The following is a 112,632-nucleotide window of genomic DNA, read 5'->3' as shown; positions in this document are numbered from 1 at the left end:
AGGTCGCGACGGCAAGCCGCGCCTCGGGCGTCAACAGGGCGCGGCGATGGGACACGGACAGGTAGACTGCTAACACTTTTGACAACTTTTTCTGACTGGATCTTCCCATGCGCCTGCTCATCGCCCTCATCCTCCCCTGGCTGACCTTCTTCACCATCGGCCGCCCGATCGCCGGCATCATTTGCCTGATCCTGCAAATCACGCTGGTCGGCTGGCTGCCGGCCGCGATCTGGGCCGTCTACGCCCTGAGCCAGTACAAGACCGACCAGAAGATCGAGCGCGCACGCCAGCAACGCGAGTTTTGACCGGGGCGGGCCGTTGCCTGAATAGTACGCTCGTGCATTTTCTACGGTATAGTGGACGGCTCAGCCAGCACCACCTACAAGGAGAAGCAGAGACATGAGCGCCGACTACCAGGTCCACGGCAGCGTTGCCGTCATCACCCTGAACAACCCGCCGGTCAATGGCCTGGGGCTCGCGACCCGCAGCGCCGCCGTGCAGGGCGTGCAGGCCGCCGAGAGCGATCCGGCGGTGAAGGCGATCGTGCTCACCGGCGCCGGCAAGGCATTCTCGGGCGGCGCCGACATCCGCGAATTCAATTCGCCGAAGGCGCTCACCGAGCCGACCCTGCATTCGCTGATCCGGGCGGTCGAGGGCTCCTCCAAGCCGGTCGTGGCGGCGATCCACAGCGTGGCCATGGGCGGCGGCCTGGAGCTGGCGCTGGGTTGCCACTACCGCGTGGCGCTGCCGGGCGCGCAGATCGCGCTGCCTGAAGTGAAGCTGGGCCTGATCCCCGGCGCCGGCGGCACCCAGCGCCTGCCGCGCCTGCTCGGCCTGGAAAAGGCGCTGGACATGATTGTTGGCGGCGTTCCGGTGCTGTCCGAAAAGCTGGCCGGCACGCCGCTGTTCGATGAGGTGTTCGAGGCGGACGCCGAGCTGCTGCCGGCCGCCATCGCCTACGCCGAGCGCATCGCCGACCTGCGTCCGTTGCCGAAGGTGCGCGACCGCGCGGTCGAGCATCCCGACGCCGCCGGCTTCCTGGCCACCGCACGGGCCCAGGTCGACGCCGCCGCTGGCCCGTTCCCGGCCCCGCGCGCCTGCGTGGAAGCGGTGGCCGCATCGGTGACGGCCGACTCGTTCGAGGACGGCCTGCGCTTCGAGCGCGAGCGCTTCATTCAGCTCACGACGACGAGCGAATCGAAGGCGTTGCGCCATGCCTTCTTCGCCGAGCGCTCGGCCGGCAAGGTGCCGGACGTGCCGGCAGATACGCCATTGCGCCGGATCGCGACCGCCGCAGTGGTCGGCGCCGGCACTATGGGCCGAGGCATCGCCATGAACTTCGCCAACGCCGGCATTCCGGTGACCATCCTCGAGACGAATCAGGACGCCCTGGACGGGGGGCTGGCCGCGATGCGCAAGATGTACGAGAGCAGCGTCAGCAAGGGCAAGCTGACAGCCGGGCAGTTTGAAGCGCGCATGGCGCTGGTCAGCGGCACGCTGTCGTATGACGCCATCGGCCAGGCCGATATCGTGGTCGAGGCGGTGTTCGAGGACATCGGCGTCAAGGAAGGCGTGTTCCGCGAGCTGGACAAGGTGATGAAGACGGGCGCGATCCTGGCCACCAACACCTCGACGCTCGACGTGAACCGGATCGCCGCCTTCACCGGGCGGGCGCAGGACGTGATCGGCCTGCATTTCTTCAGCCCGGCGCACGTGATGAAGCTGCTCGAGATCGTGCGCGGCGCGCAGACCGGCAAGGACGTGCTGGCTACCGCGCTGGCGCTCTCCAAAAAGCTCGGGAAGACCGGCGTGGTCTCCGGTGTGTGCGATGGCTTCATCGGCAACCGCATGCTGGAGCAGTACCTGCGCCAGGCGGTTTTCCTGCTGGAAGAAGGCGCGCTGCCGCAGCAGGTCGACCGCGCGATCGAGGCGTTCGGCTTCGCGATGGGACCGTTCCGCATGAGCGACCTGGCCGGCAACGATATCGGCTGGCATATCCGCAAGCGCCGCGCGCTGGAGTCGCCGGGCTTTACCTATTCGAAGCTGCCGGACCTGCTGTGCGAACAGGGACGTTTCGGGCAGAAGACCGGGGCCGGCTGGTACGACTACCGCGCGGGCGAGCGCGCGGCATTACCGTCGGATGCGGTCAACGATATGGTGGTGCGCCACTCGGCCGCCATCGGCGTGACGCGGCGCGCGGTTTCCGACGAGGAGATCGTCGAGCGCCTGGTGTATGCGCTGGTGAACGAAGGCGCGAAGATCGTGGAAGAGGGCATTGCGCTGCGCGCTTCCGACGTCGACATGGTCTACCTGAGCGGGTATGGTTTCCCCTTGCACCGGGGCGGGCCGATGCTTTACGCGGATAGCGTCGGATTGCCGAAGGTGCTGGCGGCGGTCGAAGGATTTGCCCGCGGGCGTCAAGGCGAGGCTTGGCAGCCGGCGCCGTTGCTGGCGCGGCTGGCGCCGCTCGGACAAGGCTTCAACGGCTAAGGATCGGAGCTGTCTTTTCATCGTTCGAAAAAAATGCCGCAGGCTGGCCAGCGGCATTTTTCGTCGAGCACCAGCTGCCTCAGTCGTTCGCGTAGATATTATTGTCCTTGGTCTCCCGCACGAACAAGGCGCCGATCACGAAGGTGGTGAGCGCGATGATGATCGGATACCACAGGCCATAATAGATATCGCCCTTGAACGCCACCAGCGCGAAGGCGGTCGTCGGCAGCAGCCCGCCGAACCAGCCATTCCCGATGTGATAGGGCAGCGACATCGAGGTATAGCGGATCCGGGTCGGGAACATCTCGACCAGCATCGCCGCGATCGGGCCGTACACCATGGTCACGTACAGCACCAGGATGAACAGCAACACCACCAGCATCGGCTTGTTAATCTGCGTCGGATCGGCCTTTTCCGGATAGCCTGCGGCCTTCAGCGCACCGTTGACCTCCGACTTGAGCGCCGCTTCGCTGGCCAGCGAAGCCTTGTCGAAGTTGAGGTTATCCGGCGTCATGACCGCGTTGAACGAGCGGAACTCGGTTTCGCCGATCTTGATCGTGGCGACCGTGCCGGGCGGCGCGTCGACGCGGTTATAGCTGACCGATGCCGCGGTCAGCATGCGGGTGGCGATGTCGCACGAGCTCGGGAATTTCTTGGTGCCGGTGGCGTCGATCTGGAAGCTGCAGGTGTCCGGATCGGCCACGACCACGACCGGTGCGGTCTGCAGCGCGGTTTCGAGCGCCGGGTTGCCGTAGTGCGTGATGGCCTTGAAGATCGGGAAGTAGGTGGCCGCGGCGATCACGCAGCCGCCCAGGATGATCCACTTGCGGCCGATCTTGTCGGACAGCGCGCCGAAGATGATGAAGAACGGCGTCGCCAGCAGCAGGGCGATGGCGATCAGGATGTTCGCGGTCGGATCGTCGATCTTGAGCGTCTTGGTCAGGAAGAACAGGGCGTAGAACTGGCCCGTATACCACACCACGGCCTGGCCCATCGTCAGGCCGAGCAGGGCCAGCAAGGCGACCTTGGCGTTCTTCGGCTTGAGGAAGGCTTCGGACAATGGCGCTTTCGAGGTCTTGCCCTCGGCCTTCATCTTGGCGAAGGCGGGCGACTCGTTCATCGACAGGCGGATCCAGACCGAAATGCCGAGCAGGATCACCGAGATCAGGAAGGGAATGCGCCAGCCCCAGGCCTGGAATTCCTCTTCGCCGGTCAGCGTGCGGGTGCCCAGGATGACCAGCAGCGACAGGAACAGGCCGATGGTGGCCGTGGTCTGGATAAAGGCCGTGAACAGGCCGCGCTTGCCGTGCGGCGCGTGCTCGGCCACGTAGGTGGCGGCGCCGCCGTATTCCCCGCCCAGGGCCAGGCCCTGCAGGATGCGCAAAGTGACGAGGATGATCGGGGCCGCGATGCCGATCTGGGCGTAGCTCGGCAGGATGCCGACCAGGAAGGTCGAGGCGCCCATCAGCAGGATGGTCACCAGGAAGGTGTACTTGCGGCCGATCATGTCGCCCAGGCGGCCGAATACCAGCGCGCCGAACGGGCGCACGATGAAGCCGGCGGCGAAGGCGAGCAGGGCGAAGATGAAGGTGGTGCTGGGGTCGCCGATGAAGAACTGCTTGGCGATGATGGAAGCGAGCGAACCGTAGAGATAGAAGTCGTACCATTCGAAAACGGTGCCGAGGGAAGAGGCGGCAATGACCTTGCGTTCTTCCTTGGTGAGTCCGGCGGAGGTGGGTGCAGCTTGTCCTCCGACAGTATTGCCGGGTGTGATAGCCATGGGTGTCTCCGTAATTAATTTTGTGTAACCGGAAAGGCTGATTGTTGGTCAGCTAACTCGACTGTGCGCCCGAAACCTTACGCGAATCTTGCATCATTCTTACACGCAGCTTACGAGGCGCTTCGCTTGCTCCGCCTTTCCGTGTCGGACTACTCCCTGTGCATAGGAAAGAATCCTCCTGGTTAGTCCCTGATATGAATTCGACATGTCATCGCGAACGGTCGTGCTGACGCTATGCTATGCTCGACCGGCTTCCCTCTCCGGCGACGGCAGGCAGGGCGATCACCCACCATGAATACAACAGGAAACAGAATGATCAAGCACATCGTGATGTGGAAACTGAAGGAACAGGCCGAAGGCGCGGATCGCGCCGCCAATGCGCGCGAGATGAAGCGCCGGCTGGACGAGTGCGCAGCCATCGTGCCGGGCATCCTTGCTTTTGAAGTGACCCTGGCCCAGCCCGACCTCGAGGCGACCTGCGACGTGGTGCTGTATTCCGAGTTCGCCGACCGCGCCGCGCTCGAGGCTTACATCAGGCACCCGACCCACCAGGCCGTCGTACCCTTCATCGGCGCGATCCGCGAAGGGCGCCAATGCATGGACTACGAGGTCTGAGCCTTCCATCACGCGAACCAGGAGAGCGCATGCGCACCACGCAGGAGCTGTTTTCACTCAAGGGCAAGACCGCCATCGTGACCGGTGGCTCGCGCGGCCTCGGCCTGCAGATGGCGCAGGCGCTCGGCGAACAGGGGGCGCGCCTGATCATCGCGTCGCGCAAGCAGGATGAACTCGACGCCACCGTGGCCCAGCTGCACGCGCTCGGCATCGAGGCGAGCTGCTTCGCGGGCGACCTGTCCGACCCTGCCCAGGCGCAGGCGCTGGTTGAACAGGCGATCGCGCGCCTCGGGCACGTCGACATCCTGATCAACAACGCGGGCGCCACCTGGGGCGCGCCGGCCGAGGACTATCCGCTCGAGGCATGGGACAAGGTGATGAACCTGAACGTGCGCTCGATCTTCCTGGTGTCGCAGGCGGTCGGCAAGCTGTCGATGATCCCGCGCCGCTACGGACGCATCGTCAATATCTCGTCGATCGCCGGCCTGGCCGGCAACCCGCCCGATGCGATGCAGACGCTGGCGTACAACACGTCCAAGGGCGCAGTGGTAAATTTCACGCGTACGCTTGCCGGCGAGTGGGGACGCTACGGCATCACGGTCAACTCGATCGCGCCCGGCTTCTTCCCGTCGAAGATGACGAAGGGTGTGCTCGCCACCTATGGCGTCGATGGGCTGGCGGCCGCCGCGCCGCTCAAGCGGCTGGGCGACGACGAAGACCTGAAAGGCGCCGTGGTGCTGTTCGCTTCGGATGCGGGCAAGCACATCACCGGACAGGTGCTGGCGGTGGATGGCGGGGTGACGGCGGTCTAGCTTGGGGAGGGCAGCGATGGACGAGTTTCACGGAAAGGTTGCGGTCATCACGGGCGCCGCCAGCGGCATGGGGCGAGAATTCGCCAACCTGGCCGCCAGCCTGGGCATGAAGCTGGTGCTGGCCGACGTCCAGCCCAGGGCCCTCGAAAAGGCGGCGGATGACCTGGCGAAGCAGACCGAGGTGCTGGCCATGGTGTGTGACGTGCGCAAGGGCGAGCACGTGCAGGAACTGGCCGATTCGGCGATGGCGCGTTTCGGCGCGGTGCATCTGGTGTTCAACAATGCCGGCGTGGGGGCAGGCGGCCTGGTGTGGGAGAACTCCGAGGAAGACTGGGAGTGGGTGCTGGGTGTCAACCTGTGGGGCGTGATCCACGGCGTGCGCGTGTTCACGCGCGCGATGCTCGAGTGCGCGGCGCAGGACCCGGGCTATCGCGGCTGGATCGTCAACACCGCCTCGATGGCGGGGTTGCTCAATTCGCCGGCGCTGGGCATCTACAATGTGTCCAAGCATGCCGTGGTGTCGCTGACCGAAACCCTGTACCACGACCTCAAGCTGGTCGATGCGCCGATCGGCGCCTCGGTGCTGTGCCCGTACTTCATCCCGACCGCGATCGCGCAATCGCACCGCCACCGGCCGGACGAATTGCGCACCGACGAAATCATGACCGCGAGCCAGATGGCGGCGCAGGCGCTCACCGAAAAGGCGGTCGGGTCAGGCAAGGTGTCGGCGGCGGACGTGGCGCGACTGACCTTCGACGCGATCCGCCAGGAGCGTTTCTATGTGTTCTCGCACCCTCAGGCGCTGGGTGCGGTGGCCGAGCGCATGGATGCGCTGGTGCATGCACGGCAGCCCGCGGATCCGTATGCGGCGACGCCGCATTTGAAGGAGATTCTCAAGGCCGGCATGAAGGGGCGACGGTAAGTACCCGGGTTCCCGCCCTCGCCGGGCGCCTTGGCGGGAACCAGGCTCGCCCGCGTCATCGCAACGTCGAATCACGCCGCGGCGACGACCCCCGGCTGCACCACCCGCTCGTGCAGCTCCGGCGCCGCATCCCGGTACAGCTTGACCACGGTCGAGGTGCGCGTGCCATATTCCGGCGACTCGATGCACACCGGCGACAGCATGCGCTCCATTTCGATCGGCACGCCGGTCTCGGGCAGCCGCACGTCCGGCGCGCGCGTGGTATCGGCCAGCATCTCGAAATACGCGTCCTCGGGCGCCCCCTGGCACAGCAGGCTCGCGAACTGCGCCTTGGTACGCAGCACCTTGGGCCAGGGCGTGTCGAGCAGGCCGTTGGAGATGCCGTAGATGCGGCCGCGGGCCAAAGGCTGGCCATTGCGCGGATCTTCCTTGCCGCGGTTCGAGTACCAGTACAGGGTCTCGCGGTCGCCCAGCACCAGGTTGTAGCCGTTGTACAGGTCGGGGCGCGCCGCCAGTTGGGCCACATAGGCCGCCGCATCGAGCTCGCCGCGCAGGTAGTCGGCCACGAGCGCGCCGCGCGACGGCGCGTCCGTCCGGCGTTCTTGTGGTCCGCGGATATTCGTCAGCGCCGCGAAGCGCGGTCCGGTGGGGCCGGTGACCGAGACGCCCATCCAGCTGCCGCCGCCGCGCAGGTCGCGGCCCGCGATCACGTGCGGCGCATGTGGCCAGGGGCCGGCGGGCAGGGCGGGGCGGTCATAGAATTCGTCGCGGTTGGCTGCCGCGATGACTGGCGCGCCGGGAACGACGTGCCAGGCGAAGACGATCAGGCACATGGCGGCAAGTCCGTGAAAATTTCGATCCGGCGCGGACCGGCGAGCAGGGCGTCGATGCCGGCGTCAAGCACCGCCTGCGCCAGGACGGCGTCGAAAGCGTCGGTCACGCCCGGATAGACTTCCATCCAGGTCTGCAGTCCGTCCCTGTCTTCGGGACGGCGCTTGAGCGCTACCCGCACGCCCGCGTCCTGCGCCAGGCGGCGACCCATGGCGTGCACCAGTGGCGCCAGCTTGCCGGCGTCTGCGCTGCGCACCTTGTAGTAGACGTAGAGGTCGACCATCGCTAGTCGTCGATCGCGTCGAGGCTGTATGGCATGGGCAGGAAGCGCAGCGGCGCGCCGGCGGCCGAGCCCAGGTGCACTTCTTCGCCCAGCGCCGCCAGTTTGATCTCGACCAGCGCATCGGCGCCGCCGCGTCCGTTCGGCGCGGCGTTGACCACCATGCCGCAGGGTTGATCGGGGTCCGCGGCCGAGAAGACTTCGTCGCCGGCGCGGGCGGCAGCATGCTCGATGCCGGCCAGTGCGGTGCGGCGCTTGATCTTGCCCAGGTATTTGGTGCGCGCGACGATTTCCTGGCCCGGATAGCAGCCCTTCTTGAAATTGACGCCGCCCAGCAGCTCGAGGTTGACCATCTGCGGCACGAACTGTTCCTGCGTGGCCGCGTCCACCTGCGGCTCGCCGGCGTGGATCGTGGCCAGGCGCCAGGCCTGGTTGCCGCCCAGGGCCAGTTCTTCCTTCAACACCGGCAGGGCGGCGCTGGCGCTTTCGCTCGATGCGATCCACAGATAGCGTGGCGCGCCGAAGGCGTCGTGCAGGCGCAGCACGGTGCCGAACTCACCGCTAGTCTTGCCCATCGGTGCAGTCGGGAGCATATTGACGAAGCGCCCCAGCGCCGCCTGCGCCTTCGCGCCGCCAAGGCCGAGTACGGCCGTGAACGGGGCTTCGTCGGTGGCGTCGCGCAGCTTGGCTTTGCTGCGCAGCACAAACATCGACAGGCGTTTTTGCAGCGGCGCCTGGATCGCGCGCGGCAGCTGCAAATATACCGCGTCAAGGTCGCGCCACATCAAGAAGCTCGCCTGCAGGCGGCCTTTCGGCGTGCAGAATCCAGCGAAGCGGGCCTCGGTCTGCTGCAGGTGCTCGACGTCGTTGGTGAGCTGGGCGTGCAGGAATTTCGCGGCTTCTTCGCCGGCGACGGCGATCAGGCCCTGGTCGGTGACGGTGGCGACAAAACCGGCCGCGAGCGCGTCAGTATCCAGGGGCTGGCCGAAGTCCTCGACCTGGGTGGCTTCGTCGGGATGGAAGCGGGCGCCGTGCGTGGCGAGGTGATCAGTCCAGTTACTCATGAAATTCCGAAATATTTTGGCAATTAGGCTTTATCATTACGGCCTCATTATAGAGTTGTCGGGGAAATCGCGCCGGGAGCGCCGCAATCCGCATTTGCATCCGTGTCTGAACCCGCACACACCACATGGCAATCATAAAAAAATTACTCGTTATCGGCGTCGTGGTCACGGTGGCAGCCGCGGGCGGATTCTCCTGGTGGGCCAAGCACTCGCTCACGACCGGCGGTGAGCCGATCGAATTCACGATCAATCCCGGCAGCGGCGTGGCGTCGAGCGCGCAGCAGATGGTGGCGGCCGGCGTACCGATCAACCCGACCATGTTCGCACTGCTGGCGCGCCTGACGGGCGACGCCGCCCGCATCAAGGCCGGCAGCTATGAACTCAAACCCGGTACCAGTCCACGCCGCCTGCTGACGCAGCTGGTGCGCGGCGAGTTCGCGCAGGAAGCGATCGTCATCATCGAAGGCTGGACCTTCCGCCAGATGCGGCAGGCGATCGGGTCGCACGACCGCCTCAAGCACGACACGGTCAAATTGACCGACCAGGAATTGATGGGCAAGATATCGACCGAATTCAAGGACCCGGAAGGCCTGTTCTTCCCGGACACCTATCTGTTCGCCAAGGGCTCGTCGGAAATCGAGATCTACCGGCGCGCGCACCAGGCCATGCTGGATCACCTGAATGCGGCCTGGGAAAAGCGTAACAAGGCGCTGCCGTACAAGACGCCGTACGAGGCCCTGATCATGGCCTCGATCGTCGAAAAGGAAACGGGCCAGAAGAGCGAGCGCAACATGATCGCCGGCGTGTTCGTCAATCGCCTGCGCACCGGCATGCTGCTGCAGACCGACCCGACCGTCATCTACGGCATGGGCGAAGCCTATGCGGGCCAGATCCGCAAGAAGGACCTGCTGACCGATACCCCTTACAATACCTATACGCGCGGCGGGCTGCCGCCGACGCCGATCGCGCTGCCCGGTTTGCAGTCGCTGAACGCGGCGCTCGCGCCGGCCGAGACCCCGGCGCTGTATTTCGTGGCGCGCGGCGATGGCACCAGCCACTTCTCGGACAACCTGCTGGACCATAACCGGGCGGTCAACCGTTTCCAGCGTGGCATCACCAACGGCCCGCTCACCGAATCCCACTAACAGAAGCAAGGCAGCACATGCAGGGCAAGTTCATTACATTCGAAGGCATCGACGGGGCCGGCAAATCGACCCACATCGGCTTCGTCACCGATTACCTGGCATCGCGCGGCAAGCAGATTGTCTCGTCGCGCGAACCGGGCGGCACCCCGCTCGGCGAAAAGCTGCGCGACTTGCTGTTGCACGAAAAGATGCACCTGGAAACCGAGGCATTGCTGATGTTCGCCAGCCGGCGCGAGCACATCGCACAAGTGATCGCGCCCAATCTGGCTGCGGGCAAGTGGGTGCTGTCCGACCGTTTCACCGATGCCAGCTTCGCCTATCAGAGCGGCGGCCGCGGCCTGCCGCGCGCCAAGATGGAAGCGCTGGAGGCCTGGGTGCATCCCGAGCTGCAACCCGACCTGACCTTGCTGTTCGACGTGCCGCTCGAGGTGGCGCGCCAGCGCCTGGACGCGACGCGCACGCTCGATAAGTTCGAGCGCGAGCAGGCCGACTTCTTCGCGAAATGCCGCGCCGAATACCTGCGCCGCGCGGAGCAATTCCCCGGGCGTTTCGTCGTGGTCGACTCGACCGGGAGCATTGCCGATATCCAGGCCAGCCTGGCCCACGTTCTGGAGAAACTGCTGTGACGATGTACCCGTGGCAAGGGGCTGCCTGGTCCCAGCTGCAGCAGATGCGCGCGCGCATGCCGCACGCGATCCTGTTCCATGGCCCGGCCGGCACCGGCAAGGCCGGTTTCATCGAGACCTTCGCCCAGGCCCTGCTGTGCGAGAACCCGCAGCCCGACGGCCACGCCTGCGGCGCCTGCGCGTCCTGCGGCTGGTTCGTGCAGCACAACCATCCGGATTACCGCCGCGTGCGGCCCGAGGCGCTCGAAGACGACTTGCCGGCCGAGGGCGAGGAGGGCGAGGCGGGCGGCAAGTCGAAGTCGGCCAAGGCGCCATCGAAAGAGATCAAGATCGAGCAGATCCGCAACTTGTCGGACTTCATGAACATCTCGACCCACCGCCAGGGCTTGCGGGTAGTGGTGCTGTATCCGGCCGAGGCGTTGAACATGCCGGCCTCGAATGCGCTGCTCAAGACCCTGGAGGAACCGCCGCCGGGAACCGTGTTCCTGCTGTCGTCCAACAGCCTCGACCGTCTGTTGCCGACGATCCTGTCGCGCTGCCGCAAGTTCGCGCTGCCGACGCCGTCGCACGACGAGGCCCTGGCCTGGCTCAAGGAGCAGGGCGTGCCGGACGCCGACAGCTGGCTGCGCGAGCAGGGAGGCGCCCCGCTGGCGGCCCTGGCCGAGTCGACCAACGGCAGCCGCGACGATATGGAGGCGCTGCTGCAATTCCTGGCGCGGCCGGCGCCGGATTCTGAGCTGCGCGCCGCCGAGAAGCTGGCCAAGGCCGAGCTGCCGGCCCTGGTGTCGTGGACCCAGCGCTGGCTGTACGATGTGTTTTCGTACAAGTTGTCTGGCAATATCCGCTACTACCCGCGCTACCGGAAGGAGCTGGCGGCGCTGGCCGGCCGCGTCCAGACGCCGGGCCTTCTACGGGTCATCAAGGCGGTGAACGAGCGCCGTGCTGTGGCGGATCATCCTTTGTCGGCAAAATTGTTTGTCGAAGATATGCTGCTTGAGTACACTGCGTGCTGCACATGAAAGGACCACGATGAGCGTCACCCAGCCAGAGACGAACGCAGCCCAGGCCCCGCGGCCTTCGGTGCTGTCGCTGGCGATCAAGGAAAAGGCGGCGCTGTACGCGGCCTACATGCCGTTCCTGAAGAACGGCGGCATGTTCGTGCCCACCAACAAACCTTACAAGATCGGCGACGAGATCTACCTGATCCTGGCGCTGATGGACGATCCGAACAAATACCCGATCGCCGGCACCGTGGCCTGGATCACCCCGAGCGGCGCCAATAACAACAAGGCGCAAGGCATCGGCGTGCACTTCCCGGCCGACGAGGCCGGACAGCGCGCCAAGGCCCGGATCGAAGAGATCCTCGGCGCGGCGCTGCGGTCGTCGCGCGCCACCCATACCCTGTAACCACCACCTCCGTTTCATGCCATCCTACGTCCATCGCCTGGCCCGACGCGACGACCTGCCGGTCATCGTCGACATCTACAATTCCACCATCGCTTCGCGCGAAGTCACTGCCGACACCGAACCTATTACGGTCGAGTCGCGCGTGGGCTGGTTCAATGACCATACACCCGATCGGCGTCCGCTGTGGGTGATCCACGATGCCGAGGACAAGCGCGAGCATCCCGACGTGCTGGGCTGGCTGTCGTACTCGAACTTCTATGGCCGTCCGGCTTATTCGGGCACAGCCGAGGTGTCGATCTATATCGCCGAAAGCGCGCGTGGCAAGGGTCTGGGGCGCTACTGCCTGGAACTCGCGATGGCGTTCGCGCCCGAGGTCAAGGTGCATACCTTGCTGGGCTTTATCTTTGGCCACAACCAGCCTAGCCTGGCGCTGTTCCGCAAGTATGGCTTTGAGACCTGGGCTAATTTCCCGCGCGTGGCCAACCTCGACGGGATCGAGCGCGACCTGATCATTCTGGGCAAGCGCGTCGGAGACTGATGTAGAAAGAGCGGGATACATCCCGCTCTTTTTTCTTTGGGCCGTTACAACGCCGTGGCAGCGCGGCCTGGCGCTATTTCAGCAATCACTTCGGCTTGTAGGAAACGCGACCCGATAACGCAATCGTGCCGGCGCCGGTGGACAGGTCTTCGGTGCCGCTCAAATAGCCGCCGCCGGTTGCGCGAGCATAGGTGCCGGAGCCGCCGGTGATGGTGAAGGTGCCGCCGTTCATGACGTAGGCAGTGCCTGCGCCGGTAGGAAGGAACTGGCCGCCATAGTTGGCGAAGATCTGGTCGCCGTTCGGAAACAGCAGGATGAACTTGCCGTTACTGAAGGTGAATGTCGTGCCAGACTGGGCGAAGCAATCCCCACCGACGAACGCGACTGGCGTTCCTTCGGCCGTCTCACCGTGGCCAGCGAGCTTGCCGCCGAGGGTGGACGCACATTGCGGCGCGGGACCGACTTTTTCAGTGAATACGCCTTTGACTTCAAGCGCCCTGACCACGGTCGGGCCGGCCGAGGCCGAGTACGAAGCGGCCATCAGGACCAGGCTGGACAGGAGGCGGATTGAAACACTCGTCATTGCAAAATTTCCTTGGCTGTTAAAAAAATGATATGGCACATACTAAGTTAAGCGACGAATTTTGTTGCGCGCACGATTCAATCTTTTTACGTTGTTGTAATTTATTCACGGATACGCATCCGTCGTTCAGTGTCTGCCACCGGATTCCAGCGCGCGCGCGCCGCCGGTTTGCCACATTGCGAACGCTACCCCGGAGGGAGATTGACGTTTCTGTCCGGTAAGTGGCCCGCATGGCACTCCCCGCCGCCTGCCTTTACAATGGCGGGATGTATATCGATTCCCATTGCCACATCAATTTCCCGGAACTGGCAGCCCGCATGCCCGAAGTCCTGGCCAGGATGGCCGAGAACAAGGTGACGCACGCCCTGTGCGTGTCGGTCGACCTGCCGGACTTCCCGCAGGTGCTCGCCCTGGCCGAGCAGCATCCCCATATCTTCGCCTCGGTCGGCGTCCATCCCGACTATGAAGACACGCCGGAGCCGACCGTGCAGCAACTGGTCGAGCTGGCCAACCACCCGAAGATCGTCGCCATCGGCGAAACCGGCCTGGACTATTACCGTCTCGAAGGCGACCTGGAATGGCAGCGCGAGCGCTTCCGTGTCCACATCCGCGCCTCGCGCGAAACCCGCAAGCCCCTGATCATCCACACGCGCGCCGCCAGCGACGACACGATCCGCCTGATGAAGGAAGAGGGCGCCGGCACGGACGCCGGTGGCGTGGCCGGCGTCATGCACTGCTTCACCGAATCGCTGGCCGTGGCCCAAGCCGCCATGGCCCAGGGCTTCTATATCTCGTTCTCGGGCATCGTCACGTTCAAGAGCGCCAAGGAACTGCAGGCGGTGGCGCAAGCCGTGCCGCTCGAGCGCATGCTGATCGAGACCGATTCGCCGTATCTCGCGCCGGTGCCGTTCCGCGGCAGGATGAACGAGCCGGGCTATGTAGCCCACGTGGCGGAGTACATCGCCACGCTCAAGGGCGTCTCGCTGCGCGAGGTTGCCGACCGCACCAGCGAGAATTTCTTCAACTTGTTCCAGACCGCCAGGAGCTGACACGTGCCGATCCGCCGCTTGCTTGCCACCAGTTTGCTGTTCGCCGCAGTCGCCGGCGCCCACGCGGCCCTACCGCCAACACCCCAGCAGGTGACGTCCTTCTTCCGCGCCGTGCAGATGGATGACGCGGGTACGGTGCGCAAGATGGTCGGCGCGGTCGTCAATGCCAACGAGCTCAATCCCCTGGGCGGCGAGCCGGCCCTGGTGCTGGCGATCCGCGAAGGCGCGCGCGAGGTGATCCTCGAGCTGCTGCGCCACCCGGGCACCGACCTCGAGCGCAAGGCGGTCAACGGCAATACGGCGCTGATGATGGCCGCCTTCAAGCGCGATGAAGAGGTCGTCCGCGCGCTGCTGAAAAAAGGGGCCAAGGTCAACCAGCCGGGCTGGACCGCGCTGCACTATGCCGCCGCCAGCGGCGACGACAAGATCGCGCAATTGCTGATCGATCACGGCGCCCAGCTCGACGCCGTGTCGCCGCGACCCAGCGGCGCCTTCACGCCGTTGATGATGGCGGCGCGCGAAGGGAAGGACACGACGGCGCGGCTGCTGGTCGCCCGCGGCGCCAACACCGCGCTGAAGAATACGGAAGGCCACACCGCAGCCCGGATCGCCAAGCAGGCGGGACGCGACGAACTGGCCAGGGAACTCACTGCGGCTGCCCGCTGATCCTTCCCGCGTGACAATTCGAACCTGAATTGGACGGTAAAACGCGCTTAGCTCGACCAATTACGTGAAGGCAATGGTATCCATAATGTGTCTACGGTTTAACGACCACCGACCAACAAGGATACCCATGCTCAACGAACGCGAAATCGAAAGCTGCTACCTGGGGCAGTTCATTCCAGTCCACTACCATCACAATATGCTGATGGACCAGAACCGGATGCACAGCTTCAAGAATGCCATCCACTATTCCGTGTTCCCCGGCGCGAAAGTGCTGGAGCTGGGCGGCGGCACCGGCGTCCTGTCCTTCTTCGCGGCCCAGAGCGCCTCGAAAGTGTATTGCGTCGAGTTCAACCCGGACATGGTGCAGGAAGCGCGCCGCTTCCTGGCGATGAACCCCAATGGCCACAAGGTCGAGGTGGTGCACGCCGACGCCTTCGACTACCTGCCGCCGGAGCCGGTCGACGTCGTCATCTGCGAGATGATCCACGTGGGCATGCTGCGCGAAAAGCAGGTCGAGGTGATCGAATCGTTCAAGCGCCGTTACCTGGCCAAGTTCGGCGGCCCGCTGCCGCTGTTCATGCCGGAAGCGGTGATCATGGCGGCCCAGCCGATCCAGCAGGCGTATGACTTCGACGGCTTCTACGCCCCGATCGTCCAGTTCCAGGAAACCGGCGTGGTACAGCCAGGCACGGTCGAGCTGGCCCAGCCCGCCGTGTACGGCATCCTGGACTTCAGCCAGCCGGTCGACAGCCTGATCGCCTGGGAAGGCTCGATGGTGGTGGAGCAGGGCGGCACCCTGAACGCGATGCGTTTCGTGACCAAGAACGTGCTGGCCATCGTGCAGGAGCAGGCGACCACGATCGACTGGCTCAATCACTACATGACCCTGCCGCTGTACCGTCCGGTCGAGGTCAAGGCCGGCGACCTGCTGCGCATCTCCTTCGCCTATCGCGCCGGTGGCTCGATCCCGTCGCTGCAGGCGTCGATCCAGGTCGAGGTCGTGACCGAGCAGGCGGCCGCCGCGGCGCACGCGCCGGCGGTCGAGGAAGCCGCCAGCTTCGCCTGATGCGGCAACCATGGGCGGGCCTGGCGGCCCGCTCATCCTTTCCGGCGACCGTTCGGCCCGCCGTTTTCCCCGTTGATCGCACCCCGCTGGCCCCAGCACCTCTTTCGGCATACATTGACCGTGACGCTTGTTCATGGAGAAAGACGATGCTGAGTTTCCTGGTATGGTTGGTGCTGCTGTTCCTTTGCTGGCCAATCGCGCTGCTTGCCCTGGTGCTGTATCCTGTGGTGTGGCTGCTGTTGCTGCCGTTCCGTCTGCTTGGCATCGGTGTCGATGCCGTGTTCAGCCTGCTGCGCGCGATCGTCATGCTGCCCGCGCGCGTGCTCGGCTACAATCCGGCGCGCTGACGAGCTTGCCCAAGCCTTCGGCAGAATGTTCGGCAGATAACAGACTATGGCCACTCGATCTTCTACTGTGGAGCTGCGTGCTTTCATCCGGAAAGCGCGCATTGAATAGAGGAAAATGACTATGCGCCTGGATATTTACCGCAGAGCCGAACACGACGGCAAGTTCTCGTACCTGGCCGTGCCGGAAGCCAAGAACATCCCCGAAGAAGCCACCAATACCGATTGGGAGATCGAAGCCCGTGCCTTCGAGGTCGACGACAACGCCGACCAGATCGAGGATTTCGACATCGATAACCTCAACGGCCAGATCGCCGAAAAAGGGTATGCGATGACGTCGGTGCTGCACTGACATTTTCCCGGCGGTGTCGCCACCGCCAGTGCCGGCGGTAGGGTCATTCGGCCCATCTGCCGGCCCCATCCTCCCTCTTCAGCGAGTCGGCGGGGCCTCCACGGCCCGGTAGCCGATGTGGTATCCTGCGTCCTTGATCAAGAAGGCCAGCCACTCCTATGGCTGCGATGGAGGATGTGATGAAGTGGGTCGTGGTGGGTTTCTATATTCTGTCTATCCTGCACATCCATTTTCGCGGGCGGGTGCGCCTGCCGCTGCGTCGCCAGATCTTCGACCATTCGTCGTTCATGGCGCCGATCAATATTTTCATGCACAAGTTCTCGAAGGTGCCGAACACGCCCTTCATCCCGGTGAGCGAGTTCCCCGAACTGGCGCGCCTGCAGGAGAACTGGCCGATCATCCGCGCCGAAGCCGAGAACCTGCTCGCGCTCAAGAAGATCAAGGCCGCCGAACAGAACGACGATGCCGGCTTCAATTCCTTTTTCAAGAACGGCTGGAAGCGCTTCTACCTCAAGTGGTACGACGCCAGCCATCCGTCGGCCGAGCGCCTGTGCCCGCAAACCTATGCACTGCTGCAATCGATCCCCTCGGTCAAGGCCGCGATGTTCGCCGAGCTGCCGCCGGGCGGCAAGCTCAATCCCCACCGCGACCCGTTCGCCGGCTCGATGCGTTACCACCTGGGCCTGGCCACGCCGAACGACGACCGCTGCTTCATCGACGTCGACGGCGAGCGCCACAGCTGGCGCGACGGCCAGGGCGTCGTGTTCGACGAAACCTTTATCCATTGGGCGATCAACGGCAGCGAGAGCGATCGCGTGATCCTGTTCTGCGACGTCGAGCGCCCGATGCGCTACCGCTGGATGGGGGCCTTCAACCGCTGGTTCGGCCGCACCGTCATGACCGCCGCCGCCTCGCCGAATGAAACCGGCGACCAGGTCGGCCTGGTGAGCAAGCTGTTTCGCATTTCCTTCTATGCCGGCCAGTACCGCCGCCGCTTCAAGGCCTGGAACAAGACTGCCTACAACATCACCCGCGTGCTGCTGGTCATCGCGCTGGCCGCCTTCATCTACTGGATCTGATCCTGCTTAAGCCCTAGTGCGCGGGATCCGCCGCGCCTGCACAATCCCTGTGTTCCGGAAAACGGACATTCGGCCATTGTCGCTACAATGGCCGTCCTGAATCCCACACATGGAGGAAGTCGATGGCAAAAGTACTGGTTCTGTATTACTCGTCGTATGGCCACATCGAGACGATGGCGAACGCCGTCGCCGAGGGCGCGCGCAGCACGGGCGCGACGGTCGACGTCAAGCGCGTTCCCGAAACCGTCCCCGACGACGTCGCCAAGGGCGCCCATTTCAAGCTCGATCAGCCCGCGCCGGTCGCCACAGTGGCCGACCTGGAGCACTACGACGCCATCATCGTCGGCGCGCCGACCCGCTATGGCCGCATGCCGGGCCAGATGGCGGCCTTCCTCGACCAGACCGGCAGCCTGTGGGCGCGCGGCGCCCTGAACGGCAAGGTGGGTGGCGCCTTCACCTCCACCGCCACCCAGCACGGCGGCCAGGAAGCGACGCTGTTCTCGATCATCACCAACCTGCTGCACTTCGGCATGACCATCGTCGGGCTGCCCTACAGCTACCAGGAACAGATGACCCTGGACGAGATCGTCGGCGGCAGCCCTACGGCGCCACCACCATCGCCGGCGGCCAGGGCCAGCGGCAGCCGAGCGAGAAGGACCTGGGCGGCGCCCGCCACCAGGGCGAACTCATCGCCAAGACGGCCAGCAAGCTGTTCGGCTGATCCTCGCGAACCCGCCCGCTGCGCCGCTGGCGCGCAGCGGGCATGTTGAATGTTTGGTATCTTGGCGCTGTGCCGCCGCGGCGGCGATTGATGAGGCGCCAACGACATGACCACGCTGACCGATTTCCCCATCACCAAAAAATGGCCGGCCGCGCATCCCGAGCGGCTGCAGCTGTACTCGATGCCCACCCGAACGGCGTCAAGATCCCCATCATGCTGGAAGAGATCGGGCTGCCGTACGAGGCCCACAAGGTCGACTTCGCGAAAGACGAGCAGAATTCACCGGCCTTCCTGTCCCTCAACCCGAACAACAAGATTCCCGCCATCCTCGACCCGGATGGCCCGGACGGGCAGCCGCTGGCCTTGTTCGAATCGGGTGCGATCCTGCTCTACCTGGCCGAGAAGAGCGGGAAGCTGATCCCGGCCGATGCGGCGGGACGCTATCGTGTCATCCAGTGGGTGATGTTCCAGATCGGCGGGGTGGGGCCGATGTTCGGCCAGCTCGGCTTCTTCGTCAAATTCGCCGGCAAGGACTACGAGGACAAGCGCCCGCGCGACCGCTACGTGGCCGAATCGCGCAGGCTGCTTGGCGTGATCGACGCCCAGCTGGCGCAACATACGTGGATCGCGGGCAACGAATTCACCATCGCCGATATCGCGGTATTCCCCTGGATTAATGGCTTGCTGAACTTCTATGAAGCGGAGGACCTGATCGGCGCCGGGGACTTCGGCAATGTGAGGGACGCGCTGGAGCGATTCCTGGCGCGTCCCTCGGTCAGGAAGGGACTCAGGGTCCCCGCCTGATGACGTGGCGGATCAGTACGGGCTGGACGTCGGCCGCACGATGATCTCGCTGACGTCGACGTCGGCCGGCTGCTCGATGGCGAAGGCAATGGCGCGCGCAATCGCTTCCGGCTTGATCGCGCCCTTGCGGAACTCGCGCATCGTGTCGCGCGCCAGCGGGTCCGAGATCGAATCGGCCAGCTCCGACTCCACCACGCCGGGCGAGACCAGGGTCACGCGAATGTCGCCGCCCACTTCCTGGCGCAGGCCCTCGGTGATGGCCGCCACCGCGAACTTGGTGGCGCAGTAGACGGCCGCCGTCGGGCTGACCGTATAGGCGCCGATCGAAGCGATATTGATGAACTGGCCGCTGCGGCGCGCCTGCATGCCCGGCAGCACGGTGGCGATCCCGTGCAGCACGCCGCGGATGTTCACGTCGATCATGCGGTTCCATTCGTCGATCTTGAGCGCCTCGAGCTTCGACAGCGGCATCACGCCGGCATTGTTGATCAAGACGTCGAGCTGGCCGTGGCGCTCGACGGCGAAGTCGACGAAGTCGCGCATGCTTTCCAGGCTCGTCACGTCGAGCTGGGCGACGTCGGCCTTGCCGCCGGCTTCGCGGATATCGGCCGCCAGCGCCACCAGGCGTTCGGTGCGGCGCGCGCCGAGCACCACGCGGTGGCCGAGCGCGGCGAGATGGCGGGCGGTGGCTTCGCCGATGCCGCTGCTGGCGCCGGTGATCAGGACGACTTTGGACAGTTGGTCTTTCATGGTGGGCTCCGTTGTGTGGTTGGACAGTGGAGCCAGTATGGACGCGGACGCCCGCGCCGCCCATGCCGAAAAATCGCGGCGGATTGCACAATGGTCCGGATGTGAAAACGGCGCCCGCAGGCGCCGTTGACAGAGGCAGCGTGCAACGCCGCCCGGACAAATCCCGCTTACGCCTTCGATCCTGCCGGGTCGCGCGGGCGCTGGCGATGGAAGGTCAGCGGGGTATAGGCCACATTCGATGGCGGCGGCGACTTCAGGATGTTCGTCTTCATGGCGCCCACCACGTGCATCTCGCACGGCTTGCAATCGAAGCGCAGCGTGTACTTCTCGTCGCCGCTGACCAGCGTCATCGGCTCGGCCTTCACCTGGCCCTGCACGCCTTGCACGCCCTTGGCCTGCTTCGGGCACAGGTTGAACGAGAAGCGCAGGCAGTGCTTGGTGATCATCAAGGACACTTCGCCGGCTTCCTCGTGCGCTTCATACGCCGCGTCGATCAGCTGCACGCCGTGCTTGTGGTAGAAGGCGCGCGCCTTTTCGTTGTAGACGTTGGCCAGGTAGCTGAGCTGGGTGTCAGGGTAGACGGGCGGCGGTTCCACCGATGCCTTGCGCTGCGGGCGCTCCCAGGCCGCGAGGCGCGCCGCCTCGTGCGCCGCGATGGCGTCGCGGCGCAGGGCGTTGATGGCGGCGCTCGGCACGAACCACGGTTGACTGAGTTGCAGCGCGACGTGGCCGGCTTCGAACATCGTGTTGCCCAGCTTCGCCAGGCTGGCGCGCAGCCCCGCCTCGGCCTGGGCCGCCTGCTGGGCCGGCTGCAGCGCGAGCATGGCCTCGGCGCCCGACGCGATGCCATCCTCGTCGACGATGTCCAGGCGCAGGCCGCCCGCCACTTCGCTCAGGATGAGGTCGACCGCCACCTTGCGCTCGGACGACTTCTTGCTGAGCGTGGCTTCCCACTGGTGGTCGCGGTTGCGGTGGATGACGGTGCCCACCTTCAGGCCGGCCAGGCTCGGCATCGGCTCGTTCGGGAACACGCGCCAGCGCTGGCCGTCCGGCTCTTCGCCCAGCTTCTCCGCGCGGTTGGCCTGGATGCCGCAGGTGGCGCGCTTGTTCATGTAGTTCAGGCCGTCGCCATTGGCCATCGGCGCATTGGTGACGATGTCGAAGCTGTCGCCGTTCAGGCGCGCCACGATGCCCAGTTCCACCCCGACGTATTTCGGCGAATCGAAGGCGCCGATGTCCGGCAGGCGGCCCTGGGCGAAGTATTCGGTATGGCCGCGGTGGAAGTTCTTGTCGACGTCGGGGGTGAACATCACGCGGGTGCGGCCGCTGGCGGCGCGCGCGAATTTGGGACGGCGCTCGAGCAGCTCGTCCAGCAGCAGGCGGTAGTGGGCGGTGATGTTCTTCACGTACCCCATGTCCTTGTAGCGGCCCTCGATCTTGAACGAGCGGATGCCGGCATCGACCAGCGCTTCCAGGTTGCGGCTCTGGTCGTTGTCCTTCATCGACAGCAGGTGCTTGTCGTAGGCGACCACGCGGCCCTGGCCGTCGGAGAGGGTGTAGGGCAGGCGGCAGGCTTGCGAGCAGTCGCCGCGGTTGGCAGAGCGGCCGGTGTCGGCGTGCGAGATATAGCACTGGCCCGAGTAGGCCACGCACAGCGCGCCGTGCACGAAGTATTCGAGCGGCGTGTCGGTGGCGGCGTGGATCTTGCGGATCTGGTCGACCGTGAGCTCGCGCGCCAGCACCAGCTGGGAAAAGCCGACGTCGCCCAGGAATTTCGCCTTCTCCGCGCCGCGGATGTCGCACTGGGTGCTGGCGTGCAGCTGGATCGGCGGCAGGTCGAGTTCGAGCAGGCCCAGGTCCTGGATGATCAGCGCATCGACGCCGGCCTCGTACAGCTGCCAGATCTGCTTGCGCGCCAGATCGAGTTCGCTGTCGTGCATGATCGTGTTCATGGTCACGAAGATGCGCGCACGGTAGCCGTGGGCGAACTGGACCAGCGCGGCGATGTCCTCCAGCGGATTGCTGGCGTTGTGGCGCGCCCCGAAGGCCGGTCCGCCGATGTACACGGCGTCGGCGCCGTGGAGGATCGCTTCGCGGCCGATCTCGGCGGTCTTGGCGGGCGAAAGCAATTCGAGCTCGTGGGCAAGCAGGGACATGGGTTTTCCTTTGGGGCGAAGGACGAGATTATAGCGAGATGGCGCCCGCGCGTCATGCCCGGCGTGGCGTCTTGTCAGCATGGAACGATATCAGCTCGGCATTCGAGCGAACGCCGCCTGGCTGGGGCAAACCTGCATCGGCGCCGGATTTGAAAGGCTGGCCGATGGGCGGATCAGCCACAGTCCGGCGAGCCCGCCGGGCACGACCGCGCGTCATGTGTAACACGGGCGGGCAGCCGCCGCGAGGCGCTCGCGGCGCAGCGCGGCTGGGGATATCATGACGTCGCGGCGCGCATGTTAGCGCAAACGCCAGGACGCTTTCTCATGTTTCGCCCGAGAATCAAACCTTACCCGCAAAATCGGAAGCGATCCCGATGGCAAAACCGTAATCATGCTAACATCGGCGAACATTACTAACTTCTAAAGAAATTCACCGCCATGAACAAAACCAGCATCGAGGCCGTTCGCGAATCGATGGAGCAGGGCAAGCCCACCATGGTGGACGTGGCCAGGCTCGCCGGCGTCTCCGCGATGACCGTGTCGCGGGTCATGAACGGCAAGAGCCTGGTGCGTGAAAGCACGCGGCGCAAGGTGGCCGAGGCGGTCGCGGCGCTCAACTACACGCCGAACCAGGAAGCGCGCAACCTGGCCGGCTCCAAACCGATACGCGTCGGTTTCCTGTACAGCAATCCGAGCGCCGCCTACCTGAGCGAATTCCTCGTCGGCCTGCTCAACCAGTCCGGCCTCAACAACGTCCAGTTGTTCGTCGAGAAGTGCGAGGCCGGCAACCACGAGATCGAGCATACCCAGCGCCTGATCAATAATGGCCTCGACGGCGTGATCCTGCCGCCGCCGCTGTGCGACAGCGTGGCCGTGCTCGACTGCGTGGCGAAAGCCGGGATTCCGGCGGTGGTCGTGGCCTGCGGCTCGCCGGCGCCGAGCGTCGGCGCCGTCAGCATCGACGACTACGAAGCGGCCCGCTACATGGCGCGGCACCTGATCGCGCTGGGCCACCAGCGCATCGGCTTCATCGTCGGCCATCCGAACCAGACGGCCAGCGCGCGCCGCCTGGACGGCTACCGCGCGGCGATCGCGGAGAAGGGCGCCGATGCCTCCGAGGAGCTGGTGGTGCAGGGCATGTTCACCTACCGCTCCGGCCTGGACGCGGCCGAGCAGCTGCTGGGCCTGCAGGATCGGCCGACGGCGATCTTCGCCAGCAACGACGATATGGCGGCCGCCACGGTGGCGGTCGCGCACCGCCTGGGCCTGGACGTGCCGGGCGACTTGACCGTCACCGGTTTCGACGATACCGCACTGGCCACCACGATCTGGCCGGAACTGACCACCGTGCGCCAGCCGATCGCCGGGATGGCACGCGAGGCGGTGCAGGCGCTGGTGCGGCGCGTACGCGCACTGCGCGAAGACGAGGCGGCCGAGCCGGAACAGACCCGCATGGACTTCGAACTGGTGCGGCGCCAGTCCGATGCAGCGCCGCGCATCCGCCCGCCGGCGCGCCTGCCGTCGGTGGCGAAAGCGCGCTGATGGCCGTCCCAGCGTACGCCGAACGGCGTACGCGTCGGGCAAATCCGGTCGCTATGAAATCCATTTCAATAATTCGTTGACAACCGTCGAAGGCGCGTTTTAGACTGGGATGATTGCGCTAACAGTCCTGTGAAGGGCTGTTCTGCGCAGCATAATACTCAGAATAATCTGGAGACGACCATGACGGCAGCCGCCGCCCCGACGCTGGGCTACGCGACCTATCCGGACCTGCGCGACAAGCGGGTCGTGATCACCGGAGGCGGCTCGGGGATCGGCAGTGAACTGGTCCGGGCCTTCGCCGGCCAGGGCGCGCGCGTCTGGTTCCTCGACATCGCGGATGCCGCGGGCCAGGCGCTGGCCGCGGCGCTCCGGGCGGCGCCGCACGCGCCGCGCTTCCTGCACTGCGACCTGACCGATCTCGATGCGCTGGCCGCGCGCTTCGCCGCCATCGAGCGGGAGCTGGGTGGCATCGACATCCTTCTCAATAACGCCGCCAACGACGATCGCCACCACATCGAGGCCGTGACGCCGGCATACTGGGAAAACCGGATGGCGGTCAACCTGCGCCACCAGTTCTTCTGCGCCCAGGCGGCAGTCGGTTCGATGCGGCGCCAGCAGGGCGGCGTGATCCTCAATTTCGGTTCGATTTCCTGGCACCTGCCGCACACCGAGCTGGCGCTGTACATGACGGCCAAGGCCGCAATCGAGGGCCTGAGCCGCGCGCTGGCGCGCGACCTCGGGCCTGACCATATCCGCGTCAACACCGTCGTGCCTGGCGCCGTGCGCACCCCGCGCCAGGAAGCGTTGTGGCACACGCCAGAAGAAGAAAACCGCATCCTCGCCGGCCAATGCCTGCCGGCCCGGGTCGAGATGCAGGACGTGGCGGCGCTGTCGCTGTTCCTCGCTTCGAACAATGCGCGCCGCTGCAGCGGCCGCGAATACTTCGTCGACGCCGGCTGGTACGGCGCGTGACGCGAATGGAATGCCAATACGGCGCATCGCGCAAGCGCGCGCGCCGACAATAAAGGAGACAACGATGAACCAAGGCTTCACGAAGATGGGCGTCGCCATCGGACTCGGTTGCGCGCTGCTGTTCGCATCCGGCCCGGGCATGGCCGACGCCAGGAACCCCAAGATCGGCTTCTCGATCGACGACCTGCGCCTGGAGCGCTGGACGCGCGACCGCGATTACTTCATCGGCGCCGCCGAGAAGCTTGGCGCCAAGGTCTATGTGCAATCGGCCGATGCCAGCGAGCAGCGCCAGATCGCCCAGATCGAGAACCTGATTTCGCGCGGCGTCGACGTGCTGGTGATCGTGCCTTACAACGCCACGGTCCTGAACAATGCGATCCGCGAAGCGAAGAAGGCGAAAATCAAGGTGCTGTCGTACGACCGCCTGATCCTCAATGCCGACGTCGACGCCTACATCTCGTTCGACAACAAGGCGGTGGGCGAGCTGCAGGCGCAGTCGATCGTCGGCCTGAAACCCAAGGGAAACTACTACCTGCTGGGCGGGGCGCCGACCGACAACAATGCCAAGATCCTGCGCGAAGGCCAGATGAAGGTGCTGCAGCCGCTGATCGACAAGGGCGACATCAAGGTGGTCGGCCGCCAGTGGGTCAAGGACTGGAGCGCGTCCGAGGCGATGTCGATCGTCGAGAATGCGCTCACCGCCAACGGCAACATGATCGACGCCGTGGTCGCGTCCAACGACGCCACCGCCGGCGGCGCGATCCAGGCGCTGGCCGCGCAGAAACTGGCCGGCAAGGTGCCGGTATCGGGCCAGGACGCCGACCTGGCCGCCGTGCGCCGTGTGATCGCGGGCACCCAGGCCATGACGGTCTACAAGCCGCTCAAGACCATCGCCACCAGCGCCGCCCTTCTCGCCGTGCAACTGGTCCGCAATGAAAAGCCGGCCTATAACTCGCAGATCAACAATGGCTACAAGCAGGTCAGCACCGTCCTGCTCAAGCCGATCCTGCTGACCAGGTCGAACGTCGACATGCTGGTGAAGGACGGGTTCTATACCCAGGGCCAGCTGGCCGGCAAATAAGCCCGGATCTCTCCTTTCCCCGTGCCCGCTACCGCGGTCCGGGGATTTTTTCACGCCTTGGAAGTCTTGCGATGTCGGGCTATCTGCTTGAAATGAAGGGAATCGCCAAGCGATTCGACGGGGTGCCGGCGCTGGACGGCATCGACCTGGCGATCCGGCCAGGCGAGTGCGTCGGCCTGTGCGGCGAGAACGGGGCCGGCAAGTCGACCCTGATGAAAGTGCTGTCGGCGGTCTACCCGCACGGCAGCTGGGATGGCGAGATCCTGTGGGACGGCCAGCCGCTCCGTGCGCGCTCGGTGCGCGAGACCGAAGCAGCGGGGATCATCATCATCCACCAGGAACTGATGCTGGTGCCCGAGCTGTCGGTGGCCGAGAACATCTTCCTGGGGAACGAGATCACCTTGCCCGGCGGCCGGCTCGACTATCCGGCGATGAACCGGCGCGCCGAGGAAATCCTGCGCGGCCTGCGCCTGCCGGACGTGAACGTGGTGCTGCCGGTGAAGCATTACGGCGGCGGCCACCAGCAGCTGATCGAGATCGGCAAGGCGCTGAACAAGAACGCGCGCCTGCTGATCCTGGACGAACCGTCGGCATCGCTCAGCGCCTCCGAGATCGAGGTGCTGCTCGGGACGGTGCGCGACCTCAAGGCGCGCGGCGTGGCCTGCGTCTACATCTCGCACAAGCTCGAAGAGGTGGCGGCCATCTGCGACACCATCGTCGTCATCCGCGACGGCAAGCACATCGCCACCACGCCGATGCCGCAAATGAGCGTGGACCGGATCATCGCCCAGATGTGCGGGCGAGAGATGAACCAGATGTATCCGCTGCTCCCGCATGACATCGGCGACGTCGTGATGGAAGCGCGCCACATCACCTGCTACGACCCCGAGAATCCGCGCCGCAAGAAAGTGGACGACGTCTCGTTCCAGGTGCGCCGTGGCGAGATCCTCGGCATCGCCGGCATCGTCGGCGCCGGCCGCACCGAGCTGGTGACGGCGATCTTCGGCGCCTATCCGGGACGCCATGAGGGTGAGGTCTGGCTCGAAGGGCGAAAAGTCGACGCCTCGGACCCCTTGAAGGCGATCCGCGCCGGCTTCGCCCTGGTGCCCGAGGACCGCAAGCACCACGGCATCGTGCGCGACCTGTCGGTGGGCGAGAACATCACGCTGTCGGTGCTGCAGCGCTATACGCACCTGAGCCGCATCGACGACGGCGAGGAAGCCAGCGCGATTGGCGAACAGATCGCGCGCCTGGCGCTCAAGACCGCCAGCCCCGCGCTGCCGATCACGGCGCTCTCGGGCGGCAACCAGCAGAAGGCGGTGCTGGCCCGGATGCTGCTGACCGGCCCCAAGGTGCTGATCCTCGACGAGCCGACGCGCGGCGTCGACGTCGGCGCCAAGTTCGAGATCTACCGCCTGATGCTGGAACTGGCCTCGCAGGGCATCGCCATCGTCATGGTCTCGTCCGAGCTGGCCGAGGTGCTGGGCGTGTCCGACCGCGTACTGGTGCTGGGCGAAGGCAAGCTGCGCGGAGAATTCATCAACGATGGCCTGAGCCAGGAGACGGTGCTGGCCGCCGCCCTGGGCCAGGCCTGACAAGCAAATCACACCATGGATACAACGACTCTCAAGCGGCTGTTCACCCAATACAAGATCCTGGCGCTGCTGGTGGCGGTCGCCCTGATCTGGACCTTCTTCCACTGGATGACCGAGGGCGGCTTCACCTCGGCCCGCAATGTCTCGAACCTGATGCGCCAGATGTCGATCACCGGCATCCTGGCCTGCGGCATGGTGTTCGTCATCATCGCCGGCGAGATCGACCTGTCGATCGGTTCGCTCCTGGGCCTGCTGGGCGGGATGGCGGCGGTGCTGGACGTCACCCATGGCATGCCGTTGCCGCTGTCGATCGCGGTGGTGCTGGGCGCGGGCCTCCTGTGCGGCTTCCTCAACGGCTATCTCACCGCTTATGCCGGCATACCGTCCTTCATCGTCGGGCTCGGGGGCATGCTGGCCTACCGCGGCGTGGTGCTGGGCCTGACCGACGGCGCCACCGTGGCGCCGGTCTCGCCGGGCTTCGAGCAGATCGGGCAGGCGTATCTGCCGCCTGTGTGGGGGATCGGGCTGGGCGTGCTGCTGTTCGCGCTGGCCGGCGTGCTGGCCTGGCGCCAGCGGGTCAACCAGGCGCGCCATGGCTTGCCGGTGATTGCGATGTGGCGCTCGGTGTTTCGTGTGCTTCTCGTCGGCGCGGTGCTGGCCGGCCTGATCTCCACGTTCAACAGCTACGAGGGCATTCCGCTGCCGGTGCTGATTCTGCTGACCCTGCTGGGCGTGTTCAGCTACATCGCGCGCCAGACCGTGTTCGGCCGCCGCATCTATGCGGTGGGCAGCAATATGGAGGCGACCCGCCTGTCCGGCATCGACGTGCGCAAGGTGAAACTGTGGATCTTCGGCCTGATGGGGCTGATGTGCGCGCTGGCCGGCCTGATCAATACCGCGCGCCTGGCGGCCGGCTCGCCGTCGGCCGGCGTATCGGCGGAGCTGGATGTGATCGCGGCCTGCTTCATCGGCGGCACCTCGATGCGCGGCGGCGCCGGCACCGTGCACGGCGCCCTGGTCGGCGCACTGGTGATGGCCAGCCTGGACAACGGCATGTCGATGCTCGACGTCGACGCCTACTGGCAGATGATCGTCAAGGGTTTGATCCTGACGCTGGCCGTGTGGCTGGATGTGGCCACGCGCAGCAATACCCGCTGACGCGCGGCCAGGTGGCTAACGATTACGCCAGCTTCACTTCACCATCCACCAGACGCACGATCCCGAGCGGATTGCCGTCCTTGAGCGCTTCCGGCAGCAGGCCTGCCGGCACGTCCTGGTAGCACACCGGGCGCAGGAAGCGCTCGATCGCGGTCGCGCCGACCGATGTGCTGCGCGCATCCGAGGTCGCCGGGAACGGCCCGCCGTGTACCATCGCATACGACACCTCGACGCCGGTCGGGAAGCCGTTGAACAGGATGCGGCCCACCTTGCGCTCCAGCAGCGGCAGCAAGGCGCCGGCCAGCGCGTGGTCGCCCTCGACCGCGTGTACGGTGGCGGTCAGCTGGCCCTCGAGGTGGCGGGTCACGGCCAGGAGCTCGTCTTCAGTGCGGCAGGCGATGATCAGGGACACCGGTCCGAAGATTTCTTCTTCGAGCGCAGGGTTGGCGAGGAAGGTCGCGGCGTCGCACTGGTAGAGGGCGGCGCGCGCGGCGCAGCCGGGGCCTTCCTGGCTGCCGTTCGCCACCAGTTGCACGCCGCTCACGCCCGCGCGCTTGGCCGTGGCGTTGTCGTAGGCCTGATGGATGCCGGCCGTGAGCATGGTGCCGGCCGGCTTGAGCTGCAGCGCGGCAGCGGCGGCGTCGCGGAAGGCGTCGAGCTGCGGGCCTGCCAGGCCGATCACCAGGCCGGGATTGGTACAGAACTGGCCGACGCCCAGGGTCAGGGAATCGACGAAGGCGCCGGCCAGCCTGGCGCCACCCGCTTCCAGCGCGCCCGGCAGCAGGTAGACCGGATTGATGCTGCTCATCTCGGCATACACGGGAATCGGTTCCTTGCGCCTGGCGGCGATCTGGGCCAGCGCCAGGCCGCCTGCGCGCGAGCCGGTGAAACCGACGGCGCGGATCGCCGGATGGCTCACCAGATCGCCGCCGATCTGATTGCCTTCGCCGATCAGCAGCGAGAACACGCCTTCCGGCATGCCGCATTCGAGCGCCGCCTGCAGCACGGCCTTGCCGACCAGCTCCGAGGTGCCGAGGTGGGCGTTGTGGGCCTTGACCACGACCGGGCAGCCGGCGGCCAGGCTCGACGCGGTGTCGCCACCGGCCACCGAGAACGCGAGCGGGAAGTTACTGGCGCCGAAGACGGCGACCGCGCCGAGCGGGATCTTGCGCATGCGCAGGTCGGGGCGTGGCGGGGTGCGATCGGGCAGGGCCGAATCCAGGGTGGCTTCCAGGAAGTGGCCGTCGCGGACCACCTTGGCGAACAGGCGCAGCTGGTTCACGGTGCGGCCGCGCTCGCCCTCGAGGCGAGCCGCCGGCAAGCCGCTTTCCTGGCCTGCGCGTTCGATCAGCAGCGGGCCCAGGTCGAGGATGCGCTGGGCGATCGTCTCCAGGAAGCGTGCGCGCTGTTCCAGGGGCAGGGCGCGATAGGGCTCGACGGCTGCATCGGCCAGTTCGCAGGCGCGGGCCAGGTCGGACGGCGTCGCCAGGCCGAATTCGGGCTCCAGGTCCTGCTTGCGCGCGGGATCGTAGGCGCGGACGACGCCGGCGCTGCCGCGCAGGATCTGGTGGCCGATGATCATTTCGCCGCTGATATTCATGTGGATCTCCTAGTTGGAATTGGTCGGGTTGTTGATGTCATACGCAATCAGGCGCTGTTGCGGGATCGTCGATAGAACATTCAGCCCAAATGATAACGTTTTCTGTTAGCGCGAACATTTTTGTTGCAAGCGCCATCTGTATTGATTAGCATGGTTGCAAGCAATCCAATAATAAAGACAGGCAGGAGACAAGATGCGTACCACGATCGCCCGTCGACCCGGCATGGGTTGGCGCTCGACCATGGGTGTGGTTGCGACCGTGTGCGTCGCCGCCGTGGCCATGGCCGCCCCTGTCGTCCAGGACGGCGCCAGCTATGTCTGGGACAGCGTCGCGATCGGCGGCGGCGGCTTCGTGACCGCGATCGTGCCGAGCCGCAGCGAACCGGGCGTCGCATACGCCCGTACCGACGTGGGCGGCGCCTACCGGTGGCGCGCAAGAGACGGCCGCTGGACGCCGCTGCTCGACTGGGTGGGCGAGGACCAGACGGGCTTCCTGGGCATCGACGCGCTGGCGATCGACCCCGACAACGCCGCCAGGGTGTGGCTGCTGGCGGGGATCGCCTACCTGAACGGCGGGCGGACCGCCATCCTGCGTTCGAACGATTATGGCAAGACCTTCGACGTGGTCGACGTCAGCCACCAGTTCAGGACCCACGGCAACGGCTTCGGACGCCAGGGCGGCGAACGGCTGGCCGTCGACCCGGGCGCCAGCAAGCGCCTCTACCTCGGCTCGCGCCGCGACGGCCTGTTCGAGAGCGCCGACCTTGGGGCCACCTGGCAGCGTAACCCGGCGCTGGCCGTGACGACCACGCCCAACGACGTGGGCCTGAACATCGTGCTGCCGGACCCGGCGAGCGTGAAAAATGGCCGCGCGCAGCGGCTGTTCGTCGGCGTCTCGCGCTTCGGCGGCGTCGGCCCGAACCTGTACCGCAGCGACGACGCCGGCGCAAGTTTCGTGCCGGTGGCGCGCAGCCCGGCCGGGATGATGCCACAGCGCGCGGCCTTCGACGGGGCCGGCAAGCTGTACATCACCTATGCCAACGGCGCCGGCCCGCACCCGGACAAGAGCGGCAGCGAGCCGATCGACCGCGGCCAGGTCTGGCAATACGACATCGCCAGCGGCGCCTGGCGCAACGTCACGCCGGTGGGCTCGAACCGGCCGTTCGCAGGGATCAGCGTCGACCCGGGCAATCCCGGGCGGCTGGTGGTCTCCACCATCAATACCTTCATCGCGCAGGGCGATGCGCGCGGCGACCGCGTCTATGTGTCCACCGATGCCGGCGCCAGCTGGGTCGACGTGATCGCGCGCGGCTTCCAGCGCGACGCGGCCGGCGTGCCCTGGCTCGAAGGCCATGCGATCCACTGGGCCGGTTCGGTCGAATTCGATCCGCTCGACCCGCGTGCGGTGTGGGTCACGTCCGGCAACGGCGTATTCCGCACGCCCGATATCGACGCCACGCCCGCCATCTGGACGTTTACCGTGAAAGGCCTGGAAGAGACGGTGCCGCTCGGCCTGGTCAGCCTGCCGGGTGCGCCGCTGGTTTCCGCCATCGGTGACTACGACGGCTTCGTGCACGACGATCCGGCGCGCCCGGGCCGCATCCACCGGCCCGAGATCGGCACCACCACAGGGCTCGATGCCGCCGCCCGCCGCCAGGGCAGCATGGTCAGGGTGGGGGATGCGATGCTGATCACGCGTGACGGCGGCATGACCTGGACGCAGACCCTGGCGCTGCAGGGCAAGCGCGGGAAGGTCGCGATGTCGAGCGACGGCGCGACCCTCGTCCATGCGCCGCAGGGCTCCTCGACCCTGTACCGGTCGGCCGACGATGGCGCCAGCTGGACGCGGGTGGCGGGCCTGGCCGGGCGCGACCTGCGCGCCGTCGCCGATCCGGTCGACCCGAAGGTGTTCTATGCCTATGACGGCAAGGCACTGATGGCCAGCCTGGATGCCGGCGCCAGCTTCGCACCGCGCGCCAGCCTGCCGTCGGGTGGTTCGACACTGATTCGCGCGCTGCCGGGCCGCGAGGGCGACCTGTGGGTGGCGCTCAAGGACGGCGGCCTGGTGCGCTCGCGCGACGGCGGCGCCAGCTTCGCGCCGTTGGCCGGCGTCGGCTACTGCGGCGCGGTCGGTTTCGGCAAGGCCGCCCCGGGCAAGGCCGAACCGACCGTGTACATCTGGGGCAGCATCAAGGGCGTGCGCGGCATTCACCGCTCGCTCGACCTCGGGCGCAGCTGGCAGCGCATCAACGACGACGCCCACCAGTACGGCGGTCCCGGCGACGGCCACTTCATCGTCGGCGACATGAACCGCTTCGGCGTGGTCTACATGAGCACCGCCGGGCGGGGCATCGTCTATGGAAGGCCTGGCCCGGCATGAAGATATTCTTCAGCCTGCGCCTCCTGCTGGGCGCCTGCGCCTTCGTGCTGGCGGCGGGCGCGCTTGCAGCGCCCGAGATGGTGCTGCGCTACGACCGGCCGGCCCAGGACAATGACCAGGGCTGGGAGAAAGAGGCGCTCCCGATCGGCAATGGCCGCATCGGGGCCATGGTGTTCGGCCAGCCCGGCCGCGAGCACCTGCAGTTCAACGACATCACGCTGTGGACCGGCGACGACCGGACCATGGGCGCCTTCCAGCCTTTCGGCGACCTGCTGGTCGAGCTGCCAGGCCACGAGAGCGGCGTGACCGACTACCGCCGCACGCTCGACCTCGTGCGTGGCGTCCATACGGTGACCTATACGCATGGCGGGGTGCGCTACCGGCGCGAGGCCTGGGCGAGCTACCCGGCCCAGGTGATCGTGCTGCGCCTGACGGCCGACCGGCCTGGCCGCCACACCGGCGCCGTGGCCCTGACCGACCGCCATGGCGCCCACCTCGCGGTGGCGAACGGCCGCCTGTATGCGTCGGGCACGCTGGCCGGCTTCGCGCCGTCCGGCCAGGCGCCGAGCGCCAACGTGATGTCTTATGCCAGCCAGGTGCAGGTGATCAGCGATGGCGGCAAGCTGGTCGCCGACGGCGAGCGCCTCGCTTTCGCGGGCGCGGATGGCCTGACCCTGATCCTGGGCGCCGGCACCAGTTACGTGCTCGACGCCGCCCGCAACTTCGAGGGCGGGCATCCGCTGGCGCGCGTGACCGCACAGGTGGACAAGGCCGCCGAGCGGACGCCAGCGGCGCTTCTCGAGGAACACGCCGAGGATATCGGGCGCCTGCTGAAACGCGTGGCGATCGACCTGGGCGAGACGCCGGCGGAACGTCGTGCGCTGCCGACCGATGCGCGGCTGCTGGCCTACACCAAGACGGGTGGCGACCCGGAGCTGGAGGCCCAGTACTTCCAGTACGGCCGCTACCTGCTGGCGTCCAGTTCGCGCGGCTCGCTCCCGGCCAATCTGCAGGGCCTGTGGAACAACAGTCTCACGCCGCCGTGGAATGCGGACTACCACACCAACATCAACATCCAGATGAATTACTGGCCGGCCGAGGTGACCAACCTGGGCGAGCTGGCGCTGCCATTCTTCGATTTCGTCAGCGGCGTGGCCCCGGTGTGGCGGCGCGCCACGGCCGACGAATTCCGCCGCGGCGACGGCCAGCCGGTGCGCGGCTGGACCCTGCGCACCGAGTCGAATCCCTTCGGCGCCATGGACTACCTGTGGAACAAGACCGGCAACGCCTGGTATGCCCAGCACTTCTGGGAACACTATGCCTTCACGCGCGACGACCTCTTCCTGCGCGAGGTGGCCTATCCGGTGATGAAGGAGGCCAGCGCCTTCTGGCAGGACTATCTGAAGGAGCTGCCGAACGGGCGCCTGGTCGCGCCGCAGGGCTGGTCGCCCGAACACGGCCCGGTCGAGGATGGCGTCGCCTACGACCAGCAGATCGTGTGGGACCTGTTCAACAACACGGTCGAGGCGGCCGGCATCCTGCAGGTCGATCCGGAGCTGCGCGCAACACTGGCCGCCATGCGCGACCGCCTCGCCGGCCCGCGCATCGGCAGCTGGGGCCAGCTGCTCGAATGGCTGGAAGAGAAGAAGGACCCGGTGCTCGACACGCCACAGGACACCCACCGCCACGTATCGCACCTGTTCGCGCTGTTCCCGGGACGCCAGATCGATGCCGTGCGCACGCCGGACCTCGCCCGCGCCGCGCGCCGCAGCCTGGAAGCGCGCGGCGACGCCGGCACCGGCTGGTCGATGGCGTGGAAGATGGCGTTCTGGGCCAGGCTGCACGACGGCGACCGCGCCCACCGGATGCTGCGCGGCCTGCTGGCGGCGCCAGGGGCTCGCGCTTCCGAACAGGCCGGCATCTTTTCGGAGCATAACAATGCAGGCGGCACCTATCCGAATATGCTCGACGCCCATCCGCCGTTCCAGATCGACGGCAATTTCGGCGCCACCGCGGCGATCGCCGAAATGCTGCTGCAATCGCAGGGCGGCGAGCTGCACCTGTTGCCGGCGCTGCCGTCGACCTGGGCGCGCGGCGCGGTGAAGGGATTGCGTGCGCGTGGAGGTTATGAAGTGGACCTGCGCTGGGCCGATGGACGCCTGCAGGGCGCCACCGTGCGTGCGTTGGCCGGGAAGGGCGGTCCCGTCAAGGTCCGCTACGGCGCGAAGCGCATCGAGATCGATCTGGCCAAGGGCCAGGGCCGCAGCCTGGACGCGGCGCAGTTACGCCAATGACAAAAACGACAATCAAGGAGACGACCAGCATGACCATGAACCAGATCGCCCGCCGCCTGGCGCCGCTATGCCTGATGCTGGCCAGCGCCGGTGCGGCGGCCGCCGACCCCGAGCTGCCGCGGCTCGTCGAAAAAGATGGCCGGCACGCCCTGATGGTGGACGGCGCGCCGTTCCTGATGCTGGCCGGCCAGGCCCACAACTCCAGCAACTATCCGGGCGCCTTGCCCAAGGTCTGGGCGGCGCTGGAGGATGCGCACGCCAATACCCTCGAGATGCCGGTCGCATGGGAACAGGTGGAGCCGAAGGAAGGGGAGTTCGACTTCAGCTTCCTCGACACCCTGATTGCGCAGGCGCGTGAAAACGATATCAGGCTCGTCATCGTCTGGTTCGGTACCTGGAAGAACACGGGGCCGGGCTACCTGCCGGAGTGGGTCAAGTTCGACAACCGACGCTTCCCGCGCATGAAGGACAAGGACGGCAAGACGGTCTACAGCCATTCGCCGTTCGGCGAGCAGACCCTGGCGCTCGATCGCCGCGCCTTCGTCAGGATGATGGAGCACATCAGGAAGATCGACAGCGGCCACCGTACGGTGATCATGGTGCAGGTCGAGAACGAGGTGGGCACCTACGGCGTCGCGCGCGACCATGGCGAAAGGGCCGAGGCGGCCTTCCGCCAGCCGGTGCCTGCCGCGGTGCTGGCGCGCCAGAAGCCGAAGGTGGCGGGCGTGACCCAGGGCAACTGGCGCCAGGTGTATGGCGACTACGCCGACCAGTACTTCCATTCCTGGGCCATCGCCAGCTATATCGAGTCGATCGCCGGCGCGGGGCGCGCGGCGTACGACCTGCCGATGTTCGTCAATGCCGCCCTGCGCGCGCCTTCGCTCGACGGCAAGCCTGCGGCGCCGTGGAAATCGGACTTCGCCAGCGGCGGGCCGACCTGGGACGTGATCGACATCTACAAGGCGGCGGCGCCGCACATCGACCTGGCGGCGCCCGACATCTACATGCCGGAATCGAACAAGGTGACGGCGGTGCTGAAATCCTACCAGCGGCCCGACAACGCGCTGATGGTGCCGGAGATGGGCAATGCGGCGGGCTATGCGCGCTATGTGTACCAGATCGTCGGCATGGGCGCCCTGGGCGTGGCGCCGTTCGGGCTCGACTACTTCGACTACAGCAATTACCCGCTGGGCTCGAAGTTCACCGACCGCCGCATGATCGCGCCGTTCGCCAGCGTGTATGGCGTGTTCGCGCCGATGCAGCGCCAGTGGGCGCGCTGGGCCTTCGAGGGCCGCACCCATGGCGTGGCAGAGGGCGACGACCGCGCGCCGCAGACGGTGGCGCTGCAGGGCTGGAAGGCGACCGTGTCGTTCCGCGAATTCCAGTTCGGCGAGCGCCAGTACCTGAAGGACAAGAGCGAATACAAGGAAGGAACCGAGAAGCCGGGCGGCGGCGTGGCCATCGCCCAGGTCGGGGAGAACGAGTTCGTGCTCGTCGGCCAGCAGGCGCGGGTCAAGTTCGCGGGCGATGGCCCGAACGCGGGCAAGCCCTCGCTGCTGGCGCGGGTGGAGGAAGGGCGTTTCGACGCCAATGGCCGCTGGGTCATGGAGCGCAACTGGAACGGCGACCAGACGGACTATGGCCTCAACCTGCCGGCGACACCGGTGGTGCTGAAGGTCAGGCTCGGGACCTACCAGGAATAACAACGACGAAGACAGGAGATCGACAATGCGTATGTGTACGAGACAGACCCAGGTGGCAGCCGCGGTGCTGTTCCTCGCCTCCGGGCTCCAGGCCCATGCGGGCACTTTCCAGCAGACCGCCACCGGCATCGAGGTCAGGCCCGACACCGGCGCCAAGGTGGTGCGCCTGAACCTCATGAGCGACAACATCATCCAGGTGGTCAAGCTCGCCGAGGAAAACAGGAAGCTCACGCCTTCGCTGATGACGGTGGCCACGCCCTGCGCCGACAAATGCGCATTCACGGTGGCGCCGGGCAAGGATGCGGTGCAGCTCAAGGCCGGCAAGATCGCCGCCACAGTCTCGCTCAAGGACGGCCAGGTCCAGTTCTTCGACGCCGCCGGCAAGCGCTTCCTGGCCCAGGCGTCCGAGTCGATGAAACCGGTGGACGTCGGCGGCAAGCCCTTCCTGGCGATCAAGCAGGGCTTCAACCACGGCACGGAGGACGCCTATTACGGCCTGGGCCAGCACCAGAACAACCAGATGAACTACAACGGCGAGGACGTGCTGCTGGCCCAGCACAATATGATCGCCGCCGTGCCGTTCGTGGTGTCGGACAAGGGCTACGGCCTCCTGTGGGACAACAACGCGATCTCGCGCTTCGGCGACGCCACGCCCTATGACCATATGTCGCGCGACCTGGTCTTGCGCAGCCTTGACGGCAGGCAGGCCGGCCTGACCGCGCGCTACTACGTCGACGGCAAGCTGGCGCTGACGCGCCAGGAAAAGGACATCGACTACCAGTACCTGAAGGACGTGGACGAGAACTGGCCGAAGGAACTCAAGCCGGCCAAGGACCTCAAGAACGTGCGCGTGGTGTGGGAAGGCACCATGAGCAGCGACAAGCCGGGCGTGCACAAGATGCAGCTCTATTCGTCGGACTACGCCAGGCTGACGGTGGACGGCAAGGAAGTGATGGACGTGTGGCGCATGGGCTGGAACCCGTGGTACCACAACTTCGAGGTCCATTTCGAGAAGAACAGGCCGGTCAAGCTGCACCTGGAATGGAAGCCGTCGGGCGGCATGGTGGCCATCACCCACAACAACCCGCTGCCGGCGCCCGAGCGCCATTCGCTGACCATGTCGTCCGAGATCGCCGAGGCGATCAACTACCACGTGATCAGCGCCGACAGCATGGATGGCGCGATCGCCGGCTACCGCCACCTGACAGGCCAGGCGCCAATGATGCCGAAATGGGCCTATGGCTTCTGGCAGTCGCGCCAGCGCTACGAGACGCAGCAGCAGCTGCTCGACGCGCTGGGCGAATACCGCAAGCGTGGCTGGCCGCTCGATAACATCGTGCAGGACTGGTTCTACTGGCCCGAGGATGGCTGGGGCTCGCACGACTTCGACAAGACCCGCTTCCCGGATCCGAAAGGCATGGTCGACGCCGTCCACAAGCAGAATGCGCGCATCATGCTGTCGGTGTGGGGCAAGTTCTACGCCAATACCGACAACTACAAGGAGTTGGCGTCCAAGGGCCATATGTGGACCAAGAACGTCGAGAACGGCTCGCGCGACTGGGTCGGCAAGGGTTACCTGAACAGCCACTACGACCCGTACACCAAGGAGGCACGCGAGATCTACTATCGCCAGCTCAAGCCGAAGCTGGTCGACCTGGGCTTCGACGCCTGGTGGATGGACAATACCGAGCCCGACGTGCTGTCGAACAGCCGCCTGGAAGACTTCAAGCAGCTGATCGGTCCGACCGTCTACGGCGCCGGCGAGATCACCTTCAATCCCTACAGCCTGGTGAGCACCGGGGCCATGATCGATGGCTTGAAGCGCGACCAGCCCGACAAGCGCCAGTTCATCCTGTCGCGCTCGGGCTTCGCGGGCATCCAGAGGAACGCGGTGGCGGTGTGGAGCGGCGACACGGTCGGGCGCTGGAACAATCTGTACGACCAGATCGCGTCGGGCACCAATATGTCGATGTCGGGCATTCCGAACTGGACCCACGACATCGGCGGCTACGCCCAGGAAGTGCGGTTCCAGACCGGCGACGTCGGCTCGGCCCAGGAAAACCGCGCTACCCGCAGCACCGCGGCCAATCCGGAAGACATGGAAGAGTGGCGCGAGCTGAACCATCGCTGGTTCCAGTTCGGCGCCTTCACGCCGCTGTTCCGTTCGCACGGCGAGGTGGTCAAGCGCGAGATCTACAACATCGCCGCCGGCGACGACGCGATGCGCGACAATATGGTGTGGTGGCTGAAGCTGCGCTACCGTTTGATGCCGTATATTTACACCGTCGCATCCGATACCCACTACCGCTCGGGCACCATGATGCGCGGCCTGGCGATGGACTTCCCGAACGACGACAAGGCCAGGAACGTCAAGGACCAGTATATGTTCGGGCCTTCGTTCCTGGTGGCGCCGGTCTACGCGTACAAGGCGCGCCAGCGCCAGGTCTACCTGCCGGCCGGCGCCGACTGGTATGACTTCCATACCGGCGAGCGTCACCAGGGCGGCGCCACCCGCACCATCGCCGCGCCGCGCGAGCGCATGCCGCTGTTCGTCAGGGCGGGTTCGGTGATCACCGCCGGCCCGGTGACCCAGTACGTCGACGAGAAGCCGGATGCGCCGCTGACGGTGTTCGTCTACGCCGGGGCGAATGGCGTGGCGACCCTGTACGAGGACGACGGCGTGACGAATGCCTACCAGCGCGGCGAAGCCAGCCGCATTCCGATCAGCTACGACGACAAGGCAGGCGTGGTGCGGATCGGCGAGCGCGTCGGCCGCTACCAGGGTATGGTGGAGAAGCGCGAGTTCCGCGTGCGCGTCATCAAGCCTGGCGTGTCGACCGCGGCCGACATGGATGCGGCGGACAAGTCGGTGATCTATGACGGCAAGCCGGTGAGCGTCAAGCTGTAACCATGTGCCGGGCGCGTGCGCGTGCCCGGCTCTTTCGACTGGAATCCATGAACATCATTCCCTACGCGGCTGGCCTGGTCCTGGCTGGTCTCCTCGCCCTGGCGCCAGCCTGCGCGCTCGAGACGGTGGCGCCCGACCACCAGCACCTGCAGTACACCGGACGAATCGATGTCGGCGACCGCCGCGCGCCGGTGCTGAGCTGGCCCGGCACGTCGGTGGCGGCCACCTTCACCGGCACTTCGCTGGCCATCGTCCTCGACGACCAGCATGGCAAGAACTATTACAACGTCTTCCTCGACGGCGACACCGAGCGCCCGATCATCCTGCAGCTCGACAAGGGCAAGAAGCGCTATCTGGTGGCCAACGGGCTGAGGCCTGGCGCGCATCGGCTGCTGCTGACCAAGCGCACTGAGGGCGAGGAGGGCGCCACCGTGTTCCTCGGCCTGGAGCTGGACGATACAGCGTCATTGCAGCCGCCGCCGGCCAGGCCGGGACGGCGGATCGAGTTCTTCGGCGATTCCATCACCAGCGGCATGGGCAACGAAGCCCCTGACGATGGCGAGGACCATCACGGCAAGGACAAGAACAACTACCGCTCCTATGCCGCGATCGCGGCCCGCCAGCTGGGCGCCGAGGCGCATTTCACCTCGCAGGGCGGCATCGGCATCATGATCAGCTGGTTCCCGTTCACCATGCCCGATTTCTACGATCAGCTGAGCGCCGTCGGCGACAACGACAGCCGCTGGGACTTCTCGCGCTGGACGCCGGACGTGGTGGTGGTGAACCTTATGCAGAACGACAGCTGGCTGATCGGGCGCGACCACAAGCTGCAGCCGGAACCCGATGAGGCGCAGCGGATCGCGGCTTACCAGGCCTTCGTCGCGCGTGTGCGGTCGCTGTATCCGAACGCCTATATCGTCTGTGCGCTCGGCAGCATGGATGCGACCCGGCCCGGTTCGCCGTGGCCGGGCTACGTCAAGACAGCGGTCGGGAATCTCCAGGCAGCGGGCGACCGGCGCATCGATACGCTGTTCTTCCCGTTCACCGGCTATGGCAAGCACCCGCGGGTGGCGCAGCACCAGGCGAATGCCGACTTGCTGACTGCTTTTGTGCGGCAAAGAATGGGGTGGTAGGCGAGTGCGGTATCATGCCGGCCTTCATCAAGAAAGCCGCACATGCTCATCATCACCATCAAGCAGGGCAAGGAACCATCCATCCTTGCCGGCGACCCGTGGATCTACCAGTCCGCCATCGAGAAAGTCGAGGGCAAGCCGCACGAACGCAACAAGATCGGCGTCACCGCCGTCGTGCAGTCGTCGTCGCGCCGCTTCCTGGCGCGCGCCGCCTACAACGGCAAGTCGCAGATCGCGGCCCGTGTCTGGACCCTGCGCGAGGATGAAGCGATCGACCATGCGCTGATCAAGCGCCGCGTGGGCGCCGCCATCGAACGCCGTCTCGATACCTGGCGTGCGGTCGGGCCGGATGCGCTGATCCAGCTGGTCGACGGGGAGAAGGACGGCCTGCCTGGCCTGGTGGTGCAGGGCTATGGTGGCCCTGGCGGCTACCTGGTCTGCCAGTTCAACGCCGGCGGCGTCGACCTGTGGAAGGTGCCGGTAGTGCAGGCGCTGCTGGCCGCCACCGGCTGTCCCAACGTCTACGAGCGTTGCGACGCGCTGGTGCGCAAGGCCGAAGGATTGCCGTTCGCGCCGGGCGCCCTGGCCGGCGAGGAGCCGCCGCAGCGCCTGATGGTGCGCACCCGCGAGAAGCTGGCGCCGATGGATATCCGCACCGGCTTCACCTACCCGCGCTGAGGGTTTTCAGGCCAGCGCTTCCTTCGCGGCCTCCTCGGGTGTGAGGGAGTCGTAGAACTGGTCGGTGAACCATTCGATCTCTTCCTCGATATGATCCTGGGCTTGCTGGACGGTGGCGCCGCCGGCGACCAGGAAACCTTCCACTTCGATGCACCACTGGATGAACGCCAATGTTTCTTCGTCCAGTTCTTCTTCTTTCTTTGCCATATCGTTTCCCGTATCGTTGCGTGACCAGTGAACGCCGGATCGGAGCGACCGGCGTTGTAGGATTCTAACGCAGCCGGATGTCGCGGCCAATGCTCGCCGCCACACCGGCCTGACCGGCGATTGCCTTGTCATAGATATAAAAAGCCGCCCGCGGTGCGCGTCATCATACTCCCTCTATCGACGCACATTCAGGGAGGTCGCGATGAAATTGTTCTTGGCGCGTGCAGCGATCGCCGGCTCGGTCCTCGGGCTGACAGCTTGCGCAGCATTCGATTGGTGGCCGCAGCCGACGGCCAATGCGGGTGCAGAGACACGGCAGCCGGCGGATGCGGCCGCCGGCGGTCCGGCAACCTATCCGCGTCACCCTGATGGCGCGTCGACCGTCATCTCCAGCTCAATGGACACTTCCGCTGCCGCCGTGGCGACGGCGCCGTCCCCGGTGCCCGACGTCGCAGCACCGGCCGCTGCGACCGGGCTCGACAGCGCCTCCATGGTCGACATGCTCGGCATGGCCTGGCAAGGTCTCAAGCGGCCGCAGCCGGTCGACCCGGCCATCGAGAAATACCTCGGCGGTTTCGGTGTCGTGGTCGACATGCTGCAAAGAGGCTTCGATGCCCGGGCGGCGCGTGAGGCGTATGCCGGCGTCGCGCGGCTGCGCGACGCCATGGGGCCTGGTGAGACCAGGATCATCCAAATCCGGCAGCGAGCGGACGGCCGGGTCCAGGTCCATGAAGTCCCCGGCCGCTTCGCGCCGATCGTGAAGAACCCGGGCGAGAAGGTCATCGAGTCGGAGATCGTCACGCCCGCAGTCGTCGTGCAGCGCGACGGCAGCCTGCGGCACATCTTTACCTCCAGAGGCGCGCTCACGCAAAAGGCGAGGGCCAGCTATGACCAGGAGTGGCCGGCGTTCTACAAGCGCTCCGATGCGGCGATCGCCGCCATCCTGGCGAAAGGCTGACCCATCATTTTGCCGGGGCGAACTGGAGCAGGTAGACGTCGTTCTCGCGCAGCGGCAGGCTGGTGGCCAGCCGTCCATCGGCGCCGACGGTGACCGTCTGTTGCCGCGACGGCTTGCCGGTGGCGTGGGCCTTGAGCGTCGTTACCTGCTGCCGGGTCAGTTGCTTCGGCGAGCCCATGCCGATATAGGCGGTGAAGGCGTCGTTCTGCTTGTAGCCGACCTGCGACACCGTCATCGCATAGGCGCCCGGCTTCAGGCCGCGCAGCGTCACCGCAACCTGGCCCTTAACCTTCGGGGGCAAGTCCCTGGCGTAGAACTGCTGGTTGTTGACCTTGTCGGGCAGCGTATGGGTCACGTCCCATAGCAGGACCTGGGCATTGCCCTTGTCGTCGCGCGTCGCCCAGGAATCCTTGTCCGCGTTCTTCAGCTCGGTGTGGCCGAGCTGGTTCAGGAACTGGTAGGCGAAATAGGCCGGTTTCTTGATGCCCTGCGTGTTCATCAGGCCGAAGCCGCCGTGGAAGGCCTCGAAGCGCGGACCGGGCTCCTCGAAGATATCGGTAAAGACCCAGTACGACATCGACTGCACGGCGCCGCTGCTCTGCTTGAGCTTTTTCAGGATATAGGCGGCCTGATGGTAGCTGTCGTGGGTCGGATCGGCCGGGGTGTAGGACGAACTCCATTCGGTGTAGTGCAGCTCGAGCTTCGGCATGGGGGAGGCGGCGATTTCCTTGCGGTTTTTCAGCACGTCGCTGGCCACCGCCATGTCGTCCTTGCTGAGGATCGTCCCGGTGGTGCCGAATTCGTCCAGGAAGCCCTGGCTCACGCCATAGGAATGGGTGCTGACGAAGTCCAGCGGCACCTTGTTCTTGTCGGCATGGGCGATCATCTCGGGTATCCAGGCCGCGCCGGCCGTGGCGGGCCCGCCGACCCGGTAGGCCGGGTCGACGCGCTTGATGGCGCGCGCCGCGTGGGTGTACAAGCGGAAGTACTCGTCCTGGGTCCCGGCCCAGAAGCCGTCCAGGTTCGGTTCGTTCCACACCTCGAAGTACCAGCTCGCCACCTCGTCGCGGCCATAGCGTTCGGTCCAGTGCCGCGCGAGGGCCTCGATCAAGCGCTCCCATTGGCCATAGTCGCGCGGCGGCGTGACGTTGCCGCGCCACCAGAAGATCGTCTTGCTGCCGCTGGCCATGGCATTGGGCATGAAGCCCAGCTCGACGAAGGGCTTGATGCCAATGCTCAGCAGATAGTCGAACAGCGCATCGATGTACTGGAAGTTGACCTGTTCCTTGCCCTGGGCGTCGATCCGGTACACGCCCATGTCGTCGGACAGGAGGCCGTGGAAGCGGATGTAGCGAAAGCCCGCGTCGCGCCGGATCTCGGCCAGTTGCTGCTGCCAGTCGGCGCGCAAGCCTTCGTTGGCGCGGCCGGCGCCGACCGACAGGTTGAACATGCGGTCGAGCTTGCCCTGGACCTGGGTGACGTCGACGTCGATAGTGCGCTGCTGCGCGAGCGCGCTGAAAGGCAGCGCGCTGAAAGTCAATGTCAACGCGGCGGCCAGCAAGGGCCGGACGAATGGCTGAATTCTCATGGATCGCATTTCCGTGGTGAGGAATGGCCAGCATACGCCGCGCCGCCCGCCGTGGCGTGGGTCATGCGGATAGTTGAAGCAATCGTGCCGGACGTGTCAGTGCAGGTGTCCTGACCCGCAACCGCATCCGGCGCGCCGGACAGCGAGGCGCGGAACGCCTTTGGCGTGCAGCCATACTCCTGCCTGAACAGCTTGTTGAAGTAAGAGGCGTTGTTGTAGCCGACCGTGTGGGCGATCTCGGAAACCGTGGCCGATCCCTTTTCGGCCAGCAGCCGCGCGGCCTCGGTCAGGCGCAGCTTGTTCAGGTAGCCGGTGAAGGTGAAGCCCAGTTCGGCCTTGAGGATCTCGTTGACCTTGTTGCGATTGACGCCGGCGGCCTGCACCACGGCGTCGAGGTCCAGTTCGGCATCAGAGTAGCGGCTCGCCAGCGCCTGCAGGATGGCCGCCTTTTCGCGGTCGCGGCGCGGCTCGAGCGGGAGCTCGAGCGAGAGCTGCTGGTAGGCCACGATCGGCAAGTCCTTCTGCAGCTTGTCCTGCAGCTCGCGGCGCAGGGCGCGCGCGTGGGCGCGGAACAGCCACAGGCCGAAGCCGGCCCAGGCGAGCAGCAGGGCCGTGGCGGGAACGAAGATCCAGCGCAGGTCGCGGCCGTGCAAGGTCAGGCTGCTGACGTCGACCACCAGCGGCACGTCGCGCGGCGTCTGGAAAGTGCTGCCGATGGCCAGCTTGGGCACCTGGTCCAGGCTGTAGGATTGGCGCGACAGCGGCAGCCCCGAATGGGCGAACCACCATTGCGGCGTCTCCATGCGCGTCAGGTCCAGCTCGACCCGGCTGCCTTGCTCGCTGCAGGAAAAGAAGCTCGCGGGAGCGCGGTAGCTGGCCGGGTCGCCGCGCCGGGACAGTCCCTCCTCGAAGGTTGGCGCCACCAGCGACAAGGTATTGCGCGGCGCGCAGGTGGCGACGAAGGATATCGAGGCATAACGCGTCAGGTCGGCGTGCGCCGGCTCTCCGTCCGCTCCCGCGAAGAACAGATTCGCTTGTGCGTAGGGATAGGCCGGGCCGCTGGCGACGGTCAGCGCCATGCGCAGGCGCCGGCCGTCGTCGAGCACCCGCACGTTCGATGCGCCGCCGGCCGACGCGTCGCCACCCGGAACGACGCGCCAGGCCGCCTGGCCGTCGCCCGGACCGCTCAGGAGCGCGACGTCGAGGAAGCTGCGGCGGTAACCGGCGAGGCCAAGCAGGATGCTCGCCATGAGCAGCCCCACGAAGGCCAGCAGCGCCCGGCGTTGGAAGGCGTGCATGGCGTGCCCTCAGCGCGCTCCCGCCGCGAACTCGCGCGCCGGCAGGCGCACGGTCACCGTCTGCACCGGGGCGTCGGCCGCCGTCGCGAGCATCACCCGGTATTCGCCGGCCGCGATCTTCCAGCGGTTCGACGCCGCGTCGAACACCGCCAGCGTGCGCGGGTCGACCGCGACCTTGCTGGCGCGGCGCTCGCCGGCATTCAGGGCCAGCTTGTCCCAGCCGCCCAGCCGCTTTGGCGCTTCCCAGCCGGCCCCGACCTTCGACACGTATATTTGCGGCACCGCCTTGCCGGCGCGCGCTCCGCTGTTCAGGGTGTCGAAGCTGACCTGGATGGCGCCGTCCGCCGCCTCGGCCTTGAGATTGGTGTAGGTAAAGCTCGTGTACGACAGGCCGTGGCCGAAGGCGAACAGCGGTTTGATGCCCTTCAGGTCGAACCATTTGTAGCCGACCGCCGCGCCTTCGATGTCGTAGTCGACGTCGAAGCGGCTGTCCTTGGGCAGGTCGAGACCATCGAGTGTCGAGCGCGGCAGCTGGCTCTCGGACAGCGGGAAGGTCTGCGGCAGGCGTCCCGAGGCATCCACTTCGCCGCTCAGCACGCGCGCGATCGCCTCGCCGCCATTCGTGCCCGGATACCAGGCCTGGACGACGCCAGCGACCTGGTCGACCCACGGCATCGTCACCGGCGTGCCGGTCTGCAGCACCACCACCGTACGCGGGTTGGCCCTGGCCACGGCGGCGATCAGTGCGTCCTGGGCGTTCGGCAGCGACAGGTTGGGCACGTCGTTCGCCTCGGAGGTCCACTGGGTCGCGAACACCAGCACCACGTCCGCGCCGGCGGCGGCTTTCGCGGCCGCAGCGGCGTCCTTGCCGTCATGCCAGTCGAGCTTCGCCTTGCTGCGGCGTGCCAGGGCCTGCATCGGCGATCCCGGCAGATAGACCATCGGCCCGGGCCAGGCCGCCGGTCCCTCGTTCGGCACCGCCATGCCGCCGCGCGGATAGACCTGGGCCGACCCGCCGCCGGACAGCACGCCCTTGTTGGCGTGGCCGCCGATGATGGCGATGCGCTTCAGTCCCGGTGCCAGCGGCAGGATCTTGTTTGCGTTCTTGAGCAGGACGATGCCTTCCTCCGCGTCTTCCTGCGAGATGCGGGCGTGGGCGGCGTAGTCGATCTCCTTGTCGCGCACCTTGACCGGGTGATCCAGCACGCCGTGCGTGCCCATCGCCCACAGGATGCGCGCCACCATATCGTCCAGGCGCGCCTGCGGCACGTGGCCGTTCTGCACCGCCTCCTTGAGCGCGCCGTCGAAGTAGGGCGATTTGTCGAAGGGGTAGCCGGACTGCTGGTCCAGGCCGGCCAGCGCTGCGGGAATGGTCGAGTGCACGGCGCCCCAGTCGGACATCACATAGCCCTTGTAGCCCCAGTCGCGCTTGAGCACCTTGTTCAGCAGATGGTCGTTCTCGCAGCCATACACGCCGCCGATGCGGTTGTACGAACACATGACCGCGCCCGGGTTGCCGCGCTCGATGGCGATCTGGAAGGCCATCAGGTCGGACATGCGGCCGGCCGCGTCGTTGATCTTGACGTTCAGGTGGTTGCGGCCCGTTTCCTGGTCGTTGTAGGCATAGTGCTTGACGGTCGAGATCACGTGGTTCGACTGCACGCCGCGAATCTGTTCGCCGGCCATGATCCCGGCCAGCAGCGGGTCTTCGCCGGTGTATTCGAAGTTGCGGCCGTTGCGCGGCTCGCGCGCCAGGTTGACGCTCCCGCCCAGCATCACGTTGAAGCCCGACAGGCGCGCTTCCTTGCCGATCATGGCGGCGCCCTTGAAGGCCAGCGCCGGGTTCCAGGTGGCGGCGGTGGCGATCCCCGCCGGCAGCGAGGTGCGCTCGCGGGTCTGCTTGCCCGGCTGCGAGGCGACGCCGATGCCGGCGTCGGTCAGCCACTGCGGCGTGATGCCCAGGCGCTCAATGCCCTTGATGTAGCCGGCCGACTGCACCAGGGCCTCGGCGGGCGGCTGCTTGCCCTGGAATTCGGTGCCGAACTGGCCGAACACCATGCCGATCTTTTCGTCGATGGTCATCTGGCTCACCAGCCTGGTCGCGCGTTGCTGGGCGTCGTCGGGGGCCGCGTGCGCGCACTGGACGGCGCAGGCGGCGGCGAGGGCAATGGCCCAGCGGGCGTTCGGCAAAGCATGCTGCATACTCTTGTCTCCTTGTTTGTTTTTATCACGGTCGCGCCGCCCTTGACGGACGGCGCGACCGGTTGGCGCCTCAGAACGACACGCCAAGACGCACGCTGTAGCGCGGCCCTGACACGAACCACGCGCGGCCCTTGTCGCCGACATGGTGGCTCATGATCTGCTTGTACTTCGCGTCGGTCAGGTTCTGGGCCTGGAAGTCGATGCGGTAGTTGTCGTTGAACTTGTAGCTGACGCCGCCATCGAGCTGGCCATAGTCGTCGGCCCAGATCGGCAGGCCCCAGGCGACCACGCTCTGGCCGAAGGTCGGGCTGTCGGGATTGGTGTCGACCCCGTTGGTGCCGTTGGTGCCGTTGTTGTTATTGCCCAGCAGGCTCTTCGAACGCCAGCTCCAGGCCAGGCGCGCCGACCAGGGGCCGCGGTCGTACAGCAGCGCCAGGTTGTAGGAGTTGCGTGACATGTACTCCAGCGGCAGGTCGCCGAAGGAGCGGCCATCGGTATCGCAGCCGTTCAGGTTCAGGTTCAGGTTGGCGGCATTGTTGCCTGCGCCGCACCATGGCGAGAAGACGGGATCGTACAGGTCGCGCTTGGTCTTGACGTGGGTGTAGTTGGCCTGGACCCCGAAGCCGGCCAGCCAGCCCGGCAGGCGGTCGAAGTACTGCTGGTAGGCCACTTCGATGCCGCGCGCGCTGCCGCGTGCGCCATTGACCGGTGTGGCGACGGTGAAATCGATTGCACGACCGGCCGAGTCGGTCAGCTGGTAGAACGAGCTCTGCTTGATGATGATGTCGCGCAGGCGCTTGTCGAACAGGCCCACGGTAAGCGAGCCCGCCTTGGCGAAATACCATTCGGCGGTCAGGTCGATGTTGCGCGAGGTGACGGGGCGCAGCAGCGGATTGCCCTTGGCCTCGCCGGTGTGGCCGATCGAAGTGACGTTGGTGACCTGGCCGGCGCCGGTGCCGGTCGTGGTGCTCGTCACGTTCTGGCTGAGTGTGGTGTAGGCCTGCAATTGGTCGAAGTTGGGGCGCGACATGCCCTTGCCGATCGCGAACCGGAACTGCAGCTCGTCGCTTGCCTTCATCCGCAGATTGAGGCTGGGTAGCCAGTTGTGATAGCTGTTCGCGTAGTCCTCGCGACCGGCGAAAGGCGCGATGACCGGGACGGGCAGGCCGGTGGTGCCGCCTGGCGGAATGTTGAACGTCGAGTTGTAGACCGTGTAGCCGTAGGACTTGGCGTCGGTCTTGACGTAGCGAACGCCGACGTTGCCGTCGACCGGGAAGCGCAGGTTATCGAAACCGAAGCGCATCTGCGTGTACAGCGCCTTGGTTTTCTCGCCTTGCTCATTGTCGCCTGAGGGATTGGCTTCTCCGAAGGCAGCCGGCTTCCATGGCGCGCAGGTGTTGCCGACGTCGGCGCACAGGATGTCGTGGAAACTGTGCAACTGGGCATAGCTGCCCGGATAGCCTCCGGTGACCGAACGCGCCGGGAAGATAATGGCGGGCACGCTGGCATCGCCGTTGAAGAAATTGTTGAACTGATTGACCGTGGTCGGGGCCTGGAAGCGCGGATCGCTGAGATAGGCCAGGTTGCCGATCTGCCACGGCATCATCCAGCGCTGGGAAATGGCGACCCAGTTGAAGTCGGGATTGGACACGATGGTCTTGGCATCGCGGTCGGTCAGGCGCACGCCGATGCGCAGGTCGCGCAGCACGGGATGGTCGAAATCGTACTTGACGTCGCCCTTCCAGGCCTTCTGTTCGGCCACGCTGCGATCCAGGTGCTCCATCGAGAACGCCCAGAAGAAGTTGTTCGGGTCGCTCATCGCCGCCGCTTGCGACGGGCTGAAGTTGATGCGCGGGAGCTTGCCGGTCAGGTCGAGATTCAACTGCGGCATCAAAGTGCCGAGAGCGACCGTCGAATCGAAGCCTTCCGACCGCGCCTTGACATGTTGGTAGTCCGACGTCACCGTCCAGTTGCTGGCCGGCTTCCACTCGACATTCCAGGCGATGTCGGTGGTGGTCGAATCGCGGCTCGCGGTGCGGGCATTGTTGGCGTATTCGATGCTGCCGGCGGTGGGGTTGGTGATGATGCCGCTCATGAACGCGCCGTTGGCATCGTAGACGCCGTTTTCCACGCGCAGGTCGGTCGGGTTGCCTTCGGCCGAGAACAGCGCGTTCTCGTCCCAGCGCATATCGTATTTGGAGCGGAACCACGTCAGGTGGCTCTTGAGAGTATTGTCCTTCTTCCACTGCAGCGCGCCATAGGTGCCCTGGCGCTTGCGGTCGAAGTCCAGCGTGCGCCACTGCGCGCCTTTCGGGATCCACACGGTGCGACCCGGCTCGGCGCCGGCCACCGGATAATACGGTTCGACCTGGAAGGCGTCGGTGCGGGTCACGCTGCGCGAGCTGGCGAAGTTGACCAGGGCGCCGATCTCGCCGATGCCGGTCTGCCAGCGGTTCGAGTACAGGATCGAGCCGGCGGGCCGGGTCTTCCCCTTCTTGAGTTCGGAATAGGTGCCCTCGATGCTGCCCGAGATGCGCTGGCCCTTGATGTCGAACGGCAGGGCGGTGCGCAGGTTGACCAGGCCCGAGATGCCGCCCTCGATCTGCTCGGCCGAGGGGTTCTTGTAGACGTCGACGCCGGCCATCAGCTCGGGCGGCACGTCCTCGAAGTTCAGGGCCCGGCCGCCGGTGGACGAGAAGGAATCGCGGCCATTCAGTTCCGAGCGGACCCAGGAGAGGCCACGGATCGACACGCCCGAGCCTTCCACCGAGAAGTGCTCGGGGTCGGCGCGCGACATGGTGCGGTCGATGGTCACGCCCGGCACCCGCTGCAGCACTTCGGTGATGGATTTGTCGGGTAGCTTGCCGATGTCCTCGGCGACGATCGAATCGACCACTTCGTCCGAGTTCTTCTTGAGCTGCTGGGCGCTGTCGAGGGCGGCGCGCTGGCCGGTCACCGTGACCACCTGGGGGCCGGCCGGGGCGGCGCTTGTCGCTGGCGCGGCGTCCTGCGCGAAGGCCGCCGACAACCAGCACAGATGTGCGACGCCCACGGCAATGGCCGACTTCTTCAATTGACTCATATTGTGTCTCCGTCTTTGTTGTGAAGAACCCGTCTGTGGGATTCTTTGCCTGGGTCGACGGCGGACCGCAGGCGGCCACCGCATAACCTGTCAGTAAATATAACACCTAATGTTTGGCGCAATCATTTGCTTGTTGGTCTTGTTGTAAATATTTATTGATAACGTTGCGATTCTGATGAAATCGTTATCATGCGTATGGCTTTCGACGCTGGCGCCGGACCGAACGGGGAACTGTGCGCCGTGCCAACTGCCTAAAAGCGACAGGCCGGCGTTTCCGGTGCCTGAGCTTCATCCATGGGCGAATGCCTGCCTCGCGTGTCGAATCGGACGAGGGAGGACATCATGCCTGTCAAAAACATCGCCATCGCCTGCCAGGGCGGCGGCAGTCACGCTGCCTACGCCGCCGGCGCCCTGCCGGTGCTGCTGCCGCAGTTTCGCAACGCCGAGCTGGCGACGAGCCAGGGGCAGTCGATGCTGGCCGGGGAACCGGGCGACGTGCTGCGCCTGACCGGCATCAGCGGCACTTCGGGCGGCGCCATCAGCGCCTTGCTGGCCTGGTACGGATACCTGGCAGGCGGCCCCGATGCGGCCAGGGCCGGGCTCGAGCGCTTCTGGGATGCGAACTGCGCCCGGGCGCCGGGCGAGCGCCTGCTGAACGACATCGGCCAGTGGATGGGCAGCCTGGCCCAGGTCGACCTCAAGTTCAGTCCCTATCTGTCGCCGCTGCGCGAAATCGAAAGTTTCGCCACCGCGACCTGGCCGATGATGGCCGCGATGTGGCCGGCGCTGGGCGGCTGGGTCCGCGGGCCCTATTTCCAGCTGCGCGAGTCGATCGCCCCGCACGTCGATTTCGACCTGGTTGGCGCGATCGGCGACTTCTGCAGCATCCCCCAAGAAATCAGGCGTTGGCAGGCGATCGCGCTCGAGGCGCGGATGGCCGGCGCGCCGGGCGAGCGCGAACGGCTGCACGCCCGCCAGGCTGCGATCGAGCAGGACATCCGGGCCCGGCTGTCTTCCAGCGCTTGGATCGCGGCCTGGTCGAAGGCGCACGGGCTGGCGTCCGATACGCTGCTGCGCGTCGTGTTCGACGGCCTGCAATTGCCGGCGTTGCGCTTCGAGCGCGATACCCTCGACGGCCTGGCGCATGCGGTGCGCCACGCCACCCGCGCGCTGCCGCAATTGCTGATCGGCGCGGTGGACATCGATAGCGGCGCCTTCGTCGCCTTCAGTTCGGAACATGCGCCGAACGATGCCGGCATCACCCTCGACGCAGTGGTGGCCTCGGCCTCGCTGCCCTGGGTCTTCATGGCGCAGCCGGTCCAGGCGGTCGACCCCGAAACCCACGAGCCGCGCCGCATGGCATGCTGGGACGGCCTGTTCTCGCAAAACCCGCCGATCAAGAATTTCATCTCGTCCGGCCTGGACCCGGCCAGGAAGCCGGACGGGGTCTGGATCCTGCAGATCAACCCGGACCGCTACGACTTCAGCGGCAAGGTCGCCGGTCCCGGCAACGCCCAGTCGGGCGACGAGCTGTGGCACCGGCGCGACACGCTGTCGGGCAACCTGTCGCTGAACCAGGAGGTCGCCTTCATCGAAGCCATCAATGCCCGGCTGGACGATCCGGGCCAGCGCTCCCGGCCCCACGACAAGCCGATCGAGGTGGTGCGCATCGTGCTCGACGGCGAGGCGGTCGGCGCGGTGGTGCGCAAGGAACTGGGCCTGTTCTCCAAGTTCGACCGCGATCCCTTGCTGGCCCGGGCGCTGCTGGCCCATGGCCGTGAGCAGGCCGAACGCTACCTGGCGCTGCGCACCCAGGCGGACGCCCTGTGGGATGCTCTCGCCGCCCAGGTGGGCATGATGGGTGCCCGGCCCAGCAGTCGCCTGACCCAAGCCATGCCATTCCTGCCGGGGCATGCCCGCATCGCCGGCGGCCTGGTGGCCCCGGACGTGATCACCATCGAGGGTGCCGGCTAGGCGAGCCTGCGCTGGCACGCGAGCGAGGCCGAGATGGATGGATGCCTGGTGCGGATGAAGGGGAGCACGCTGCTGCGCCTGGGAGAGCAGGGGTGGGGACTGGGCGCAACCCGCCTGCTCGACGTCGAGGAAAGGAAAGCCCGGGAACCCGACGCCGCGCAGCAAGCGGCGGATGGGCAGCCGCCCGCGCGGAGGCGCGCCAGCAGTCGACGCAAGGGAGAGAACGGCGGAACGTCTTTACACTGAGCGCCCCTGGCGACCTTAACACGACAATGACGGTTCAATTCTCACGTAATGTCACGCAGAAATTCCCCACATTGCGTAAAATACTTATATGTAGCGTTCATCATTTCATATATATTTCTCATATATCTCAAAGTCAACGGATATTGCAATGCAACCTAATTCGCAGATGAAGAATCGCATCCTGTTGGGCACCGGTGTGTTGGCCGCCGTGCTCGCCCTGTCCGCTTGCGGCAAGAAGGCTGACGTCGAGGCCTCTCCGGCGCCGACCGATCCCGCGTCGCCGGCCGCGGTCGCGACCCAGAATCCCGATCCGCACGCCGCGATCGTGGCCGAGCCGGCGAACTCGCCGGACGTGGTCGCGGGCACGGGTCCCGCCGAAGGCGGCACCGCGATCGGCGGCGTCGTCGCCGGCCAGGGTGCGGACAAGCCCCGCGACAGCGGTGCATCGGAACCAACCGGTGGCGATGGCGCCACCGCGGCAACCACGCCACCGGCCAAGTAACACGGTCGAGGGCATAGAAAGTGCGCGCGCCACGTCGCTGTGGCAGCGGCGCGATCGGACCAGCGTGCCGGGGCATCGACCCCGGCAGACCCTTTTGCGGCGTGCGCAATCCATTACTAGTAGGAGAACCTAGATGGGCATGAATCGTAGGCAGTTCCTCCGCGTGAGCGGTGCGGGACTGGCCGCGTCCACCATCGTCGCGCTCGGCTTTTCGCCGCTGCCGGCAATGGCCGAGACCCGGCACTATAAACTGGCGAAGGCCAAGGAGACGCGCAACACGTGTCCGTACTGCTCGGTGGGCTGCGGCCTGCTGATGTACAGCATCGGCGACGGCGCAAAGAACGTCACCTCGGACATCATCCATATCGAAGGCGACCCGGACCATCCGGTGAACCGCGGCACCCTGTGCCCGAAAGGCGCGGGCCTGCTCGACTTCGTGCACTCGCCGAACCGCCTCAAGTATCCTGAAGTCCGCGAGCCGGGCAGCACGGAATGGAAGCGTATTTCGTGGGACCAGGCGATGTCGCGCATCGCCAAGTTCATGAAGGACGACCGCGACGCCAACTTCGTCGCCACCAATGCCGAAGGCAAACTCGTCAACCGCTGGACCAGCACCGGTATGCTGTGCGCGTCCGCGTCGAGCAACGAAACGGGCTACATCACGCACAAGGCGATGCGTTCGATGGGCATGCTCGTCTTCGATAACCAGGCTCGCGTTTGACACGGACCTACGGTGGCCGGTCTGGCCCCGACGTTCGGACGTGGCGCGATGACCAACCATTGGGTTGACATAAAGAATGCCGATGTAGTACTGATTATGGGCGGCAATGCCGCCGAGGCGCACCCATGCGGTTTCAAGTGGGTGATCGAAGCCAAGCACCACAATAAAGCCAAGCTGGTCGTGGTCGACCCGCGCTTCACGCGTTCGGCCGCCATGAGCGACTATTACGCGCCGATCCGCGCCGGCTCCGACATCGCCTTCCTGGGCGGCGTCATCAATTATCTGCTGAGCAACGACAAGATCCAGACCGAATACGTCCGGAGCTACACCAACGCCAGCTTCATCGTCGGCCCGGACTTCCAGTTCGAGGATGGCCTGTTCTCGGGCTACGACGAAACCAAGCGCCGCTACGACAACAAGTCGTGGGGCTACGCCATGGGCGAAGACGGTTACGCCAAGGTCGATCCGACCATGCAAGACCCGAATTGCGTCCTGCAGGTGATGAAGCGCCATTACTCGCGCTACACCCCGGAACAGGTCAGCAAGATCACCGGCACCCCGGTCAAGCAGTTCATGAAGGTCTGCGAGTACATCGCGTCGACCGCCGTGCCGGGCCGCGCCATGACGATCATGTATGCGCTGGGCTGGACGCAACACAGCCAGGGCAGCCAGATCATCCGTACCGGCGCCATCATGCAGCTGCTGCTGGGCAACGTCGGCGTCGCCGGCGGTGGCCTGAACGCACTGCGCGGCCACTCCAACATCCAGGGCCTGACCGACCTGGGACTGCTGTCGAACTCGCTGCCGGGCTACCTGTCCCTGCCGACCGACAACGAGCAGGATCTGGAGACCTACTACAAGCCGCGCGCACTCAAGCCGCTGCGTCCGAACCAGATGAGCTACTGGCAGAACTATCCCAAGTTCTTCGTCAGCCTGCAAAAAGCCTGGTGGGGCGATGCCGCGACCGCGGAAAACAACTGGGCCTTCGACTACCTGCCGAAGATCGACAAGCTGTACGACGTGCTGCAGGCCTTCGAACTGATGGGCCAGGGCAAGATGAACGGCTACATCTGCCAGGGTTTCAACCCTGTCGGCTCCTTCCCTAACAAGAAGAAGATCATCGCCGGCCTGTCGAAGCTGAAGTTCCTGGTGACGATGGATCCGCTGAACACCGAGACCTCGGAGTTCTGGAAGAACCACGGCGAGTCGAACGACGTCGACAGCGCGTCGATCCAGACCACCGTGTTCCGCCTGCCGACCACCTGCTTCGCCGAGGAAGACGGTTCGCTGTCGAACTCGTCGCGCTGGCTGCAGTGGCACTGGAAGGGCGCCGAGGCGCCATGGGAATCGAAGCCGGACATCGAGATCATCGCCGACCTGTTCACCCGCATGAAGAACGCCTACATCAAGGATGGCGGCGCCTTCCCTGACGCGATGGTGAACCTGGCCTGGCCGTACAAGATCCCGCACAGCCCGTCGGCCGAGGAACTCGCCAAGGAGTTCAACGGCAAGGCGCTGGCCGACCTGTACGATCCGAAGGATCCGTCCAAGCTGCTGCTCAAGAAGGGCCAGCAGGTGCCGGGCTTCGGCGTGCTGCGCGACGATGGCTCGACCGCCAGCGGCTGCTGGATCTACGCCGGCGCCTGGACCGAGGCCGGCAACCAGATGGCCAACCGCGACAACGCCGACCCGTATGGCGTGGGTAACACGCTGGGCTGGGCCTGGGCATGGCCGGCGAACCGCCGCGTGCTGTACAACGCGGCGTCGGCCGATCCGACCACCGGCAAGCCGTGGAACGCCCATCGCAACCTGATCGCGTGGAACGGCACCAGCTGGACCGGTTCGGACATTCCGGACATCCGTCCCGACGCCAATCCGAACGATGAGGACCGCGTGCAGCCGTTCATCATGACGGCCGAAGGCGTGGCCCGCATGTTCGCGCCGACCGGCATGGCCGAAGGCCCGCTGCCCGAGCACTACGAGCCGTTCGAGTCGCCGTTCCCGGTCAACCCGATGCATCCGAAGAACCCGAAAGCCCGCGCCAATCCTGCGGCGCGCGTGTTCAAGGGCGATATGGAAGCGTTCGGCACGGCCAAGGAATTCCCGTACGTCGCGACCAGCTACCGTTTGACCGAGCACTTCCACTACTGGACCAAGAACGTCCAGAGCAACGCGATCCTCCAGCCGGAGCAGTTCGTGGAGATCGGCGAAGAGCTGGCCAAGGCCAAGGGCATCGCCAATGGCGACATGGTCAAGGTGTCGTCGATGCGCGGCTACATCAAGGCCAAGTGCGTCGTCACCAAGCGTATCCCGCAGCTCGACTGCGATGGCATGAAGGTGGATACGGTGGGCTTGCCGAACCACTGGGGCTTCGTCGGTTTGACCAAGCCGGGCTTCCTGGTGAACACGCTGACCCCGTTCGTGGGCGACGCGAATACCCAGACCCCGGAATTCAAGTCGTTCCTGGTCAATATCGAAAGGGCTTAATACCATGTCTTCGCTTCAATCTCTCGATATCGCCAAGCGGTCGGCAACGACCGCGACGACGCCGGTGGCGCGTACCCACAAGGCCGAAGTCGCCAAGCTGATCGACGTCTCCAGCTGCATCGGCTGCAAGGCATGCCAGGTGGCGTGCATGCAGTGGAACGACCTGCGCGACGACATCGGCGAAACCCACGGCACCTACGACAACCCGCGCGACCTGACGCCGCAGTCGTGGACGGTCATGAAGTACTCGGAAGTCGTCACCCAGACGCCCGACGAGGGTGACCGCCTGGAGTGGCTGATCCGCAAGGATGGCTGCATGCACTGCGACGAACCGGGCTGCCTGAAGGCATGCCCGGCGCCGGGCGCGATCGTCAAGTACACCAACGGCATCGTCGACTTCATCAGCGAGAACTGCATCGGCTGCGGCTACTGCGTCGCCGGCTGCCCGTTCGACGTGCCGCGCATCAGCAAGGTGGACTCGAAGGCCTATAAATGCTCGCTGTGCGCGGACCGCGTGGCAGTGAACATGGAGCCGGCCTGCGTCAAGATCTGTCCTACCGGCGCCATTCGTTTCGGCACCAAGGAAGACATGATCGAGTACGCGGGCGACCGCGTGGTCGACCTGAAGGAGCGCGGTTACCAGAACGCGGGCCTGTACAACCCGGCCGGCGTCGGCGGCACGCACGTCATGTACGTGCTGCAGCACGCCGACAAGCCGAACCTGTACGCCGGCCTGCCGGAAAACCCGACCATCAGCCCGACCGTGGCGCTGTGGAAAGGCGTGGCCAAGCCGCTGGGCGTGGCCGCGATGATCGGCGCCGCCGTGGCCGGTTTCTTCCACTACATGAAAGTGGGTCCGATCGAGACCCATGTGGACGAACCGCCGGTGCAGCCGACGCCTGACGCGGACCAGCGCGATGCAGTGCGCGATGAACCGCGCGTTTAAGGAGAAGAACCATGTTTATCACTCGCTATCGTGACCGCACGCGGATGAACCACTGGGCCGTGGCCCTGCTGTTCATCTGCGCGGGATTGACCGGGCTGGCATTGTTCCATCCTTCGATGTACTTCTTCAGCGTCTTCTTCGGCGGCGGTTACTGGACCCGTGTGCTGCACCCGTTCTTCGGGCTGCTGATGGTGCTGGGTTTCGTGTTCCTGTTCTTCGCCGTGGTGCGCGACAACTTCTGGACCAAGTCCGATACGGAATGGGTCAAGAAGGCGCCGAAGATGGTGACCACCGGCGACGAGCACCACATGCCGCCGGTGCACAAGTACAACGCCGGGCAGAAGGGCGTGTTCTGGGTGTTCGCGGTCAGCCTCGTGCTGCTCCTGATCACCGGCTTCATGTTCTGGCAGCCATGGTTCGCGGACTTCTTCCCGATTCCGCTGCGCCGCATCGCCATGCTGGTGCATGCGGTGGCAGCGTTCGCGCTGGTGCTGAGCGTGATCGTCCACGTGTACGCCGCCATCTGGGTCAAGGGCTCGTTCCGCGCCATGACCCGTGGCACAGTGCACGCGGACTGGGCAAAGTCGCACCACCCGCTGTGGTATAAGGAAGTCACGCAAGCCACGCAGGACAGCGCCACGCGCAAGAAACCTTAAGGACTTCACTGCTCTATGAGTGTTACCAAAGCAACACCGCTGCTCAGCCCGGAAGAAATCGCGGTCCGGTCCGGGCAGCAGATGCCCTACCTGCACCTCCCGGTGCGGGCGGAGCTCTTCGCCACCCGTGAAACCCGCCTGCGCGAGCTGGCGGCCGGGCATGCGATGCGCGACTTCCTGCTGTTCGCCGCCGAACTGGCGCGCGTCCAGCATGAAGTCCTGCAGGACTACCCGGCCGTGGCGCTGCCCGGCGGCGACGACTTGCTGGCCGCCGGCCGCGCCGCCCAGGCGCCGCTGCCGGCGCCGCTGTGGCCGCGTGACCCGGCCTGGCGTGCGGCCTTGCGCCGCATGCTGGAGCTGCTGGCCCCGCGCCTTTCGGGCAGCCCGGCCCAGGCGGCCGTGCAGGACTTGCTGGCCGCCAGTGACGACCATCTCGAAGGCCAGGCCGAACTGCTGCTGCAAGGCGCAGCCGGCCTGGACATGAGCGCGGCGCCGCTGGTGGCGGCCGGGCTGCAGGTCTACTGGAGCCATATGGTACTGGCGGTCCAGCAGGCCCATGGCGCGGCGCGCCAGGAACCGTTCGGGCGCACGCTCGACGTGACCCTGTGCCCATGCTGCGGCAGCCTGCCGACGTCGTCGGTCACCAGGCTGGATGCCGGCGGCAGCAACTTCCGCTACCTGAATTGCTCGCTGTGCTCGACGCAGTGGCATATGGTGCGGGTCAAGTGCAGCCACTGCCAGTCGACCAAGGGCATCCACTACCACTCGCTGCAGGCGCTGGCCACCGATGGCGCGCAGGAAGACACGGCGCAGGCATCGGTGCAAGCCGAAACCTGCGACGAGTGCGGCCACTACCTCAAGATCGTGCGCATGGAGAGAGATCTCCACGTCGATCCGGTGGCGGACGACGTGGCCACCCTGACGCTGGACATCCTGGTGTCGGAAGCCGGCTACCAGCCGCATGGCGTCAACCTGTTGCTGCTCACGGGCGGCGAAGAAGAGCCGTCGGATGACGACGGCGCATCCAGTCAATCAAGGAGTAATTGATCATGTCGCTCGACGAGTCCGTGGTCCACGGCTCGAAGGCGACAGTCAAGGATCTGCCTTCGATCGATAAACTGCTGCGCCTGCCATCCGTGCAGGCGCTGGTTTCCAGTCACGGCCATACCCTGGTCGCGGCGGAAGCGCGCGCGCAAGTGGACTCCCTGCGCGCGCAGGCCCTGGCAGGCGTGCTCCCCGCGAGCGCGCTGTCGCCGGAGGCGCTCGGCCAGTCTCTGGCCGGGCGTATCGCCGGACGCCTGGCGCCGAATATGCGCCGGGTGATCAACCTGACCGGCACGGTCATCCATACCAATCTCGGACGCGCCGTCCTGCCGCAAGCGGCAATCGACCACCTGGTCGCGATGATGGCCGGACCGAACAATCTCGAATACGACCTGGACAGCGGCTCACGGGGCGATCGCGACAGCATCGTCGAAGGCCTGCTGTGCGAGATCACGGGCGCCGAAGCCGCGACCGTGGTCAACAACAATGCCGCCGCCGTCCTGCTGTCGCTGGCGGCGCTTGGCGGCGGACGCGAGGCGATCGTCTCGCGCGGCGAGCTGGTGGAAATCGGCGGCGCCTTCCGCATGCCCGACGTGATGGCCAGCGCCGGCGCCCACATGGTCGAAGTCGGCACCACCAACCGCACCCACCTGGCGGACTACGAACGGGCGATCAACGAGCGCACGGCGCTCTTGATGAAGGTCCATACCAGCAACTACGCGGTGCAGGGCTTCACCAGTTCGGTGTCCGAAGCGGAACTGGCGCCATTGGCGCGCGCGCGCAACGTCGCCCTGGTCAGCGACCTGGGCAGCGGTTCGCTGATCGACATGGGTAAATACGGCCTGCCGCAGGAACCGACGCCGCAGCAGATGCTGGCGGCCGGCTGCGACGTGGTCACCTTCTCGGGTGACAAGCTGCTGGGCGGGCCGCAGGCCGGCCTGATCGTCGGCTCGAAGGAATTTGTCACCCGCATCCGCAAGTTCCCGATGAAGCGCGCTCTGCGCCTGTCGAAACTACCGCTGGCGGCGCTGGAAGCGACCCTGCGGCTCTACCTGCAGCCCGAACTGCTGGTGCGCGACCTGCCGACGCTGCGCTGGCTGACCCGCACCCAGGAGCAGGTGGGCGCGACGGCGAACGCCCTCCTGACGCCACTGCGCGAGGCGCTGGCGCCGCGCTATACGGTGACGCTGGAGACGATGCTGAGCCAGATCGGCTCGGGCTCGCTCCCGATCGACCGACTGCCGTCGAGCGGGGTGGCGATCGCGCCGAACCTGTCGGGCAAGCGCGGCATGGGCACGGCGCTGGACAGCCTGGCCGAGGCGCTGCGCGCCTTGCCGCTGCCGGTGATCGGCCGCATCGCCGACGACCGCCTGCTGCTCGACTGCCGCTGCATCGACGACCCGGCCGAGCTGATGGGACAACTGGGCGCATTGCGCGCGGCGCTCGTCGAAGAACAAGAACGGACGTGAAGGATTTCGCATGATCGTCGGCACTGCCGGACACATTGACCACGGCAAGACCGCGCTGGTGCGCGCGCTGACCGGCATCGACGCCGACCGCCTGCCGGAAGAAAAAAAGCGCGGCATCACCATCGAACTGGGCTATGCCTGGATGCCGCTCGAGGATGGCGGCCGTATCGGCTTCGTCGACGTGCCGGGCCACGAAAAACTGGTGCGCACCATGGTGGCCGGCGCCAGCGGCATCGATTTCGGCCTGCTCCTGATCGCGGCCGACGACGGTCCGATGCCGCAGACGATCGAGCATGCGACCATCCTCTCCCTGCTGGGCGTGCGGCGCGGCGCCGCCGTGATCACCAAGATCGACCGCGTCGACGCCGACCGCCTGGCCGAGACCGAGGCAGCGGTCGCCGGCCTGCTGGCCAGCGCGGGTCTCGTGGATTATCCGGTGCTGAAAGTGTCGAGCATCCGCGGCGACGGCATCGATGACCTGCGCGCACTGCTGGTGCGGGCGCTGCAGGCGGCGCCCGGCGATGGCGTGCCGGGCGCGGGCTTTCGCATGGGCCTGGACCGCGCCTTCACGCTCGACGGCGTGGGCACCGTGGTCGCAGGCAGCGTCTCGAGCGGCAAGGTCGGCATCGGCGACGGCCTCTCGCTGGCCGCCGCGCCGGACAAGGAATACCGTGTGCGCAGCCTGCAGGTGCACAGCCGGGCGGCGCAAGCGGCCCACGCCGGCCAGCGCTGCGCCGTCGGCCTGGCCGGCCTGGAACGCAGCGACGAGCTGCGCGGCCAGGTACTGTGCGACCCGGCGATTGCGCTCACGACCGGGCGTATCGACGTCTGGCTGCAGGTGGCGGCGACCGAGGAACGTGCGCTGCGCTCCGGCACCCTGGTGCACCTGCATGCCGCGACCCAGGACTGCATGGCCACCGTGGCCGTACTGGGCCAGCCCTCGATCGCGCCTGGCGCCGCGGCGCCGGCGCAGCTGGTGCTGCACAAGCCGGCCAACGTCTGGCACGGCGACCGCTTCATCTTGCGCGACGCCTCGGCGATCCGTACTGTCGCCGGTGGCGCGGTGCTCGATCCCCTGGGCTTGGCGCGCTACCGCCAGACGCCGGAACGGCTGGCCTACCTGGAGACCCAGCGCGCCGAGGATCCGATGGTCCGCCTGCTGGGCGCGCTGGCCCAGGCGCCGTATGGCGTCAACGGCGCGACCTGGCTGAGGAGCAGCGGCCTGGCGCGCTGGCCGTTCGACCTCGAGAACGTGCCGGACATCGTGGTCGGCGCCGGCGGCGAATGGCTGGTCTCACGCGCGCGGCTGCAGGAGAACGAAGCCGGCCTGCTGCGCGCGCTGGGCGACTTCCATGCGAAATACCCGGACGAGATCGGCCCCGATCTGCTGCGCGCGCGCCGCCTGGCCGCGCCGCGGATGCCCGAGGCGCTGTGGCTGCAGCTGACCGAACACATGATCGCGGCCGGCGGCATCAGTCGCCGCAACGGCTTCCTGCACCTGCCGGAGCACGGCGTGGCGCTGCGCGCGGCCGAGCAGGTGGTGGCCGAACACGCGCTGCCGAAACTGCTGGACGGCCGCTTCGACCCGCCCTGGGTGCGCGACATCGCCCAGACCGCGCGCCTGCCCGAAGTGCAGGTGCGCCAGGTGCTGGGCCGCATGGCGCGCGGCGGCGACGTCTACCAGGTCGTCAAGGACCTGTTCTACCATCCGGCCGTGATGCAGCAGGCCGCCGACCTGGTGCGCCGCCTGGCGCGCGAGGATGCCCAGGGCCAGGTCACGGCGGCGCGCTTCCGCGACGAAACGGGCCTGGGCCGCAAGCGCGCGATCCAGATCCTCGAGTTCTTCGACCGCATCGGCTTCTTGCGCCGGGTCGGCGACGTACACCTGCTACGGCCGGGGACCTTGCTGTTTCCGCCGCAGGACTAGCAGGCCGCCGGCGCCGGCCAGCAGCAGGGCGAGTGGGTCCGGTTCGGGCACCTCCGTGGCATCCACGAAGGTGAAGTCGTCCATCGCGTAGGACCCCTGGGCGCCGGTGCGCACGACCACCGCATCGATCGCGCCGTCCCAGCCGGCGTCCAGGAAGGCCGACGTTCCCGAGAGTTGCAGCAAAGCCGAGCTGGCGACCAGCTGGCCGGCGAAGTAGAGGTCGAAACGCACGCTGCTGTCTTCATAGCCCGAGAACCAGGCGCCGTTGAACACCGTCGGCGCCAGGAAACGGATGGTGCTCGCGATCGGTCCGCCGTCGATCCAGTCGGTCGTCACCTGGCCCATCCCCGAGCGGGGCGTGAACGGCGCGCTTTGCGCGGTAAACACGTTCAGGCCGGACGCCGACCAGTCGAGGCCGCCGTAGTTGCCGGGCACGGCGGCGAAACCGTCGGGGCCGACGATGTCGTCGAAGTTCAGCACGGCGGCCGAGGCGAATGGGGCGCACAGCGACATGGCGGCAGCGACCGCGAGATGGCGAATCATCGATTGCATGGAAATTCCTTTCATTGCTAGTCTAGATGCGGCCCAGCGCCGGGTCGCTGACCGTGTGGCGGCCAGTTTCGACGCGGCCGGCGAAGCGGCGCAGGTAATCGGGCTGGCCGGAAACCATGGCGCTGAAGTCGTACCAGTAGTCGTTGCCCGCCACGGGAATGCGCACCGTCAGTTCGGTGCGCGGCGCCAGGGTGTGCTGCTGGCGTAGCTGCGCATAGGCGTTGGCGGCCAGGTTGAAGGTGCAGGGCGCGACGCCGCCATTGATGAGGCGCAGCACCAGCTCCCCGGTCGCGGCGTCGCAGCGCACCTGGACGTCGGGACGCGGCTGGCCCGCAGCCACGGCGCGCAGCGCGCTGCCGGTGAAATGACGGTGGTAGCCGTTCGGCCCCAGCACCCACAGGTCATAGGCGCCGCCGACCGCCGGTGTCCAGACGTCCGCCAGCGATTTGCCCGCTTCGACCGTGTAGCGGCGCGGGATGGCGGCCAGGTTCTTGCGGTCGTAGACGTGGAACACCGCGCCCTGGCGGCCGGTGTTGATGAAGTTCAGCGCCACCCGCGCAGCCGCCATCGTGGCGCCGGGCTGAATGTCGCAGCTGGTGGCCAGCTCATACGGCAGCGCGCGCGAGGGGCGCGTGCCCGCGGCCTGGACGGGCATCTGCGGCGCGGACGGCGCCGGGATCTGCGGCAGCCTTTGCTGGGCGGTGCGCAAGGCGTCCGCCTCGCCCCTGCTCTTGCGGCCGGAGAGCACCGGCAGCGGCTCGTCGTTGGGCGACACGAAGTTGAAGGCGCTGGTCAGGTCGCCGCAGACGGCGCGGCGGAAGGGGCTGATGTTCGGCTCCTTCACGCCGAAGCGCGCTTCCAGGAAGCGCAGCACCGACGTGTGGTCGAACACCTGCGAATTGACCCAGCCGCCGCGGCTCCATGGCGAAATCACGTACATCGGCACCCGCGGGCCCGGGCCGTACACGCGGCCGTCCGGCGCCGGCTGCCTGGTGCTGCCGGGAGGGCGCGGATGCGTGAAGTATTCGTGCGCCAGGTCGCCCGGCGCCAGCGTGGTCTTGCCGGCGTAGCCGCCCTTGCCGTCGGGCGAGGGCGCCGACGGGGAGGGCACGTGGTCGAAGTAGCCGTCGTTCTCGTCGAAGTTGACGATCAGGACGGTCTTGCTCCAGACCTCGGGGTTGGCGGTCAGGGCGTCCAGCACCTCCTGCAGGAACCAGGAACCCTGCACCGGGCTCGACGGGCCGGGATGTTCGCAATAGATCGACGGCGCGTTGATCCAGGATACTTGGGGCAGCTTGCCCTCGCGGATGTCGCGCCTGAAGGCGTCCAGGTACTGCTCGGGGCGGGTACCCGGCAGGGTATTGGCGATACCCTTGTAGAGCGGATTGTTCGGGTTGTCCGTCGCCGCGTCGTAGGCCTTGTAGGGCAGCGACTGGCCGGTATTGGTGTAGGGCTGGCCGGGGGCGCCGCCGCTGGACACCGGATAGCCCGACGCGATATTGGCGCGCCTGAACTGGCGGAAGGCGCCCAGCATATTGTCGCCCCATTCGTCGGGCATGTTCTGGTAGCTGATCCACTTGACGCCGGCCGCTTCGAGGCGCTCCGCATACGTGGTCCAGGTGTAGCCGGTATTCACGCCACCCGGCAGGCCGTCGATGGCATCCCATTCGTTGGTGACGAAGGCCGTGCCGGTCGGCGCCGCGCCATTGGTGCCGGTCAGGAAGAACGCGCGGTTGGCGTCGGTGCCGGTGTGCATCGCGCAGTGGTAGGCGTCGCACAGGGTGAAGGCATTGGCCAGCGCGAAGGCGAAGGGGATTTCGCTTTCCTTGAAATAGCCCATCGAGATGGGATTCTTGTAGCGTGGCCATTGGTCCATGCGGCCGTTGTCCCAGGCCAGCTGGCTGTCGAGCCAGTCGTGCGGCGTGCCGTTGGCGCGCTGGGCATTGCCCTTGCTGCCGTCGAGGTGGAACGGCATCATCAGGTTGCTGTTGCCCATGCGCTGCTGCCACACGTTGCGGCCTTCCGGCAGTGGAATCGGGAAGCGGTCGCCGAAGCCGCGCACACCGGCCAGCGTGCCGAAGTAATGGTCGAAGGCGCGGTTCTCCTGCATCAGGATCACCACGTGCTCGACGTCGCGGATGGTGCCGGTGGCATTGTTGGCGGGGATGGCGAGCGCGCGCTGGATGGCGGGCGGGAAGGCGGCATAGGTGGCGGCGGCGATGCCGGCGCGGGCGCTGTTGCCCAGGAATCTGCGGCGTGAAGTCATGACGGTCATCCGGAAAGTGGCTTTGATTGCAATAAATATTGCCGTTCAATATTGATTTGTCGACACGTTTTACTCGACTGCCGCCAGCGTAAACATCGTGTGTGACGACCCGATGACAGATCGCCAATTCCGTCACCGGATGGGTTACCATCCCAGTGGCCAGCCACCGTCCCCGCCATTGCCCATGAGGTCGATCCAGATGAAAGCCGCAGTTGCCGTCGTCGCCGTCTGGCTCTCCAAGAGCGATGCAGCGCTCGCCTGTGAGCGCAGCGGCGCGGTCGTCGGTGTCCAGTATGTTGTCGGCGAGCGGCTGCCCGAGCGGGTGGAAGCCGGGGTCACGAATCCGCTGGAACGGATGATGACGGGCTTGCCGCGTCTCGTAGAGATCAATTCGGTCACCAGCCACGGCGTCGCGAGCTTCGAGCTGGCGTTCGAGGGCGGCGCGACCGATGACGACCTGGCGCTGGTCGGGAGGCGCGTCGACGCCTTTGACGCGGAGCGCCGGAGAGCCGTGCAGGGGAGCGAGGCGGGCACCGTCCGCGTGTTTCTCACGTCCGCGTGCATGGGCAAGTGGCCCTGGCGCGACGTCGGGCCGTCGGGCGCGCGCAGTGGCTGGTGAGGCGGAAGCGATCTGCACCTGTCGATTCGGGCGGCGCTCCGGTATCATGCTGGGATGAATCAGATTTCTTCCCCACCCTTCGTCATTGGCGTCGCCGGCGGCAGCGGCAGTGGCAAGTCGACGGTGACGCAGCAAGTGCTGTCGTCGTTCGGCACCGATCTCGTCTCCGTCGTCATGCAGGACGACTATTACCGCGACCAGACCCATCTCACCATGGAAGAGCGGCGCGAGCAGAACTACGACCACCCGCAAGCCTTCGACTGGCCGCTGCTGGTCGAGCACGTGCGCGCCTTGCGTAACGGCGAATCGATCGCGATGCCGATCTACGATTTCACGGTGTCCAACCGTACCGACCAGACCATTCCCGTCAAGCCGGCCCCGGTGATCGTGATCGAGGGCCTGTTCGCCCTGTACGACGCCGACCTGCGCGACATGATGTCGCTGAAAATCTTCGTCGACACCGCGCCCGACGTGCGCTTCATCCGCCGGCTCCAGCGCGACGTCGCCGAACGCGGTCGTTCGCTCGACAGCATCGTCGGCCAGTACATGGACACGGTGCGCCCGATGCACAAGCAATTCATCGAGCCGACCAGGCGCAAGGCCGACGTGATCCTGCCGCATGGCGCCAACGGTCCGGCGATCGACGTCATCACCACCAAGGTGGCGAGCGTCCTCGGCCAGCTGCAGATCCTGGAACGCCGTTCCAGTCCGGCACTGGATTGAATTGCCCGCAAGAGGTAAAATGCGGTCTCTTCGGAAGGAAATCGTCCCTGGTGGGGCGGCTGGGCTTCAAACCCAGTTGGTGGCGCCATGCGTCGCCGGGTGGGTTCGACTCCCGCATCCTTCCGCCACGCCGTTGCTTCTCAGATTCTTCCCCTGACCAAGACCATGCTCATCCTCGGCTTCGACTATCCGGACGACTGCTACTTCGATCTCGAGAACGATATGTGGTGCCGCGACCTGGGCGACGGCCGCATGCAGGTCGGCGTCAGCGCCTTTGGCGTCAAGATCAGCGGTAATTACTTCTATATGTGCCGGCCGAAGCCGGTCGGCACCGAGCTCGAACAGGGCAAGACCATGGGCGTCGTCGAGCTGAGCAAGACGGTGGTGACGATCAAGGCGCCGGTCTCGGGCGTCGTGGTCGAGATCAACGGGCTGCTCGAAGACAAGCCCGAACTCATCAACCAGGACCCGTATGGCAAGGGCTGGATCGCCGTGGTCCAGGCCAGCGATTGGGAACAGGACCGCACGCGGCTGGCGCATGGCGCCACCCTGGTCGAACAGGCGGAACGCCGCATGCGGCTGGAGCCGGTCGACGACTGGATCAAGCCGTGAGCACGCAGGAGCGCGGACTGGCCATCCTGGTCTGGTCGTGCGACCTGTCGCGTTCCGAACTGCTGGCTACCCCGTTCATGACCGCGCAAGCGGCGGCGGCGCTCGACATGCGGGTCAAGATGCTGTTTTCGAGCCAGTCGGTGCAATGGCTGCTGGCCGAGAACGCCGCGCGCCCGACCGGCTTCGGGGCCGAGCAGTGGCCGATCTCACGCCACCTGGAAGCGAGCGTCGAACTGGGCGTGGAAATTCGCGCCTGCACCCAGGCGCTGCACGCCAGCGGCGCCGACCGCGCCAGGCTGGTGCCGCACTGCGCCGGAGTCGAAGGCATGGTGTCGTTCGTCGAGCAGGGCAGCGCGCCGGGCTGGCGCATGCTGGTCTTCTAGATCGCGACCATCGCGCGTTCTTCGGGACGCAGCGTCAGCACCGCGACCCCACTGGCCGTGACGGCCACCGTGTGCTCGAACTGCGCCGACAAGGATCCGTCGCGCGTCACCACGGTCCAGCCATCGTCCTCGGTGCGCACGCTGCGGCCACCCCGGTTGAGCATGGGTTCGATGGTGAACACCATGCCCTCGCGCAGCGTGAGTCCCGCGCCCTTGGTCCCGAAGTGCAGCACCTGCGGCTCCTCGTGCATCTCGCGCCCGATGCCGTGGCCGCAATATTCGCGAACCACCGAGCAGCCATTGCGCTTGGCATGGCGCTCGATCGCCCAGCCGACGTCGCCCAGCGTGGCGCCGGGCCGAACCGCGCGGATGCCCTTCCACATCGCCTCGTAGGTGGTCTGCACCAGCCGGCGCGCGTCCAGGTCGACCGCGCCGACCAGATAGGTCTTGCTGGAGTCGGCGATATAGCCGTTCTTTTCGAGGGTGATGTCGAAGTTCACGATGTCGCCGTCCTTCAGCACCTCGCCGGCCGACGGCACGCCGTGGCAGACCACGTGGTTGATCGACGAATTGAGCACGAAACCGTAGTCGTACTGGCCCTTGCTGGCCGGCCGCGCGCCGAGCTCGTCGACGATGAAGCGTTCGACGAGGGTGTCGACCTCGAGCGTGGTCATGCCGGCCAGGGACAGCTGGTCGAGCATCCCGAACACGGACGCCAGCAGGCGGCCGGATTCGGCCATCAGCGCCAGCTCATGCGGTTGTTTGGTCATGCCGCGCTCAGGGTGAGGGGCGGCGCCGACACGCCGGCGGCGGCCAGCTCGCGTTGCACGATCTCGTTGAAGCTGAGGGTGGGGTTGGTCTCGCACAGCATGCCGATCTTGATCCAGAACGCGGCTTGCGCGTTGATCGAGCGGCACGAGACCCTGGTGGCGAGGCGGACCTGGTCGTGCAGGTCGTCTTCGATGTTGACGATGCCCATGGTGAAGCTCCCAATATATGATTCGTATAGGGATTGTATACGTTCCATATATTAAGTCAACGCCGTCCTCGAATGTGAAAATGGCGCCGGGATCGCTCCCGGCGCCATTCACGCCGGCCGGATGCCGCTTACAGCGAGCGCAGGAACGCCATCAGCTCGTCGCGCTGGGCTTTCGCCAGCTTCGCGAAGCGGTTGCGCGCCGCGGCGGCTTCGCCGTCGTGCCACATGATCGCTTCGGTCAGGTTGCGCGCGCGGCCGTCATGCAGGTAGCCGACGGTGCCTTCGCGGTCCAGCACCTTGTCGGTGTAGCCCAGGCCCCACAGTGCCGGCGTGCGCCACATGCTGCCGCTGGCCTGGCCTTCCTTGTAGTCGTCGGCCAGGCCGGGACCCATATCGTGCAGCAGCAGGTCGGTGTAAGGACGGATCGTCTGGTCGCGCAGTTCCGCGAACAGGTGGTTCGAGCCGGTCTTCATCGACGCGGTGTGGCAGGCCACGCAGCGCATCGCCTCGAACAGCTTGGCGCCGGCGGCGACCTGGCGGCTGTCGACGTCCAGCTCCTCGATGGCCGAGACGCCTTTCGGGAAGCCGCTCGGCAGGCTGCGCTGGGCAGGCACGGCCAGCAGGGCCAAGTAGTTCGAGATCTGCTGCAGGTCGGCTTCCGAGATGCCGCGCTGCTTCGGCGCCGAGGCGCAGCCGGCCGGGTTGCTGTCGCAGCTGCGGTTCGGATAGACCGGCGAGGTCACCGACATGTCCTGCAGCAGCGCGCTGGCGGTCTGGTGACGCAGCGTCGCCTTCGAGGCTTTCCAGCCGAAGCGGCCGAGGTGCACCGCGCCGGTTTCCGGATCGAACACGAAGTTGGCCACGCCCTTGACGCCGTCCTGGTCGGCCGTGGTGCGCACCCGCGCCAGGATGTCGGCCTCGGGCACCGCTTCGAGCAGGCCGGTGCCGATCATCGGCTGGGCCGCGCGCAGCGACACGGTGTCCGGCGTCGGGCCGTCGAACACCAGCACCGGCTTGCGCAACTGCACATCGGTGCCGTCGGCCAGCTTGACGGTGCGCGTTTCGAACTCCTTCACGCGCACGCCGCCCCAGTTCTGCGGCGTGCCGGCCGCGGTGGAGGCGTTCATCTGCACCGTCGTGCCATAGGTCGGGTGCGGCAGCTGGGCGCCGTCCGCCGCGGTCCTGGCGACGCGCACGGCCATGGTGTCCAGGCGGCGGCCGATTTCAGGCGCCGCGCTGCGGCCGTTGTTGGTATGGCAGGCGATACAGGCCGACTGGCTGAAACGCTGGCCCTGGAGGCCGACCACGTTCGGATGCGGATCGTTGCCCGGCTCGTTGTGCTTGCCCGTGGTGAAGTTGGTGTGCACCAGGCGGCGCCCCTCGACGAAGCGTTGCATGTTCTGCATGCCGGTGTGGTTGTGCGGCTGCTGGAACATGAAACTGCCGTTGTCGCTGTAGTTATAGGACACCGAGCCGATGCCGCCCGACAGGGTGTCGAGGGGCAGCGGTGCGTTCATCAGGCGCGGCTGCACGCCATACCACGGACGCAGGCCCTGGCCGACCACATAGGTCCACTCGTTCGAGTAGTAGCGGATGCCGCCGAAGTCGCCCTTGGCCTGCATCGCCGCATTGGTCGAGAACATCGAGGGCGAGATTTCCACCACGTCGCCGGCCACCAGCGGACGGGCCTGGACGGTGCGGCCGTTCGGGAAGCCGTCGGAGTTCAGCTCCGCATGGCCCGGATAGGTCCAGTGCTGCAGGGCGCAGTCGCCGTTGGCCAGGTTCGCGTTGTACAGCGTGTTATTGCGCGGATACGGCGTCGGCGGGCAGATCGCGACCTTGTCGTTGACCAGCTGGCCCGGATTCATCCAGCCGAAGCCGGTGTCGCCCGGCCGGTCGAAGGCGCGGAAGAACGCCACGCCGCCCGGCAGGAAGTCCACCAGCGTGTACTGGTTGACGATCAGGACCGGACGGGTGTTGTTCGGCACGCGGCTGCGGTCGATGACCTCGACGCCCCAGGTGCGGTTCTGGTGGTATTGCGGCACGAAGGTCAGGTGGCGTCCCGGCGCCTTGTTGCGTGGCAGGCCGGTGGCGGGGTCGACCGTCTCGTTGGGGCCGTAGCCGATCTCGTTCCATTCCTCGCCGCGTTCGCGACCGTGGCGATCCTGGACGCGGGCGCCGAAGCGCGTCACCAGAGTACCGTCGGGCAGCGTGAACTGGAGCGACTCGATGGCGTCGTTCGAACCCGGCAACGGGGTCCAGCCATTGCCGTTGGCCGGGAATGCCTGGGCCGAGGTCGGCTACTCGGGGATGGTGTTGTCGCTGCCCGGCGTCTTGAACTCGACTTCCCACAGCGAATAGCCATACTGCGTCGCGCGCATCAGGCCCTGCAGGCGGACGTGCTTGGCGACGATATTGAGGTTGAAGAATTCCTCGATGCCGCCCTGGCCCTTGTCGACGATGCGCAGGTCGGTCCAGTTGACGTTGTCGTTCGAGGTCTGCAGCTTGTACTGCTTCGCATAGGAATTCTCCCAGTTCAGCTTGATGTAGCCGATAGGGGTCGGGCCGGCGAAGTCGAACTGGATCCAGCCGCCATTGCCATCCTCCTGGTGGCTGGCCCAGCGGGTGTTCGGCTTGCCGTCGATCGCCATCGAGGCGCTCATGCCGCCGTTCTCGGGTCGCGACGAGGTCGCGCCAGCCGGCTTGACCGGCACGCCCGGCTTGCTCAGGTCGACCGGGATCTCGGGAGAGGGTTCGGTCGGCGCGTCGGGGTCGGATGGGGTGCCGGTGAAGGCCTGGATCTCGAGGATCGAATAGCCATACTGCCCGGCGCGCTCGACGCCTTTCACGCGCAGGTAGCGGCCCTCGCCGGCGAAGCCTTTCAGGTCCTCGACGCCACCCTGGCTGTCGGTCACGGTCTTGATCGTGGTCCAGCTGTCGCCGTCCTCGGAGACCTGCAGTTCGTACTTGCGCGCGTGCGCGTTTTCCCAGTCGATGCGGACCCGGGTGATCACCACGCTTTCCGCGAACTCGAGCACGAAATCTTCGTCATTCGTGAACTTGCTGCCCCAGCGCGTGTTGCGGTCGCCATCGATGGCGAATCTGGCGTCGAGATCGTCCCGCTCGCGCGAGGTGGCGGTGGCGCCCTTCGGGGTAAGGGGCATTTCCGGCCCCTCGGCTGCCGCCGAAAAGGCCCTGAACAGGCTCTTGCTGGCGCTTTGCATGGAGGACATGGGCGATTCGCCATCTCCGCCACCGCCGCAGCCGGCAAGCAACATCGTGAGCGCGAGCGTCAGGCCGGGCATGCGGTAGCGGCCTGAGGACTGCCCGCGAGGCAGTAAGTTCATTTGATACTCCTTGGTTATCAATTTGCGATGGAAAACCTGCGCCGGCGGCAACCGCCGTCCGCACCGCGCAGGCCGTGCTCTTTCCGCGTGCCTCGCGAACCACTGACCGATTCCAACCCCGCCAGAATCAATCGGTGCTTCCCGGGCCGAGTTATGGTACCTCCCCCTAGAGACCAAGGGTAAATTGCTATAAGGCAACTTTTTAACGTTAAGATATCCGGCACGTCAATACCTGTCAAGCGCATGCCTCATGATCTACACAATGGAAGCGCTTTTGGATGCAGCATTTGGCGTTGACGGATGTGGAAGTCATCACCAATAATCACAGGTCATGCACATCCTGCGCACATCGTCGATGCTGGTCCGTCTGGTCCTGGCCTGGTTCGTCCTCACCCTGGGCGCCGCCAGTGCCGCACCCATGGTGCAGCCGGTCGCCATGGCGCTGGTGTGTTCCGAGGGCGGCGTCAAGGTCGTCCTCGTCGACGGCGACGGCGCCACCGTGCAGGCCAAGGGGCATACCCTCGATTGCCCGCTGTGCCTGCCCGCCGCCGCGCCGCCGCTGCCGGCAGCGCCGTGCATCCCGCCGCCACAGCCGGCAACTGCCGTGGTGCACGCACCCGCCGCCTTCCATGTCGCCGCCACGGCCGGTGCGCCGTTGCCGCCGCGCGGGCCGCCCGCACACACCTGACGTTGTCCCGCCGGCGGCAAGGCCGGCGCAGTCCTCATGCGCGCAGCGCGGCGTGGCCCGTCGGGGTTGCGCCTGCACGCCGCGCGCTTATCCAGAAGAGTCAGGAGTAGCAAGATGAATCAACGAGTTTCAACCAGCATCTCGCGGCGCGCCTTCGTGCTGTCCGGCGCGACCGTTGCGCTGGGGCTGCTTGCCGGTTGCAGCATGGGCAGTTCGGTCAGCTTCAACGGCACCGACATCACGGGCGCCGATTTCGGCCGCGATTTCCGTCTCAAGGATCCGACCGGACAGGAACGCACGCTGGCCGACTTCAAGGACAAGGTCGTGCTGGTGTTCTTCGGCTTCACCCAATGCCCGGACGTGTGCCCGACCGCGCTGGCGCGCGCGGCCGAGGTCAAGACCCTGCTCGGACCGGATGGCGACCGCCTGCAGGTGCTGTTCGTCAGCGTCGACCCGGAGCGCGACACGCCCGAGGTCCTGAATGCCTACACGGCCGCCTTCGATCCGACCTTCCTCGCCCTGTATGGCGACCCGGAACGCCTGGCCGAAACCGCGAAGGAGTTCAAGATCATCTACCAGAAGGTGCCGACCGGCGATTCCTACACCATCGACCACACCTCGGTCACCTATGCCTACGACACCAGGGGCAAGCTGCGCCTGAAACTGTCGCACAGCCAGTCGGCGATCGAGTACGCTGCCGACGTGCGCAAGCTGCTGCATGCCGCCTGAGTCATCCCCATTCAGATCAATCAAGGAGAACACCATGAACCACTTCATCCGCACCGCCGCCGCCGCCGCCATGCTGGTCGCCGTCGCCACTGCCGTTGCCACCCCGGCCCAGGCCCAGGCCAACGTCAGCGTCAAGGACGCCTGGGTGCGCGCCACCGTACCGCAACAGAAGGCGACCGGCGCCTTCATGCAGCTGCAAGCCGCCAGGGACAGCAAGTTCGTGTCGGCCAGCTCGCCGCTGACCCCGACGGTCGAAGTGCACGAGATGGCGATGCAGGGCGACGTGATGCGCATGCGCCAGGTGCAGTCCGTCGACCTGCCTGCCGGCAAAACCGTCGAGCTCAAGCCGGGCGGCTATCACATCATGATGATGAACCTGAAAGCCCAGGTGAAGGAGGGCGATACCGTGCCGTTCACCCTGGTATTCGAAGGCAAGGACGGCAAGCGCGAGCAGGTCGAGATCCAGGCGCCGGTGAAGGCCCTGAACAGCGCCGCCAGGCCGGCCCACGCCGGCCACTGACGAGGCGCCGCGTGCGGTGGTTGACTTGAAAACAACAATTATTGGTGGCGGTTTTCTGTAAAACCAATCGTGCGCGCGGGTCCGCTCCTTACAATCGCGGGATTGCCGACAGGTTTCCCGACAGGGGAAGCCGCGGCTTCATGCGAATGGAGCGGATATGCGAACAAGTCCTTCATGGTTGCCCGCCGGCCGTGGCGAATGGGCGCTGTTGGCGGCGCTGGCGGCCTGCTATCCGGCCAGCCTGGTGTTGCCCGCGGCCTGGGCGCGCGAGGGCGGCCTGCTGGAAAGCCTGCAGGTGCTGGTGCTGTGCAGCGGCTGCATCCTGGCGCTGCTGATGTATATGCGCACCCGGCCGGCGCGCGTGGCCATGCTGGCGCTGTGGGTCGCGCCGGTCTGGCTGCTGCTGGCGGGGCGTGAGCTCAGCTGGGGCAGGGCATGGTTGCCCGACCCGGCTAGCGCGACCGATACCCTGGCCGCGATGGCGCCCTGGTTCCCGCCGCTGGTCCGGTCCGGCGCCGCCGTGCTGCTGGCGGCCCTGGTGCTGGGTGCGGTGTATTACCGGATCGACGGGCCGCTGCGGGCCGCCTTCGCCCGGCGCATTCCCTGGATGGTCCTGATGGTGCTGCTGGCGGCGGCAATGGGGTCGACCTGCGCCGAGGGCCATATGTCCTGTCATCTCGATAGCGTCCTTCCCAGTGCCCAGATGTTCGAGGAATTGTGCGAGCTGCTGGCCTATGTCGCGCTATGGATGGTCCAGCATGTGGTTTTTGTGCATCAGATACCGGCAAAACGCGTGCCTGACGTCGTGCGTGCGCCCGCGGTGGCGCCCGAAGAAGTGAGTTGACAGCCCGGATTCCATAGCATGGACGGCAACTGGGACATTTTGCCCGTTTGTCTGCACCGCGATTTCCTCTAGGATGTCGGGTTTTGGGTAAGGACCGCCATCTTCGCACCGCGGTCGAGCGATCATGTCGAACGTCAAAGTTGTAGATTTAGAAACGGCGGCACCGGGCGACGGCGCCGTTGCCGGCCTGGCCCGCTACTGCTCGCAGTACTGGGCGCTGACCAAGCCGCGCGTCACGATGCTGACCGTGTTCTGCGCCGTCATCGGCAGCCTGCTGGCCAGCGACGGCTTCCCGGGCTGGGGCGTGCTGCTGTCCAGCGGCGCCGGCATCTGGCTGCTGGCCGGCGCCGCGTTCGCCGTCAACTGCCTGCTCGAGGCGCGGATCGATGCCCGCATGGCGCGCACCGCCCGCCGCGCGACCGCCAGCGGCAGCCTGAGCGCGCTGCAAACCGTCATCTTTTCGCTGGTGCTGGGCGCCGCCGGCGCCGCGCTGCTGTACACCCGGGTCAATCCGCTGACGATGTGGCTGACCCTGGCCACCTTCGCCGGCTATGCCTTCATCTATACGCTGCTGCTCAAGCCGAACACCCCGCAAAACATCGTGATCGGCGGCTTCGCCGGCGCCATGCCGCCGGCGCTGGGCTGGGCCGCGGTCGCCAATGCGGTGCCGATGGAGGCCTGGCTGCTGGTCCTGATCATTTTCTTGTGGACGCCGCCACATTTCTGGGCGCTGGCCATGTATCGGCGCGACGACTACGCCCGCTCCGGCCTGCCGATGCTGCCTGTCACGCACGGCATGGCGCACACCGGCCTGCAGGTGTGGCGCTACAGCCTGGCGCTGGCGGCCGGCACCGCGCTGCCGTGGGTGGTGGGCATGAGCGGGGTCGTGTACCTGGTGGCCGCCTGCGCGCTGAACGCCGTATTCCTGCGCTACGGCTGGCTGGTCCACAAGCGCTACAGCGACCAGATCGCGCGCAAATCCTTCGCCTGGTCGATCATGTACCTGGCGCTGCTGTTCGCGGCGCTGCTGCTGGATCATTTCATCGGGCTTTGAATCATCGCGGGCTGAGAGTTGCTATCATGGAAATTGTCAGTTTGAGTACGCTGGCGCACGGTAGGGTAGAACGTTAATATATTAAGCTGTTTGCATGACAGCGAGATACCAAACCCACCCCACCATGCGGGTGCGCGGCAATCCAGCGCATCTACCGACTCATCTGCCAAGCAAGCTGCCTGAAGGCTTGCCCGGCGAGCGCCGCCGCCACGAGCGCAACCTCAACACGCCGTCCAGCCTGCTCACCCCGGCCGACGTGCGCGACAGCGCCGACCTGGCCCGCCTGCTCGAACAGCTGGGCTGCGGCGACGACCTGATCGTGGTCTCGAACCGCGCCCCCTGCATCCATTCCCATACGCCCGACGGCATCGTCTCCCAGCGCCCCGCCGGCGGCCTGGTCACGGCGCTCGAAGCCGTGCTGGCCCAGGAAGGCGGATGCTGGATCGCGCACGGCAGCGGCGATGCCGACCGCGCCACCTGCGACGAGCGCGACCACGTGCGCAAGCAATACCTGGACGCTCCCTACCGCCTGCGCCGCCTGTGGCTGGACGAGGACGAAGTGGCCGGCTATTACGACGGCCTGTCCAACGAGGGGCTGTGGCCGTTGTGCCATCGCACCGACGTCGAGCCGAGCTTCCGCGCCGCCGACTGGGACCATTATGTGCAGGTCAACCGCCGCTTCGCCGAGGCCGTCGTGGCCGAAGCTGCGACCGCGCGTCCGGTGGTGCTGGTGCAGGATTACCACCTGGCGCTGGTGCCGCAGATGGTGCGCGAGCGCCTGCCCGAGGCCGTCATCGTGCTGTTCTGGCACATCCCGTTCCCGGCGCCGCAGCGCCTGGCACGCCTGCCGTGGCGCGAACAGGTAATGGCGGGCCTGCTGGCCAGCACCGTGGTCGGCCTGCAGACCCCGGCCGACGCGGCCAACTTCAGGCTGGCGCGCGCTGCCTGCGCTCGGGTCGAGGGCAGTGCTCACATCGATGCCTATCCGATCTCGATCGCCTGGCCCGGCCGCCAGGATCCGCCTGCGCCCGGCCTGGGCGACGACGTCCGGCGCCGCTTCGGCATTGCGCCAGGGGTGCGCCTGCTGGTCGGTGTCGACCGCATGGATTACACCAAGGGCATTCCCGAGCGGCTGCAGGCCTTCGAGCTGCTGCTGGAGGAGCGCCCGGAACTGCTGGGCCAGGTGACTTTGCTGCAGATCGGCGCGCCATGCCGTGGCGCCTTGCCGGCCTATCAGGAAATCTCACGCCAGGTGAAGGCGCTCACCGAGCGGATCAACGAGCGCTTCGGTAATGGCGCGTGGCGGCCGGTCGTCCTGCACGCCGCCAGCGCCAATGCGGCCACCGTCACCGACTGCTATCGCGCCAGCGACGTGTGCCTGGTCACGAGCCTGCACGACGGAATGAACCTGGTGGCCAAGGAGTTCGTGGCGGCGCGTAACGACCTGCGCGGTGCGCTGGTGCTCAGCCGCCAGGCCGGCGCCGCGGCCGAGCTGGAGCAGGCCTTGCTGGTCGAGCCGCGCGACATCGCCGGCATCGCCCGCGCCATCGGCCGCGCACTGGACATGCCGCCGCAGGAGCAGGCCACGCGCATGCGCGCGATGCGCGGGGTGGTGGGCCAGAACACGGTGTTCGGCTGGGCGGCCCGCCTGCTGGGCGACGGCGTGCGCGTCGCGGCGCGCCGTACGGCGCGCCCGGATCCGGCGCGTGCCGGCCAGTGGGGCTTGGCGTAGGCTAGGACCCGGGGCGCGGCGTTGCGGGCAGCAGGCCGGCGGCCAGTGCCCGCAGCGTGTCGCCGAAGCCGCCGCGCGCCCGCGCGTCGATCCGGGCGCTGGTGACCACCCTGGGCTGCGCGCTCCAGGCGAAACGGGCCCCGATGCTTTCCAGTGCGCGCACCAGCAGCACGTCTTCGTGGCAGTCGACGCAGGCGAATCCTCCCGCCGCCAGGTAGGCCTCGGCGCTCACGCCGAGGTTCGCCCCGTGGATGTGGCGATGGCCGTCGCGGTCCTGGTAGTCACCACTGAATCGTTCGCAGAGCACGGCGGCCTGCTCGCCATGCGCCGTCCAGTCCTCGACGCCGACCGATCCGCACACCACATCGGCGTCGAGCGCGATCTGCGCCGCCAGCCAGCCGGGCGCGACGCAGGTGTCGGCATCGGTGAATGCCAGCCAGCGCGCGCCGCTTTCCAGCAGGCGCCGGGCGCCGGCGGCGCGCGCGGCGCCGACCTGGCGCGCCGAGATTTCGCGCGACTCCAGGCGACAGCCCGCCGCCTCGAACAGCGCCTCATGCGTGACGACGACGTCCAGCGAGCGGTCGCTGCAGGCGTCGAGCACCACACAGACCCGCACTTCCTCTCCCGCCAGCGCCGGATGGCACGCCGCGCGCAGCAGAGCGTGCAGGCAGGCGTCGAGGCAGGCTTCCTCGTCATGGGCCGGGATGGCGACGCCGATCATGGCCGGCCTCCATGGGCGGTCCAGGTCTCAAGCACGAAATCCTGGTCACGATGCACCAGGCTGCGCCGCAGGCCGGGCATATCGCCGGCGGTCCGGTGCAGCGCTTCCGTGCCGCAGGCGCGGTCGTCGAAGTCGTGCAGGTAATGGCACATCGCCAACTCACCGTCGGGCGCCAGGCTGGCGGCGGCGCGGGCCAGCAGCGCGGCGGCTTCGGGTAGCGGAAAATAATAGGCCAGTTCGCTGATGACGATCAGGTCGAACGTCTCGCCATCGGGCCAGTCGTTCGGCAGGGTGCGTTGCTCGAAGCGTACCGCGTCGGCCAGGGCGGGCGGCAAACTCTTGCGCGCCGCATCGAGCGCGGCGGCCGCGCCGTCGCTGGCAAGCAGGCGTTCGCAGCGCGGCGCGAGGGCGGCGCTCAACGCGCCATTGCCGCAGCCGGGCTCGAAGACATTGCGGTAGTGCGGCCTGGCGAGGCTGGCGAGAAGGATGGCGCGCTTGCGCCGTTCGTACCAGGCGCCATGCACGTTCCATGGATCGTCGCTGGCGCTGTAAAGCGCCTCGAAGTGACGCAGGCGGGAGTCAGTCATGGTTCAGTCATGGCAGTCGAAGAACAGTTCGAAGGGATGGAGCACGCGCTCCATGGCGAAGGCAGGCAGGATCGGGGCGGCGCCGGTGCTGGCGTCGCCCTCGACCTGGCTGGTGAAGCAGGCCAGCGCGGCGCGCTTGCGCGCCAGCGCATCGGGCGGCAGCGTGAGTTTGCTGGCCTGCCCCCAGGGCATCGCCCCATCGCCCGGCGCGCTCCAGTGCCAGCCCCACACCGGCGCCTGGAGCAGGCGGGCTTGCCGTCCGTTCGCCGCCGTGGCGCAGGCGCGCGCCGTGGCCTCGTGATCCGGATGGCCATCGTGGCGCCAGGTGGTGATCACGAGGTCGCCCGGCCGCAGCAGCGCGGCCAGGCGGGCGGCCAGCATCGGCTCGGCCGCCGTAACGCCCCCGTCGGGAATGCCGAGCCGCTCGATGCGCGGGCGCGCTACGCCCAGGCAGGCGAGCGCGGTCTCGGTTTCCCGGATCCGCTGCGCGCGCAGGCGCGCCGGCGGCCAGTCGGTCGAGCCGGGATGGCTTGCTTCGCCATCGGTGACGGCCACCACCAGCGGGGCGTCGCCCCGCCGCGCCAGCATGTACAGCAGCGCGCCGCAGGCGAGGATCTCGTCGTCCGGATGCGGCGCGACCACCGCGACCCGCGTGCCGCGCGGCACGAGCCGGTCGAGGGTAGTGGACGGCGCCGTCGCCAGCTCCGGAGCGAGGCGCCAGGCCGCGGCCGGGGTGCCCGCGCCGGCGATATGGCGCGAGCGTGCTACAGCGTCCATGGCGACGCTCCCGACTCGCTGACGAGACGACCGACCGCTTCGAGGTCGCGTTCGGCGTGGCTCTGGCGCATGAAGACCGGCAGGTCGGCGTACAGCCGCGCCAGCGCCCCGTCCTTGCACAGCGGCCCGGCGCCCAGCGCGCGCCCGGCCGCGCCCAGCACCAGGCCGGCGCTGGCTTCGACGCTCAGGCGTACCGACAGGGCGTCGCCCATCGCGTTGGCTTGCGGTGTGCGGTCGATCCGCGCCGCGGCTTCGCGCATCAGCGCGGCGCTTGCCTGCAGCGCCACCGCCGCTTCGCCCAGTTGCGCGAGGCGGTGAGGATCGCCGCGGCCGGCCACGCGTTCGCGCAGGGCGTCGGCGAGACGGGTCGCGGCGCCGTACCAGCAAGCCGCGACACCGGCGCCGCCGTGCCAGAAACCGGCGCGTTCGACATAGAATCCCGGGCCACCCAGCGCCCGGGCCTGAACCCCATCGAAGAGCATGTCGACGCTGCCGCTGTTCGCCATGCCGACCGCGTTCCAGCCATCGCCGGTCACCGTGACGCCGGCCTGGCGCAGATCGACCGCCGCCAGCATCGCGGCGCCGTCCGGATCCCAGCAGCTCACCACGGCGTGGGTGACGTCGCGCGCGCCCGAGCACCAGGCCTTGCGCCCGTCGAGGCGCAGCCCTCCATGGCTGTCGGGGGAAAGCGCCAGGCGCGCATTGGGCGGCTCGGCGCACCAGGTGGCCCAGAGCGCGTCGTCGGCGCCGCCATGGGCGCCAGCCTCATGGAGGATGGCCAGGGCGTCGGCATGGCCTTCGTACAGCTTGGCGAGCGCGAGGTCGTGGGCGCCCACGGCCGCCAGCGCGCGCCAGCGTTCGAGCGTGGCGCCGTGGCCGGGCAGCGGCAGGCGGTCCAGGCGCAAGGTGACGAGCCGATTCAACGCGGCCGCTGGCGGGGCATCCTGCAGGGACAGGAGCGCCGCGCGCAGGCGTGCCGCGAGGGACGCGCCGGTAGAGGGTAGGTCGGAATGCATAGCAAGTGTCTTGCAAAAATTTCATCGTACCACTTGCTCAACGTTTAGCTTGTCCGGCACGCGGCAAAGCGCGCGGGTTTAAATGGCATTCCTGGAGTTGCGATAACAACGGCCGACCTCCTTCTCCGACAAGTAGGAGACGAAAAGCGACGTGACGTGCCATGCTGCTACACTTGCCGCATGTCCGTTACCACGCCGTTCCCATGAACCTTCAGCTCAGCGACATCGGCGAAGCCATCCAGCTGGCGATCGCGCCGGTATTCCTGCTGGCCGGGGTGGGCACGATGCTGATCGTGCTGACCAACCGGCTGGGTCGACTGATCGACCGCAGCCGGGTGCTGGAAGACCGCCTCAAGGCCGATCCCGACAATGAATGCAAGGGTGAACTGCTCAGCCTGTATCACCGGGCCCATCTGATCAACGTCGGCATCGCCGCCAGCACTCTCTGCGGGCTGCTGATCTGCGTCGTGATCGCGATGCTGTTCCTGGGAGATACCACCGACCTGCCGCTCGACCAGTACATCGCCCTGTGCTTCGTGGGCGGCATGCTGGCGCTGATCGTCGGCCTGGTCTATCTGATGCGCGAGATCCTGATCTGCAGCAGCTTCATGCGTGCGCAGCAGCTGAAGGTGCTGGAAGCCTGCCGAACGACGGCGGGATAGGGGAGCGCCTGGCCGGCGCGGGAGGCCGGCCGGAAGGACTGGCAGGGCCAGGGCCAGGGCGCATGCGGCGAGTTGGCCACCGGCTACGCGGCCGGCGTCCGGCGCCGGGTCGTGGGCTTACTTGCCTGCACCCAGGTGGCGGTCCAGGAAGGCGCGCATGGCCTGCGCGATCTCGGCGCCATGGGTCTCGATCGCGAAGTGGCCGGTGTCGAGGAAGCGCACTTCCGCCTTCGGATTGTCGCGCTTGAAGGCTTCGGCGCCGGGCGGCAGGAAGAAGGGATCGTTCTTGCCCCAGATGGCAAGCAGCGGCGGCTGGTGCTGGCGGAAGTAGGCGTGCAGCTGCGCGTATTGCTTGATGTTCTGGCCGTAGTCAACCAGCAAGTCCATCTGCGGGTCGACGCCGATGCGCTCGATCGCCTCGTGGGCCAGCAGGTAACCGTCGGGCGCCACGGTCGACGTGTCCTTCACGCCCTCGACGTATTGCCACTTGAGCATGTCCAGGGTATTGAACTTGCGCAGCGCTTCCCGGTTCGCCGGCGTCGGATCGGCCCAGGCGGCCCGCATCGGCGCCCAGCCGGGGCTCAGCCCCTCCTCGTAGGCATTGCCGTTCTGGCTCACGATCGCCGTGATCTTTTCGGGATGGCGCACCGCCAGGCGCCAGCCCACCGGCGCGCCATAGTCGAACACATAGATCGCATAGCGCTGCAGGCCCCTGGCGGTGGTGAAGGCATCGATCACGTCGGCCAGGTTGTCGAAGGTGTACTTGAACGACTTGTCCGCGCGCGTCAGGCCGAAGCCGGGCAGGTCGGGCGCGATCACGCGGTAGCCGCCGGCCAGCTGCGGAATCAGGTCGCGGAACATGTGCGAAGAGGCGCCGAAGCCGTGCAGCAGCAGCACGGCGGGCGCGTCCTTCGGACCGGCTTCGCGGAAGAACACGTCGACGCCCTTGACCTGGACCGTGTCGTAGCGCACGGCGGGCGCGTTGTCATTTGCCTGGGCGGCTGCCTGGGCGGCGCCGGCGCTGCCGATCGCGGCGGCCATGAACAGTGGGTTCAGAATGCTTTTCATGATGGGCTCCCTGTATGAGATGGGGTTATTCGAGTAACCTTTAAAACTTGCCATAAGAGGTTATGTGGCCCAGTATGGCACGCTTTCTGTAACCGTTCAAGTATAATGTTGATGGTTATTGCGAAAGGAAGACCATGTCCCACAACAAACAGGAAGCCGCCCTGACCGAGCCGCTGCTCGTGGGTGATCATCCGGCGCTCGACCTGCTCAATACGGAAGCGGGTCGCGGTGAGCAGTACGTCGATTTCTGGCGCAGCGGCGATGATGTGCTGCGCTGGCTGGAGCGCTGCGGCATCGATGTCGGCCCACCTGGCGACGGCGAAGCCGGGGATGCCCTGCTATGGGACGCCAGGGAGCTGAGGGCGATCGCGCGCGAGCTGGTCGAGCGGCGCAAGCAGGGGGAGCGGGGCAATCCGGAGCGGATCAACCGTTACCTGGCGGCGATGCAGTCGGCGCCGGTGCTGGAGTGGAGCGAGGACGGTCCGCTGCTCAGGCGGCGGCGTTCCACGCCGTCGCCGCGACAGGCGCTGGGGCAGGTGGCCGAGTCGGTGGCGGAGCTGCTGGCCAACGGGCAGTTCGAATACGTGCGACAGTGCGAGCACCCCGATTGCGTGCTGTGGTTCTATGACCGGACCAAATCGCATCGCCGTCGCTGGTGCAGCATGGCGCTGTGTGGCAACCGGCACAAGGCGGCCGAATTCCGCAAGAGGACCCGCGCCGCGGCCTGACAGCGCGGCGGCGCTGCCCGGCGCGCGTCGTCCAGCGCGGGTGGCCGAAGACCAGCTGGCGCTGCAGGCCGACACCCCGCCCGCCTTCTGGCATGCGCTGCGCGAACCAGGACTGGTGGCGCCCGACGCGCCGCTGCCGATCGACGCGCAAGGGGCTTGACGCCAGGGCGACGATTACGGCCGCTGGTGGGTCTCGATCGCCTTATCCGCCGGCCTTGCCTGCAGCGTGACCGACGCCGGCGCCAGGCCGTCGGCCGTCACCCGCACCGTGATCGGGCCGCTGGCGCCCGGCTTGGCGCGCACAATGCCCAGCACCAGTCCGTTGAAGGCGGCGCGCTCAGGCGACGGGAACGGCTCGAAGCTGGTCGGATCGCCGTTGTCGGTGGCCACCAGTTCGCCCGGACCCTCGACCGTGAAGCGCACCCGCTGCATGCTGCGGGGCACATCGATGCCGGCCTTGTCGGCGATGCGCACGGTGACGAAGGACAGGTCGCGGCCATCGCCGTCGATCGTCGCGCGGTCGGCGCTGGCCTGCAGCGCGGCCGCCTCGCCCGCGGTCCGGACCGATGCGCGCGCCCATTCCTTGCCGGCCTTGTAGCTCACCACGCGCACCTCGCCCGGCTCGTACCTGACATCGTCCCAGCGCAGGCGGTAGGTGAACGGTGCCTTCTTCTTGCGGCCCTGCGACTTGCCGTTGACGAACAGCTCGGCTTCGTCGCCCGAGGTGAACACGTGCACCGGCGTGACCTGGCCAACCCGATCCGGCCAGGTCCAGTGGGGCAGGATGTGGGCCATCTTGAGGCTTGGCCGCCAGCGCGACTGGTACAGCCAGAAGCGGTCTTTCTTGAAGCCGGCCAGGTCGAGGATGCCGGTATAGGAGCTGCGCGCGCCATAGTACGGCGTCGGCTCGCCCAGGTAGTCGAAGCCGGTCCAGACGAATTCGCCGGCGACATAGGGATGGCGGTCGAGCGAGGCGAATACCTTGTCGGCCGATGAGCCGAAATCGACGGCATACAGTTCGTAGGAGCTCACTTGCTGCAGTGTCGAGTCGCCCCGCGGCCATCGCGCACGATCGAGCTGTTGGCGGGATGGACGGGGAAGAAATAGACGCCGCGGCTGCTGAACGCCGACGCCGATTCGCTGGTGAGGATCACCTTGTCCGGGAAGGCCTGGTGGAAGCCGGGATATTGCGGCGGCGTGCGGATACGGTCGGTGCCCTCGAACTCAGGATCCTGGCGGATGCCTTCGCCCTGGTAGTTCAGGCTGATGATGTCCACCTCGGCCGGCAGCGGCATGTGCGGCTTGGCGTAGTTCATGGACAGGGTGGTCGGCCGGCTCGGGTCTTCGTCGCGCGCGATCCCGTGCAGGCGGCGCGCGAGCTCGGCGCCTTCCTTGCCGGTGTACTGCTCGCCGACTTCGTTCCCGATGCTCCACATGATGATCGACGGGTGGTTGCGGTCGCGCCGGATCATGGAGCGCAGGTCCTGCTCGTGCCAGTCGTCGAAGATCAGGTGGAAGTCGAGCGGCGTCTTCTTGCGCTGCCAGGAGTCGAATACCTCGTCCACCACCAGGATGCCCATGCGGTCGGTGAGGGCCAGGAGTTGTGGGTCGGGCGGATTGTGGGCCAGGCGCAGGGCGTTGGCGCCCATTTCCTGCAGCAGTTCGAGCTGGCGTTCGGCCGCGCGCACGTTGAAGGCGGCGCCGAGCGCGCCGAGGTCATGGTGGTTGTTCACGCCGCGCAGCACGATCTTCTCGCCGTTGACGAAGACGCCTTCCTTGGCGTCGAAGCGCAGCGTGCGGATGCCGAACGGCGTCTCGACGCGGTCGACGACGCGGCCATCCTGGCGCACCGTCGTCACCGCCAGGTAGCGGTTGGGCTGCTGGGTCGGCAGCGGGCCCCACAGGCGCGGCTTGGCCAGCGTCGCGTTACCGTCCACGCTGGCACTGGCGCCCGGCGCGACCGTCGATGCGGGAGACGTCACGGTTGCTACCGGCTTGCCGGTCGGCCTGCCCTGGGCGTCGAGCACAAAGAGTTCGGTGACCACATCGGCCTTGACCGGCGCCGTGCCCTTGTTGTCGAGGGTGACGCGCCAGGCCACCTGGGCCGATTCCTTCGACACCCGCGGCGTCGTGACCTGGACGCCCCACTGGCCGACGTGCAGCGGCGCCGTCTTGGTGATCCAGACGTTGCGGTACAGGCCCGCGCCAGGATACCAGCGGGCCGATTCGGGTGTGTTGTCGAGGCGGATCGCCACCTGGTTGCTGGCGCCCGGCGTCACGTAAGGGGTGAGGTCGATGCGGAACGAGTTGTAGCCATAGGGCCAGCCGCCGGCCAGGCGGCCGTTGACCCAGACGCTGGCGTAGGCCATGGCGCCGTCGACGTCGAGGTAGATCTGCTTGCCGTGGTCGGCCGCGCTCAGCTCGAGCGTCTTGCGGTACCACGCCGGGCCCCAGGTCTTGAGACGGCCCATGCCGCCATACGGCCCGGTTTCCAGGAACGGGCCGGCGATCGCCCAGTCGTGCGGCAGGCGCACCTGGGTCCAGGCGCTGTCGTCGAACCCCAGGCGCGCGAACGGCGCATCGATGGCCGGGTCAAGCGCCGGCCGCGCGTGGCGGCGCGCCGGATCCTTGATGAAGGCGTTTCCGCTCGGGAGGATCCATGGTTTGAGCAGGGCAACGCCGCTGCGCTCGACCTGGACCGCCTGGTCGGGCCTGGCGTCGGCGTCCTTGCCGTCGGCCGACTTCCCGACCTCGGGGCGCACGTCGTACAGGTAGGGCGCCGAATCGCCGCCCGGATCGCCCAGGGTGAAGCGCCAGCCCTCGTTGAAGCCGATGCGCTGGCGGCCTTCGGGCTGCGTTGCCGGCGCGGATGATCGGGTCGCCTGCTGCGCGGCAGCCGGCACCATGGCCAGTGTTGCGCCGAGCGTCGCGGCCAGCAGGCAAGCGGCCGTGACTGCGCGGGGCGCGGGCATGCCTGCGCTGAATGTTGGCGGATGTCGGTCCAAGTCTCCTCCTATGGATATTGTTATGCTTCCTGCACGTTGTCCGGCAAGCCTACCATTGCTAAACTTAAAATGGTAGCGCATAACAAAATTTGTTAGGAATAACCTTGGCCGCAGTTCCAGCTGCGACCAGGAGACTGGGGACTCATCAATACGGCGCATCCGCACCGTCGGCGCGCCAGACATACGGGCCGATGATCGTGCCGGTGAATCCGCCGGCCTTGCTGGTCGACAGGAAGCTTGCATCGACGCCGGAGCGCAGTTCGCGCCGCACGCCGCCGGCAGTGTAGAAGAAGTCCATGCGGCCACCGTCGATGCGGATCTCGAGGTCGATCGCGTCATCGCTCACCGGTACGCTGGCCAGCAGGCTGTCGGCGTCGGACTTGGCGCGCTTGGTCAGGGCCAGCACATTGCGCTGGCCCATCCGGGTCACGCCATAGAACAGGTGCGAAGCATCGCTCTGGTAAGCCACCAGTCCGGCGCGGTCGCCTTCACGGACGGGACGAAAGCGCAGGCTGGTGCCGACCGTGGCGATGTGGTGCTGCTGGCGGCGCGCAAGAAAGGCCGGCGTGCCGTCCAGATCGCCAAGCCGACCGCGCGGCTCGAGCACCAGGCGGCCCGCTTCCAGCCGGTGGAACGGCGCCGCCGGCGTGCGCACGCCGATCCAGGCGTCGGACAGGCGTGCGGCGTCGAATTCGTCGACATAGGCGAAGTCGCCGGAGAGTGGCAACGCGGGGCGCGCCTGCGCCGGCAACGCCGGCCGCGCGGCGACGAAGGGAATCGGCTTGCCGTCCTCCAGTACCATCGGCCAGTCGTCCTTCCAGCTGACGGGCAGCAGGAAGGTCTCGCGTCCGATGTTGTACAAGCCGTCGCGGTAGGGGCGGGTGGCCAGGAAGGTGGCCCACCATTGTCCATCCGGGGTCTGGACGAACTTGGCATGGCCGGCCGACGTCACCGGGTTCGGGCGCGCCGGATCGAGCTTGCGCTGACTGAGGATAGGATTGTGCGGGTAAGGCGTGAACGGGCCGCGCACGCTGGCCGAGCGGAACACCACCTGGGAGTGGTTGTCGCCGGTGCCGCCTTCGGCGGCGATCAGATAGTAGTAGGCGCCGCGGCGGAAGATGTGCGGGCCTTCGATCCAGCTCGGCTTGGCCGCGATGTCGACGCCGCCATTGACCAGCAGGGTGCGCTCGCCCTTGACGGCCAGGGCGGCAGGATCGAATTCCTGGACCCAGATGGCGCGGTGGCCATCGTATCGGGGCTGTTCGGCCGGCGCGTCGTTGCCGACCAGGTAAACCTTGCCATCCGTATCCCAGAACAGCGAAGGATCGATGCCGCCGAACGCCAGTTTGACAGGCTCGGACCAGGGGCCTTCCGGTTTGGACGCCGTCATGACCATATTGCCGCCGCAATCGACGCAGGTGGTGACCACGTAGAAGACGCCCTTGTGGTGCGAAATGTCGGGGGCATAAATGCCGCGTGACGAGCGCAGGCCCTGGAAATTCGCCTGCGAGGGACGGGTGATCACGTTGGCGATCTGGGTCCAGGTGCTCAGGTCGCGCGAGTGGAACAGCGGCAGGCCGGGGAAGTTCGTGAACGACGAGTTGATCAGGTAATAGTCATCCTCCGCGCGCAGCACGGACGGGTCGGGGTAGTAGCCGGACAGGATCGGGTTGCGGTATTGGGAGGCGGTGGGCGTTGCCGTTTCTTGCGCTCGGCCTTCGTAGCTGAAGCGCTCGAAGAGGGCTGCTGCGGCCGATACGCCGTTGGCGCCGGTCTGGCTGCCCGGAGCCGAGCAGGCCGCCAGTCCGACCAGCGAAGCGATGCCCGCCAGGGTGCGTAGAGAAATCATGATGACCTCGAAAAAGTTGCCCTTGCATGGCAGGCCTAGTAGGGCGAGCTCGGATCGGCAAGGGAGCGACACAAATTGATTGCGCAATCATTGTCGGTTATTAAATACTGGGCTGCAACAATCTTGTGTGCCAAAGCTGCTGATGAAGCTGGTGTTCTTACTATCTTCACGCCCCTCAAAAAACGTAACTAACCAACGAAGCTAATCCACATGCAATTGATCCGAAAAGTCGCGAACTTCGGCAGAGCCAACACAAGAGACATAGGCCACCAAGGGATGGTGGTCGACAACCAATGCGACCAGGCGAGGGCGGGGCATTGCAATGCATCGCCGAGAACGAAACTCCTGCAGTGGCGATTGCCCATCCCTATACCGATACTTTCGAAGTTGCGGTATCCTTGCGTCAGGAGGATATCGATGAGAGCTGACTTTCGGCTGGCGCGCATGCTGCATGCGCTGGCTCATATACACGGACGCAAGGGAGCGACGAGTTCGGAGGAGCTGGCCGTGATGCTGGACACCAATCCTGTCCTGGTACGCCGCATGATGGGCGGTTTGCGCGATGCGGGTTATGTGCGGTCGACGGCTGGCCGCAATGGCGGCTGGGTGCTGGCGGCGGATCCGGACAGCATCACGGTGCTGGATGTGTACCAGGCGCTCGAGGAACCGGTGATCTTCGCCATCGGCGCGAATGTCGATCATCCGGGTTGTGCTCAGGAGCACGCAATCAATAGCGCGCTCGAGGTGGCGATGGCGCAGGCGGCAGGCGCCTTGTTGCGGGAGTTTAATCAGGTGAAGCTGTCGGCCTTCATTCCGCCGGCAAGTGCGTGACTGGATCCTGCGAATTCGCTAGCCAGGAAGGATGGGGTTAAGGCGCACTTACAATTGCACGCTGCTTGTGCAGAGGAAAGCCGTCACCGAACCAGGTTCTTGGTCTCGGCCTGCGGCGCCAATGTCTCACTAAAATCGCCACTGCTGCAGTGTCAATTAGAGCGCTTACCGTATCTTCTCGAGTGGCGGAATATACTGTATGGCCACTCCCGCAGATGCAGGATTGCTTATTAGCGAGCGTCAGGCGGGCAGTGCGGCGATTTCGGAACTTCAGGAGTGACAGTTACTGTAGTTCGCGCTTCTTCAGGATCGCGTCGACGGTGGAGGTCCCGTGCGAAGCTTCCGCCTGGTGGCTCAGAGGATCCTGTAGTACCGGCCGGCACGACAATTCCTTGCAGCCGAGTCCCATGATTTGCTGACGGTCGTTAACCGCCTGCGGATAGGCATTGTGTAGCCTAACGCTGGGTCGATCAGCTCGTTGACGTCACGTGCGCCGGTCGATGGGCGATACAGGAAGCCGCCACTGCGTACGTCGTGGCCGCCGAGTGCGCGCACATTGTCCATTATCGCGGCGTCCTACAAGCAGGAGGAATTGACGCGGTTGAACAACGAGGCGGCCGCGCTCGCGACGGAAATGGGTTCGGTCGAGCAGGCTCCGCATCTTTAACGCGAAGCCAGCCGCAACCAGGCGAAGAAAGTCGAGCAGCTGCAGGCCGTCGAGGCGCAGGCATCCGTGCTCGAGGCACAACTGGTCGAGCGCAGGATGCGGTAGGGTGAGGCTGGGAAACGGCCGCGCGCGCGTACAGCACGTCCAGCGAATGGCCCAACGCATTTTCTGGAAGCGGTTGGAAGCAAGTTTGTGAGACAGATGCGGAGAGCGGCGTCTGACAGCTTTGCTTCAGATGGCTATTGCAAGTTCGGGTAGATCAGACGGTCGGCGAGCTCGTCGGCCTTACTTCGCATTCTTGGTAGTTTTGGGGTGGTGTTGCGTGCATCCATATTCTTGAATATCGAATATTCCATCGATCCGTGTTGCGTTCGCAAATTTCCACCGAGTGTTGCGCATGCGCCGGTTTTGAACGCAACACCCGTCGACCGCGATCCGTTGATTTCCAGCTTTGCTGTTGCGTGAAGCCGTCCGCTCGGGCGACCCATTTCAATGAGATATCGTTGCAGGGGATGAGCTGTCAGAGGCATAGCCGCAATTTTTCGTCGCTGTGGCGGTAGTGGGTGATTCCAAAACACCGCTATCATCGCCGGCGGTTTTTCCGAGGACGCCAGCGAACATGCCGTGATATGCTCGAAAAAGAGCCCGCGCGGCTCTTTCTCTGAATTTATCTCCAACTCATCCTATTCAGAGGTTCGCATGGCACAAGCCACCACGCTCCAGCCGGGGCAAATTCGTCATCTTCTTCGCGTCACAGCTTCTACAAGTCGGCATCCATAAAGGGACTGCTTGAACCTGTGGCTGGGTCTGACTGCTGGAATGCGCATAACAGAAATCGCACAGATTGAAGTGCAGGACGTATTGTTCCCTTCAGGCGCATTGCGTACCGAAATCAGCCTACGCGCAGCGATAACGAAAAGGATGCCGACAGCGGTGCATCTACCTGGGTCATGCCAAAGCCATTGAAGCAGTCGATAGGTACTAGGACCTTCGGATCGTAGGGCGCTTGCGGATATTTGACAATCCGGGCCGCTATCGAGGTTTGGAGCCGTCGAGCAAGCTGATGCTTACTCGTAAAGGGTACAAGTTCCACTTGAACACCAAACGACGCCTAAACTGGGCCGGTGAACCGGTCGATTACTAGGCATGCGACAGCCTCCAATCTCACGTCACGAAGCTGTATCGTGATGCCGGCATACGTGGCGGGTCATCACACAGCGGCCGGCGCACAATGGCATCACGGCTCATCCAGCAGGGCGAGTCGGTCGAGACCGTCCAGCTGCTTCTCGGACACGCCGAATTGGACCATGTTCGTCCGTACCTGCAGGTGTCGCAAAGAAGGCTTGAAAGGATGTTTGAGAGCGTGCTCTAGCGTAGCTACGTGTGATAACATTCTCTTTGACAACTTTTGCATAAGTGGTTACGATGTAATCACTCTGAGGGCGGCAATGAAGCTAAGAAAAATCGGTAACTCGCAAGGGACGACATTCAGCCGCGAGATGCTCAACAAGGCAGGATTCCAGGACGGCCAAGAACTTGATGTCCTAGTGACGATGGGAGAGATCAAGATTGTCCCCACCGTTGTCAGCGGCGTTACTGTGTCGTTCACTCCTGCCGAAGCTAAAGCACTCGCAGCTGGCAAGCTCGACTCCAGGTCCGGTGAAGCGGCATTGACTAAAGTGCGCCGCATGATCGGCGCCGAGTAGAGGAAAGCCTTTTTAGTCAGTTTTAAGGAATGCACATGGCAGTTGATTGGAGTCTGGTTCCCGGCGTGATCTCACCTGTGATTTCTGCGGCTGCTGGCCTTGGAGGTGTATGGCTCGGCGGACGTTTAACGTCTCAGCGCGAAGAGGCACGTGAGCTAGAGCGTAATAAGAAGGAGACCGTTTACTTGGCGATTTTTGTTGCCGCTCACTTGGATAGGTTTGCGAACCAATGTCTCCACGTTGCACATGACGATGGAACAGAAGAAGGGTGCCCGGCTGCAAGTAACGGCTGTCATGAGGTGACGGTTGCATCACCCACGTTCGATCCGCTTGAGTTTGAAGTGAACTGGAAAGCCCTACCTGGTGGACTGATGTATGACATCCTGGGCTTACCCCATCGAGTCGAACAACTCCAGCAGTATATTTCTGGTGTCGGCGAGTACGACGATCCTCCGGAATACGCTGAGTTTTTTTGGGCTCGTCAGCATGGTTATGCAGTTCTTGGCCTTGAAGTGTCGGAGATTGCTCAACGACTGCGCGAGCATGCCGGGTTGCCACCTATTTCGGCTAATCCTAATGGTTGGGATCGAGACGCGCAACTTCGCGAGCTTCGCGACAAAATCGCTGGTGAGCGAGCTGCGTATCAGCTCCGTGTTACTACCGCTGGAAATTGATCGGAAAACGGCGTCCTGGTGGCGCCCGCAGCTGGCGGTGCCGGCACAAGGGAAAATGTTATGAAAAGAGCGGACCGCTTTGCCATATTCTTGGCCAGGCTTAAAAAAGCAAGGCCAGCTCAAGGCCGGGAAGATGCCCTAGCGCTCATGACGCGGATCATGGACGAAGTAGAGGATGAGCTATCCGGATTGGATCGAAATAATTATGGTGAGCGGATGCATGTCTATGGTTTTCAGCGCGAATTTGGCTGGAAGGATATGGACGGTGACCCGTGCTATTGGGACGGCTCAGCAAGATCAACCCATCGAACCCACCTTTACCATGACGGACGCATCGTTATTACCGCGATCAGAAAAATGCATGAGGTCGTTCTGGACAAGCCTGGTGCCGAATAGGTTTAATTTGTTTGACCTCGGAAAACGTCAGTGAGGAATTTTAAATGGTGGTTTGAACAGAGCGTCGTCTACGGCCTGGTCGCGGCCACGGGTGTTGGATTGATGTGGTATGCGAACGACTGGAACGCCGCACGTATCTCATGGCTATTCGCTGGATTAAGCATAGTCTCACTCATCGTGGGTGCCGCGCTATGCGGCCGCGCGAAAAGCCCGAGCCGACGTTGAGTGGGCTAAAGGAAAAATATGAACGCCGAAAACACAACTTGCATCCTCTGCGGACAGCGAGCAAAAGGGAAAGAGACTGACAGCGGCAACCGCCGCTATATCGTTTGCTCTAATGCCACTTGCGGCGACTTTGAGATCACCAATAGGGCCGCACGAGAGCTTGAATACAACTTAGAGCGAAAGAACGTTCTGCGTGAAATGGTGTCTCGTGCCAACGATAATGGGCAGACTCTGGACATCTCCATCGCATCGGATGGTGCAATGCAGACAACCGGCATCAAGCGCGGCTGAACAAGGGAAAATACCTAGCATTATCCACGCCGCGCTCGACGCGGCTGGTGCATTAAGAGAGCCGGCATGGTGCCGGCCAACTAGGAAAAATCATGAAACGAGTCGTACTTCAAAATTTCGACCACACTTTTGCGATCAACGACACTCCAGATTTCGTCGACGGTGACCTGCAAATTTTCGTATTTCTCTCCGCCTACGATGAAGTAAAGGTAAGCATTAGCAATGGGCCGGTTATCGGTATCTTCAAGCATATTGCCCTCTCGCCGGACCGCGTCTTTGTGTATGACGTAAAAGCGCGCGAATGCCGGGGTTCACTGGGCCCATACGAATTGCGAGACGCTTAACGAGCACGGAAAACGCTGCCGTATTTTTCTCGGCCGCGAAATTGAACGAACCGCGCCTAATGGCGCCCGCGCCCGGCCGGCGCCGGCGCAAGGAAAAATATGTCACAACAAATTGCATTTAGTGGAACGCTACCTGCGCATCTGCAAAACCTGATTGACCAAATTAACCAAGGTGCTATTGAGTACCGGGGGCGCGACAGTGATGTTCGTCAGGTAGAAGGATATGTCGCTGGCGGCAATCATGGCATGGCCGAATTCGTTGCCGGCCAGATAATCGAGCGTCAGCAGAATATCCGCCAGGCGCAGGAACACGGCTTGCCCGCCGCGCTGCAAAAAATGATCGACCAGGTGAACGCGGAAGCGACCAACTACAAGGGCCGTGACAGCGATGCAAAGCAGCTCGCCGCCTACCTCGACGGCGGCAATCACGGCATGGCCGAATTCGTCGCCGGCCAGATGATCGAGCGTCAGCAGAAGTTTCGCCAGGCGCAGGAACACGGCTTGCCCGCCGAGCTACAAAAAATGATCGACCAGGTGAACGCCGAAGCGATCAACTACAAGGGCCGTGACAGCGATGCAAAGCAGCTCGCCGGCTACCTCGACGGCGGCAATCACGGCATGGCCGAATTCGTTGCCGGCCAGATGCTCGAGCGTCAGCAGAAATTTCGCCAGGCGCAGGAACATGGCTTGCCCGCCGCGCTGCAAAAAATGATCGACCAGGTGAACGCGGAAGCGACCAACTACAAGGGCCGTGACAGCGATGCAAAGCAGCTCGCCGGCTACCTCGACGGCGGCAATCACGGCATGGCCGAATTCGTCGCCGGCCAGATGCTCGAGCGTCAGCAGAAGTTTCGCCAAGCGCAGGAACACGGCTTGCCCGCCGAGCTGCAAAAAATGATCGACCAGGTGAACGCCGAAGCGATCAACTACAAGGGCCGTGACAGCGATGCAAAGCAGCTCGCCGGCTACCTCGACGGCGGCAATCACGGCATGGCCGAATTCGTTGCCAGCCAGATGATCGAGCGTCAGCAGAATATCCGCAGCCAGCTCGAGTCCAACGACTAAACGAGACCGGAAAAGATGGCACTGACAAAACAACAGGCGGCATTGGCTGCAAAGCTGTCGGCCTTATTGACCGACATCCCTGCCGGCGTCGAACTTATCTTGCGGCCTGGGCGCGCCGACTTGGTTACGGCCGAATTTAAGGACCGCGTCTTGGACGAATCCGATCTTCACCTGGCGCCGGCATTGATTGAACGCGCCTCGCTTTTCATGATGCGTATCGACGGTCGTATCGTCCCCATCAGTGAAGCAATCTAGACCAACGGAAAACTGTGACTACTTTTGCTGAACGATTCAAGCTGGCTCGCGAACATTCCTGCCTCTCGCTAGCGAAAGTCGGGGAAGCTATCGACGTCAGCGCGCAGGCGGCATGGAATTACGAGAATCGTCCTGATGGCGGCATTTCAGCCAGCCTCTTGTTTCCATTAGCGGATGTGCTCGGCGTTGAAGCTCGATGGCTCGCGACGGGCAATGGCACAATGCTAAACGATGAGACGCCGCCTCTGGAGGTCCGTCGCGTAGAAAAACTCGCCCGCAATCTGGCGGCACTAACAGATGAAAAACTGCACGCCGTGTCAGTGCTGCTTGGGATCAAACTACGATAGGAAAACGAACATGCAATCTGATCCAATCCAGGCTCAAGACAGAGCATCTGCCATTGCACTGATTGAACGGCAGAAAAGTAAGCTAGTCGAGTTGGACTATCAATCTGGCAGCGATGACTATTCCCATCTTGCTCGATTGGGCCAGCAACACGGTGTAACGGTGCTGTTCGCCCCTCAGCAAGCAGTTTTGATCGATAGCCTGGACGGCCTCCGTCGAGGCCTTGAAGCGGCGAAGACCACTTGGCGTTCGCGCCAGCTGCTCTGCCAGTTCAACCTGAATGCGATTCCTGCTGACGACGCCAAGCAGCTCTGGGCCCGCGCATCTCAACTGGGCGATCTCATCGTACCCGCAAACGGAATTAAGGCCCTGCAAGTGCACTGGAAGTAAGCGATGAGTGCGAAAATTGCGGCTGCGGCCCTGATCCAGTTTGACGTCGACGCGGCGGCTATGCTTCCCACTTCGGGCGAGGTGCTTGACGATGTGGGCGCGATCGCTCTCGGCAAGGCGTTGCGCAGAACCTGGACCCTTTCCCTCGCGGCCGCCGCGGCCGGCGTTAGCGAACAGCAGGTCGTTGCAGCAGTTCTTCAACATCACACGCGCTGCGGAACGTCCTTGGTATGCCAGGGGTATGCCTAGTCAGCGTCCAAGAGCGAACCCGAAAAAAATGAGAACTGATCAACGTAGCGGTGTAGTGGTGACTGAAACTAGCGAGGCTGAACTGCGGCTCCAGGAACGCATTCGGCAAGCTCAGCAGGAGGCGGTTTCGGAAGTTTTGCTTCCGACTCCCAGCCCAGATCTCCTGCAACGCGTTATCGAAGATGCTGATGGTTTTGCTGAGGCTGCGACTGCAAAGCACCTCGACCCGGCTTCCCCACCGGTGGCTTGTTCGACCGGCTGCTCACACTGCTGCTACCAGCTTGTCTCAGTGTCCGCACCGGAGGTATTCCGAATCGTCCGCTACCTGCGAGCATCGACGTCACGCATTCAAATGGAAGAAGTTGTGGGGCGCGTACGAAGCCTTGACAAGGCAACTCGCGGCACCAGTTTGAAAGCACGGGTCAATATCAAAAAACCGTGCGCGTTTCTAAGCGCAGATGGTTGCTGCACGATCTACGCGGTACGGCCACTAGCCTGCTCGGAGTTCACATCGTACGACGTCCAAGCTTGCAAACGAGGCAAACGGATTGGCTTCAAACCATTCGGGCTGATTCATGAGAAAGCTCGCATGATTGCTTTCAACGCAGTGCGGCAGGGACTGCAAGATGGTCTGGCGATTGCCGTTCCTGAGGCAGACACTAATTGGCTTGAGCTTACCGCTGCAGTTAGCACTGCGTTAGATCATGCGGCTCCAGAACAGGCATGGTTGAGTGGCGAGAACATCTTTGCAAAGTCGCATCTAAGTCAGTCCGGGAATCGCTAATGGATCGCTGCCGAACATGAAGGCGCCCTGTCAAGACTGCCCCTTTCGCAAAGACACTTTGAAGGGTTGGCTGGGTGCTGAACGGATGTCGGACATTTTGTCGGCCGACTCGTTCGTTTGCCGCAAGAAGACGGATAAGCAGTGCGCGGGCCGCATGCTCATCAACCGCCCCGATAATGCATTTGTCAGGCTCGCAGCGCGGCTCCGTCTGACGCTGCACCTGGCCGGCGCGGATAAGGTCTTTACAAGCAAAGCGGCCTACATTGAGCATCACCAGAACTGACAAGGAAAAGGCCCAGCAGCGCCCATTGCCCCGCTTGACGGGGCAGCAGCATTGAGAAGGCCGGCACGGTGCCGACTTAACAAGGACATGACGAATGAATACTATCAGAGCAATACTGGACACCTACCTAAAAAAGGACGCAGAAGGTTACTTCAGATCGATCACAATCTATACGCGCGGAGGAAACCAATTCAGCGGCACGCTCTCGCAGTGGGATCCAATGAAAGCGCCGAATGTGGTGAACATCACGTCGGATTCGGGCACTGTTTGTTTCGTTAATGTGGCTGACATCGAGGCCGTTAGCACCTGACCACAGCAAAGCGGAAAAATATGAGTTCTCTGTTCTTTACCGACACGCAATTGGAAGCAATTGCTGCTGCGCTCGGTGATACCTCAAGCGGGCTAACAGGCTCAGAAATCGGATTTCTGCTCAGCGCGAGCCGTATCACGGACGTCGATCCGAGCGCGACCAAACGCATTCGGCTCTACAATGCTTTCGCTCTTGACCAGAATAGCAGACAGGATAGGCTGCATGTACTCGCGTTCATCCGGAAGTCAATGAAGCCTGAACGATACGTATCCAACCCTGATCGCTTCGAGCCCATGCGTGTTCGCCTGAACCAAGCTCTATTGTTCGCTGGGTTGGCAATTGATCATAGTGGCTTGCTCCAAGAGGTAGCGCAGGCGCGCACAATTTCGGAGGCAAGGGTCCGTGCTGAAGAGCTTCGCGCCGACCTGGTGAAACGAGGCGTGCACGCTGACGTCCTAAAATTCTGTAGAGAAGAGCTTCTGGTAAACAACTACTTTCATGCAGTTTTGGAGGCCGTAAAGAGTGTTATGGACAAACTCCGGTCGAAAAGCGGACTTAATGAAGATGGTGCGGCGCTTATTGACAAGGCACTTGCGGGTGAATGTCCTCTGGTTCGTATCAATCCATTGTCGACCGACAGCGAACGAAGCGAGCAAAAAGGGTTCGCAAACCTGCTACGAGGAGTCGCCGGAATGTTCAGGAATACGACTGCGCACGAAGCCCGCATTCACTGGAATATGTCTAAGGATGACGCCGAGGATTTGCTGTCGATGGCGTCCCTAATCCATCGCCGGCTCGACAGGACTATCACCTAGGAAAGTATGAATAACATGTCAAATGTCATCCGCGTCTCCTTTGATGTTCAAACGCTGCTTGACTACAAAGTAGACCAGAAAGTGTATCAAGACCGGTTGGCTGCGGCGCTTCCAAATCATCGTCTCGAATTTTCGTATGCTCCCCCAACTAGGGATTCCATATACGTCACTTTCGCGATCAGCATCGTTGGTGGCGAAAATCCCAAGCTGGTTTTTGACGCAGCAAAAGCGATCTGGCCCAGCGTTCGTAGAACCTCAGTTCAGCACTCAGAGAATTGCGAGACTGTCGGACGTGCGCAAAATGACAGTGATTGAGCTAGGAAAAAAATGCGACAAAGAAAACGACGAAGGGCGTTGAATTGGAAGCGCCTTGGGACCACGAAGCAGGAACAAGAGCGGGTACGACTAAAGCAAGACTATGCGAAAAAGCGTGTGGAGATTCGCGCACAATATGACAGCCTTAATGCTAATATCGAGTTCAAGCAGGACGGCCGCGTGTGCGCCCGAACAAAACTTAGCACTAATTGTGATAACCGACTCCCTGGTCCGGCGAAATGTGCAATCTGTAATCCGTCTGGAAAGCTCTAGGAAAACACTGAACAAAGCGACCGGAACGGTCGCTTTCAAGAAGATGGGCCTAAGCCCGAGCGGCGCCTCGCGTAAACAGGGGCACTGAAAGAGAAAACAAATGCGTCTCATCATTTCCTTGATTCTCCCCTGGCTGACCTTCTTCACCATTGGGCGCCCTTTTGCCGGAGTCATCTGCTTGATCCTGCAGTGCACCCTCATCGGTTGGATTCCCGCGACTATCTGGGCCGTGTATGCGCTCAGCCAATACAAAACCGACCAGAAGATCGAACGCGCACTTCGGCAGCGCGGATGATCTACCGAAAAAATGGAAGTCGGTGAGCTATCAATAATAGAACATGGCGCAAGCCCCGCACCGGCCGGTGGCCGGCTAGGACAAAAGATGAAAAAGTGGATGAAAGGCCTTGCCCACGTTGCCGTCGCTGTGACACTCGCGGCATGCGGTCAGCAGGGCGGCGAGTATGTCGGCAATTGGCAGGCGAAGGAATACAAGAATCGCACGGCAGCTATCGAGCGAAATGGCGACAATTTCGTAATCAAAGTCACTGAGCCGTCCGCATTCCGACGAAACCATCTCGACACGCAAGTTCTCCCGGCAGTTTTCAAGGATGGCATGTTGGAGATATCGGGCTTTTTCGGTTCCTCCAGGGTCAGCTACGTCAAGGACACTGACACCCTACTCATGCCAACAGGCGCCGGGTCGATGGAATATCGTCGCGTCAAATGAGGGAACACCTTACGGTCCCGGAAAAGCAACCACGTGTTTCATCAACCAAAGAAGGAGACCAAGATGCGCAAAGTATTGGCCACGAGCCTGATGATCGTAGCATCGGCTTCCGGTATCGCAGCCCATGCTACAGAGGCTCAGATTCCTCGCACCATGGCTGACAAAGGCAAGTATTACCTGCTGGACGCGAAGACCAAAGGCGGGATTATTACCACGCTGCATAAACGTGTTGGCGTCAATGAAACTGGTTACTCGAAAACTGAGATCAACTGCAAGTCCATGCAGTATCGCGATATGGGCTACAGCGAGGACGGACCGGACAAGCTTACGGGCGCACCTGGCAGGTGGACCGACGTTCTCTCCGGATCGAGCAAGTCCGACTTGGTGAACTTTGTGTGCAGCCGAAAACCATAATCAGTCGTCAAGGAAATGTCACTTCGCAACTAAAGCGAAACTCTAGGGATTACGAAAAAATGAGCATGCAACCCCACCGCCGCGCTAGCGAAGATTACCAGAATCGCGTGGATGCACGCTTAGTCGAGCTGGGCTTGTCCCATTTCACCTCCACCGAATCTCCCGTCGTTGATGACTGGTCGTGTTCCGATTTGCTAGCTGAACACTGTGCAGAGTACATCGCTGAACAGCGTGCAAAGTATGCCGCAACGTCGTAATGGAAATCGCAAAGCAGCACCCGGCGCCCCGCTAGACGGGGCTGCGGCATTGAAAGGGCAGGCGCGGTGCTTTCCCCGGGAGTTAAACGCTAGGACAGTGCTAGCTTTCATATCCAACGAATCAGAGAGTAGAACATGAGCCAAGATACGTCGCCATTGCATAAGGTCAAGGAAGTACGTCACGTTTTTGAGCCTCAGCTGAATCCCTTGCTGGAACAAGGCTGGATTCTTTTGGCTGTCGGCACTGGGCAGGAACAAACTGGCCCGCAAGACTACTCGCCTTTCTTCCGATACAGCGTCGGTCGCATAGACTAACTAGCAGCGGAAAACGCCCAGTAGTACCCACGCCGCGTTCGACGCGGCTGTGCCAGCAGTGGAAGGGGGGGCGTGGTGCCAGCCCAAGGAATGAATGCATAGGAGAATTTGGATGTCAAAACTAGGGTTTGCGACGTTTGTTAGTGTCGGCTTGCTGAGCATGGCCGGTTCTGCGTCGGCACAGAATATTCCCTCGGCCTGTCAAATAGTCGTAGACGCGCTTCGCGCGTGTGTCGACAACTCCGTAGAGTTCTTGCAAATAGAGAAGCCAGACGAGGCGGAAGAACTCAAACGCCAAAAAGTACCCGAGACGCTCAGCAAGATGTTACGTGACTCCGTTACCCAACTAGGGGAGCGAGAAACTGCGGTCAATTGCGCTAAAAAACAAGCCAGACAGAACGCCTTCAACACGCTTTCATCGTTTGTTACCCCGTTGGGAATGGTAGGGGCATTAAATCCAGCATGTGCGAGTTCATATCAGAAGATCGGGCAAATTTTGCAGCGTATGGACTAAATCGGAAAACTGCGCTACGGCGCCCCGCCACCTGACCGGAAGTCGGGACAAGTAGAAGATCATTTATGAACTCAGCTCAGCGATTACATCATCTGTTCGTGCAGTTTCGCTCGATCAAGCCGGAAACGTCGGTTCGCAATATGCCACCAAGCGGGGTGGACGCCTGGTCAACATTATTTGAAAGGCACGGGCCGGCAGGGCTGGAACTTGACGAGATTGCTGCTGAGTCTGCCCTGGCAGTAAATCAAGAGGTTGCTCATCTGGGGGTGCTGCTGCGTGATCGTGGAGTTCCCGTGGAACTATATCAACCCCATCTCACACAACTTAAGTCGGTCACTTCGACTCGTAATATGCACAGTCATTGGGATGACATTGCGAAGATGGTTCGGGAGGAACAAATCGTTATGCTTCAGTGGGCTGGGTTTGTCTTAGGCCCGGACGGATCGACAGATATCGCAGACGAAGTAAAAACGCTTGCAGTTGAGATTGATAAATTAATTTCTGATATCGAAAGCTCGAATCTCCCAAGCACTTTGAGGCTTTTCTTACTGCGCCATCTTCGGGCCATTCGCAGCGCGTTGTGGAACTATAAAGTTTCTGGAACGGAGCGGCTGCGTGATGCAATGCAAAGTATTAACGGTATAAGTGGCCATGAGGCGGCCACGCTATCAGAAGTTACACAAGGGCTGTCTGAGCAGGAGCGGAGCATCATGCAGCGGGTGGGTAAGGTAGTCGGCGATGTTGCGAACGCCTGTGACATTGCAACAAAGATCCAGGGCGGCTATGCACTTGCTGCGACTGCCGCGACTATGCTTGGGCTTTCGGGATAATTCCAAGGAGAACTGTGCTATTAAGATGAGTTCGAGTAACCAAATTTGCGAAAACGGTGGCCTGATGCGTCCACCTTACCGGGTTAAATATCCGTCGGGAGAAAGCTATCCAAAAGTACGGATCTCTGGGGATACCTCTGGTGATCTGACGCTGCAGGTTCTGCTATCGAGTCGGCAAGACGACAAGGTCGCGCTGATGATCAATTACGGTCCGTCGCGAGTCAGTTTTATGGACCTTGTAGGTAACGGTCCTGAGCCGATTTCTAGAAATCGGCATCAGAAGGGCTACGGTAAGCTCTTAGTCAACCTCGCCATTCAGGTATTGCAGCGATCTCCATGGATCAATTCGCAGACGCGGATCCATGGCACTATAACCGACGACCGCCCGGCAGTTGCAACCTTCTGGCGCAACTTCGGCCTGTCTGTAACTGGCCCTGGAGAAGGCAAGCACGGTCTAATTTCGGGAAAGCTCGGCGACCTAGAACCGGTACAGCGCGACTATCGCGCCGGAGACGTCTTTCCGTTGTCATTAAAGCTGTCACACTTTGTGAGTGCCTGAACGTAAAGGAAAAATAGCGCGGTGTTTTTCCCGCTCTCGAAACATCGAAAAAGCATACAAAATTATACGCCGCGTCCTAACCGATATTCGCTAAAGGCTCATATGAAACGCACTGAAGTATTTACTCCCAACGATCTACCCACTGTCACCTTGGTTGGTGAACATTTAAAAGAAAAAACCAAGATCCTTGAGCAAAATCTCGAACTTGGCGGTAGCGTGATTGTGATTTCCGGGCCATCCAAATCGGGAAAAACTGTTTTTGTCGAATCAGTAATAGGTCGCGATAACTTGATTCATGTAAGCGGAGCAAACATTACAGCAGCTGAGGAATTATGGAGGCGGATCTTTACAGTCATCGGTACTCCAATTCCTTCCACCGCGCTCGACTCGAAAATTTCAGAGGTAAACAGCAGCGCAAGCATTGAAGGTGGTGTGCCACTTGTGACCAAGGGAACGGTGAGTCTCGGGGGAAAATGGACTAGTACAGGGAGCACAACGGCCGACGTTCGCCCAGATTACTTAGCTCTTCTAGTAACGGAGCTAAAGGGTAGCGGACTTGTCGTCTTTGTTGACGATTTCCATTATATTGCGAAAGAAGTTCAAGTCCAAGTTGCTGAAGTAATAAAAGAAGCCGTACGCCAGGGGGCGCAGTTCATACTTGCCGCTGTCCCGTATCACTCCGATGACGTTGTAATTGCGAATGCGGATCTTCGAGGGCGTATGTTAAATCTCGACTTCGATTACTGGGACGCACCTGAACTGTCAAAAATCGCCTCAAAAGGTTTCAAAGAACTGAATATGCAGGTTTCCGATTCGATAATTTCAGCATTTGCTATGGAGGCTGCTGGCTCTCCCCAACTTATGCAATCGTTGTGCCTCAATCTGTGCTTTGAGATCGACGCTAAGGAAACGACGCCTGAGAAACTTATCGTAACAGGTACTATTGATCTGATTGATAGAATCTGTCGTCGTGCCGCACAAACAAATGATTACCGTTCGGTAATGCGAGTTATGAAAGAAGGGCCTAAGGTTCGTGGTACAGATCGCAAACCGTATGTACTGAAAGATCAAACTGCTAGCGACGTCTATCCAATTATAGTAAAAGCGCTCGCCTTTCCTCCTCCTCAACTTACCTTAAGTTACCCTGACTTACTTAAACGCATTTCAGATGTGTGCCTCCGCGAGCACCCTCAAGGGTCGAGTGTAACTGGCGCGTGCGCCCATATGTCCGCACTCGCAAACGACGCAGCAAATGCTGCAATCATTGAATGGGATGGAGATAAAGACGTTCTTGATATCCGCGACCCATATTTATTATTTGCTCTTCGATGGAGCGAATCTAGCTAACAGCACTTCAGTGCCTGCCATAAAAGAAGCCAGACTAAACGCTCGCTAATATGAATCGCAACGTCGCACGTGCAAAGCTCTGAGCGGCGGCCAAACGCTACGGAAAACGATATGGTGCCGAGAAGGCGCCCCGAGCCGGCCGGAAGCCGAGAAGAGATCGCAAAAAATGAATATACGGCTTCTAAAATCTATCTTCGTTCTGTCGCTCGCTCATCTATCCCCAGCTGCATACGCTCAGACGGAAGAACTATGCCTTGGCATTGGAAAGTTCGCCCAGTCAGCCGCAAACCTTATGCACCTTGGTCAGCCCGAAGAACAAGTATTGGCGAGCATGCTCGATCCTGCGATGTCCGACTTCAAACGCCCAAAAGCGCAGCAGAAGATGCTTGATGAACGGGATACGGCTGTCGTTAACTGGGTCTATACAGTCGGCCCGAGTGCACAGCATGCGCGAGCGACTGTCTACGCGAAGTGCATGGCCGGAGGTCTCGGTTCACTGGATATGGCCAAGTTCAAGGCGGCCGGCAAGAACAAACAACGTTAGCGGAAAAGATATGGGCTACAGAAACTCTATTGACCCCTATGTCACAATGCTGAAGCAATCAGAGCGCAAAGCTGTAGGCTACGGTGTTCTGGCCGTCTTCTTGCTGGTTCTCGCCGTTGTGGCGAGCGATATCGGTGGCAACGATGCTGGGCAATTCTCGGTCTTAGTTGAACCGGTTCGGTCTACGGTCAGCGCCTTCCTACTAGGTGGCAGCGGGCTTTCGATCTTGGCCGCGATATGGTTTATCGGTCGGTATGTGTACTTCGTCAAATGGCCTGAACGGTTTGAGTGAGCATCAAAGGAAAAATGAATACTGATCATAAATCCACTGGGTCAAGTAGCCGCTTCCTTGAGCGGATTATAGGCGTTGCTGGCGGAGCGATTTTAGCTGGTAGTTTAGGGATATGGATATTCAATTCATTAGATCGGCATTTCCCTAACGAGTTAGTTGCCGCGATCGCCGGTATGGCGGGAGGATTGGTAAGCATTCTTCAACGACGCTGGAATAGACGGAAGCAGCAAGGTGAAAAGATTGATTGAACTATTTTTCAAGTACAATAATCAGCTTGCCGTCATCTTATTTATTCTATGTTTTTTAATCATATGGATTAAAAATCTGAGCTCATCGGCAAGCCCGCGCTTAGAGGCCCTGCTGAATGGTGCTCTCGCAGGGGCGACGATTCCAACAGGATTTGCACTGATCTTCTGTGCAATTGATCCTTCGTATGTATCGCGTTTAGAGGGAATAAACGTAAATTTATCCGTTGCTGGTGTTGTACTGGTATTCATAGCAATCCGTGGAATCATGGGCGCGATTGAGCGACCTAGTAACTAATCTGCGATTAACCCTTTGTATATCGGAAAAGCATGAGCAAGAAAAATCCATCGCGCGACCGTGATGAAGTGTACGGACAGTGGGTCGCACGCCCGGCAGAGCAGCGGCGTCGCGCTGGTACAGAAACGTTTATTGATGACCTTTGGAACAGTGGCGTGCGACTGGCTGGCTCGCAGTTCGACCACTACCAGCATGTAATGGATGTTATTCGTTCGAAAGTTACCAACTAAAAATGAGAACGAACGCAAAAACTTGGTCTGGTGGATGTTTGCTGACATGGTTGGTATTACGAGGCAACAGCGGCCGATCTGCACAGGATTCATGCAGAAGATGCTGGAAAGCTCGCGATGTCGATCCCCGTTTCCGGATCGGCTGGCAAGGGTACTAGTGTCGCAGCAAGGATTAAGAGCATCGGTCTTACTATCACCGGTGGCCGAGGTACAGCTACGACTTGAAAGCAGAGCTAGAACAACCGAGCGATGAGGTAGGCGATCTCCACTTCACGATTCAGGCAACGCAGCCATCGCCGGACTTCAAACGAACGACATGCGATATGTGGGGCGATGCCGACTTCATGAAACGCAACGGTAAGTTCTATCCAGAGAATCGTACGGCAAACTGGCTCATGACGGGCGAGTGCTCTACGCGCTTTGCCAAACCACGCTGATAGTCCTGGGAAACACTTTGAATCTTCTTGACGCCTTTGGCCGCTGGTTTCTATGTCGTGTTGGCCAGCACACGGAGCCGTGCGGTTACGGGGTAGATGCCTGTGCTCGTGGATGCGGGTTCAAACACAACCCAGCGGCGCGGCGCCGTTGGCGAGTGATATTTCGCTCTGGCGAAGTTTTTGAAGTCGAGGCAGTCAACGAGTATCACGCGGGCAGCAAGGTCGTGTTTGGAGACACGGCGACTGCGGTGCGAATTATTGATGGAGAAGCGATCGAACCACCGACCAAAGTGCATCGCGACAAGATGGAACGCGTTGAGTCGCTCGCATAAAGGAAAAATATGAAAACACCGATTTGCGTATACGTCGACAACTCAAATATCTTTCACGAGGGTCAGCGCTTTTCCCAAGAACAGAGAAGCGAAGATCGTCGGCTGTTCCGAATCCATTTTGGGCGATTCGTCGAACTGATCACTGAGAACCAGAGCACGCCCGAATTTTTAAGCTGCTGTTGACGACGAGTCGTCAAGGATTTTTAAAAGCTCAGACAGCGAAGGAATCGAATCGGAGCTTCTAAAGCCGAGCTTGCGGTCTAGTAAAAACGCTTGCATCCCGAACTCGCGAGGGCCCTCGACATCGGCTTTAACGCTATCACCAATCATAACGACGTCGCTAGGCGCACATTGCAGCCGCTGACAGACACTAGCATAAATGGCACGGTTTGGTTTGATTGCCCTGGTCTCAAAGCTCAAGGCGTAAGCAACAAAAACGAACGGCAATACCGCTGAGATGGGCGCGGCATAGTCGAGCACCAAATTTGAACACAGTGCCACTTTAAAGCCACGGTTTCTCAAGCTGTGCAGAACGGATAAGGCCTCTGGGAACGGCGTAATCGACGCAATCTCTGCTCTTAAGTCATTATACAGACGCTCATAGTCAGCGTCACCGAGCTGAATTCCTAATAAGTCAGCTGCTTGGCGCAAGTTGACCGGTTGGCTCATCAGAAGGGCTGCGTCGTTCACATCAGGCTTCCGACCCTGGCTGGCGCCAAGCTGGATCAGCTGACGAAAAGGCCTACGCTTGTCGCGAATCTCGACCACAGTATCGTAAGCATCTAATAAGATAACGCTGACCAGATTTCTATTAAATTTACTCATGTCTTTTTAGACCATTCTTCTAATTCAGCAGCTGCGCAAAACTGCTGGAGAGCAGCAAGGCGCCAGAGCTGCACTGCCACACCGTCGCCATTCACTCCGTGTATGTAGCCTAAGGCATGAGCACGCCTATAGCACGGAAGACGTCTTAGACGCGAAAATCGTCGCTTCACTCGCAGGTGGTACTAACTGCACGCCCCACCGCCTAAGCTTTTCCATTGCTAATTCGAGTCGATATTGCCTAATGCAACGAAAGAGTTCTTCATCAGAAATCTCAAACGAAGCGTCCGGTGGATTTAGAAGGTGCAGGACGAGCTCAAGCGGCAAGAGCAAAAAGTCTGGCTCCGTCTCTGCATCGGCGTTGATAACGCGTTCGACATCCTTGAGTGCCGCGTCCAGCCACTGGTCAGAGAGGTTCGAGGGTAGGGCAGCCGACGGCGGATTATCAAAGATCTCCCGCATTAGTTGCATTGAGTCATAGTTTCTTGGGCGCATGAGGTAGCCGGTACAAAAGGTTTGAGGCGTAGATGCCGTGGCCTATTTTGCCCGATTCTTCGATGATCTGGGCATGAGACTTGGTGGCAAAGATGACAATGCACAGCAGCTTATAGCGATTGGCACAGCGATCCGTGCTTGCCGCCGAGATCAAGGCATTTCACAGGAAGAGCTTGCTTATAAAGCCGAGATTGATCGTAGCCACATGGGCAAGATCGAAAGAGGTGAGCGGAATGTTAGTCTCCTGAATCTGATCCGTATATGTGCAGCACTGCACACCCTCCCGTCTAAGATCCTTGCTGATGCAAACTGCTAGAGTCGGGTGAGGCGATTGGCGAGTATGTAGGCGGTCAAGCAAATAGCTCTCATTCAATGCTGGTCCGGCCTTCGCCTAACGGTACGGGACTTGGGGCCAATGGGCGTACAGTAGAGTTCGGCAGTGCCCCAAGTGCGCCAAGGCTGTCTCTCACAGAACTATAGTCCTTATAAAACTTACCCCATTTGCTGAATCCGCCTAGTTCACCGACTGCGCGCAGCATCGCAACATGTGAAGCCGTCAGGAGCTGAACTGCCGCCTCAAGCTCGGCGATGCGCGCATCCTTCGCGGCCAGCGCAACAGATTGTTCTGTTCCGGACATGCGGGAAACCCGGCCGCTCCACCGACGATACATGTCCTGCTGCTCTCGGTACTTTGAAAGCAAAGCCATGCGGGCCGGGTGCCGCGTGATCGAGGAAGCCGCAGCGAGCGATGGGTGAAGTCGCGCAACTGCGCGTGCCGTGATGTCTGCATCCTCTGCAAGCAACTGTTCAAGAATTTTTACCATCGCATCGTCGGCAAATGGTTCGTTGTTTTCTGCTTTAGTCATCGAGTATTCCGTGTAAATCGGCATGCGAAAGGTCCACGCCATCGGGGAATGCTGGCTTGCCCGCCGGGGTAGCCAATAATGTTTGCACGCCATTAAGCCGCTGCTCGGCATGCTCCAGTTGGTTCCGCCAACCAATGCTGTTGGAGGGCCGCGCTTTAATGGTCTCGATCGCGCCTTTTAGCTTCCCTTCGAGGCGGATAAGGTTCGATCGATTCTCGGGCAGGTCAGTCGCCGAAAGATGGCGACAGCCAGAAAAACATTCAAGATGTTTGGGGCAGGGGTCGACTGTGAATGAGTTCAGACAGTGGCCGTAAGGAGTGGCGTGGAAACCGTCAGCCTCTGCGCGCAGAAATTCATAGGCCGCAGCGTCACCTTGGCTCCGCTGAATCTGGCGGAAGGAGTCAACAATCGGCCCGTTGGCCTTTCCAGCGGCAATCATCTTCGCAACCGTGGTTGCTTTTTCACCCAGCATGATTTCCAGATCGTCGGCCATCTCGATTTGGTCCAGTTCTTCAGCCAAGCTACGATGGTCATACTCATAGCTCTGCGCGACGCTTCTCCGGTTGAAGCGCTTCGAAATAATTGTGTCCGCCACTCCGAGTCGGAACAGCTCCGTATTTTGCAGGTGACGCAGAGAATGTGACTCGATCGTCAGAGCGCGGTCTTCGTCCGTTTGCCCGTATCTTTCGAAGATTGAAGGCAACTCCCTAGCACTGCCCAACGCCAAAGATACGAAGGTCGGATCTGGGCGATTCACGGAAATATAGCGTGTGACGTCACATAATCCGTCGTTACGTGTCGAGTCCCGTCTGATCGTAGACGCGTTTGACGAATAGATCAGGTTTGCGTTTCTGCCAATCCTTGAGCGCCTGAATCGGTGTCGTTGAGCCGATAGCTCGCTGCGGGATATGGTGGTTGTAAAGCTTGAGGTAATTGTGCAATGTGGTCTCCAGATCGGCCCTGCTATCGAAGCGGGTCTGCGCGATCAGCTCACTGATCCTGCCATTGAAGCGTTCCACCATGCCGTTAGTTTGCGGGTGGCGCGGAGGCGCCAGGCGATGCTCGACTTCCATGCTGCCACATGCCTTGTCGAAGGCGTGATTGCCGCTGGGCTTCTTGTCTTTGGTGGCGAAGCGGTCGGTAAATTGCGAGCCGTTGTCGGTCAGTATCTTGGTGATCTTGATCGGCGATGCGAGCTTCAAACGGCGCAGGAAATCGACGCTACTACGTTCAGTCATATCGTTGTAAATATGCAGAAAAACCCAGCGCGTCGCGCGGTCAATGGCAACAAACAGGTAGCGGCGTGAGGTTTCGTCAGGCATCTGTGGCAGGTACTTGATATCGACGTGCAGGAAGCCTGGCTCATAGTCCTTGAAGGTCTTCTTGGCCTTGATCGTTTCGCCTTCAGCTTGAGGGATCACGTCCTCCAGTCGTGCCATGCCTTCGCGTTTGAGCAGTCGCGCAATGCCTGAACGAGAGACCTCGGGATTGATGTATTGCCGGGTGATGTAGAGCAGGTCGTCGAGCGGTAAGTAAAGCGTCTGGCGCAGGGACAGCACGACCAGTTCCTGGGCTGCGCTCAGGGTCGTATGCAGGGTGTGAGCACGATGCGAGCGGTCTTGCACGTCGTCCCGCTTGAGCCATTTGGCAGCGGTGGCCCGAGTGATATTGAACACCTTGGCCGCTTGACGGTCGGACAGGCCGGAATCCTTGATCTCCTGACGGATTTTTGGCGTGGTGCGGGCTTGCGGGTGAATGCGTGAACTCATGCTCGATATGGTGATGTTCTGCGAGGGGCTGATGAACGATGCGGGAAGCCAGCAATTATCTCATCGAGCACGGCCTTTGCACGGAACAAGGCCATGCTGCGACGGGGAACATGATCACACGAAACTAAACAACTAGCCTTTGGGCCGCGGTGTGTCTTAGATCAGTAGCAGTGCCGATCTCGACAGACCCTAATATCGCTCTCACTAGGTTGGCAATGCGCAGACTGACTTCTGCACTCGACTGTACCAGGAAGAATTTTCCGCCTTCTTGATCATCGCTGGCATTGCTCCTTGCTTGCCATGCCGCAAAAAGGGGAGCCCACTCAAGTTTCACCCGACGGGTCATCGGGATGCGACTAGCGTTGGACCGTTGCTTTGCAGTGTGAAAGGTCAGATGAACAGTCGGGCTATCAGAACCCTTGTCATGCCAGATCCGAACATGGCTTCGCTCAAGCTTTGCAATTTGTATAGGACGCATTGCGAACTGATACGAACAAGTTAGCATAAGGGTGTCAGCTAAATCATTCATATTGCGATCGCTGGTACACTCCTTCACCGAATCGACGGCTAAATCCAAGTGTCGGACTATCAGAGCCTCTTCTTCAGCAGACAAAAAAACGTCACCAGCACGGACGCCAACATATTTATCAACGGCTGGCAAGGGCAGGGCAGTACTTAAGAACGTCTGGTAGCTCTCTGACCAACCGTTAAATCTAATTTCGCATAGCATTCGCAGCAAAGTTTTAGCGCATCGATACGCATGGTGCGAATAATTGCGAGCCCGGAACTCTTTCCAGAACAGTGCGATACCTGTAGGGCCAGCCTCTACTAAAGTGCATATGTCCGAATAGGGCAACGGGTAAGCCCTCGTAACGTATAACATCGCGGTTCCCACACTGCGATCCATCCCCAGGATGAATACGAATAAGTGCTTAAAGAGCAAGGCACTCCGCGGGTGAAAACGCGCGAAATCAACGTTTGTCGAAGCACCATTAATCGAAAGCTCAAATCTTGTCTGTTTCTCTGGCGCCGGGATTGATCGAAGCTCGTCGTCGAAGTCGTCATAATAGCGAATCACGGGCGGAAGCTTCGGTAGGGCAACGTATAAGCGCTGCAAGATATCGTCATTGACAACATCGCCGTCGCCTTTAAAAAGTTGCTGTTGATTCCAAATACTCATTCAATGTCCTTTGGGCAACGACCTCAGTAGCTCTACGCGCGCGTCAAAGGCATCGTTCCACACATCGGCCAGCCGGTCCTCAAACACGGCACGTGCGTATCTCGATGGCATCAAGGACGTTTTGGACCACCTGAAAAATGTGCGCAATTTCTGCAATGCTTCAGGCGTTTGTTCGCCGAGTCGAATTAACTGATGGAGTCGGGCGACCGCACAAGTATGGCGCAGGTCATGTGGGGTCACTGACTCTTTTCCGGTCCTGTCCCGCAGTTCCTTTAGCGCTTGCTTCGGGAGATTCTCGGTTACAAGTGCAAATGCTTTTGTGAGGGCTTCCGTTGAAAGTGGCATGCCTGTTTGCGAATTCAAGAGATAGGAATGATTTGCGCGCCCGCGGTAATTTTGCACATACGTTTCAATAATGTCTGTTGTCGTGTCGCTTACCGGAATTTGACGTATCGAGTGGATTGTCTTAATGCTCGGTTTAGAATATCGCGGATCAATATAATTTTTTTCGTAATCGTTTTCACGGACATTGATCCAGTGTTTCATCCTATTGTGTTTGTGGTCAAATGCGCTTTTCACCGCGTCCGTAGGTAACAACAGCACTTCACCACGACGAAGCCCTTGATGAAGCATGAGAACGAATGCTACGAAAATGCGCCACCGGGTTGCTTGGCGAGTGAACGGATTTCTATTAGAGCTGGGGTCTAATAGTGTGTATAACGCCTCGACAGTGCTAGCAGGCAAGGACCGGATTGATTCAATGGAGCTGGTTCGCCGCACATGCAATTGACCATACAGTGTCTTGAGGCGGTGTAATCGTCGCTCTATCTGAAGGATTCGTTCATCCGAAGCGCTTTTTGACAACCAACCTATAACGGAAAACACGAACCCAATACCTGTGTGCCAAAGGACTTCGTCATTTTTAGTTCCGGTGGCATGGTTGCGAAGGGACATGAACCACGATTCAAGGATTTTTGATAACGCCTCGTCATCGAGTGAGCCCAGCGCGTTATCCAGGGCGGAACTGCCTAGCAAGTTGTCTGCATGCTGGTACAAGCACTCGATGCAGCGAAGCTTCTTGATGTGAGTCGAGTCAGCTAACTGAGCAGTCGAGAGCGTCGACCATACTGTGGCCCAGTAACGCGGTATCCCGGTCGCGTCGACCAGGATCGGGCCATGAAGGTCACGGGCGGCAAGAACGTCGGAGAGTTGAAAAAGCACTGACAGCAAGGCAGAAGTTGAGCAACAAGCAATTGTACCATTTAGGCATTAGGTGTTGCGGTAACTGTCGCTGAGTACTCGTACCTAAATCAGGTGACGTAATTTTCGACTAAGTGACTGAATTGTTTGGGATTCGTGCAAGAGTCATCTATTTTGAGTACTTCGGCATTTCTCTCGTCGGCAACATTGTACCTAAATATGGTGACTTAGTTGATGGGATCGAATTCAAACCTATAGATGTAGACTTAGCGCACATCCCCGCATTTTCCTTGACCTGCTAGTTAGCAAGACGTTGGCAGCACTGGGCAAATTGAAACCAGCTCAGCTTTCAAATATCCTCGCAATAGTCACCCTCCGTACGAAGTTCAAGCTTCATGGATTTAGCAAAACATCGAGCATCAATCGCATTCAATTTTCCTTATCGAAATACCAATTTCCAGGAGTAATCATAATGCTCCTTGGTAGAGCTGCCGACTCGGCTACGCCGATTTGATCCATAGTTAGTTATTGATGTCGGAAAAAGTTACTTTTCAGGTGCTTGGCGCGGAGGATCGCTACGGGACCGACCCACTGTCCTCGTAGGCATGGCAAAACCGAACCCTAGGCCAAGCAGCGTCGCCTTAAAAGTTAGTTTTGAGCGATTCGTCTAGACGTTATCTAGATAATCCGTAGTTGGTTGTTGACGTCGCAAAAAGTTACTTTTCAGGTTTGCGCGCGAAGGCGCTTTGCCACACAGATGCTCTGTCCTCGTAGAGATGGAGAAACGGCACCCTCGGGCCAAGCAACGGCGCCCTAAAAAGTTAGTTTTTGGCGAATCGACCAGGCGTT

General features: G+C 63.7%; 110 protein-coding genes, 1 tRNA gene and 2 pseudogenes. 80 read left to right on the top strand and 33 right to left on the bottom strand.

Features of this window, described 5'->3' with window-relative positions; genetic code table 11:
- Positions 1-107 precede the first annotated feature (107 nt).
- Both DIR46_RS01000 and DIR46_RS00995 read left to right on the top strand, forming a co-directional pair.
- Positions 108-305, top strand: a complete 198-nt coding sequence (locus tag DIR46_RS01000) for a YqaE/Pmp3 family membrane protein (protein ID WP_109343581.1) — start codon at positions 108-110, stop codon at positions 303-305.
- A 94-nt stretch (positions 306-399) separates the two neighbouring features.
- On the top strand, positions 400-2,490 hold the full coding sequence (locus tag DIR46_RS00995; RefSeq protein ID WP_109343580.1) for a 3-hydroxyacyl-CoA dehydrogenase NAD-binding domain-containing protein: 2,091 nt from the start codon (positions 400-402) through the stop codon (positions 2,488-2,490).
- A gap of 79 nt (positions 2,491-2,569) precedes the next feature.
- Here DIR46_RS00995 and DIR46_RS00990 read toward each other — a convergent pair whose 3' ends face one another.
- Complete coding sequence (locus DIR46_RS00990; RefSeq protein WP_109343579.1) at positions 2,570-4,270, bottom strand: MFS transporter; 1,701 nt, start codon at positions 4,268-4,270, stop codon at positions 2,570-2,572.
- Between the two features lie 312 nt (positions 4,271-4,582).
- Between DIR46_RS00990 and DIR46_RS00985 the strand changes: the two genes are divergently transcribed.
- Genes DIR46_RS00985 through DIR46_RS00975 form a run of 3 tightly spaced genes read left to right on the top strand, consistent with a single transcriptional unit; the run spans position 4,583 to position 6,619 of the window.
- Entirely contained in the window at positions 4,583-4,885 is a 303-nt protein-coding gene (locus tag DIR46_RS00985; protein WP_109343578.1) for a Dabb family protein, read from the top strand.
- A gap of 29 nt (positions 4,886-4,914) precedes the next feature.
- Positions 4,915-5,697, top strand: a complete 783-nt coding sequence (locus DIR46_RS00980) for an SDR family oxidoreductase (protein ID WP_109343577.1) — start codon at positions 4,915-4,917, stop codon at positions 5,695-5,697.
- A 16-nt stretch (positions 5,698-5,713) separates the two neighbouring features.
- On the top strand, positions 5,714-6,619 hold the full coding sequence (locus DIR46_RS00975) for an SDR family oxidoreductase (RefSeq protein ID WP_109343576.1): 906 nt from the start codon (positions 5,714-5,716) through the stop codon (positions 6,617-6,619).
- 71 nt (positions 6,620-6,690) lie between these two features.
- Here the strand turns inward: DIR46_RS00975 and DIR46_RS00970 are convergent, their stop codons facing one another.
- The 3 genes from DIR46_RS00970 to ygfZ are packed head-to-tail and all read right to left on the bottom strand — an operon-like array spanning position 6,691 to position 8,794.
- On the bottom strand, positions 6,691-7,452 hold the full coding sequence (locus DIR46_RS00970; protein WP_109343575.1) for an NRDE family protein: 762 nt from the start codon (positions 7,450-7,452) through the stop codon (positions 6,691-6,693).
- Positions 7,443-7,733 (bottom strand): DUF4936 family protein, encoded by a 291-nt coding sequence (locus DIR46_RS00965; protein WP_109343574.1) that lies wholly within the window; start codon positions 7,731-7,733, stop codon positions 7,443-7,445. The genes DIR46_RS00970 and DIR46_RS00965 overlap by 10 nt, the downstream gene beginning before the upstream one ends.
- 2 nt (positions 7,734-7,735) lie before the next feature.
- Positions 7,736-8,794 (bottom strand): CAF17-like 4Fe-4S cluster assembly/insertion protein YgfZ, encoded by a 1,059-nt coding sequence (gene ygfZ, locus DIR46_RS00960; RefSeq protein ID WP_109343573.1) that lies wholly within the window; start codon positions 8,792-8,794, stop codon positions 7,736-7,738.
- 125 nt (positions 8,795-8,919) lie between these two features.
- Between ygfZ and mltG the strand changes: the two genes are divergently transcribed.
- From mltG to DIR46_RS00935, 5 genes are read left to right on the top strand one after another with little or no spacing between them, the layout of a single operon-like run.
- A complete protein-coding gene (gene mltG, locus DIR46_RS00955) occupies positions 8,920-9,939 on the top strand; it encodes an endolytic transglycosylase MltG (protein ID WP_109343572.1) in 1,020 nt (339 codons plus the stop codon).
- Positions 9,940-9,956: 17 nt separating this feature from the next.
- Positions 9,957-10,565 (top strand): dTMP kinase, encoded by a 609-nt coding sequence (gene tmk / locus DIR46_RS00950; RefSeq protein ID WP_109343571.1) that lies wholly within the window; start codon positions 9,957-9,959, stop codon positions 10,563-10,565.
- A 2-nt stretch (positions 10,566-10,567) separates the two neighbouring features.
- Positions 10,568-11,584, top strand: a complete 1,017-nt coding sequence (locus tag DIR46_RS00945) for a DNA polymerase III subunit delta' (protein WP_205289126.1) — start codon at positions 10,568-10,570, stop codon at positions 11,582-11,584.
- A 10-nt stretch (positions 11,585-11,594) separates the two neighbouring features.
- Positions 11,595-11,972 carry a PilZ domain-containing protein gene (locus DIR46_RS00940; RefSeq protein ID WP_071362970.1) on the top strand — a complete coding sequence of 126 codons (378 nt, stop codon included), beginning with the start codon at positions 11,595-11,597 and terminating at the stop codon, positions 11,970-11,972.
- A 16-nt stretch (positions 11,973-11,988) separates the two neighbouring features.
- Entirely contained in the window at positions 11,989-12,510 is a 522-nt protein-coding gene (locus DIR46_RS00935) for a GNAT family N-acetyltransferase (RefSeq protein WP_109343569.1), read from the top strand.
- 85 nt (positions 12,511-12,595) lie between these two features.
- Here DIR46_RS00935 and DIR46_RS00930 read toward each other — a convergent pair whose 3' ends face one another.
- Positions 12,596-13,093, bottom strand: a complete 498-nt coding sequence (locus tag DIR46_RS00930) for a hypothetical protein (protein WP_109343568.1) — start codon at positions 13,091-13,093, stop codon at positions 12,596-12,598.
- Positions 13,094-13,359: 266 nt separating this feature from the next.
- Between DIR46_RS00930 and DIR46_RS00925 the strand changes: the two genes are divergently transcribed.
- From DIR46_RS00925 to DIR46_RS00890, 8 genes and pseudogenes are all read left to right on the top strand, one after another.
- Positions 13,360-14,142, top strand: a complete 783-nt coding sequence (locus tag DIR46_RS00925; RefSeq protein ID WP_109343567.1) for a TatD family hydrolase — start codon at positions 13,360-13,362, stop codon at positions 14,140-14,142.
- 3 nt (positions 14,143-14,145) lie between these two features.
- Positions 14,146-14,808, top strand: coding sequence for an ankyrin repeat domain-containing protein (locus DIR46_RS00920; RefSeq protein WP_109343566.1), 663 nt, complete (start codon positions 14,146-14,148; stop codon positions 14,806-14,808).
- A gap of 127 nt (positions 14,809-14,935) precedes the next feature.
- Positions 14,936-15,874: a class I SAM-dependent methyltransferase gene (locus DIR46_RS00915; protein WP_109343565.1), complete on the top strand. Its 939-nt coding sequence runs from the start codon at positions 14,936-14,938 to the stop codon at positions 15,872-15,874.
- A 146-nt stretch (positions 15,875-16,020) separates the two neighbouring features.
- On the top strand, positions 16,021-16,221 hold the full coding sequence (locus tag DIR46_RS00910) for a hypothetical protein (protein WP_109343564.1): 201 nt from the start codon (positions 16,021-16,023) through the stop codon (positions 16,219-16,221).
- A gap of 121 nt (positions 16,222-16,342) precedes the next feature.
- Complete coding sequence (locus tag DIR46_RS00905) at positions 16,343-16,570, top strand: DUF6139 family protein (protein ID WP_109343563.1); 228 nt, start codon at positions 16,343-16,345, stop codon at positions 16,568-16,570.
- A gap of 179 nt (positions 16,571-16,749) precedes the next feature.
- Positions 16,750-17,649 (top strand): lipid A hydroxylase LpxO, encoded by a 900-nt coding sequence (gene lpxO, locus DIR46_RS00900; RefSeq protein ID WP_109343562.1) that lies wholly within the window; start codon positions 16,750-16,752, stop codon positions 17,647-17,649.
- 122 nt (positions 17,650-17,771) lie between these two features.
- A pseudogene (wrbA, locus tag DIR46_RS00895) lies at positions 17,772-18,370 on the top strand (NAD(P)H:quinone oxidoreductase).
- Between the two features lie 106 nt (positions 18,371-18,476).
- Positions 18,477-19,174 (top strand): annotated as a pseudogene (locus DIR46_RS00890) (glutathione binding-like protein).
- A gap of 12 nt (positions 19,175-19,186) precedes the next feature.
- On the opposite strand, the gene DIR46_RS00885 reads toward DIR46_RS00890, so the two are convergent.
- Both DIR46_RS00885 and DIR46_RS00880 read right to left on the bottom strand, forming a co-directional pair.
- On the bottom strand, positions 19,187-19,924 hold the full coding sequence (locus tag DIR46_RS00885) for an SDR family oxidoreductase (RefSeq protein ID WP_109343561.1): 738 nt from the start codon (positions 19,922-19,924) through the stop codon (positions 19,187-19,189).
- A 167-nt stretch (positions 19,925-20,091) separates the two neighbouring features.
- Positions 20,092-22,080 carry a peptidase U32 family protein gene (locus DIR46_RS00880; RefSeq protein ID WP_109343560.1) on the bottom strand — a complete coding sequence of 663 codons (1,989 nt, stop codon included), beginning with the start codon at positions 22,078-22,080 and terminating at the stop codon, positions 20,092-20,094.
- 438 nt (positions 22,081-22,518) lie between these two features.
- Between DIR46_RS00880 and DIR46_RS00875 the strand changes: the two genes are divergently transcribed.
- The 5 genes from DIR46_RS00875 to DIR46_RS00855 all read left to right on the top strand — a co-directional run bounded on the left by DIR46_RS00875 (position 22,519) and on the right by DIR46_RS00855 (position 28,428).
- Complete coding sequence (locus tag DIR46_RS00875) at positions 22,519-23,622, top strand: LacI family DNA-binding transcriptional regulator (protein ID WP_109343559.1); 1,104 nt, start codon at positions 22,519-22,521, stop codon at positions 23,620-23,622.
- 180 nt (positions 23,623-23,802) lie between these two features.
- Entirely contained in the window at positions 23,803-24,594 is a 792-nt protein-coding gene (xylB, locus tag DIR46_RS00870) for a D-xylose 1-dehydrogenase (RefSeq protein ID WP_109343558.1), read from the top strand.
- Positions 24,595-24,658: 64 nt separating this feature from the next.
- Positions 24,659-25,675, top strand: a complete 1,017-nt coding sequence (gene xylF, locus DIR46_RS00865) for a D-xylose ABC transporter substrate-binding protein (RefSeq protein WP_205289055.1) — start codon at positions 24,659-24,661, stop codon at positions 25,673-25,675.
- 71 nt (positions 25,676-25,746) lie between these two features.
- Positions 25,747-27,270 carry a D-xylose ABC transporter ATP-binding protein gene (gene xylG, locus DIR46_RS00860; protein WP_109343557.1) on the top strand — a complete coding sequence of 508 codons (1,524 nt, stop codon included), beginning with the start codon at positions 25,747-25,749 and terminating at the stop codon, positions 27,268-27,270.
- Positions 27,271-27,285: 15 nt separating this feature from the next.
- On the top strand, positions 27,286-28,428 hold the full coding sequence (locus DIR46_RS00855; protein WP_109343556.1) for a sugar ABC transporter permease: 1,143 nt from the start codon (positions 27,286-27,288) through the stop codon (positions 28,426-28,428).
- A gap of 22 nt (positions 28,429-28,450) precedes the next feature.
- On the opposite strand, the gene DIR46_RS00850 is transcribed toward DIR46_RS00855, so the two are convergent.
- Complete coding sequence (locus DIR46_RS00850; protein WP_109343555.1) at positions 28,451-30,028, bottom strand: aldehyde dehydrogenase (NADP(+)); 1,578 nt, start codon at positions 30,026-30,028, stop codon at positions 28,451-28,453.
- A 193-nt stretch (positions 30,029-30,221) separates the two neighbouring features.
- Between DIR46_RS00850 and DIR46_RS00845 the strand changes: the two genes are divergently transcribed.
- The 6 genes from DIR46_RS00845 to DIR46_RS00820 are packed head-to-tail and all read left to right on the top strand — an operon-like array spanning position 30,222 to position 41,124.
- Complete coding sequence (locus DIR46_RS00845; protein WP_109343554.1) at positions 30,222-32,408, top strand: beta propeller repeat protein; 2,187 nt, start codon at positions 30,222-30,224, stop codon at positions 32,406-32,408.
- Entirely contained in the window at positions 32,405-34,702 is a 2,298-nt protein-coding gene (locus tag DIR46_RS00840; protein WP_109343553.1) for a glycoside hydrolase family 95 protein, read from the top strand. Before DIR46_RS00845 ends, DIR46_RS00840 begins: the two co-directional genes overlap by 4 nt.
- A gap of 35 nt (positions 34,703-34,737) precedes the next feature.
- The gene (locus DIR46_RS00835; RefSeq protein ID WP_229446448.1) at positions 34,738-36,405 is read left to right on the top strand and encodes a GH35 family beta-galactosidase; all 1,668 of its coding nucleotides are present in this window, start codon (positions 34,738-34,740) and stop codon (positions 36,403-36,405) included.
- A 31-nt stretch (positions 36,406-36,436) separates the two neighbouring features.
- Positions 36,437-39,313: a glycoside hydrolase family 31 protein gene (locus DIR46_RS00830; protein ID WP_109343551.1), complete on the top strand. Its 2,877-nt coding sequence runs from the start codon at positions 36,437-36,439 to the stop codon at positions 39,311-39,313.
- A 47-nt stretch (positions 39,314-39,360) separates the two neighbouring features.
- The gene (locus tag DIR46_RS00825; RefSeq protein WP_109343550.1) at positions 39,361-40,446 is read left to right on the top strand and encodes an SGNH/GDSL hydrolase family protein; all 1,086 of its coding nucleotides are present in this window, start codon (positions 39,361-39,363) and stop codon (positions 40,444-40,446) included.
- Positions 40,447-40,488: 42 nt separating this feature from the next.
- Positions 40,489-41,124, top strand: a complete 636-nt coding sequence (locus DIR46_RS00820; RefSeq protein ID WP_109343549.1) for a class I SAM-dependent rRNA methyltransferase — start codon at positions 40,489-40,491, stop codon at positions 41,122-41,124.
- Positions 41,125-41,130: 6 nt separating this feature from the next.
- Here DIR46_RS00820 and DIR46_RS00815 read toward each other — a convergent pair whose 3' ends face one another.
- Entirely contained in the window at positions 41,131-41,331 is a 201-nt protein-coding gene (locus DIR46_RS00815; RefSeq protein WP_109343548.1) for a hypothetical protein, read from the bottom strand.
- Positions 41,332-41,533: 202 nt separating this feature from the next.
- Here DIR46_RS00815 and DIR46_RS00810 point away from each other — a divergent pair, with 202 nt between their 5' ends.
- Positions 41,534-42,289: a hypothetical protein gene (locus DIR46_RS00810; protein WP_162819357.1), complete on the top strand. Its 756-nt coding sequence runs from the start codon at positions 41,534-41,536 to the stop codon at positions 42,287-42,289.
- Positions 42,290-42,293: 4 nt separating this feature from the next.
- Here the strand turns inward: DIR46_RS00810 and DIR46_RS00805 are convergent, their stop codons facing one another.
- The 4 genes from DIR46_RS00805 to DIR46_RS00790 all read right to left on the bottom strand — a co-directional run bounded on the left by DIR46_RS00805 (position 42,294) and on the right by DIR46_RS00790 (position 50,459).
- On the bottom strand, positions 42,294-43,877 hold the full coding sequence (locus DIR46_RS00805) for a GH39 family glycosyl hydrolase (protein ID WP_109343546.1): 1,584 nt from the start codon (positions 43,875-43,877) through the stop codon (positions 42,294-42,296).
- Entirely contained in the window at positions 43,874-45,175 is a 1,302-nt protein-coding gene (locus DIR46_RS00800; RefSeq protein ID WP_109343545.1) for a helix-turn-helix domain-containing protein, read from the bottom strand. Before DIR46_RS00800 ends, DIR46_RS00805 begins: the two co-directional genes overlap by 4 nt.
- Before the next feature lie 9 nt (positions 45,176-45,184).
- On the bottom strand, positions 45,185-47,377 hold the full coding sequence (locus DIR46_RS00795) for a beta-glucosidase family protein (RefSeq protein WP_109343544.1): 2,193 nt from the start codon (positions 47,375-47,377) through the stop codon (positions 45,185-45,187).
- Positions 47,378-47,447: 70 nt separating this feature from the next.
- Complete coding sequence (locus DIR46_RS00790; RefSeq protein WP_109343543.1) at positions 47,448-50,459, bottom strand: TonB-dependent receptor; 3,012 nt, start codon at positions 50,457-50,459, stop codon at positions 47,448-47,450.
- Positions 50,460-50,801: 342 nt separating this feature from the next.
- Here DIR46_RS00790 and DIR46_RS00785 point away from each other — a divergent pair, with 342 nt between their 5' ends.
- From DIR46_RS00785 to selB, 8 genes are all read left to right on the top strand, one after another.
- Positions 50,802-52,433 carry a patatin-like phospholipase family protein gene (locus tag DIR46_RS00785; protein ID WP_109343542.1) on the top strand — a complete coding sequence of 544 codons (1,632 nt, stop codon included), beginning with the start codon at positions 50,802-50,804 and terminating at the stop codon, positions 52,431-52,433.
- Positions 52,434-52,827: 394 nt separating this feature from the next.
- Positions 52,828-53,181 carry a hypothetical protein gene (locus DIR46_RS00775; RefSeq protein ID WP_162819356.1) on the top strand — a complete coding sequence of 118 codons (354 nt, stop codon included), beginning with the start codon at positions 52,828-52,830 and terminating at the stop codon, positions 53,179-53,181.
- A gap of 133 nt (positions 53,182-53,314) precedes the next feature.
- Positions 53,315-56,389, top strand: a complete 3,075-nt coding sequence (gene fdnG / locus DIR46_RS00765; RefSeq protein WP_162819355.1) for a formate dehydrogenase-N subunit alpha — start codon at positions 53,315-53,317, stop codon at positions 56,387-56,389.
- Positions 56,390-56,393: 4 nt separating this feature from the next.
- On the top strand, positions 56,394-57,335 hold the full coding sequence (gene fdxH / locus DIR46_RS00760) for a formate dehydrogenase subunit beta (RefSeq protein WP_109343537.1): 942 nt from the start codon (positions 56,394-56,396) through the stop codon (positions 57,333-57,335).
- A gap of 11 nt (positions 57,336-57,346) precedes the next feature.
- Complete coding sequence (locus tag DIR46_RS00755) at positions 57,347-57,991, top strand: formate dehydrogenase subunit gamma (protein WP_109343536.1); 645 nt, start codon at positions 57,347-57,349, stop codon at positions 57,989-57,991.
- A gap of 15 nt (positions 57,992-58,006) precedes the next feature.
- Entirely contained in the window at positions 58,007-59,038 is a 1,032-nt protein-coding gene (gene fdhE, locus DIR46_RS00750; RefSeq protein ID WP_109343535.1) for a formate dehydrogenase accessory protein FdhE, read from the top strand.
- Between the two features lie 2 nt (positions 59,039-59,040).
- Complete coding sequence (gene selA, locus DIR46_RS00745; protein WP_109343534.1) at positions 59,041-60,504, top strand: L-seryl-tRNA(Sec) selenium transferase; 1,464 nt, start codon at positions 59,041-59,043, stop codon at positions 60,502-60,504.
- Between the two features lie 10 nt (positions 60,505-60,514).
- Complete coding sequence (gene selB, locus DIR46_RS00740) at positions 60,515-62,431, top strand: selenocysteine-specific translation elongation factor (RefSeq protein ID WP_109343533.1); 1,917 nt, start codon at positions 60,515-60,517, stop codon at positions 62,429-62,431.
- Here the strand turns inward: selB and DIR46_RS00735 are convergent.
- Together DIR46_RS00735 and DIR46_RS00730 are read right to left on the bottom strand one after the other, a co-directional pair.
- Complete coding sequence (locus tag DIR46_RS00735; RefSeq protein ID WP_162819354.1) at positions 62,393-62,983, bottom strand: PEP-CTERM sorting domain-containing protein; 591 nt, start codon at positions 62,981-62,983, stop codon at positions 62,393-62,395. The two genes, selB and DIR46_RS00735, sit on opposite strands and share 39 nt — an antisense overlap.
- 22 nt (positions 62,984-63,005) lie before the next feature.
- Complete coding sequence (locus tag DIR46_RS00730) at positions 63,006-65,249, bottom strand: phosphocholine-specific phospholipase C (protein ID WP_109347856.1); 2,244 nt, start codon at positions 65,247-65,249, stop codon at positions 63,006-63,008.
- A gap of 199 nt (positions 65,250-65,448) precedes the next feature.
- Here DIR46_RS00730 and DIR46_RS00725 point away from each other — a divergent pair, with 199 nt between their 5' ends.
- From DIR46_RS00725 to DIR46_RS00705, 5 genes are all read left to right on the top strand, one after another.
- Positions 65,449-65,868 carry a hypothetical protein gene (locus DIR46_RS00725; protein ID WP_109343531.1) on the top strand — a complete coding sequence of 140 codons (420 nt, stop codon included), beginning with the start codon at positions 65,449-65,451 and terminating at the stop codon, positions 65,866-65,868.
- Positions 65,869-65,922: 54 nt separating this feature from the next.
- Positions 65,923-66,591, top strand: a complete 669-nt coding sequence (udk, locus tag DIR46_RS00720; RefSeq protein ID WP_109343530.1) for a uridine kinase — start codon at positions 65,923-65,925, stop codon at positions 66,589-66,591.
- Between the two features lie 32 nt (positions 66,592-66,623).
- A tRNA-Sec gene (locus DIR46_RS00715) sits at positions 66,624-66,719 on the top strand.
- Positions 66,679-67,203, top strand: coding sequence for a glycine cleavage system protein H (locus DIR46_RS00710; protein WP_109343529.1), 525 nt, complete (start codon positions 66,679-66,681; stop codon positions 67,201-67,203). The genes DIR46_RS00715 and DIR46_RS00710 overlap by 41 nt, the downstream gene beginning before the upstream one ends.
- Entirely contained in the window at positions 67,200-67,586 is a 387-nt protein-coding gene (locus DIR46_RS00705) for a DsrE family protein (protein ID WP_109343528.1), read from the top strand. Before DIR46_RS00710 ends, DIR46_RS00705 begins: the two co-directional genes overlap by 4 nt.
- Here the strand turns inward: DIR46_RS00705 and map are convergent.
- From map to DIR46_RS27695, 4 genes are all read right to left on the bottom strand, one after another.
- Positions 67,583-68,356 (bottom strand): type I methionyl aminopeptidase, encoded by a 774-nt coding sequence (gene map / locus DIR46_RS00700; protein ID WP_109343527.1) that lies wholly within the window; start codon positions 68,354-68,356, stop codon positions 67,583-67,585. The two genes, DIR46_RS00705 and map, sit on opposite strands and share 4 nt — an antisense overlap.
- Positions 68,353-68,565, bottom strand: coding sequence for a ParD-like family protein (locus tag DIR46_RS00695; RefSeq protein WP_109343526.1), 213 nt, complete (start codon positions 68,563-68,565; stop codon positions 68,353-68,355). The genes map and DIR46_RS00695 overlap by 4 nt, the downstream gene beginning before the upstream one ends.
- 128 nt (positions 68,566-68,693) lie before the next feature.
- The gene (locus tag DIR46_RS00690) at positions 68,694-70,817 is read right to left on the bottom strand and encodes a di-heme oxidoreductase family protein (RefSeq protein ID WP_307719119.1); all 2,124 of its coding nucleotides are present in this window, start codon (positions 70,815-70,817) and stop codon (positions 68,694-68,696) included.
- 48 nt (positions 70,818-70,865) lie between these two features.
- Positions 70,866-71,912 (bottom strand): discoidin domain-containing protein, encoded by a 1,047-nt coding sequence (locus DIR46_RS27695; protein WP_307719118.1) that lies wholly within the window; start codon positions 71,910-71,912, stop codon positions 70,866-70,868.
- A gap of 355 nt (positions 71,913-72,267) precedes the next feature.
- On the opposite strand from DIR46_RS27695, the gene DIR46_RS00685 reads away from it, so the two are divergent.
- The 6 genes from DIR46_RS00685 (at position 72,268) to DIR46_RS00660 (ending at position 77,479) form a co-directional block, all read left to right on the top strand.
- On the top strand, positions 72,268-72,600 hold the full coding sequence (locus DIR46_RS00685; RefSeq protein ID WP_307719117.1) for a DUF2946 domain-containing protein: 333 nt from the start codon (positions 72,268-72,270) through the stop codon (positions 72,598-72,600).
- A 114-nt stretch (positions 72,601-72,714) separates the two neighbouring features.
- Positions 72,715-73,329, top strand: coding sequence for an SCO family protein (locus DIR46_RS00680; RefSeq protein ID WP_109343524.1), 615 nt, complete (start codon positions 72,715-72,717; stop codon positions 73,327-73,329).
- A gap of 34 nt (positions 73,330-73,363) precedes the next feature.
- Positions 73,364-73,849 (top strand): copper chaperone PCu(A)C, encoded by a 486-nt coding sequence (locus DIR46_RS00675; protein WP_109343523.1) that lies wholly within the window; start codon positions 73,364-73,366, stop codon positions 73,847-73,849.
- Between the two features lie 157 nt (positions 73,850-74,006).
- On the top strand, positions 74,007-74,693 hold the full coding sequence (locus tag DIR46_RS00670) for a hypothetical protein (protein ID WP_162819353.1): 687 nt from the start codon (positions 74,007-74,009) through the stop codon (positions 74,691-74,693).
- A gap of 124 nt (positions 74,694-74,817) precedes the next feature.
- Positions 74,818-75,747 carry a heme o synthase gene (gene cyoE / locus DIR46_RS00665; protein WP_229446447.1) on the top strand — a complete coding sequence of 310 codons (930 nt, stop codon included), beginning with the start codon at positions 74,818-74,820 and terminating at the stop codon, positions 75,745-75,747.
- Between the two features lie 94 nt (positions 75,748-75,841).
- A complete protein-coding gene (locus DIR46_RS00660) occupies positions 75,842-77,479 on the top strand; it encodes an alpha,alpha-trehalose-phosphate synthase (UDP-forming) (RefSeq protein ID WP_109343521.1) in 1,638 nt (545 codons plus the stop codon).
- Position 77,480: 1 nt separating this feature from the next.
- Here DIR46_RS00660 and DIR46_RS00655 read toward each other — a convergent pair whose 3' ends face one another.
- The 4 genes from DIR46_RS00655 to DIR46_RS00640 are packed head-to-tail and all read right to left on the bottom strand — an operon-like array spanning position 77,481 to position 80,580.
- Positions 77,481-78,200 (bottom strand): glycosyltransferase family 2 protein, encoded by a 720-nt coding sequence (locus DIR46_RS00655; protein WP_109343520.1) that lies wholly within the window; start codon positions 78,198-78,200, stop codon positions 77,481-77,483.
- Complete coding sequence (locus DIR46_RS00650) at positions 78,197-78,787, bottom strand: methyltransferase domain-containing protein (protein WP_109343519.1); 591 nt, start codon at positions 78,785-78,787, stop codon at positions 78,197-78,199. The genes DIR46_RS00655 and DIR46_RS00650 overlap by 4 nt, the downstream gene beginning before the upstream one ends.
- 3 nt (positions 78,788-78,790) lie before the next feature.
- A complete protein-coding gene (locus tag DIR46_RS00645) occupies positions 78,791-79,564 on the bottom strand; it encodes a PIG-L deacetylase family protein (RefSeq protein WP_109343518.1) in 774 nt (257 codons plus the stop codon).
- Positions 79,552-80,580 (bottom strand): acyl-CoA dehydrogenase family protein, encoded by a 1,029-nt coding sequence (locus DIR46_RS00640; protein ID WP_229446446.1) that lies wholly within the window; start codon positions 80,578-80,580, stop codon positions 79,552-79,554. The genes DIR46_RS00645 and DIR46_RS00640 overlap by 13 nt, the downstream gene beginning before the upstream one ends.
- A 203-nt stretch (positions 80,581-80,783) precedes the next feature.
- Between DIR46_RS00640 and DIR46_RS00635 the strand changes: the two genes are divergently transcribed.
- Positions 80,784-81,242: a DUF2721 domain-containing protein gene (locus DIR46_RS00635; protein ID WP_109343517.1), complete on the top strand. Its 459-nt coding sequence runs from the start codon at positions 80,784-80,786 to the stop codon at positions 81,240-81,242.
- A 117-nt stretch (positions 81,243-81,359) separates the two neighbouring features.
- On the opposite strand, the gene DIR46_RS00630 is transcribed toward DIR46_RS00635, so the two are convergent.
- The gene (locus DIR46_RS00630) at positions 81,360-82,310 is read right to left on the bottom strand and encodes an alpha/beta fold hydrolase (protein ID WP_205289054.1); all 951 of its coding nucleotides are present in this window, start codon (positions 82,308-82,310) and stop codon (positions 81,360-81,362) included.
- Between the two features lie 134 nt (positions 82,311-82,444).
- Between DIR46_RS00630 and DIR46_RS00625 the strand changes: the two genes are divergently transcribed.
- The gene (locus tag DIR46_RS00625) at positions 82,445-83,038 is read left to right on the top strand and encodes a CGNR zinc finger domain-containing protein (RefSeq protein ID WP_109343516.1); all 594 of its coding nucleotides are present in this window, start codon (positions 82,445-82,447) and stop codon (positions 83,036-83,038) included.
- Between the two features lie 174 nt (positions 83,039-83,212).
- Here the strand turns inward: DIR46_RS00625 and DIR46_RS26905 are convergent, their stop codons facing one another.
- The 3 genes from DIR46_RS26905 to DIR46_RS00615 all read right to left on the bottom strand — a co-directional run bounded on the left by DIR46_RS26905 (position 83,213) and on the right by DIR46_RS00615 (position 87,892).
- On the bottom strand, positions 83,213-84,070 hold the full coding sequence (locus DIR46_RS26905; RefSeq protein WP_205289053.1) for a DUF4982 domain-containing protein: 858 nt from the start codon (positions 84,068-84,070) through the stop codon (positions 83,213-83,215).
- Positions 84,067-86,010 carry a beta-galactosidase GalB gene (gene galB, locus DIR46_RS00620; RefSeq protein ID WP_205289052.1) on the bottom strand — a complete coding sequence of 648 codons (1,944 nt, stop codon included), beginning with the start codon at positions 86,008-86,010 and terminating at the stop codon, positions 84,067-84,069. Before galB ends, DIR46_RS26905 begins: the two co-directional genes overlap by 4 nt.
- 178 nt (positions 86,011-86,188) lie before the next feature.
- Positions 86,189-87,892: a glycoside hydrolase family 43 protein gene (locus tag DIR46_RS00615; RefSeq protein WP_109343515.1), complete on the bottom strand. Its 1,704-nt coding sequence runs from the start codon at positions 87,890-87,892 to the stop codon at positions 86,189-86,191.
- A 210-nt stretch (positions 87,893-88,102) separates the two neighbouring features.
- On the opposite strand from DIR46_RS00615, the gene DIR46_RS27690 reads away from it, so the two are divergent.
- From DIR46_RS27690 to DIR46_RS26215, 28 genes are all read left to right on the top strand, one after another.
- Positions 88,103-88,723, top strand: a complete 621-nt coding sequence (locus DIR46_RS27690) for an Rrf2 family transcriptional regulator (protein ID WP_307719116.1) — start codon at positions 88,103-88,105, stop codon at positions 88,721-88,723.
- A 1,844-nt stretch (positions 88,724-90,567) separates the two neighbouring features.
- Positions 90,568-90,762 carry a tyrosine-type recombinase/integrase gene (locus DIR46_RS27040; RefSeq protein WP_307719144.1) on the top strand — a complete coding sequence of 65 codons (195 nt, stop codon included), beginning with the start codon at positions 90,568-90,570 and terminating at the stop codon, positions 90,760-90,762.
- A gap of 76 nt (positions 90,763-90,838) precedes the next feature.
- Complete coding sequence (locus DIR46_RS00600) at positions 90,839-91,096, top strand: AbrB/MazE/SpoVT family DNA-binding domain-containing protein (protein WP_109343513.1); 258 nt, start codon at positions 90,839-90,841, stop codon at positions 91,094-91,096.
- A 35-nt stretch (positions 91,097-91,131) separates the two neighbouring features.
- Positions 91,132-91,770 carry a hypothetical protein gene (locus DIR46_RS26280; protein WP_162819352.1) on the top strand — a complete coding sequence of 213 codons (639 nt, stop codon included), beginning with the start codon at positions 91,132-91,134 and terminating at the stop codon, positions 91,768-91,770.
- Between the two features lie 60 nt (positions 91,771-91,830).
- On the top strand, positions 91,831-92,166 hold the full coding sequence (locus DIR46_RS26275; RefSeq protein ID WP_162819351.1) for a hypothetical protein: 336 nt from the start codon (positions 91,831-91,833) through the stop codon (positions 92,164-92,166).
- Between the two features lie 243 nt (positions 92,167-92,409).
- Entirely contained in the window at positions 92,410-92,682 is a 273-nt protein-coding gene (locus DIR46_RS26270) for a hypothetical protein (protein WP_162819350.1), read from the top strand.
- A gap of 92 nt (positions 92,683-92,774) precedes the next feature.
- Positions 92,775-93,026 carry a hypothetical protein gene (locus tag DIR46_RS00590; RefSeq protein WP_109343511.1) on the top strand — a complete coding sequence of 84 codons (252 nt, stop codon included), beginning with the start codon at positions 92,775-92,777 and terminating at the stop codon, positions 93,024-93,026.
- 99 nt (positions 93,027-93,125) lie between these two features.
- Positions 93,126-94,091, top strand: coding sequence for a hypothetical protein (locus DIR46_RS00585; RefSeq protein ID WP_162819349.1), 966 nt, complete (start codon positions 93,126-93,128; stop codon positions 94,089-94,091).
- 15 nt (positions 94,092-94,106) lie between these two features.
- On the top strand, positions 94,107-94,346 hold the full coding sequence (locus DIR46_RS00580; RefSeq protein WP_109343509.1) for a hypothetical protein: 240 nt from the start codon (positions 94,107-94,109) through the stop codon (positions 94,344-94,346).
- Positions 94,347-94,360: 14 nt separating this feature from the next.
- The gene (locus DIR46_RS26265; protein WP_162819348.1) at positions 94,361-94,693 is read left to right on the top strand and encodes a helix-turn-helix domain-containing protein; all 333 of its coding nucleotides are present in this window, start codon (positions 94,361-94,363) and stop codon (positions 94,691-94,693) included.
- Positions 94,694-94,703: 10 nt separating this feature from the next.
- A complete protein-coding gene (locus DIR46_RS26260) occupies positions 94,704-95,081 on the top strand; it encodes a hypothetical protein (protein WP_162819347.1) in 378 nt (125 codons plus the stop codon).
- 3 nt (positions 95,082-95,084) lie between these two features.
- On the top strand, positions 95,085-95,330 hold the full coding sequence (locus DIR46_RS26255; RefSeq protein ID WP_162819346.1) for a hypothetical protein: 246 nt from the start codon (positions 95,085-95,087) through the stop codon (positions 95,328-95,330).
- Between the two features lie 28 nt (positions 95,331-95,358).
- A complete protein-coding gene (locus tag DIR46_RS00570; protein ID WP_162819345.1) occupies positions 95,359-96,114 on the top strand; it encodes a YkgJ family cysteine cluster protein in 756 nt (251 codons plus the stop codon).
- Between the two features lie 16 nt (positions 96,115-96,130).
- Complete coding sequence (locus tag DIR46_RS00565) at positions 96,131-96,397, top strand: DUF6283 family protein (protein ID WP_109343506.1); 267 nt, start codon at positions 96,131-96,133, stop codon at positions 96,395-96,397.
- 330 nt (positions 96,398-96,727) lie between these two features.
- Complete coding sequence (locus tag DIR46_RS00560) at positions 96,728-97,522, top strand: TIGR02391 family protein (protein ID WP_109343505.1); 795 nt, start codon at positions 96,728-96,730, stop codon at positions 97,520-97,522.
- Positions 97,523-97,537: 15 nt separating this feature from the next.
- Complete coding sequence (locus DIR46_RS26250; RefSeq protein WP_162819344.1) at positions 97,538-97,837, top strand: hypothetical protein; 300 nt, start codon at positions 97,538-97,540, stop codon at positions 97,835-97,837.
- A 373-nt stretch (positions 97,838-98,210) separates the two neighbouring features.
- Positions 98,211-98,405, top strand: a complete 195-nt coding sequence (locus tag DIR46_RS00555) for a YqaE/Pmp3 family membrane protein (protein ID WP_109343504.1) — start codon at positions 98,211-98,213, stop codon at positions 98,403-98,405.
- An 87-nt stretch (positions 98,406-98,492) separates the two neighbouring features.
- Complete coding sequence (locus DIR46_RS00550; RefSeq protein WP_109343503.1) at positions 98,493-98,837, top strand: LptM family lipoprotein; 345 nt, start codon at positions 98,493-98,495, stop codon at positions 98,835-98,837.
- A gap of 63 nt (positions 98,838-98,900) precedes the next feature.
- Entirely contained in the window at positions 98,901-99,251 is a 351-nt protein-coding gene (locus DIR46_RS00545) for a hypothetical protein (protein WP_109343502.1), read from the top strand.
- A 684-nt stretch (positions 99,252-99,935) separates the two neighbouring features.
- On the top strand, positions 99,936-100,337 hold the full coding sequence (locus DIR46_RS26245; protein WP_162819343.1) for a hypothetical protein: 402 nt from the start codon (positions 99,936-99,938) through the stop codon (positions 100,335-100,337).
- A gap of 65 nt (positions 100,338-100,402) precedes the next feature.
- Positions 100,403-101,167 (top strand): hypothetical protein, encoded by a 765-nt coding sequence (locus DIR46_RS26240; protein WP_162819342.1) that lies wholly within the window; start codon positions 100,403-100,405, stop codon positions 101,165-101,167.
- A gap of 25 nt (positions 101,168-101,192) precedes the next feature.
- Positions 101,193-101,726, top strand: a complete 534-nt coding sequence (locus tag DIR46_RS26235) for a hypothetical protein (protein ID WP_162819341.1) — start codon at positions 101,193-101,195, stop codon at positions 101,724-101,726.
- 102 nt (positions 101,727-101,828) lie between these two features.
- A complete protein-coding gene (locus DIR46_RS26230) occupies positions 101,829-103,073 on the top strand; it encodes a hypothetical protein (protein WP_162819340.1) in 1,245 nt (414 codons plus the stop codon).
- A 292-nt stretch (positions 103,074-103,365) separates the two neighbouring features.
- Positions 103,366-103,617: a hypothetical protein gene (locus DIR46_RS00535; protein WP_109343500.1), complete on the top strand. Its 252-nt coding sequence runs from the start codon at positions 103,366-103,368 to the stop codon at positions 103,615-103,617.
- Positions 103,618-103,627: 10 nt separating this feature from the next.
- Complete coding sequence (locus DIR46_RS00530; RefSeq protein WP_109343499.1) at positions 103,628-103,909, top strand: hypothetical protein; 282 nt, start codon at positions 103,628-103,630, stop codon at positions 103,907-103,909.
- Positions 103,906-104,157, top strand: coding sequence for a hypothetical protein (locus tag DIR46_RS26225; RefSeq protein WP_162819339.1), 252 nt, complete (start codon positions 103,906-103,908; stop codon positions 104,155-104,157). Before DIR46_RS00530 ends, DIR46_RS26225 begins: the two co-directional genes overlap by 4 nt.
- Positions 104,141-104,452, top strand: coding sequence for a hypothetical protein (locus DIR46_RS26220; protein ID WP_162819338.1), 312 nt, complete (start codon positions 104,141-104,143; stop codon positions 104,450-104,452). Before DIR46_RS26225 ends, DIR46_RS26220 begins: the two co-directional genes overlap by 17 nt.
- Positions 104,453-104,484: 32 nt before the next feature.
- Positions 104,485-104,682, top strand: a complete 198-nt coding sequence (locus tag DIR46_RS26215) for a hypothetical protein (RefSeq protein ID WP_162819337.1) — start codon at positions 104,485-104,487, stop codon at positions 104,680-104,682.
- Between the two features lie 937 nt (positions 104,683-105,619).
- Here DIR46_RS26215 and DIR46_RS00525 read toward each other — a convergent pair.
- Positions 105,620-106,276: an HAD family hydrolase gene (locus DIR46_RS00525; protein WP_109343498.1), complete on the bottom strand. Its 657-nt coding sequence runs from the start codon at positions 106,274-106,276 to the stop codon at positions 105,620-105,622.
- A 565-nt stretch (positions 106,277-106,841) separates the two neighbouring features.
- On the opposite strand from DIR46_RS00525, the gene DIR46_RS00515 reads away from it, so the two are divergent.
- Complete coding sequence (locus tag DIR46_RS00515) at positions 106,842-107,084, top strand: helix-turn-helix domain-containing protein (protein ID WP_109347852.1); 243 nt, start codon at positions 106,842-106,844, stop codon at positions 107,082-107,084.
- A gap of 49 nt (positions 107,085-107,133) precedes the next feature.
- On the opposite strand, the gene DIR46_RS00510 is transcribed toward DIR46_RS00515, so the two are convergent.
- The 5 genes from DIR46_RS00510 to DIR46_RS00495 all read right to left on the bottom strand — a co-directional run bounded on the left by DIR46_RS00510 (position 107,134) and on the right by DIR46_RS00495 (position 111,618).
- Positions 107,134-107,658: a hypothetical protein gene (locus DIR46_RS00510; RefSeq protein WP_229446445.1), complete on the bottom strand. Its 525-nt coding sequence runs from the start codon at positions 107,656-107,658 to the stop codon at positions 107,134-107,136.
- Complete coding sequence (locus DIR46_RS00505; RefSeq protein ID WP_229446444.1) at positions 107,627-108,391, bottom strand: hypothetical protein; 765 nt, start codon at positions 108,389-108,391, stop codon at positions 107,627-107,629. Before DIR46_RS00505 ends, DIR46_RS00510 begins: the two co-directional genes overlap by 32 nt.
- Before the next feature lie 34 nt (positions 108,392-108,425).
- Positions 108,426-109,403: an IS481 family transposase gene (locus tag DIR46_RS00500; RefSeq protein WP_109343495.1), complete on the bottom strand. Its 978-nt coding sequence runs from the start codon at positions 109,401-109,403 to the stop codon at positions 108,426-108,428.
- 124 nt (positions 109,404-109,527) lie between these two features.
- Positions 109,528-110,583 (bottom strand): site-specific integrase, encoded by a 1,056-nt coding sequence (locus tag DIR46_RS26210; protein WP_162819336.1) that lies wholly within the window; start codon positions 110,581-110,583, stop codon positions 109,528-109,530.
- Positions 110,584-111,618 carry a tyrosine-type recombinase/integrase gene (locus DIR46_RS00495; protein WP_229446443.1) on the bottom strand — a complete coding sequence of 345 codons (1,035 nt, stop codon included), beginning with the start codon at positions 111,616-111,618 and terminating at the stop codon, positions 110,584-110,586. It abuts the gene before it with no gap.
- Between the last annotated feature and the right edge of the window lie 1,014 nt (positions 111,619-112,632).

Origin of the sequence: Massilia oculi, from assembly GCF_003143515.1 — a bacterium.
Lineage (GTDB): Bacteria > Pseudomonadota > Gammaproteobacteria > Burkholderiales > Burkholderiaceae_D > Telluria > Telluria oculi.
The sequence above is the reverse complement of the archived record's forward strand: the minus strand, read 5'-3'. Positions and strand labels throughout refer to the sequence as shown.

Bases quoted from the DNA above. Each gene is read 5' to 3' on its own strand.
- DIR46_RS01000 (WP_109343581.1), top strand. From the start codon at position 108: ATGCGCCTGCTCATCGCCCTCATCCTCCCCTGGCTGACCTTCTTCACC.
- DIR46_RS00995 (WP_109343580.1), top strand. From the start codon at position 400: ATGAGCGCCGACTACCAGGTCCACGGCAGCGTTGCCGTCATCACCCTG.
- DIR46_RS00990 (WP_109343579.1), bottom strand. From the start codon at position 4,270: ATGGCTATCACACCCGGCAATACTGTCGGAGGACAAGCTGCACCCACC.
- DIR46_RS00985 (WP_109343578.1), top strand. From the start codon at position 4,583: ATGATCAAGCACATCGTGATGTGGAAACTGAAGGAACAGGCCGAAGGC.
- DIR46_RS00980 (WP_109343577.1), top strand. From the start codon at position 4,915: ATGCGCACCACGCAGGAGCTGTTTTCACTCAAGGGCAAGACCGCCATC.
- DIR46_RS00975 (WP_109343576.1), top strand. From the start codon at position 5,714: ATGGACGAGTTTCACGGAAAGGTTGCGGTCATCACGGGCGCCGCCAGC.
- DIR46_RS00970 (WP_109343575.1), bottom strand. From the start codon at position 7,452: ATGTGCCTGATCGTCTTCGCCTGGCACGTCGTTCCCGGCGCGCCAGTC.
- DIR46_RS00965 (WP_109343574.1), bottom strand. From the start codon at position 7,733: ATGGTCGACCTCTACGTCTACTACAAGGTGCGCAGCGCAGACGCCGGC.
- ygfZ (WP_109343573.1), bottom strand. From the start codon at position 8,794: ATGAGTAACTGGACTGATCACCTCGCCACGCACGGCGCCCGCTTCCAT.
- mltG (WP_109343572.1), top strand. From the start codon at position 8,920: ATGGCAATCATAAAAAAATTACTCGTTATCGGCGTCGTGGTCACGGTG.
- tmk (WP_109343571.1), top strand. From the start codon at position 9,957: ATGCAGGGCAAGTTCATTACATTCGAAGGCATCGACGGGGCCGGCAAA.
- DIR46_RS00945 (WP_205289126.1), top strand. From the start codon at position 10,568: ATGTACCCGTGGCAAGGGGCTGCCTGGTCCCAGCTGCAGCAGATGCGC.
- DIR46_RS00940 (WP_071362970.1), top strand. From the start codon at position 11,595: ATGAGCGTCACCCAGCCAGAGACGAACGCAGCCCAGGCCCCGCGGCCT.
- DIR46_RS00935 (WP_109343569.1), top strand. From the start codon at position 11,989: ATGCCATCCTACGTCCATCGCCTGGCCCGACGCGACGACCTGCCGGTC.
- DIR46_RS00930 (WP_109343568.1), bottom strand. From the start codon at position 13,093: ATGACGAGTGTTTCAATCCGCCTCCTGTCCAGCCTGGTCCTGATGGCC.
- DIR46_RS00925 (WP_109343567.1), top strand. From the start codon at position 13,360: ATGTATATCGATTCCCATTGCCACATCAATTTCCCGGAACTGGCAGCC.
- DIR46_RS00915 (WP_109343565.1), top strand. From the start codon at position 14,936: ATGCTCAACGAACGCGAAATCGAAAGCTGCTACCTGGGGCAGTTCATT.
- DIR46_RS00910 (WP_109343564.1), top strand. From the start codon at position 16,021: ATGCTGAGTTTCCTGGTATGGTTGGTGCTGCTGTTCCTTTGCTGGCCA.
- DIR46_RS00905 (WP_109343563.1), top strand. From the start codon at position 16,343: ATGCGCCTGGATATTTACCGCAGAGCCGAACACGACGGCAAGTTCTCG.
- lpxO (WP_109343562.1), top strand. From the start codon at position 16,750: ATGAAGTGGGTCGTGGTGGGTTTCTATATTCTGTCTATCCTGCACATC.
- DIR46_RS00885 (WP_109343561.1), bottom strand. From the start codon at position 19,924: ATGAAAGACCAACTGTCCAAAGTCGTCCTGATCACCGGCGCCAGCAGC.
- DIR46_RS00880 (WP_109343560.1), bottom strand. From the start codon at position 22,080: ATGTCCCTGCTTGCCCACGAGCTCGAATTGCTTTCGCCCGCCAAGACC.
- DIR46_RS00875 (WP_109343559.1), top strand. From the start codon at position 22,519: ATGAACAAAACCAGCATCGAGGCCGTTCGCGAATCGATGGAGCAGGGC.
- xylB (WP_109343558.1), top strand. From the start codon at position 23,803: ATGACGGCAGCCGCCGCCCCGACGCTGGGCTACGCGACCTATCCGGAC.
- xylF (WP_205289055.1), top strand. From the start codon at position 24,659: ATGAACCAAGGCTTCACGAAGATGGGCGTCGCCATCGGACTCGGTTGC.
- xylG (WP_109343557.1), top strand. From the start codon at position 25,747: ATGTCGGGCTATCTGCTTGAAATGAAGGGAATCGCCAAGCGATTCGAC.
- DIR46_RS00855 (WP_109343556.1), top strand. From the start codon at position 27,286: ATGGATACAACGACTCTCAAGCGGCTGTTCACCCAATACAAGATCCTG.
- DIR46_RS00850 (WP_109343555.1), bottom strand. From the start codon at position 30,028: ATGAATATCAGCGGCGAAATGATCATCGGCCACCAGATCCTGCGCGGC.
- DIR46_RS00845 (WP_109343554.1), top strand. From the start codon at position 30,222: ATGCGTACCACGATCGCCCGTCGACCCGGCATGGGTTGGCGCTCGACC.
- DIR46_RS00840 (WP_109343553.1), top strand. From the start codon at position 32,405: ATGAAGATATTCTTCAGCCTGCGCCTCCTGCTGGGCGCCTGCGCCTTC.
- DIR46_RS00835 (WP_229446448.1), top strand. From the start codon at position 34,738: ATGAACCAGATCGCCCGCCGCCTGGCGCCGCTATGCCTGATGCTGGCC.
- DIR46_RS00830 (WP_109343551.1), top strand. From the start codon at position 36,437: ATGTGTACGAGACAGACCCAGGTGGCAGCCGCGGTGCTGTTCCTCGCC.
- DIR46_RS00825 (WP_109343550.1), top strand. From the start codon at position 39,361: ATGAACATCATTCCCTACGCGGCTGGCCTGGTCCTGGCTGGTCTCCTC.
- DIR46_RS00820 (WP_109343549.1), top strand. From the start codon at position 40,489: ATGCTCATCATCACCATCAAGCAGGGCAAGGAACCATCCATCCTTGCC.
- DIR46_RS00815 (WP_109343548.1), bottom strand. From the start codon at position 41,331: ATGGCAAAGAAAGAAGAAGAACTGGACGAAGAAACATTGGCGTTCATC.
- DIR46_RS00810 (WP_162819357.1), top strand. From the start codon at position 41,534: ATGAAATTGTTCTTGGCGCGTGCAGCGATCGCCGGCTCGGTCCTCGGG.
- DIR46_RS00805 (WP_109343546.1), bottom strand. From the start codon at position 43,877: ATGAGAATTCAGCCATTCGTCCGGCCCTTGCTGGCCGCCGCGTTGACA.
- DIR46_RS00800 (WP_109343545.1), bottom strand. From the start codon at position 45,175: ATGCACGCCTTCCAACGCCGGGCGCTGCTGGCCTTCGTGGGGCTGCTC.
- DIR46_RS00795 (WP_109343544.1), bottom strand. From the start codon at position 47,377: ATGCAGCATGCTTTGCCGAACGCCCGCTGGGCCATTGCCCTCGCCGCC.
- DIR46_RS00790 (WP_109343543.1), bottom strand. From the start codon at position 50,459: ATGAGTCAATTGAAGAAGTCGGCCATTGCCGTGGGCGTCGCACATCTG.
- DIR46_RS00785 (WP_109343542.1), top strand. From the start codon at position 50,802: ATGCCTGTCAAAAACATCGCCATCGCCTGCCAGGGCGGCGGCAGTCAC.
- DIR46_RS00775 (WP_162819356.1), top strand. From the start codon at position 52,828: ATGCAACCTAATTCGCAGATGAAGAATCGCATCCTGTTGGGCACCGGT.
- fdxH (WP_109343537.1), top strand. From the start codon at position 56,394: ATGTCTTCGCTTCAATCTCTCGATATCGCCAAGCGGTCGGCAACGACC.
- DIR46_RS00755 (WP_109343536.1), top strand. From the start codon at position 57,347: ATGTTTATCACTCGCTATCGTGACCGCACGCGGATGAACCACTGGGCC.
- fdhE (WP_109343535.1), top strand. From the start codon at position 58,007: ATGAGTGTTACCAAAGCAACACCGCTGCTCAGCCCGGAAGAAATCGCG.
- selA (WP_109343534.1), top strand. From the start codon at position 59,041: ATGTCGCTCGACGAGTCCGTGGTCCACGGCTCGAAGGCGACAGTCAAG.
- selB (WP_109343533.1), top strand. From the start codon at position 60,515: ATGATCGTCGGCACTGCCGGACACATTGACCACGGCAAGACCGCGCTG.
- DIR46_RS00735 (WP_162819354.1), bottom strand. From the start codon at position 62,983: ATGCAATCGATGATTCGCCATCTCGCGGTCGCTGCCGCCATGTCGCTG.
- DIR46_RS00730 (WP_109347856.1), bottom strand. From the start codon at position 65,249: ATGACTTCACGCCGCAGATTCCTGGGCAACAGCGCCCGCGCCGGCATC.
- DIR46_RS00725 (WP_109343531.1), top strand. From the start codon at position 65,449: ATGAAAGCCGCAGTTGCCGTCGTCGCCGTCTGGCTCTCCAAGAGCGAT.
- udk (WP_109343530.1), top strand. From the start codon at position 65,923: ATGAATCAGATTTCTTCCCCACCCTTCGTCATTGGCGTCGCCGGCGGC.
- DIR46_RS00710 (WP_109343529.1), top strand. From the start codon at position 66,679: ATGCGTCGCCGGGTGGGTTCGACTCCCGCATCCTTCCGCCACGCCGTT.
- map (WP_109343527.1), bottom strand. From the start codon at position 68,356: ATGACCAAACAACCGCATGAGCTGGCGCTGATGGCCGAATCCGGCCGC.
- DIR46_RS00695 (WP_109343526.1), bottom strand. From the start codon at position 68,565: ATGGGCATCGTCAACATCGAAGACGACCTGCACGACCAGGTCCGCCTC.
- DIR46_RS27695 (WP_307719118.1), bottom strand. From the start codon at position 71,912: ATGAACTTACTGCCTCGCGGGCAGTCCTCAGGCCGCTACCGCATGCCC.
- DIR46_RS00685 (WP_307719117.1), top strand. From the start codon at position 72,268: ATGCTGGTCCGTCTGGTCCTGGCCTGGTTCGTCCTCACCCTGGGCGCC.
- DIR46_RS00680 (WP_109343524.1), top strand. From the start codon at position 72,715: ATGAATCAACGAGTTTCAACCAGCATCTCGCGGCGCGCCTTCGTGCTG.
- DIR46_RS00675 (WP_109343523.1), top strand. From the start codon at position 73,364: ATGAACCACTTCATCCGCACCGCCGCCGCCGCCGCCATGCTGGTCGCC.
- DIR46_RS00670 (WP_162819353.1), top strand. From the start codon at position 74,007: ATGCGAACAAGTCCTTCATGGTTGCCCGCCGGCCGTGGCGAATGGGCG.
- cyoE (WP_229446447.1), top strand. From the start codon at position 74,818: ATGTCGAACGTCAAAGTTGTAGATTTAGAAACGGCGGCACCGGGCGAC.
- DIR46_RS00660 (WP_109343521.1), top strand. From the start codon at position 75,842: ATGACAGCGAGATACCAAACCCACCCCACCATGCGGGTGCGCGGCAAT.
- DIR46_RS00655 (WP_109343520.1), bottom strand. From the start codon at position 78,200: ATGATCGGCGTCGCCATCCCGGCCCATGACGAGGAAGCCTGCCTCGAC.
- DIR46_RS00650 (WP_109343519.1), bottom strand. From the start codon at position 78,787: ATGACTGACTCCCGCCTGCGTCACTTCGAGGCGCTTTACAGCGCCAGC.
- DIR46_RS00645 (WP_109343518.1), bottom strand. From the start codon at position 79,564: ATGGACGCTGTAGCACGCTCGCGCCATATCGCCGGCGCGGGCACCCCG.
- DIR46_RS00640 (WP_229446446.1), bottom strand. From the start codon at position 80,580: ATGCATTCCGACCTACCCTCTACCGGCGCGTCCCTCGCGGCACGCCTG.
- DIR46_RS00635 (WP_109343517.1), top strand. From the start codon at position 80,784: ATGAACCTTCAGCTCAGCGACATCGGCGAAGCCATCCAGCTGGCGATC.
- DIR46_RS00630 (WP_205289054.1), bottom strand. From the start codon at position 82,310: ATGAAAAGCATTCTGAACCCACTGTTCATGGCCGCCGCGATCGGCAGC.
- DIR46_RS00625 (WP_109343516.1), top strand. From the start codon at position 82,445: ATGTCCCACAACAAACAGGAAGCCGCCCTGACCGAGCCGCTGCTCGTG.
- galB (WP_205289052.1), bottom strand. From the start codon at position 86,010: ATGCCCGCGCCCCGCGCAGTCACGGCCGCTTGCCTGCTGGCCGCGACG.
- DIR46_RS00615 (WP_109343515.1), bottom strand. From the start codon at position 87,892: ATGATTTCTCTACGCACCCTGGCGGGCATCGCTTCGCTGGTCGGACTG.
- DIR46_RS27690 (WP_307719116.1), top strand. From the start codon at position 88,103: ATGCAATTGATCCGAAAAGTCGCGAACTTCGGCAGAGCCAACACAAGA.
- DIR46_RS00600 (WP_109343513.1), top strand. From the start codon at position 90,839: ATGAAGCTAAGAAAAATCGGTAACTCGCAAGGGACGACATTCAGCCGC.
- DIR46_RS26280 (WP_162819352.1), top strand. From the start codon at position 91,132: ATGGCAGTTGATTGGAGTCTGGTTCCCGGCGTGATCTCACCTGTGATT.
- DIR46_RS26275 (WP_162819351.1), top strand. From the start codon at position 91,831: ATGAAAAGAGCGGACCGCTTTGCCATATTCTTGGCCAGGCTTAAAAAA.
- DIR46_RS26270 (WP_162819350.1), top strand. From the start codon at position 92,410: ATGAACGCCGAAAACACAACTTGCATCCTCTGCGGACAGCGAGCAAAA.
- DIR46_RS00590 (WP_109343511.1), top strand. From the start codon at position 92,775: ATGAAACGAGTCGTACTTCAAAATTTCGACCACACTTTTGCGATCAAC.
- DIR46_RS00585 (WP_162819349.1), top strand. From the start codon at position 93,126: ATGTCACAACAAATTGCATTTAGTGGAACGCTACCTGCGCATCTGCAA.
- DIR46_RS00580 (WP_109343509.1), top strand. From the start codon at position 94,107: ATGGCACTGACAAAACAACAGGCGGCATTGGCTGCAAAGCTGTCGGCC.
- DIR46_RS26260 (WP_162819347.1), top strand. From the start codon at position 94,704: ATGCAATCTGATCCAATCCAGGCTCAAGACAGAGCATCTGCCATTGCA.
- DIR46_RS26255 (WP_162819346.1), top strand. From the start codon at position 95,085: ATGAGTGCGAAAATTGCGGCTGCGGCCCTGATCCAGTTTGACGTCGAC.
- DIR46_RS00570 (WP_162819345.1), top strand. From the start codon at position 95,359: ATGAGAACTGATCAACGTAGCGGTGTAGTGGTGACTGAAACTAGCGAG.
- DIR46_RS00565 (WP_109343506.1), top strand. From the start codon at position 96,131: ATGAAGGCGCCCTGTCAAGACTGCCCCTTTCGCAAAGACACTTTGAAG.
- DIR46_RS00560 (WP_109343505.1), top strand. From the start codon at position 96,728: ATGAGTTCTCTGTTCTTTACCGACACGCAATTGGAAGCAATTGCTGCT.
- DIR46_RS26250 (WP_162819344.1), top strand. From the start codon at position 97,538: ATGTCAAATGTCATCCGCGTCTCCTTTGATGTTCAAACGCTGCTTGAC.
- DIR46_RS00555 (WP_109343504.1), top strand. From the start codon at position 98,211: ATGCGTCTCATCATTTCCTTGATTCTCCCCTGGCTGACCTTCTTCACC.
- DIR46_RS00550 (WP_109343503.1), top strand. From the start codon at position 98,493: ATGAAAAAGTGGATGAAAGGCCTTGCCCACGTTGCCGTCGCTGTGACA.
- DIR46_RS00545 (WP_109343502.1), top strand. From the start codon at position 98,901: ATGCGCAAAGTATTGGCCACGAGCCTGATGATCGTAGCATCGGCTTCC.
- DIR46_RS26245 (WP_162819343.1), top strand. From the start codon at position 99,936: ATGTCAAAACTAGGGTTTGCGACGTTTGTTAGTGTCGGCTTGCTGAGC.
- DIR46_RS26240 (WP_162819342.1), top strand. From the start codon at position 100,403: ATGAACTCAGCTCAGCGATTACATCATCTGTTCGTGCAGTTTCGCTCG.
- DIR46_RS26235 (WP_162819341.1), top strand. From the start codon at position 101,193: ATGAGTTCGAGTAACCAAATTTGCGAAAACGGTGGCCTGATGCGTCCA.
- DIR46_RS26230 (WP_162819340.1), top strand. From the start codon at position 101,829: ATGAAACGCACTGAAGTATTTACTCCCAACGATCTACCCACTGTCACC.
- DIR46_RS00535 (WP_109343500.1), top strand. From the start codon at position 103,366: ATGCACCTTGGTCAGCCCGAAGAACAAGTATTGGCGAGCATGCTCGAT.
- DIR46_RS00530 (WP_109343499.1), top strand. From the start codon at position 103,628: ATGGGCTACAGAAACTCTATTGACCCCTATGTCACAATGCTGAAGCAA.
- DIR46_RS26215 (WP_162819337.1), top strand. From the start codon at position 104,485: ATGAGCAAGAAAAATCCATCGCGCGACCGTGATGAAGTGTACGGACAG.
- DIR46_RS00525 (WP_109343498.1), bottom strand. From the start codon at position 106,276: ATGAGTAAATTTAATAGAAATCTGGTCAGCGTTATCTTATTAGATGCT.
- DIR46_RS00515 (WP_109347852.1), top strand. From the start codon at position 106,842: ATGAGACTTGGTGGCAAAGATGACAATGCACAGCAGCTTATAGCGATT.
- DIR46_RS00510 (WP_229446445.1), bottom strand. From the start codon at position 107,658: ATGCCGATTTACACGGAATACTCGATGACTAAAGCAGAAAACAACGAA.
- DIR46_RS00500 (WP_109343495.1), bottom strand. From the start codon at position 109,403: ATGAGTTCACGCATTCACCCGCAAGCCCGCACCACGCCAAAAATCCGT.
- DIR46_RS26210 (WP_162819336.1), bottom strand. From the start codon at position 110,583: ATGAGTATTTGGAATCAACAGCAACTTTTTAAAGGCGACGGCGATGTT.